This window comes from Cellulomonas sp. ICMP 17802 (genome assembly GCF_041295535.1).
GTDB lineage: Bacteria > Actinomycetota > Actinomycetes > Actinomycetales > Cellulomonadaceae > Cellulomonas.
The window spans coordinates 1-108,559 of record NZ_JBGFQZ010000010.1 but is presented as its reverse complement, the minus strand read 5'-3'; the positions used below and the strand labels follow the sequence as shown (position 1 = coordinate 108,559).

Genomic DNA, 108,559 nt, shown 5'->3' with positions numbered 1-108,559 from the left:
GTGCCAGGCCCGGCGGTCGACGTCGTCGGCGGGGACGGCCTGCGCGAGCGCCGCGTGGATCGCTCGGCGGGTCGCGGGGGAGGCCTCGGCGTAGACGCCGGAGCGGACCAGGTCGTGCCGGAACGTCACGCGCGCGGGACCGACCGTGAGCAGCTGCGCCTCGGCCGCCTCGTCGAGGTCGGCCACGGTCACGCCCAGAAGCGTGCACGCCCCCGTGATCGCCGCGAGGTCGCCCGCGCCGGCCGCCGCGACCAGCAGGGCGGTCCTGGCCGCCGGGGACAGCTGGTCGGCGCGGCGGGCGAACGTCCTGGCCAGCGACGCGGGGACCGGCACGGGGGCACCCGGCGGGAGGGCGTCGAACCCGTCGTCGGTGAGCTCGAGCAGCGCGAGCGGGTTGCCTCCGGCGGAGGCCACCAGCCGGGAGCGGGCGTCGTCGGACAGCCGGTGGCCCAGCGCACCGGCCAGCTCCGACGCGTCGGCCTCCGCGAGGCCCGCGAGCGGCAGCTGCGGCAGCCCGGCCGAGCCGACGACCGACGGCGCCTCGTCCCGCACGGCGAGCAGGACGACCACCGGGTCGGCGGTGAGGCGCCGGGCGGCGAAGCACAGCGCCTGCGCGGACGGCGGGTCCAGCAGGTGGGCGTCGTCCACGAGCACCGCCACCGGGCCGTCCTCGGCGACCCGGCTCAACAGGCTCAGCACGGCCGCTCCCACGGCGAACCGCTCGCCGCCCGAGCCGGGGACGAGTGCGAGCGCCGAGCCCAACGCCTCGGCCTGCGGGGCCGGGATCGCGTCCAGCTGCCCGAGCACGGGCCGCAGCAGCTGGAGCAGGCCGCCGAACGGCACCTCCTGCTCGGCGGCGATGCCGGCGGCCCGCAGCACGCGCATGCCCGCGGCGGTCACGGCGTCGGCCGCGTCCTCGAGCAGCGCGCTCTTGCCGATCCCGGCCTCGCCGGTGAGCACCAGGGTGCCGCTCTCACCCACGCGGGCCGAGGCCACCAGCCTCCTGATGACCTGGCGCTCCTGCTCGCGGCCGACAAGCACCCACCGAGTCTAGGGAGCACACCAGGGGGGTCCCCTGATGCGACGTCCGCGGTGCCGCCGCCAGTGTCGTGACCGACAGATCCGACACCTCCCGAGGAGACGCACCACCATGACCGAGACCCTTCCCCAGCGGACCATCGACCCCGACAAGCTCATGTCGTTCGTGTTCCGCGCCGTCGACGAGGTCGGCGCCACCCTGAACACGGCGCTGGTCGTGATGGGCGACAAGCTGGGCTACTACACGACGATGGCCGACGGCCGCCCGATCACGCCGGCCGAGCTGGCCGAGCAGACCGGGACCAGCGAGCACTACGCGCGCGAGTGGCTCAACAACCAGGCCGCCGGCGGCTACGTGGAGTACGACCCCGAGGCCCGCCGCTACACGCTGCCCGCCGAGCACGCCGTGGCGCTGGCCGACCCCACGAGCCCCGCGTACCTGTCCGGCTTCTTCCAGATCGCGCTGGGCACCGTGCACGACGCCCCCGCCGTCTTTGAGGTGGCGCGCGACGGCGACGGCATCGGCTGGCACGAGCACCACACCGACGTGCACCACGGCTGCGAGCGCTTCTTCCGCACGATGTACAACGGCCACCTGCTCACCGAGTGGATCCCGGCGCTCGAGGGCGTCCAGGCCAAGCTCGAGGCCGGCGCGCGCGTGGCCGACGTCGGCTGCGGGCACGGCGCCTCGACGATCCTGCTGGCGAAGGCGTTCCCGAGGTCGACCTTCGTCGGCTCGGACTACCACGCCGAGTCCATCGCGATCGCGCGCGAGCGTGCCGCCGCGGCCGGCGTCGCGGACCGGGTCACGTTCGAGGTCGCGTCGGCCACCGAGTTCTCCGGCACCGGCTACGACCTGGTCGCGGTCTTCGACGCCCTGCACGACATGGGCGACCCGGTGGGCGCGGCCCGGCACGTGCGCGACGCGATCGCCGAGGACGGCACCTGGATGGTGGTCGAGCCGATGGCGGGCGACCGCGTCGAGGACAACCTGACCACCGTCGGCCGCGCGTTCTACGGCTTCTCGACTCTGCTGTGCACGCCAGCGTCGCTGAGCCAGGACGTCGGGCTCGCGCTCGGCACCCAGGCGGGCCCGGCCAAGATCCGCGACGTCGCCACCGCCGCCGGGTTCACCGCCTTCCGCACGGCGGCGAGCACGCCGTTCAACAACGTGTTCGAGGTCAGGCCGTGACGCAGAGCGTCCCGCAGGCGGACACTGCTCGGGTGACCCAGCACCCGAGCAGGTCCGCCGATCCCGACCTCGTCGGGGTCACCGTGCGGGACGGGGTCGAGCTGGCCTACGAGGTGTTCAGCCAGCAGCGCACGCCCACCGTGGTCCTGGTGCCCACCTGGTCGATCGTGCCCTCGCGGTTCTGGAAGGCGCAGATCGGCTTCCTGGCCCGGCACTACCGGGTGATCACGTTCGACGGCCGCGGTAGCGGTCGCTCGGGCCGGCCGGAGGGTGCGGCGGCCTACACGGACGAGCAGTACGCGGGCGACATCGTCGCGGTGCTGGACGCCACCGCCACCGACGCGGCCGTGCTGGTCACCGAGTCGTGCGGGGCGTCGTGGGCGGTGCACGTGGCTGCCAAGCACCCCGCGCGCGTGACCGGGCTCCTGGCGATCGCGCCGTCGTGCGGCCTCGACGTCGACACTCCCGGTCGGGACGACGTGCCCTGGGACGAGCCGCTGGACGACACCCACGGCTGGGCCAAGTACAACAAGCACTACTGGCTGGGCGGGGGGTACGACGACTTCACGGAGTTCTTCTTCCGCAAGATGTTCTCCGAGCCGCACTCGACCAAGCAGATCGAGGACGCGATCGGCTGGGCGCACGAGATCAGCCCGCAGACGCTGGCCGACACGACCGCCGGCCGGCTCGGCTGCGACGGTGCCGTGTGCGCGCCGATCGCCCCGCTGGCCCGGCAGGTCACGTGCCCGGTCGTCGTGGTGCACGGCACGGACGACCGCATCCGGCCGCAGACGTTCGGCGAGAAGCTGGCCGAGGTGACCGGCGGCGACCTCGTCCTGCTGGAGCACGCCGGGCACAGCCCGTCCGCGCGCGACCCGGTGAAGGTCAACCACCTGATCGCGCAGTTCGTCGACCGGCTGCACCCGACGCCCCCGCGGCGGACGTGGACGCGCGCCGCGAGCCGACCGCCGCGCGCGCTGTACCTCTCGTCGCCCATCGGCCTCGGGCACGCGCAGCGGGACGTCGCCATCGCGGCCGAGCTGCGCGCGCGGCGCCCCGAGCTGCAGATCGACTGGCTCGCGCAGCACCCCGTCACCCGGGTGCTCGCGCAGCACGGCGAGCGGGTGCACCCCGCGTCCGCGTGGCTGCGCAACGAGTCCGGCCACGTCGAGCACGAGGCGGGCGAGCACGACCTGCACGCGTTCCAGGCCCTGCGCCGGATGGACGAGATCCTCGTGCACAACTTCATGGTGTTCGACGAGGTCGTGGCCGACGGCGACTACGACCTGGTGATCGGCGACGAGGCGTGGGACGTCGACTACTTCCTGCACGAGAACCCCGAGCTCAAGCGGTTCTCGTTCGCGTGGATGACCGACTTCGTCGGCTGGCTGCCGATGGCCGACGGCGGCGCCCGGGAGGCGGCCCTGACCGCCGACTACAACGCCGAGATGATCGAGCAGCGCGCCCGGTTCGCACGCGTCCGGGACCGGTCGGTGTTCGTCGGCGACCCGGACGACGTGGTCGAGGACGACTTCGGCCCCGGCCTGCCCAGTATCCGCGCGTGGACCGAGGCCAACTTCGACTTCGCCGGCTACGTCACCGGCTTCGACCCGGCGCAGCTCGAGGGCACCGAGCGGCTGCGCGCCGAGCTGGGCGTCGGGCCGGGGGAGAAGCTGTGCCTGGTCACCGTCGGGGGCTCGGGCGTCGGCTCCTCGCTCCTGCGTCGGGTCATGGACGTCGTCCCGCTCGTGCGGGAGGCGGCGCCCGAGCTCCGGTTCGCCTTCGTCACCGGCCCGCGGATCGACCCCGCGTCCCTGCCGGCCTACGAGGGGTCCGCCGTGCTCGGCTACGTGCCCGACCTCTTCCGGCACCTCGCGGCCTGCGACGTCGCTGTGGTGCAGGGCGGGCTGACCACCACCATGGAGCTCACGGCGCTGAACAAGCCGTTCGTGTACGTGCCCCTGCGGCACCACTTCGAGCAGAACCTGCACGTGCGCAAGCGGCTCGACCGCTACGAGGCCGGGCGGCACCTGGCGTACGAGGACGCCATGGACCCGGACGCGCTGGCGGAGGTGATCCTCAAGGAGGCCGGCCGCGACGTCCGGTACCGACCGGTCGCCACGGACGGGGCCGCGCGGGCGGCGGCGATGCTGGCGGAGCTGGTCTAGAAGTCGACGAGCGTGAGGCGCACCTGGACCGTGTCGCCGACGTCCAGCGACTCGGCCCGCCGCACCGCCTTCTTCACCGGCAGCACGTAGGTGTCGGTCGACGGGAAGATCGACGTCCGCCAGACGGTCCGGCCGACCGTGACCTCCACGCGCACCGACCCGAAGCCGCGCGCGCGGTCGCCGACGAGGTCCAGCACCTCGTCGGCGACCGGCGTCGGCAGGCTCACGAACGTCCACGCGTCGGTGCGCCGGGCGTCCCACAACCACAGGGGAGCGGCGAACGCGTACGCGGGCATGGCGGCCATCCTGCCTCGCCGCGCCGACACGCGGAGCCGGACGTAGCGTCGTCGACCATGGACGTCGTCGAGCTGCTGGTGGAGTCGTACGGACGGGTCGAGGGGGTGCTCGAGCGGGCCGTGCGCGGGCTGGGGGTCGACGAGCTCGCGTTCCGGCCGGACCCGCGGGCCAACTCGATCGCGTGGCTCGCCTGGCACGCCGGCCGCGGGCAGGACGCGCAGGTGGCCGACGTCGCCGGCGTCGCGCAGGTATGGACAGCGCAGGGGTGGGCCGACAGGTTCGGGCTGCCGTTCGACGTCTCCGTCACGGGGTACGGGCAGAGCGCCGACGAGGTCGGTCGCGTCCGGGTGACGGGCGACCTGCTGCTCGGCTACTACCGGGCGGTCGCCGCGCAGACCGAGGCGTACCTGCGGGACCTGACGCCCGACGACCTCGACGCGGTGGTCGACGAGCGCTGGGACCCGCCCGTGACGCTGGGCGTGCGCCTGGTCAGCGTCGTCGGCGACAGCCTGCAGCACGCGGGGCAGGCGTCGTACGTGCGCGGGCTGCTGGAGCGCGCGGGCTCCTAGCCGCGACCGCCCTTGGCGGAGACCGCGCCGGTCAGGCCCCGCGAGTGCAGGACGTGCCGCTCGAGCGGCGCGAACAGCAGCAGCTCGATGAGGATGCCCACCAGGAAGATGAGGCTGATCGACGCGATGACCAGGGACATGTCGCTGGTCTGCCGGCCGATGTCGAGCAGCTGCCCGAGCCCGGTGCCCAGCTGCGGCGAGTAGGTGATGAGCTCGGCGGCCATGAGCGACCGCCACGCGAACGCCCACCCCTGCTTGAGCCCGCCGAGGAACCCGGGCAGGGCCGCGGGCAGCAGCACGTAGCGGATCCGGGTCCAGCCGCGGGCGCCGAGCACCTGGCCCACGCGCAGGTACAGCGGCGGCACCTGGTCGGTGCCGGCGAGCAGGCCGTTGACGATCGACGGCACCGCGCCGAGCAGGATCACCGCGTACATCGTGGCGTTGCTCAGCTGGAACCAGATGATGGCGGCCGGCACCCAGGCGACCGACGGCAGCGACTGCAGGCCCGTGATGATCGGGCCGAACGCGCGCCGGAGCAGGGGAGAGGCCGCCAGCACGACGCCGATGGCCACGCCGACCACGACCGACATGAGGAACCCGACGGCGGCCCGCTGGATGCTCAGGCTCACCGCGCGCCACGCGGAGCCGTCCTGGATCGCGTGCAGGAGCGTCTGCCAGGTGTCGGCCGGGCTGGGCAGCGCGTACGGCGGCTTGAGCTCGAGGACGTAGGCCACCTGCCAGGCGATCACCAGCGCGGTGAGCGCGGCGAGGACCGGCCAGACGGCCCGCCACGCCTCGCTGCCCGGCGACCGGCGGGGTGCCGCGATCGGCGTCTCGAGGGCGTCGAGCCCCGCGGCGAGGTCGCGCTCGCTGATGCGGACGGCGGCGCTGGTCTCAGTGGCCATGGCGGGCGATCTCCTCACGCAGGTGCTCGGTGATCTCGGCGCTCAGGCGCGACACCCCCGGGTCCTCGATGCGCCGCGGCTGCGGCAGGTCCACGGTCCACTCGCGCACCACGCGCCCGGGCCGCGACGAGAGCAGGACCACCCGCTGCCCGAGCCGGACGGCCTCGCGCACGTTGTGGGTCACGAAGATCACCGCCCGCCCGGTCTCGGCCCAGATCCGCATGAGCTCCTCGTGCAGGACGTCCCGCGTGATCGCGTCGAGCGCGGCGAACGGCTCGTCCATGAGCAGCAGGTCGCCCTCCTGCGCCAGCGCCCTGGCGAGCGCCACGCGCTGGCGCATGCCGCCGGACAGCTCGTGCACGCGCTTGGGCGCCGCGCCCTCGAGCCGGACCAGCGCGAGCAGCCGCTCGGCCTCCTCGCGACGCTCGGTGCGCCCGACGCCGCGCAGCCGCAGGGCCAGCTCGATGTTGGCGCCGGCCGTGAGCCACGGGTACAGCGCGGGCTCCTGGAACATGAGGGCCGGGCGGCCGCCGGTGACCTCGACCGTGCCCGAGACCGGCCGGTCCAGGCCCGCCACCAGCGAGAGCAGCGTCGACTTCCCGCAGCCGGACGCGCCGAGCAGGCTGACGAACTCGCCGCGGCGGACCGTCAGGTCGATGTGCTCGAGCACGGGGGGGCGGGAGGCCTCGCCGAAGTGCTGGGTGACGTCCGTCAGGCGCGCCGCGACGGCGGCCCCGGGGTCGGCGGTCACCGGGGTCGCCGTCGCGGTCGTCGTCGTCACTTGTCGGTCCCCCCCAGCCCGGCGTCGTCCACCGGGTCCTTGCCCTGCTCGGCGAGGACCTCGTTCAGCAGGGTGAGGTCGTAGATGCCGTGCAGGTCGGTCTCCTTGGAGACGCCCGCCGCGACACCGTGGTCGGCGGACGTCTGCAGGCTCGACGCGATGGGGTCGAGCGTGATGCGCAGGTTGCCCCAGGCGCGGTCGAGCACGCCCTGCGACAGAGGCTTGCCGCTGAGCTTCTCGATCGCCGAGTTGGCCAGCGTCTTGGCGTCGTCCGGGTTCGCCGCGATCCAGTCGATCGTCTGGGACTCCGCCTCGATGAGCTTCTTGACCGTGCCGGGGTACTTCGACAGGTAGTCGGTCGAGACGATGAGGTGCGTCGTCACGAAGTCGCCCTGGGGCCACAGGTCCTTCTCGTCGACCAGCACGTGCGCGCCGGCGTCGACCACCAGGCGGGACGCCCACGGCTCGGGCAGCCAGGCCCCGTCCAGCTGGCCCGCCTTGAACAGGTCGAGCGTCTGTGAGTTCTCCTGCGGCGCGATCGTCACGTCGCTCTCGCCGCCGGTCAGGGACGTCTTGAGCCCCTGGTCGTCCAGCCACGCGCGCAGGGCCACGTCCTGCGTGTTGCCCAGCTGGGGGGTGGCCAGCGTCGTGCCCTTGAGGTCCTCGGCCGACTCGATCCCGTCGCGGACCACCAGCTGCGCGCCGCCCGAGGTGGCGCCGCTGACGATCCGGATCGCGTCGCCGTTCGACTGCGCGAACGCGTTGATCGCGGGGTTGGGGCCGACGAACGTCGCGTCGATCGCGCCGCCGAACAGCGCCTCGACCGCGGCCGGGCCGGCGTTGAAGATCTGGGTGGACAGCTTCGTGTCGCCGAGGACCTTCTGGTAGGTCCCGTCGTCGACGCCGACGAGCGCGGCGGCGTGCGTGAGGTTGGCGAAGTAGCCGAGCCGCAGCTCGGGGGCCTCGGCCAGGGGGCCGTCGGTGGAGGGCGCGGCGGAGGTGTCGCCGCTGTCCGCGGCGGCGCCCGACGAGCAGGCCGCGAGGGTGGCGGTGAGCAGGGCGGTCAGTGCGAGGGCGACGCGGCGCGTGGTCCGGGCAGTCATGTCAGGTCCTTGGGGTGTCGAGGGCGAGCGGTCGGTGGGCGTCGGGGCTCAGCGACATCGGTCGGACACGCGGGCAAGGGCAAGGGTGGACGCCATGAGGCGCGACCTCCGTGGGGGACGGGGGTGGCGGTGCGGTCGAGCCTCCGTCGGACGTGGCGGGGCGTCGAGCGCTCTGCCGGGGGACGGGCGGAGCTCGGGTCAGGCGGTCCGCGGACAGCAGGGGCGCGCGGCAGCCGTGACGACGGGACAACACGTCGTGACGGGGCGGCCGGCGGTGCGCATGGGACGAGGATGACGGGTGCCGACGGATCCGGACACCCTCGTCTCGTATGTTGATCAGGTTACTCAGGATTTGGACGTCTGTCCGGCGCCCGCCCGCGACGTACAGTCGCGCTCATGCAGTGCCCCTACTTCGACGCGTACCGCTGCCGGTCGTGCACCTGGATGGGACGCCCCCACGGCGAGCAGGTCGCCGACAAGGAGCGGCACTGCCGGGACGTGCTGGGCGAGCGCGACGACCTCACGTGGCTGCCGCCGGTCAGCGGGCGCGAGTCGGGGTACCGGAACAAGGCGAAGATGGTCGTCGGCGGCACGGTCGACCAGCCGACGCTCGGGATCCTCGACGCCGAGGGCCGCGGCGTCGACCTGGAGGGCTGCGGCCTGTACCCGGACGACCTCGGCGCGACCTTCCCGGTGCTCGCCGCGTTCGTCACCCGCGCGAATCTCACGCCGTACGACGTGCCGTCGCGGTCCGGCGAATTGAAGAACCTGCTGGTCACCCTGTCGCCGGACGGCGAGCTCATGCTGCGGTTCGTGCTGCGCTCGCAGGAGCCTGTCGCGCGGATCCGCAAGCACCTGCCCTGGCTGCTCGACGCGCTGCCGTCCCTGCGCGTGGCGTCGGTGAACCTGCTGCCCGACCACAAGGCCGTGCTCGAGGGCGAGCGGGAGATCCTGCTGACCGCCGACGAGACCCTGCGGATGCGGCTCAACGGCATCGACCTGCACCTTCGGCCGCAGAGCTTCTTCCAGACGAACACCCAGATCGCCGCAGCCCTGTACCGGCAGGCGACGGCGTGGGTCGAGGAGCTCGCGCCGGCCTCGGTCTGGGACCTGTACTGCGGGGTCGGCGGGTTCGCCCTGCACTGCGCGCACCCCGACCGCGACGTCACGGGCATCGAGACCAGCGCGGAGGCGATCGCCAGCGCGACGCTGAGCGCCGCCGACGCCGGCCTGACCCGCGTGCGGTTCGCGGCCGGCGACGCGACGGCGTTCGCGCTCGGCGCGGCCGCGCCGCCCGAGCTGGTGATCGTCAACCCACCGCGGCGGGGGATCGGCGAGGAGCTCAGCCGGTGGCTGGAGTCCTCCGGCGTGCGGCGCGTCGTCTACTCCAGCTGCAACGCCGCCTCGCTCGCGCGGGACCTCGCGGCGATGCCGTCGCTGCGTCCGCGCCGGGCCCAGGTGCTCGACATGTTCCCGCAGACCACGCACTACGAGGTGCTGACCCTGCTCGAGAGGGTCTAGCGCGTCGCGTCCAGCAGCGCGACGACCTCCTCGGTGGTCCCGGTCTCGCCGATCCGCGGGAAGATCCGCGCGACGCTGTTCTCGTGCGCCTCGAGGCTCATGTCCGTCATGGCGTCGACCGCGAGCGTGACGTTCAGCCCGTGCTCGTGGGCCGCGCGCGCCGTGGACTCGACGCCGGCGCTCGTCGCGATCCCGACCACGACCACCTGCGTGACCCCGAGGCCCGCCAGCAGCTCGCCCAGCCCCGTGCCGTGGAAGGCGCCCCACGTGCGCTTGGCCACGAGGTGGTCGCCGGGCTGCGGGGTCAGCTCCGTCACCAGGTCGGCGTACCCGTCCGGGACCGGGCCGCCGCCCAGGCGCCGCGGGGCCTCGGTCCGGCCGGGCGCGCCGCCCAGCGCCTGGACCAGCACCACGGGCAGGCCGTGCCGGCGGAACGCCGCGGCCAGCTCGGCGGAGCGGCGGACCACCCCGTCGACCGGGTGCGCCGACGGGAGCGCGACGACCGCGTTCTGCAGGTCGATGACGAGGAGCGCGGTGACGGGGTCGAGCGTCGTGAGGGTCACGGGGTGTGCCTTTCGGTGGTGAGCGAGCGGTCGAGCAGGGAGACGACGAGCAGCGCGACGCCGCAGGCCAGCATGAGGGCGGCGAGGTGGTGGAGGCCGCCGGTATGCGCGCCGGTGGCGTAGGCCGCGGCGACGACGGCCGCGGCGACGATCGCGCCGAGATAGGTGAACGTGCGCAGCAGCCCTGCGGCCGACCCCATGCGCTCGGTCTCGGCCTGCCGGTAGAGGGCGTTCTGGTTGGCCAGACCGTTCAGGCCCTGCCCGACGCCGACCAGCGCCGCGAGCCCCACGAGCACCCCGGTGGCCGTCGCGGCGTCCGCCAGGAGCAGGAGCGCGCAGGCCGCCACCATCGACGCGCTGCCGACCACGAGCTTGCCGCGCAGCTCGCGGAACCGGCCCGACACCGCGGACGCGACGACCGCCGCGAGCGACATGGGGAGCAGCAGCAGACCGGCCGCCGCGGCGCTCAGCCCGCGACCGGCCTCGAGCCACTGCACGTACCCGTAGAGGAACGCGTAGAGCGCCGTCGAGCTGAGCAGCTGCCGCAGGAAGGTGACCAGCAGGGGCACGTTGCCGCCGAGCAGGCGCAGGTCGAGGAACGGCTCGTCCACCCGCAGCTCGCGCCGCGTGAGCGCGACCCCGGCGCCGACGGCGACCACCGGCAGGTACCAGTCGGCGGCCCGCGGGTGCATGAGGAAGAGCATCAGCGCTGTGAGCATCGCGGCGAACAGCCCGATGCCGGGCAGGTCGAGCCGCCTGATGGATCGGCCCGCCGCGGCCTCCGTGCGGGGCAGCCGCAGCCACCCGAGCACCAGGCACGCGAGCGAGAGCGGGATGTTGACCGTGAAGATCGTGCGCCAGCCGCCCAGCGCGATGAGCAGGCCGCCGAGGGTCGGGCCGACGATCGCGACGCTCTGGTTGGCCACCGACAACGCGGTGAGGATGCCGGCGGGGCTCTCGCGGCCGGTGCGCACCGACTCGCTGCGCAGCAGCGACATCGCGGCGGGGAAGGCGGCGCACGTGCCCAGGCCGAGCAGCACCCGGGAGCCCACGAGCACGCCGAGGTTCGGCGCGAGCGCGCCCCCCACACCGGCGACGCCCACCAGCGCCGTGCCGGTGAGGTACAGCCGGCGCGGGCCGAACAGGTCGACGAGCCGGCCGACGACCGGCTGTCCGACGGCGGTGGCCAGGTAGAGCGCGGAGACGAGCCAGACGGTCTGCGACGGGGGAGCGCCCAGCGCCAGCCCGATCGGGATGAGCGCGACCGCGATCATCGAGGAGTTGATCGGGTTGAGCACCGACCCCAGGATCAGCGGGGCGGTCAGCCGTCGGTCGAACCCGGTGGCGACGGTCGTCACGGGTGGGTCAGGCGGTCGAGCAGGACCAGGGCGTCGAGGATGGTCTGCCGTTCGGCGGACGAGTACCGGTCCTGCATGGCCTGGGCCAGCCACTCCTGCCGGGCCTGGCGGTCGCCGGCCAGGCGGGCACGGCCGTCGTCGCTGAGCGACACCACCTGCCGCCGACCGTCGGCCGGGTCGGCGTCGCGCCGGATCAGTCCACGCTCCTCCAGCGCCGCGAGCGTGGCGGCGACCGACTGCGGGCGCACGCCCTCGGCGGTCGCGAGCCCGCTCGCGGTCGCGGGCCCGTCCTTGTCCAGCCGGCTCAGCACCGACGCCTGCGACGGCGTGAGCACGCTGACCCCGGCGACCTCGCGCAGCCTCCGGCGGAGCCGGCCGAACACGACGCGCAGCTCCCGGGCAGCCTCGGCAGCGCTCTGGTCCATGTGCCCACCGTAGATTCATCAGTCCAGACTGTCCAGTTCAGACTGTCGATTCGCGCCACCCGGACGGCCCTTGGTTGGACGCGTGTCCAGGAGGTAGGAAGGTGTCATGCAGAGTGGCAGCCTCCCCGTCATCGTCGTCGGCGGGGGCCCCGCGGGCCTCGCGGTCGCCGCCTCGCTCGGCCGGCGCGGGGTGCCGGCCGTCGTGCTGGAGCGCTCGGACGCGGTCGGCGCGTCGTGGCGGCGGCACTACGAGCGCCTGCACCTGCACACCACGCGCCGCGGGTCGAGCCTGCCGGGCCTGGTGATCCCGCGGCGCTACGGACGCTGGGTCGCACGGGCAGACGTGGTGCGCTACCTCGAGAGCTACACGGCGCACCACCGGCTGCAGGTCCGCACCGGGGTCGAGGTTGCCCGGATCGACCGGGACGTCGACGGCACCTGGCGGGTGGGGACGACGGCCGGCGAGTCGCTCAGTGCACGGGCCGTCGTCGTGGCGACCGGCTACAACCACACGCCCGTCCCGCCCGCCTGGCCCGGGCGCGAGACGTTCACCGGCGAGCTCGTGCACGCCTCGGACTACCGCCACGCGGGCCCGTACCGGGGGCGGGACGTGCTCGTCGTCGGCGTCGGCAACACGGGAGCGGAGATCGCCGTCGACCTGACCGAGGGCGGTGCCGCCCGGGTGCGGCTCGCCGTCCGGACGCCGCCGCACATCGTCCGACGCTCGAACTTCGGCTGGCCGGCACAGGGGACCGGGATCCTCGTGCGGCACCTGCCCGTACCGGTGGTCGACCGGATCGCGCGCGGCGTCGCGCGCGTCGAGGTGCCCGACCTGTCGGAGTTCGGCCTGCCGCGGCCGACGACGGGGCTCTACTCACGGGTGCTGGTGGGGTCCGTGCCGGTGCAGGACGTCGGGCTCATCGCGGCCGTCCAGGCCCGGGCGGTCGAGCCTGTCGCGGCGGTCGAGTCCTTCGACGGCGCCGACGTCGTGCTCGCCGACGGCTCGCGGATCCAGCCCGAGGTCGTCATCGCCGCGACGGGCTACCGGCGCGGGCTCGAGCAGCTCGTCGGCCACCTCGGCGTCCTTGACGCGCACGGCATGCCGGTCGCGCGCGGCGCGCACACGACGCCGACCGCCCCCGGGCTGTACTTCGTGGGCTACAACCAGCCGATCAGCGGACTGCTGCGCGAGGCGCGCATCGACGCCGAACGCGTCGCGCGCGCCGTGTCGCGCTAGCCGGGGAAGGTCAGCGGAGGAACCGATAGCGCAGGTGGGTGGCCTGCGCGGTGGTGACGACCTCGGTCCGCTCCAGCTCCGTGAGCCCGGTGCCGACGTGGTCGAGCAGCCGCTCGCCGCGGTGCAGCAGCACCGGCACGAGGGTGAGCAGCAGCTCGTCGGCGAGGTCCGCCGCGATGACCTGCCGGCTGATCGCGGCGCCGCCCATGACGAGCACGTCCCGGTCGCCCGCCGCGGCGCGCGCCTGCGCGACGGCGCTCGCGACGCCGTCGGTGACGAACGTGAACGTCGCGCTCATCATGGCCCGCGGCTCGTGCGGGCGGTGCGTCACGACGAACGTCGGGACGGGGAAGGGCACGTCGCCCCACAGGTCGACGCCGATGTCGTAGGTGAGGCGCCCGACGACGACCGCGCCGGTGTCGGCGTACTGCCGGGCCGCCACGGCGGCGTCGTCTCCGACCGCGCCCGTGCCGCCGGCGGGCACGTCCCGGTCGCCGTCGTCGGGGAAGAGCCACCGGTGCAGGCGCTCGCCGCCGATCCCCAGCGGGTGCTCGTGTGACGTCTCGGGTCCCGCGCTGAAGCCGTCCAGCGAGACCGAGGCGCTGACCCGGACGATGCCCATGCTCTCCTCCTCGAGGTGTCTTCCGGCTCCCACGGTAGGGAGCCAGTGGCGCACCGGTAAGGTCCAGTTCCGTGCCCGTCGAGTGGTCCAGTTCTCCGCCGGAGCTGCTGATCCGGCTGGACCGCGACGCGCGCTCACCGCTGCGGGACCAGCTCGAGGGCGCGGTCCGCGACGCGATCCGCGACGGGCGGCTGGCCCCGGGGGAGCGGCTGCCGTCGTCGCGAGCCCTCGCCGCGCAGCTCGGGGTCGCGCGGGGAGTGGTGACCGAGTGCTACGCCCAGCTCCACGCCGAGGGGTACCTGCGATCGCAGAGAGGTGCGGCGACGTGGGTCGCCGACGCGGGGGCGGCCAGCGCCGAGGTCGTCGCGAGGCCGGCGCCCGCGGTCGGCCCGTGGCAGGTCGACCTGCGGCCGGGCATCCCGGACCTCGACTCGTTCCCCCGGGTGGAGTGGGCGCGCTGCCTGCGGCAGGTCCTGCGCGAGGCGCCGAACGCGGTGCTCGGCTACGCCGGTGCCGAGGGCGTGCCCGAGCTGCGGGAGGTGCTCGCTGCGTACCTGTCCCGCGTGCGCAGCGCCCGCGCCGCACCGGAGCACCTCGTGGTCACCGCCGGCTTCGCCCAGGGGCTCCAGCTGGTCCTGCAGGCGCTGGCCGCGCGCGGGCTGACGACGCTCGCCGTCGAGGACCCGGGCGACCGCGACTCCCACGCGCTCGCGGCGGACCTGGGGCTGCGCGTCCTGCCCGTGCCCGTGGACCGCGACGGGATCGACGTCGAGGCGCTGGCCTCGACCTCCGCGGGCGCGGTCCTGGTGACGCCCGCCCACCAGTCGCCCACCGGGGTGCTGCTGGGCGCGGAGCGTCGTCGGGAGCTGGCGCAGTGGGCGAGGTCGCGCGGGGCGACGATCCTCGAGGACGACTACGACGCCGAGTTCCGGTACGACGACCAGCCGGTCGGCGCCCTCCAGGGACTCGCGCCCGACCACGTGGTTCTGCTGGGCTCGGTGAGCAAGTCGCTGGCCCCCGCGGTCCGCCTCGGGTGGGCGCTCTGCCCGCCGGACCTGGCCCCGGACGTGGCGGGTCGCCGGGAGCGCGCCGACCGCGGCTCGCCGGTGCTCGATCAGCTCGCGCTGGCGCGGCTGGTCCGCGACGGGCGGTACGACCGGCACCTCCGGCGCATGCGCGCGCGGTACGCCGCGCGGCGCCGGGTGCTCGTCGACGCGCTGCACGACCACGTGCCGGGCGTCGAGGTGTCGGGGCTGGCGGCCGGCTTCCATCTCGTCGTGACCCTGCCGACGGCGCGCGGCGAGCAGGAGATCGTCGACGCCGCCGCGGCGCGGTCGGTCGGCCTGCACGCGATGGGGCGGTACCGGGCGGCCGACGGGGACGGAACGGCGCGGCTGGTGCTCGGGTTCGGGAACGTGCGGACGTCCGGCGTCCCGGACGCGGTCGCGCGGATCGCGGACCTGCTGCGCTGAGGGGTTGACGCGCCGCATCGGTCGGCTTACGTTGAAGCCGTCGCTTAATTAAGGAGTTGCTCACATGCCCGCTCGGGACGCTCTCAGCGTGGTGTTCGCCGCGCTCGCGGACCCGACCCGGCGGGCGATCCTCACGCAGCTCTCGCAGGGTCCGACGACCGCCGGTGAGCTAGCCGCGCCGTACGCCATGAGCCGGTCCGCGGTATCGCAGCACCTGCGGGTGCTCGAGGAGGCGGGGCTCATCGAGCGCACGGTCACGGCCCAGTGGCGAACCTGTGCGCTGCGCACCGAGCCGCTGGACGAGGTCGCCACCTGGGTCGACGGTCACCGCCGGCACTGGGAGGAGCGCTTCGACCTGCTGGACGAGCGACTGCGACGGAACCGACCGACCCGAGAAGAGGCAGACCATGACTGAGAAGAATCCGACCCTGGAGAAGGCCTTCACCATCACGCGCATCTTCGACGCGCCGCGCGCGGAGATCTGGCGCGCGTGGACCGACCCGGACGAGGCTGCGGCCTGGTGGCACCCGCGCGGGCTCGAGACGCCACGCGACTCGGTGCGGCTCGACGTCCGCCCCGGCGGCACCTACGCCTACACGATGGTCGCGCCCGACGGGTCCTCGTACCCGACTGCGGGGACGTACCGCGAGGTCGAGGAGCCGTCGCGACTCGTGTTCACCTGGGCGCAGCCGGGCGACCCCGACGAGCTCGCGCCCGTGATCACCGTGACGCTCGAGGATCTCGGTCAGCGGACGCGCATGGTGTTCCACATCGACGGCATCGGTGGGCAGGCCGGTGACGAGGATGTCTACGACGGATGGGACTCGGCGTTCGGCGTGCTGACGGACCGGCTCGCCTGACGCTCGCCGTCGCAGCGCTGAGGCGTCCGTCGTCGTGCGGACGCCTCAGCGCTGCTCGCGGCGCAGGGCGACGACGACCACCAGCGGCCAGAGGGCCTGCGCGCCGGCGACGGCCCGCTCGGTGAGCCCGGTCGCGTCGCCGCCGGCCTGCAGCTCGCCGACGAAGGCGGCGAGCAGCCCGACCAGCGCGACGGACGCGCCGACGCCGACGGCCGGCCGCAGGATCCCGGTCGCGCCGCGGCGCCGCGAGAACGCCGGCCACAGGGCGAGGGCGCCGAACCCGATCCCGGCGGCGATGCCGTGGGCCGTCGGGTAGGCGTCGACGGGGAGTGTCGCGACGGCCAGCGTGGCGGCCCCGCCGAGCGCGTGCAGCAGCCGGGCGGCGCGGGGGACGGGTCGCAGGCCGGTGGCCGTCACCAGGTGCGCGACGCCGGTGATCGCGAGGCCGGCGGTCATGATCCACGGGTCGGTCGCCGTCGAGGCGGCGAGCGCGCTGATCGTCTCCTGCACCGGGTCGAACGAGGGCTGCTGCGCGGCCGCGAGGGTCCAGCCGCCGATCATGGCGACGGGCGCGGCGATCGCGGACGCGAGCGCCCAGCGGGGGACGTCCATGGAGGGGCTGCCTTCGGCTCGGTGCTGTCGGAGACTGGGGTTCGTGACCGACCACCCCGGCGGACTGGTCGTCGAGGAGCACTTCGACGGCCCCGACCTCGATCCTGCCCTGTGGCTGCCGCACTACCTGCCGGCCTGGAGCTCCCGAGAGCTCACCCGGGCGTCGTACGAGCTGCGCGACTCCTGCCTGCACCTACGCATCCCGCCGACGCAGGGGCTCTGGTGCGCCGACGACCACCGGCCGCCGATGCGGGTCTCCGGCGTCCAGTCGGGGAGCTGGTCCGGGCCGGTCGGCGAGACCCGCGGGCAGCAGCCGTACCGGGACGGGCTCGTGGTCCGCGAGGCGCAGGAGACGTTCCGCGGCTGGACGCCATCGGGCGGCCGCATCGAGCTGCGGGCGCGCGCCGTGCTCTCGCCGCGGTCGATGGTCGCGTTCTGGCTGGTCGGGCTGGAGGACGAGCCGTCGCGGTGCGCGGAGATCTGCGTGATGGAGATCTTCGGCGACGCGGTCCGTCCCGGGTCCGCCGAGGTCGGCGTCGGCCTGCACGCGTTCCGGGATCCCGACGTCGTCGAGGACTGGGCCGCGGTGCGGCTGCCGATCGATCCGGCCCAGTTCCACACGTACACGGTCGACTGGACCGTGGATCGGGCCCAGCTGCTGGTCGACGGCGTCGTGGCGCGGACCTGCGCGCGACCCCCGACCTACCCCATGCAGCTCATGCTCGCCGTGTTCGACTTCCCCGAGCGATCGGTGGGTGACGACGCCGACGCCGTGCCCGAGCTCGTCGTCGACAGCCTGCGCGGGTACGCCTGCGGCTGAGCGCTGCCGCCGTTCGGATGGTTCCCGTGACTCGTCGCGCACAGGCACTCGAATCACGCCCGCGGGTAGTCCGTCGCACGGTATAACCGAGCCTCCACCTGCTCCGATGCGCTGTCTGCGCTCTGCCCTTTCCGCCTTCCCCGCCGACCGTGAGGACTCCGACGCGTGCTGATCTTCTGGGTGATCGCCGGCGTCGCCCTGGTGCTCCTGGTCCTGACCGTGACGGTCGGCGACTTCCTCGACCCGGCCCTCGACAGCCTCGACTTCACCGGCGGCTACCTCTCTTCGACCGTGGTGCTCTCGTTCCTGGCCACGTTCGGCCTGGTCGGCGGGCTGCTGCTGTCGACGACGGACGTCAGCGCGTTCGTCGCCGCGCTCGCGGGAGTCGTGGCCGGGGCGGTGGTCGGTGCGGGCGCGGGCGTGGCCACCCGCGCCCTGACGCACGGGCCGACGGCCCACCAGATCACCAGCAGCGACTACGTCGGCCAGGCGGCCACCGTGACCACGTCGATCCCGGCCGACGGCCTCGGCCAGATCTCGCTGGTGGTCGCGGGCCAGAGCACCGCGCTGGCGGCCCGCGCCGACGAGCCCGTGCCCACCGGGTCCGGCGTCACCGTCGTCGCCAACCTCGGGCCGGGCGTCGTCAAGGTCAGCTCGTCCCCGTCCCACACCCTCTAGGAGCTCGTCGTGCTGCCTGACAGCTGGTTGCCCGTCCTCGCCGTGGCCGGTCTGGTCCTCGTCGTCCTCGTGGTCGGCATCGCGATCGCGAAGCGGTACCGCGTGGCCAAGCCCAACGAGGCGTTCATCGTCACGGGCCGCAAGGGCAAGACGTCGGGTGACCTGTCGGGCCAGAAGGTGGTGACGGGTGGCGGCGTGTTCGTGCTGCCGTTCGTGCAGCAGCTGTCCGTGCTCGACATGTCGTCGCGTCGCATCACGGTCGAGGTCAACGGCGCGCCGTCGTCGCAGGGCATCGCGCTGAACGTGTCCGGCGTGGCCATCGTCAAGGTGCACAACGAGGACGTCTCCATCCGGGCGGCCGCGCAGCGGTTCGGCAGCCAGCAGGAGGAGATCGACAGCTTCACCACGAACCAGCTCTCGGGCGCGCTGCGCGCGATCGTCGGCAACCTCACCGTCGAGCAGGTGATCCGCGACCGCGAGTCGTTCTCGCAGCAGGTGCTCGAGTCCGTGACCGGGTCGCTCAGCGCGCAGGGGCTGAGCCTCGACGCGTTCACCATCCAGGAGGTCACCGACCACGGCGGCGGCACCTACATCCTCGACATGGGCCGCGCGTCCGCCGCCGCGATCCGCCGGGAGGCCGAGATCGCGGAGGCGGAGGCCCGCCGGTTGTCGGAGGAGAAGCGGATCGACTCCGAGACGCAGGTGGCCAACTACCAGCGCGCGCTCGACCTGCGCCAGGCCGAGATCCTCGCGGAGACGGATCGCGCGAAGGCCCTCTCCGCGTCCGCGGGCCCGCTCGAGGCGGCGGCCCGGCAGCAGGAGATCCTCGCGCAGGAGGAGCTCGTCGCCCAGCGGCAGGCGGCCCTGACCGAGCGCCAGCTCGACACCACGGTCCGGCGCCCCGCCGACGCCGAGCGCTACCGGCTCGAGCAGCAGGCCGAGGCCCAGCGCATCACCGCGGTCAAGGCGGCCGAGGCGGCGAAGGCGGAGAACGAGCTGCGCGGTGCCGGTGAGCTGGCGCTGCGGTCCGCGCAGGCGTCGGCCACCAAGCTCGAGGGCGAGGCCGAGGCCGCCGCCGTCCTGGCGCGCGGCAAGGCCGAGGCCGAGGCGCTCCAGCAGCGGGCCGAGGCGTACAAGGAGTTCAACCAGGCCGCCGTGTTCGACCGGCTGCTCGACACCCTCCCCGAGATCGCCAAGCAGCTCGCCGCGCCGATGGGGAACATCGACAACCTGACGGTCGTCTCGACCGACGGCGCGTCTGCGCTGCCCAAGGCCGTCGCGGGCAACTTCCTGCAGCTGCAGGAGCTGATCAAGTCGACCACCGGGCTCGACCTCACGCAGATCATCGGGCAGCTCACCGACTCGTCGACGGTCGTGGTGCCGGCGAAGGCGAGCAACGGGGTTCCGACGACGGCGGTCTGAGCGGATCGGGCCGCCCGCCCGTCGGCCTGGACGTCGAGCCGCCCACAGCCCACGCGCCGAGGATCGCCGTCCACGACTGCATTGCTCGCCGGCGGCGATGTCGGACCCTCTTCGTACATTTGTGCGAACGGAGCGGGTGCGCGACGAGGGAGGGCAGCGGTGACGGCGATCCTCGAGTCCGGTGTCGTCCCGGTCGACGACCTCGTCGACAGCCCCTGGCCGGAGTGGATCGACACCGCCGAGCCGTGGGAGCCGGTGGCGGAGGTCGTCTGCCCGGACGTGCCGGAGCCCTACGTGCCCGATCCGCTGCCGGACTTCAGCGTGCGGGTCCTGGTCCCGTTCTCGGACGGGCTCGGCGACGCCACGGTCCCGATGCTCCCGGACTTCCCGGTGCTGAATCACCGACTCCCGGTCGCGGCACTCGCCGGGATCCTCGAGTCGGTCGAACCGGCCGACCTGCGGGGTGCGCACCTGGTCAACGCGATCATGGGGTGGGAGCAGGCGATCTGCGCGGCGCAGGCCGCCCAGGCGGAGCTCGTGCGTGAGCTCGCGACGCAGATGGGCGCGAACGCGCTCAGGGACGCCGGCGACGAGCTGGCGTCCGCGCTGGTGTGCACCCGCCAGGCGGCAGAGCGGATGGTCGTGCGCGCGGTGCAGGCGGCCGAGCACCCGCCGCTCTCCGACGCGTGGTCCGCCGGGCTGATCGGCTCCCGCAAGATCGACATCATCCTGGACGAGGTGGCGGTGGCCGACCGGGCCTCGGACGTCGTCGCGGATGCCCTGGACGCGGCCGGCGAGCTCACGGCCCCTCAGCTCGCCCGGCACGTGCGGGCTGCCGTGATCGGGGCGGATGCAGCCGCCGCCCAGCGTCGCGCGGCCAGGGAGCGAGCCGATCGGCGCGTGGAGCTCACCCCGGCGCGTGACGCGATGGCGTGGATCGGGGCGTACCTGCCGGCCGACCAGGCGCTGGCGGTGTTCACGACCGTGGACGCCCTCGCCGGCACCACCCGGGTCGACGGCGACCCGCGCACCGCGGACCAGCGCCGGGCGGACGCGTTCGCGGACATCTTCGTCGGGATCCTGGAGCGTCAGACGACGCCCGACGGGACGCCGCTGCCCACCCGCGGCGGCCAGCGGGTCGCCGTCCAGCTCACCGTCGCGGCGACCACGCTGCTCGGCCTCGACGAGGCCCCGGCGTACCTCGGATCCTTCGGGCCGATCCCCGCGTCGATGGCGCGCGAGCTCGCGCAGGACGGCACGTGGCGCCGGGTGCTGACCGACCCGGCGGGCCAGGTGTGCGAGGTCGGTTCGGTCGCCTACCGGCCCGGCGCTGACCTCACCCGGCTGGTCCAGGCGCGCGACCAGACGTGCACGTTCCCGGGGTGCCGCCAGCCGGCCGTCCGCTGCGACCTGGACCACCGGGAGCCGTACGACCACGGCCGACCGGGCGACGTGCAGACCTGCGAGGCGAACCTCCACTGCCTGTGCAGGCATCACCACCAGGCGAAGACCGAGGGTCGGTGGAAGGTGACCTACGACCGGGCCACCGGCGAGTCCACCTGGACCAGCCCTCTGGGCATCACGCACGTCCGGCGCCCGCAGCCCGTCCTCTCGGCGGCCCCGGTGGGCGCGCGTCGACCGGAACCTCCTCCGCCGGCTCCCCGCGACCGAGGCGACCCACCGTTCTGACGGGGTGACGACCCCGTTCGCCGGGGTTCCGGCCCTGGCGTCGACCGAGCCGTCCGTGCCGACCGAGCCGTCCGTGCCGACCTAGCCGACCGTGCCGACCTAGCCGACCGTGCCGACCTGGCCGACCGTGCCGACCTGGCCGACCGTGCCGACCCAGCCGACCGTGCCGACCTGGCCGACCGTGCCGACCGAGTCGACCGTGCCGACCGAGTCGACCGTGCCGACCGGCGGCGTGCGCCTGCGTCGTGCTGGCTAACCGCGCTCGTCGCGCGCGAGCACCTACCCTCGACCCATGACCGTGCTCACCAGGAACAATGTCGTGCTCTCGGGGGTCGTCGGCGCTCCGCCGATGGTGTTCGCGCACGGCTTCGGCTGCGACCAGACCATGTGGCGTTTCGTGGCGCCCGCGTTCGAGGCGTCGCACCGGGTGGTCCTGTTCGACCACGTCGGCGCGGGCGGCTCGGACCTGACGGCGTATGACCCGGAGCGGTACGCCTCGCTCGTCGGCTACGCCGACGACGTCGTGCAGCTGCTGGAGGAGCTCGACCTCGGTCCGGTGGTGTTCGTCGGCCACTCGGTGAGCGGGATGATCGGCGCCCTGGCGGCGGCCCGGCGGCCGGAGCTGTTCGACCGCCTGGTGCTCGTGGGTCCGAGCCCGCGCTACGTGGACGACGCCGGCTACCGCGGCGGGTTCAGCGCGGTGGAGATCGACGAGCTGCTCGAGACCATGGACGACAACTACCTCGGCTGGTCGGCGTTCATCGCCCCGGTCATCATGGGCAATGCCGACCGGCCCGAGCTCGGCGACGAGCTGACCAACTCGTTCTGCCGCACGGACCCGGCGATCGCCAAGAGGTTCGCGCGGACCACGTTCCTGTCGGACAACCGTGCGGATCTCGCGTCGGTGCGCACGCCGGCTCTCGTGCTGCAGTGCCGCGAGGACGTCATCGCGCCGCCCGAGGTCGGGCAGTACGTGCACGACCACCTGGCCGGCAGCGAGCTCGTGCTCCTCGACGCCGTCGGGCACTGCCCCAACCTGAGCGCGCCCAACCAGGTGATCGGCGCCATCACGGACTACCTGGCCCATGCCGACGCCCGGTCGTAGCCACGCCTGGGACGTCGCACCGGTCGCGCTCCTGCAGCTCGCGGCCGACGGGACGATCCTCGACGCCAACCGGATGTTCCTCGAGTGGGTCGGCCGCGCGCCGCAGGACGTGCTCGGCGGGACGCGCCTGAGCGAGCTGCTCTCGGTGGGCGGGCGCATCTACTGGGAGACGCACCTGTCCCCGCTGCTGCACATGCAGGGCCGGATCGACGAGGTCGCCGTCGAGCTGCGCGGGCCGGACGGCCGGCTCCCGGTCCTGCTGTCGGCCCGCGCGCGCAGCTTCGACGACGGCGCCGCGGTGGTGGACGTTGCCCTCTCGCGCGCCACGGAGCGGTCCCGGTACGAGCGCGAGCTGCTGGCCGCGCGGGCCGCGGCGGACACCAGCGCCGCGCAGAAGGCCTCGGTCGCGCACGAGCTGCAGCTCGCGCTCCTCACCACCAACCTGCCCACCGACGACCGCTTCCGGGTGGTCACGGAGTACCGGCCCGGCGTCCAGGCGCTCGAGGTCGGCGGCGACTGGTACGACGCGTTCCTCGTGGACGACGACGTGCTGGCCCTGGTGGTCGGCGACGTGGTCGGCCGCGGGCTGCACGCCGCGACCGCGATGGGCCAGCTGCGCAGCGCGGTCCGCGCCGTCGCGGGTCCGGGGGTCGGGCCGGCGGCCCTGCTCGAGCGGGTCGACCGCTTCGTCGAGCGCACCGCCGTGGGCTTCATGGCGACGATCGCGTACGCCGAGGTGGCGCTGGACACCGGCCGTGTCCGGTACGCGTGCGCCGGGCACCTGCCGCCGCTCCGGTTCCCGGCCACCGGCGCGCACGAGTTCCTCTGGGAGGGGCGGTCCACGCCGCTCGGCTTCGGCTCGGGCCGCGTCGAGGCGGAGGTCACCCTCGGCCCGGAGGACCTGCTGATGCTCTACACGGATGGACTGGTGGAGCGGCGCAACCGACCGCTGATGGCCGGTCTCGAGGTCCTTGCCGACGCCGGCGCCGCCATCCTCGGGCCCTCGGGGTCGGTGAGGACGCTGGTCACGCAGCTGCTCGACCACGCCGGTGACGAGCGCGACGACGTGTGCGCGCTCGTCATGAAGTGGTGGGGCCCGGACCGGGACCGGTAGGCGCCGTCGCGGCGACCGGGGGTCGGGCACCAAGGCTGGACCGGTAGGCGCCGTCGCCTGCGGCGGGTTCTGGCCAGGCGCGCTGCGGCGCCGGCCGGGACGAGTAGCCACCCTCGCCCCGGCCGACGTCGGACCGGCTACAGCGCCGGGTTCGCGTTGTGGACGAGCTCGAGCGCCATCTCCGGGAACCAGTCGCCCGCGGCGGGGTCGGCGTAGCCGCGGACTGGGTCGATGCCGCCTGCCGGGTCCCACCGGGTGCACTGGCCGTCGGACTCGCCCGGGATCTTCACCCAGAGGTAGGCGTCGACGTACGGGCTGCCGGTGGTCAGGGTGGGCTTGAGGCCGAGCCCGCGCCCGGGCGGGTTGCACCAGACCTGCGGGTCACCGGCGGGGCTGCCGGCGGGGGCCGTCCACGGACCCTGGCCGTTGCGGCTGGTGTCGACGACCGCGTGAGCCAGCACGTCCGGCCCGCTGGGCGGGTTCGCGGCGTTGGTGACGTTGTCCACGTACCACTGGTCCGTCAGTCCCCACGTGGAGAAGTCGGCGGGGTTGGCCGGGTAGTACTGCGAGGCGCAGTAGTCGAAGTGACCGACGCGCCAGCCGCCCTCGGCGGTGTTGGTGCCGTACCAGAGGCACTGCGAGATCCAGGAGGCGAACTTCACCTGGCGCTCGGACGTCTCGTAGTTGGACACGTTGAGGAAGAACCCGTCAGCCTTCTCCACCCCGGCCTTGTGCAGCCGGTCGGCGATGTCCCCGACCCCGAGCCAGCCCGAGTGCGTGCCGTCCAGGTACACCGAGGCGTTCGGCAGCGCGGTGAGCCGGTCGACGGCGCCGTTGACCTGCGTGAAGCGGTCGGACGCGGCGGTCGCGGGGTCCAGCTCGGCGGGCTGGCACCACTCCTGCGCGCCGTTGATCGAGGTGTACCAGGGGATGATGCCGAGCCCGTCGGGCTCGAGCAGCACGATCGCCTGCCCGCCGCCGACGCCCGCGGCGAACGCGTCGATCCATGCGAGGTACGACGCCGTTTCGGCCGCGCCGCCCGCGGAGTACTGCGCACAGTCGCGGAAGGGGAGGTTGTAGGCGACCAGCACGGGGATCGAGTGGGTGAGCCGCGCCTGGCGCATCGTCGTCTGGACGGCCTTCTTGACGTCCTTCGGCGTCCCCGAGGTGAACCACACCGCCTGCGGCGTCGCCGCCATCTTCGTCAGGGCGGTCGCGTCGGCCCACTGGTGCTTCTTCACCAGCTGCGCGATCTGCTTGACCGCGCCCGTGTCCGGCGGGGGAGTGAAGAGCCTCGTGGCCGCCGGTGGCGTGTGGTGGCCGCGGCCGTCGTGCGCGGCAGCCGGGGCTGCGACGGCGAGTGAGAGCGCTACCACACTGGCGGCAGCGAGCAGCATCGAGCGTGTGCGGGGCAGGGATCTGGACACGGAGTCTCCTACGTCGTTGTCGGATGACCGTTCGCGATCGACGGAACGAGCCGTCCCGCAGAGCATGACAATCCGGACGGCCGAGCACAAGGTGTACCGGTAAGGAAGACCGCTCGGGATGTCGCACGGGAGTCGCCGGCGGCGGGCGCGCGACAAAGACCGCGCGGCCGACGGACCGCGCTGCCGACGGACCTCGCGTGCGGACGGCGTCGACCGCGCGGCGGGCGCACAGGCCCGCCGCGCAGGTCGGCTGCTCAGAAGACGCGGTTGGCGATCTCGGCAGGCGCGAGCAGCAGCTGCTTGATCTCGTCGTCGAGCTTCACCAGGGTCAGCGACGCGCCGGCCATGTCGAGCGACGTGCAGTACTCGCCGACATAGCTGCGACCGACCGTGATGCCCTGCGCGGCGAGCTTCTCGTGCGCGAGCCCGTAGAGCAGGTACAGCTCGCTGATCGGGGTGCCGCCCAGGCCGTTGATCATGAGCGCCACCTCGTCGCCCGACGAGTACGGCAGGTCCGGGACGACGGCGCCGAGCAGCTCGTCGACGATCTCGTCGGCGCTCACCAGCTTGGCGCGACGGCGACCGGGCTCGCCGTGGATGCCGACGCCGACCTCCATCTCGTCGTCGGCCAGCTCGAAGAGCGGGGAGCCCTTCGCCGGCGGCGTGCACGGCGTCAGCGCGATGCCCATGGTGCGCGTCACGGAGTTGACCTTCTCCCCGATGCGTACCAGCTCCTCCAGGGAGGCTCCGGCCTCGGACGCGGCGCCGACGGCCTTCATGACGAAGAAGTTGCCCGCGACCCCGCGACGCCCGACCGTCCAGGTGGAGTCCTTGACGGCGACGTCGTCGTTGATGAAGAGCGTCTTGACGTTCAGGCCCTCGGCCTCGGCCAGCTCGGCCGCCATCTCGAACGCCATCTTGTCGCCCGTGTAGTTGTTGACCAGCAGCAGGACGCCCTTGTCCGAGGCCAGCAGCTTGGCCGTCTCCAGCACGTACTCCATGGGCGGCGCGGCGAACACGTCTCCGGGACACGCCCCGTCGAGCATCCCCTTGCCGACCACCATGACGTGGGCCGGCTCGTGGCCCGACCCGGAGCCCTGGATGATCGACACCTTGTCGTGGCTGGGGGCGTCGGCCCGCATGATCAGGTTGTACTCGGGGACGTACTTCAGCGTGTCGGGGTTGGCGAGCGCGATGCCCTTGAGCATCTCGGGGACGAAGTTCTTCGGGTCGTTGACGAACTTCTTCATCAGTCGTTCCTCCACATCGTCGTGTTCTTGTGACCTGTCGCCGCGTCGCCCCCGAACCGCGGACGTGTTCTCACCAGGTGTCGGCGATCCGTTCCGCCAGCACCGCGACGGCGATCGCGCCCGGGTCGACCGACCCGATGCTGCGCTCGCCCGTGTACGACGCGCGGCCGCGGCGGGCCTGCATCGTGACCGTGGCCTCGGCCGCGTCGCGCGCGGTCACGGCGGCCGCGCGTGCGATGTCGGCTGCCGACGAGCCCGCCGCGAGCTCCTTCTCGATCGTGTCGGTCATGGGCGCGAGCGCGTCGAGGAGCGTCTTCTCGCCCAGGTCAGCGCCGCCGCGGGCCTTGATGCCCTCGATCGCGGCCCGCAGCATCGCGACGACGTCGTCGCCCGTGATCTCCTGCTTGCCCTTCACCTGCCCGGCGGCCCGCAGGAACGCAGTGCCCCAGATGGGTCCCGACGTCCCACCGATGCGCCCGGTCATGACGATCGCGACCTTCTGCAGGAACGTGGCGGTGTCGGTGCGGTCGAACGTGTCCCACTGCTGCACGACGTTCTCGAACCCGCGGGCCAGTGAGAACCCGAAGTCCCCGTCGCCGACCACGGAGTCGAGGTCGCCGAAGTACTTCTCGTTCTCGACGCAGGTCTGCGCGATGGTGCGGACGACGGACTCGACGCGGGCATCGGACACGGTGGTTCGCTCTCTCTCGGGGCAGCGGGCTACGGGGTCTGCAGGAGGTGCTCGATGTGGGACAGCTCGACCTGACCCTGGATCTCGAGGCCGTGCGGGTTGGCCAGGACGTCCGCGGGATGGTCCGGCAGGTCGCCGAGCGAGCTCACCACCAGCGAGGCGCCGGTGAAGTCCTCGTCGGCCGTGTAGCTGCTCACCGTGACGACCGTCCGCAGGCCCGCGCCGAGCGCCGCGCGCAGACCGTTGGCGCTGTCCTCGACCACCACCACGTCGGCCGGACCGAGCCCCATCTCGCGCAGGGCGAGCAGGTAGATGTCCGGCGCGGGCTTCTTGGCCGGCACGATGTCGCCGGCGAACACCGCGAAGTGCGCGGCGAGCTCCTCACCCACCGCGTGCTCCAGCACGGCCCGGACCGAGGCCTCGGCCGACGTGGACGCGACCGCGAGCCGCCAGCCCGCGGCCTGCGCCGCCGCCACGATCCGCGCGATGCCGGGCCGTCCGGGCATGACCCCGTCGGCGACCATCGCCGTGTAGCGCGCCGTCTTGGCCTTGTGCCAGCGCGCGATCAGGTCGCGCTGCTCGTCGGGGTCGGTGGGCAGGTGCGCGGTCTCGACGAACACCGGCGTGAACACGGTCGCGAGCCGCTCCTTGCCGCCGCCGATCGCGAGGAGCTGGCCGTACTCCTCCTCGCTCCAGTGGATCGGCAGGCCGGCGTCGGCGAACGTCTGGTTGAACGCGGGCAGGTGACCGTCGCGCTCGGTGTCGGCGAGCACGCCGTCGCAGTCGAAGACCAGCGCCGGGCTCATCGGGAGCCCCGCCGAGCGCCCAGCGCCACCCCGCGGCGGCTCACGTGGCCACCCTCCCCGCGGCGCCGAACTCCTCGATGTGCAGCGTGATCGCGGCCTGCACGGCGTCGGAGATGTCCCGGAACATCGACGGCGGGTCCCACTTGTCGCGCGCCCGGGCCTCCGCCAGGTGCTTCTCCGCGGACCGCATGTAGGCGACCTTGACCCCCGTCGAGATGTTGATCTTGGAGACCCCGGCGCTGATGAAGGTCGCGAAGTCGTCGGCGGACAGGCCCGTGCCACCGTGCAGCACGATCGAGCGGTCGGTCAGGGCGGCGAGCTCGCGGACCCGCTCCGGTAGGAGCACGGGCTGCGCCTTGTACTCGCCGTGGGCCGTGCCCAGCTGCGGGGCCAGCAGGTCGACGCCCGTGCGCTCGGCCACCGCGGCGAGGGTCTCGACGTCGTAGGAGTGCAGGGAGACGTCGGACCCGACGCCGTCCTCGACGCCGATGATGTTCTCGATCTCGGACTCCACGTCGACGCCGGCCGCGTGCGCCTCGGCGACCACCTCGGCGGTCTCGCGCTCGGCCGTCTCCAGGTCGCGGTTCGAGGCGTCGAAGAGCACCGACGACCAGCCGGCCCGGATGACGTCGGAGATGACGGCGCGGTCCGGGCAGTGGTCCAGGTGCAGGGCCACCGGCACCGGGACGTCGGACGCGGCGGACCGGAACATCGTCGTGATCAGGTCCGTGCCGATCGAGCGGACGGTCTTGACGGAGATCTGGATGATCATCGGCGAGCTCGCGGCCACCGCGGCGGCGATCACGGCGCGCAGGCTCAGGTCGTCCAGGATGTTCACCGCCGGGACGGCGTAGCCGTGCTCGCGAGCGGTCCGCGTCATCGTCAGCGTCGACGAGATCATGCTCAGCCCTCCCGGGGAGCGGCCCTGCGTGTCCGGGGGACGTCGTCGCCGTCGAGACGCGCGACGGGCCCACCCGGGCGACCAGGTCCACATCGTCCTGGTCTGTCCGCAGTCTAGACAGGTCTACTCATGCCCGACCAGATGGCCGGGATCCGTGGAACCCTGGGCACATGACGGAGGTTCTGCAGCGGGAGTCGGCGGTGCCGCTCTACGTGCAGCTGGAGCAGATCCTGCACGCGCGGATCACCAGCGGCCAGTGGGTGCCCGGGCAGCGGATCCCGTCCGAGAACGAGCTCAACCGCATGTTCGGCCTCAGCCGGATGACGGTGCGCGGGGTGCTCACCAAGCTCGTCGGCGACGGGCTGCTGGTCCGCGTGCCGGGCAAGGGCACCTACGTCGCGACGCCCAAGATCAACGCGATCTCGCCCGCCTACCGCGGGGTGCGCGAGCAGCTCGAGGGGCTGGGCTACGAGACATCGACCCGGCTGGTCTCGCTCACGCTCGAGACGCCGTCGCAGGGCGTCCGCGAGCGGCTCGCGCTCGGCGAGGGCGACGAGACCTACGTGGTCGTGCGCGTCCGGTCGGTGCAGGGCGAGCCGATCAGCCTGCACCGCTCCTACGTGCCCGCGCGGCTCGCGCCCGGGCTCGACGGGCACGACGTCGTCGCCAACCAGCTCTGCGTCGTGCTCGAGGAGCAGTACGGGCTGCCCATGAAGCACGTGCGGGAGGACCTCGAGGCCGTCGCCGTGAGCACCACCGAGGCCAAGCACCTCGGCATGCGTCGCGGCGAGCCCGCCCTGCAGCTGCAGGACGTGATCTTCGACGCCCTGTCGCGGCCCTTCGAGTACTCGTCGATCGTGTTCCGCGGCGACCGCATGCGGCTGCGCTTCGACTACGACCGGTAGCGTCCGGCCGCCGCGCCGATGCGCCAGGCGGCGGTCACAACCACGCATCCGAGCAGCCCGCCGCCGAGCGCGGGATCACGCCGCCAGCAGGCCGCCGCCCACCCACGCGCCGATGGCGGCCTCGTCGCCGTTGTTCAGCTGCATCCGTGCGCCCCGGCATAGCCCCACGACGTTGTCCGTCCACGCCGCGGCGAGGTCGGCCGCGGTGGTGGTCGGCTTGAGCTCGAGCCCCGCGAAGATGATCCCGCCGATGACGAAGTTGACCGTCGAGCGGCCCACCTGCGCGCCCGCCTTGCGGCACGCGTCGCGCACGCGCCGCGACGTCTCGGCGCGGTCGAAGGGGTGGGCCTTGAGGTCCGCGGCGAGCGCCGTCAGCAGCACGCGGTAGTTCGACGCGCTGAGGCCCGGGGTGTCGGTGACCGCGACCACCTGGCGCTGCAGGGCGCTCGAGGCCGTGTCCGTGACGGCGCCGGGCAGGTCGGCCTCGCCGAAGCGGTTGGCGTCCCAGACGAAGCCCGGCGGGCGCGACGAGACGCCGACCTCGGGGACCGTCCGGGCGAGCCAGGGCAGGAAGCCGCCCGCGCCGGCCCACCGCGTCTCGGGCAGCGTGGGCTCGGTCTTCTGCGCCAGCTGCGCGATCGTGCCGAGCGGCACCGGGCGGTCGGCGGTCTGGACCCGCTGGAGCACGGCCTTCCGGGCCGCGGTGCTCGCCGGGGCCGCCGCGGCGGGAGCGGCCGACTTCTTGGCGCGCGCGGGTGCGGACGCGGACGCGGGGGCGGCCGGCTCGGCCGCGGGCGGCTCGGGCGTCTCGGGCGCGTCGGAGATCGAGCTCTCCACCGCCAGGGTCGACGCCGTGTGCGTCACCAGCTCGGCCAGGTCGTCGGCGGTGATGACCGCGTCGGCGACCGCGCGGTAGGCGCTCGCAGCCGGGCTGGCCGTGATGATCGTCACGCGGCGGTCGGCGGCGCGGCAGCGCAGGGCCAGGGGAGTGAAGTCCGCGTCGGCGGAGACGATGACGAACTCCTCGTACTGCGTCGAGGCGGCGAGGGCGTCGACGGCGTCGAGCACGAGGTTGATGTCGGCGCTGCTCTTGCCCTGCTGCGTGAGCGACGGGCAGTCGACCACCTGGAAGCCGGCGCGCGTGAAGTTGGGCCGGAACTGCGAGAACACCGACGGGTTGAGGTAGCAGGCGCGGATGAGGAAGCGGCGCGTGAAGTCGCCCTCCGAGTCCGTGCCGGACTCGAGCTCGCTCAGCCAGTGGGCGGGGTCGGTGGCGAAGGCCTCGGCGGCGACGGGGTCGAGGCGGCGCAGGCCGATGTACACGTTGTCGAAGTCGACGAACAGGGCGGTGCGGAAGCGGCGGCCCGCATCCGTCCGGTCGGCAGAGGTCACGCTCGAGGAGTTCACCCGAGCATCTTCCCTGCTGACGCGGACGGATGCGTACCAGAGCGCTCAGTGCGCGGCGTCGACCTCGGCCCGCTCGGCCTCGACGAACGCCTCCACCGCGGCCTTGTCCAGCCCGAGACCGGTGACCGCGCCGGTCCCGTACTCGGCCTCGAGGATCGCGAGCAGGACAGGGGTTGACGCCCCCAGCGCGGCACACTGGGCCGATGCATCTCCTCCAGGGCGTCGGGCGGCCCGGCGCGAGCCCGTACACCGAGCACCTGCGCGTGCCGGCGCTCAGCGTGGGCACCTACGTGCTGCGCGCCGGCGACGAGGACAGTCAGCAGCCGCACACCGAGGACGAGATCTACGTCGTCCTCGACGGTCGCGCGCGGCTCTGGACGCCGGGGCTGACCGTCGACGTCGGTCCCGGCGACGTCGCGTTCGTCCCGGCCCTCGAGCCGCACCGGTTCGTCGACATCACGCAGGACCTGACGGTCCTGGTCGTGTTCGGCCCGGCCGAGCGCAGCGCCGCGGGCGGCCCCGGGTGATCCGCCGCCGGCTCGTGGTCCGCGGGCTCGTGCAGGGCGTCGGGTACCGCTGGTCGCTGTCCCGCGAGGCCCGCCGGCTCGGCGTGCACGGCTGGGTGCGCAACCGCTCCGACGGGGCCGTCGAGGCCGTGCTCGAGGGCGCCGACGAGGCGGTCGACGCGCTCGTGGCGTGGTGCCGCTCGGGGCCCGGCGGCGCCGGGGTGTCCGGCGTGGAGGTCACCACCGAGGAGCCCGAGGGGCTGACGGGGTTCACCATCGAGCCGTAGGCGCTGGAGGGGCGCGCGCGACGAGGCTCAGCGCAGCCAGACGCGGAGCCCGCCGACCGGCTCGAAGCCGATGGCACGGGGCGCGACGAGCTCAGCGCAGCCAGACGCGGAGCCCGCCGACCGGCTCGAAGCCGACGGCACGGGGCGCGACGAGGTCGGCGCCGGACTCGTAGCCGACCAGCGGGTGCGGGCCGAGCTCGCGGCGGGCGACGCGGGCCAGGTCCCGCCACACCAGCTCCGGGTCGGCCCGCAGCGCCTGCACGTTCGAGACCCCGACGACCGGGTCGGCGCCCGCTCGGGAGCGGTTGAGCGCCGCGACCGCGAGGGGTCCGTCGCCGTCGGCCGCCAGCAGCAGCCGCACGCCCGGGTCGTCCAGCACCGCGCGCGTGATCGCGGCCGAGCCGTGCGCGGCCAGCCACTGCGGGAGGGTCGAGGCATCGACCGTCCGCCACGGCAGGTCGGGTGCGCTCGTCGGTCCGGGCGCCCGGGAGAGCCACTGCGCCTCGAACAGGACCGCGTAGCCGTGCGGCGCCAGGTCGAGGTCGGCGAACGAGTCCTTCACCGAGGCGCCAGCCGAGTCGTCGATCGCGGCCAGGACCTCCGCGACGGGCACCCCGCGGGCCAGGGTCACGGCGTCCGGGTAGGCGTCGGGCGAGCGGCGCGGTGTCGACCAGAGGCCCGCGCCGGACGTCGTCGGCAGCCTCGCCGCGCGGCACACGAGGTCGCACCAGGCGGCGTTGTTGGCAGCGGCCGCCGGGGCGTCGGGAGCGGCCGTGTCGGGCATGCGGCCACTCTGCCCGATCGGGCCCTCGACGCGCGCCCGGCCGCGGCGCATGATCGTCCGGACGCACCGGGAGGACGCAATGAGCTGGATCCGCGAGGCGACCGAGGACGACGACCCCACCGGCGAGGTCGCCGCGGCGTTCGAGAAGGACCGGGCGACGCTGGGCCACGTCGCCAACTACACGCGGGTGCTCGCCCAGCGTCCCGCGGTGCTGCGGGGCTGGCAGGGGCTCAACGGGGCGATCAAGGGGATGGACGCGCGGCGTTACGAGGTCGCGACGACGGCGGCAGCACTGCGCCTGCGCTCCAGCTACTGCGCGCTCGCGCACGGCGACGCCCTGGCGAAGGCGCACATGAGCCCCGACGCCGTCCGCGCACTGGCGCAGGGCGACGGCTCCGACGAGCTGACCGAGGTCGACCACGCGATCGCGCGGCTGGCGGACAAGGTCGCCGCCGGCGCGGCAGACGTGCGGCCCGAGGACCTCGACGAGCTGCGCGCGCTGGGTCTCGCCGACGACGAGGTGCTCGACGTGGTGCTCGCCGCCGCGGCCCGGTGCTTCTTCAGCACCGTCCTCGAGGCGGTGGGCGCCGAGCCGGACGCGAAGTACGCGGACCTGGACGGGCCGATGCGCGACGCGCTGACGATCGGGCGGCCGATCGCGTCGGCGTGAGCCGGTCCCGACCGGGCACAGCGGTCGCACAGCGTCCGCACGGAGTCGCGACAGTCCCGCTGCCTAGACAAGGGGCATGAAGAAGCGCATCCCCCTCCGCCGCACCGTCCTCGTCGGCACCCTGGCGCTCTCGTTGTCCGTGGTGGGCGCGGGTGCGTGGGCCGTCGACCGCTACCTGCTCGAGCACGTCGAGATCTCCGACGTCCAGGCGTACGAGGCCAGCCAGGGCGTCAGCACGTCGACCGCCACCGACGCCTCCGACGCGGTCATCAGCTCGACCAGCTACGAGTCGTCCTCGGCCGGCATCTCGATCTCCACGGTCACCACCGGCACGGGCGACGACACGGTGACGTACTACGTCGCCGACGTGACGCTGACGGACGCCACCGCGCTGCGGTCGGCGTTCGCGCAGAACCAGTTCGGCCTGAACATCACGGAGGACACCTCCGACATCGCCGCGGACAACGGCGCGGTGTTCGCCATCAACGGCGACTACTACGGCTTCCGCGACACGGGCATCGTCATCCGCAACGGCGTCGTCTACCGCGACGCGGGGGCCCGCGAGGGCCTGGCGTTCTACACCGACGGGCACGTCGAGGTCTACGACGAGACGGCGACGACCGCCGACGAGCTCGTCGCGGCAGGCGTCTGGAACACCCTGTCGTTCGGGCCCGCGCTGCTGGAGGACGGGCAGGTGGTGTCCGGCATCGAGGACGTCGAGGTCGACACCAACATGGGCAACCACTCGATCCAGGGGGAGCAGCCCCGCACGGCCGTCGGGGTGATCGACGACAACCACCTGGTGTTCGTCGTGGTCGACGGCCGCAGCCCCGGGTACAGCAAGGGCGTCACCATGACCGGCCTGGCCGAGATCATGCAGAGCCTGGGCGCCACCACCGCCTACAACATCGACGGCGGCGGCTCGTCGACCATGTACTTCGACGGCGCCGTGGTGAACAACCCACTGGGCAAGGGCCAGGAGCGCGGCACCTCCGACATCCTGTACATCGCAGGCTGACGACGATGTACGTACTCGTCCCGGCCTACGAGCCCGACGACCGCCTGGTCGCCCTGGTCGCCGCGCTGCGGCGCGCCGACGTGCCGGTCCTGGTGGTCGACGACGGCAGCGGGCCTGCCCACCGGCGGACGTTCGACGAGGTCCGCGGGCTCGGCGCGACCGTGCTCGCGTACCCGGTCAACCGCGGCAAGGGGCACGCGCTCAAGATGGGCTTCGCGTGGCTGGCCGAGCACCGGCCGGGCAGCGACGTCGTCTGCGCGGACTGCGACGGGCAGCACCTGGTGGCGGACATCCTGAGCGTCGCCCAGCGGGTGGCCGCCGGCGACGGCGCGATGGTGCTCGGCGCGCGGCGGTTCACGGGACGGGTGCCGCTGCGCAGCCGGCTGGGCAACGCGGTCACCGGCGTGCTGGTCCGGACGGCGACCGGGCTGCCGGTGCACGACACCCAGACGGGCCTGCGGGGATACCCGGCGGCGATGCTCGACTGGCTGCAGGGCGTCGACGGCGAGCGGTTCGAGTACGAGCTGGACCTCCTGCTGCGGGCCTCGCAGGACGGCCTCGCCGTCGAGGAGGTCGAGATCGAGACCGTGTACCTGGACGAGAACGCGTCGTCGCACTTCCGTCCTGTGGTCGACTCGGCCCGGGTCTACGCGCCGCTGCTGCGGTTCTCGCTGTCGTCGTTCGCCGCGTTCCTGGTCGACACGGCGGTCCTGCTCGCGATGGTCGCGCTGACCGGCGCGCTCCTGCCGTCGGTCGTGGTGGCCCGGGTGCTCAGCTCGTCGGTGAACTTCGTCGCCAACCGGCGGCTCGTGTTCGCGGGCGGGCGGGCGAAGTCGCTGCGCGCGGCCGCGGCGCAGTACGGCGTGCTCGCCGCCACGATGCTCGCCGCGAACTTCGGGCTGCTCACCGCGCTGACCGGCCTCGGGCTCCCGCTCCTGCCCGCCAAGGTGCTCACCGAGGTCGCCCTCTTCGCGGCCAGCTACCAGCTGCAGCGGACCGTGGTGTTCGCGCCGCCGGCGCCCGTGCTGGGCGCCGGTGGCGCGGCCGTCAGTCGGTCGGCACGTCCCGTCGCGCCGGCCCCACGTACTGGCTCAGCGGTCGGATCAGGGAGTTCGCGCCCAGCTGCTCCATCACGTGCGCCGTCCAGCCCGTGACCCGGCTGGCGACGAACAGCGGCGTGAACGTCGGGGTGTCGAAGCCCATGAGGTGGTACGCGGGGCCCGTGGGGTAGTCCAGGTTCGGCAGGATGTTCTTGCGCTCGGTCATGGCCGACTCGAGGGCGTCGTACAGGGCCAGCAGGTCGGGCCGGTCGTAGTGCTCGACCAGGGTCACCAGCGACTCGTGCATGGTGGGCACGCGCGAGTCGCCGTGCTTGTACACGCGGTGCCCGAACCCCATGATCTTGCGCTTGTGCGCCAGCGCGTCGTCGAGCCAGGCCGCCGCGCGGTCGGCCGTGCCGATCTCCTCGAACGTCTCCATGACGGCCTCGTTGGCCCCGCCGTGCAGCGGCCCCTTGAGCGCGCCGATGGCCCCGGTGATGGCCGAGTGCAGGTCCGAGAGCGTGGACGCGATGACCCGGGCGGTGAACGTCGACGCGTTGAACGAGTGCTCGGCGTAGAGCACCATCGAGACCTCGAAGGCGTGCACCACGACGGGGTCGGGCAGCTGACCGAACGTGACCCACAGGAAGTTCTCCGCGAACCCCAGGTCGTCGCGCGGCGCCACCGCCTGCTCGCCGCGGCGCCGGCGCTGGTCGAGCGCGACGATGCCCGGCAGCTGGGCCAGGAGCCGGACCGACTTGGCCAGGTTCGCCTCGCGCGACGAGTCCTCGGCGGTGGGGTCGTGCGCGCCGATCACGCTGACCGCCGTGCGGACGACGTCCATCGGGTGGCAGGACAGGGGCAGCGCCAGCACGGCGTCGACCACCACGTCGTCCAGCACGCGCTGCGAACGCTCGGCCTGCCGCAGCGCCGCCAGCTGCTCCGCGTCGGGCAGCTCGCCGTGCCAGAGCAGGTACGCGACCTCCTCGAAGGACCGCGACGCCGCCAGCTGCTGGACGGGGTAGCCGCGGTACAGCAGGGAGTTGCTCGCGGCGTCCACGGAGGAGATCTCGGTGGTGTCGACCACCACCCCCGCCAGGCCCTTGTGGATCTGGACGTCGGACTCGGTCATGCAGGTGCCTCCATCGTCGGTGATGGTCAGAAGATCAGGAGCATCATGCCCCCATCCACCACCTGCGAGGCCACCCGAGCCGACGGACGGGGCGTCAGCCCTGGAGGCTCGCGATCTGTGCGCGGGCCGCGCCGACGAGCTCGGCGTTGGTGTGCGCGTGGCCCCACAGGCCCCAGCCGCCCTCGGGCGCCTCGGTCAGCAGCACCCACGTGCGGTCCGCGAGCCCCGGGTCGCCCGCCGCGGCGGCGACCGCGTCGGTGAGCCGGCGGACGAGCGTCAGCTGCTTGTCGCGGTCCAGCGCGCCGGCGTTGGTGAGCACCTGGACGCGGACGTAGGTGCTGTCCCCGTCGACGTTGGCCAGCGCGGCCGCGCGCAGCTCGTGCACGAACGCGGCGGTGTTCTGGCGGAACATCGGGATGTCGGGCACCTGCTCGACCTCCATGACCGTCCGGGCGAGCTGCTGGGCCAGGCCGTGCGTGTCGGGGAACGTCCCGGTCGCGGCGTACACGTCGATCATGGGCATGGCGGAGCCTCCGGACGAGTGTGCGGGACGTACTATGACGGTCATCATAATCGTGGGCCGACGAAAGGGAAGAGCGTGGCGACCGACGATCCGCGCGGCCGGATGGTGCAGTCCGCGACCGTGCTCCTGGCCCGGGCCGGGGTGGCCGGCGCGTCGTTCGCGCACGTGCTCGCGCACTCGGGCGCGCCGCGCGGGTCGATCTACCACCACTTCCCGGACGGCAAGGACCAGCTGGTCGCGGAGGCGGTCGCGCTGGCGGGCGCCCGCGCGGTCGCCGCGCTGGACCACCTGGCCGGCGGGTCGCCCGTCGAGGTGCTGGACGGGTTCGTCGGGATGTGGCGCGCGGTGCTCGAGCGGTCGTCGTTCGGCGTCGGCTGCTCGGTGCTGGGCACCGTGGTCACCGACGACAGCGCGGCGCGGCTCGACCAGGCCGACGGGGTCTTCCGCGCGTGGCGCGACCGGCTCGCCCGGCTGTTCGCCGACGCGGGTCTGGACGGCGACGCCCGCGGCGTGGCCACGCTCGTGATCGCCTCGACCGAGGGCGCGGTCGTGCTGGCGCGCGCCGCCCGGGACCTGGAGCCGCTCGAGACGGTGCACGCGCAGCTGCGCGCCGTGGTCGGAGCGGCTAGAGGCGGAAGTTGAACACGTCCGCGTCGAAGTGGTTGTACGACTCGTAGTCGAGCAGCTCGTAGAGCTCCGCACGCGTCTGCATCCGGTCCAGCAGCCCGGCCTGCGTGCCCTCGGCGAGGATCTGGTCGAGCCCGTGCATCGCCGCGCCCATCGCCAGCCGCAGCAGGGTGACCGGGTAGATGACGATGTTGATGCCGAGGTCCTCGAGCTGCTGCGCGGTGAGCAGCTCGCCCTTGCCGAACTCGGTCATGTTGGCCAGCAGGGGCACGTCGATCGCGGCGCGAACGGCGGCGAACTCCTCGGGGCTGGTCAGCGCCTCGGGGAAGATCGCGTCGGCGCCCGCGTCGACCAGCGCCTTGGCCCGGTCGATCGCCGCGGCCAGCCCGTCGACCGCGCGGATGTCGGTGCGGGCCATCACGAGGAAGTTGGGGTCCCGGCGCCCGTCGACGGCCGCCTTGATCCGCTTGAGCGCGGTGTCCTCGTCCACCACGGCCTTGCCGTCGAGGTGGCCGCAGCGCTTCGGGTTGACCTGGTCCTCGATGTGGCAGCCGGCCAGGCCGGCGTCCTCCAGGCCCTGGATGGTCCGCGCGACGTTCATGGGCTCGCCGAAGCCGGTGTCGGCGTCGACGATCGCCGGCAGGCCGGTCATCCGCGCGATCTGCCCGGCGCGCAGGGTGACCTCGGTCGCCGTGGTGAGCCCGATGTCCGGCAGGCCCAGGTCGGCGGACAGCACCGCGCCCGAGATGTACACGCCGTCGAAGCCCTTGGCCTCGATGAGTCGCGCCGACAGGGGGTTGAACGCGCCGGGCAGCCGGAGCAGGCGACCGGACGCCAGCTGCTCGCGCAGCGCGACGCGCTTGTCGGCCGCGGTGGTGGTCGAGTACAGCATCAGAACAGTCCTTCCGGGGTGCTCACGGTGTCCAGCAGGCCGGCGGGGGCGACGACGGTGAGGCCGGCAAGCTCGTCGGCGGTCAGGTGGGGGAGGCGCTGGGCGACGTCGAGGAACCGCTCGATCTCGGCGTCGTCCAGCACGCCGGCGGCCAGCGTCCGGAACTTCGCCACGTACTGCTCGCGGGCGAACGGCCGGGCACCCAGCGGGTGGGCGTCGGCCACGGCGATCTCGGCCTCCACCACCTCGCCCGCGGTCGTCGTGATGACCACGCGGCCGCCGAACGCCTTCTCGGCGGGGTCGGTCGAGTGGTACCGGGCCGTCCACGAGGGGTCCTCGGTCGTCGTGACCTTGAGCCACAGGGCGATCGTGTCCGCCCGGCCCGCGCGGGACGGGGCGTACGAGTCGACGTGGTGCCACGCGCCGTCCTGCAGCGCGACCGTGAAGATGTACGGGATCGAGTGGTCGAGCGTCTCGCGCGACGCGGTCGGGTCGTACTTCTGCGGGTCGTTGGCGCCCGAGCCGATGACGTAGTGCGTGTGGTGCGACGTGTGGATGACGATCGACGCCACGTTCGCCGGGCCGGTCAGGTCGGGGCGCTCGTGGTGCAGCCGCCGGGCCAGGTCGATGAGCGCCTGCGACTGGTACTCCGCCGAGTGCTCCTTGGTGTACGTGTCGAGGATCGCCGTCTTGGCCTCGCCGGGCGCGGGCAGCGGGACGTCGTAGGCGGCGTCGGGCCCGTCCAGCATCCACGCGATGACGCCGTCCTCGCCCTCGTAGATGGGCGTCGGCGACGTCTCGCCGCGCATGGCCCGGTCGACCGCCTCGATGGCGACCTTGCCCGCGAACGCCGGCGCGTAGGCCTTCCACGACGAGATCTCGCCCTTGCGGGACTGCCGCGTGGCCGTCGTGGTGTGCAGCGCCTGGCCCACCGCGTGGAAGATCACCTCGGGCGACAGCCCGAGCAGGGTGCCCAGCCCGGCCGCGACCGACGGGCCGAGGTGGGCGACGTGGTCGATCTTGTGCTTGTGCAGGCTGATCGCCCGCACCAGGTCGACCTGGATCTCGTAGCCCGTGGCGATCGCCCGGACCAGCGCGGCCCCGTCGGCGCCCGTGTGCTGCGCGATTGCGACGATCGGCGGGATGTTGTCGCCGGGGTGCGAGTAGTCGGCCGCGAGGAACGTGTCGTGGTAGTCGAGCTCGCGCACCGCGACGCCGTTGGCCCACGCCGCCCACTCGGGGCTGACGCGCGTGCTCGGCGCGACGCCCGACACGGTGGACCCGTGCTTGGGACCGGCGTACGGGTGCGCGAGGGCCTGCGCGCGGGCCGACGACGGGGGCGTGCGCGTGAGCGACGCGACCGTGACCGCGGCGTTGTCGATGACGCGGTTGATGATCATGTCGACCACCTCGTCCGGCACCTCGACGGGGTCGGCGGCGACCTCGGCGATGGCCCAGGCCAGCTGGTCGGTGCGCGCCAGGCGGTCGGCGCTCGGGTGCACGCGGACGGGGTGGTTCTGGGTCATCGGCGCTGATTCCCTCGGGGTGGTGTCGGGTGCTGGGGCGGGCGGACGGTCAACGGGAGTGCGCCATGTCGCCGACCGCGAGGCGCCGGAGCACCTCGAGGACGACCGTGGCGGAGCGGTCGGCGGCGTCGTCGACGTGGGTGAGGAAGTCGGCGCCGGCCACCGGCCCGCACAGGTCCGAGATGCCGCGGACCGACAGGAACGGCACCCCGTAGAGGTGGGCGGTGTGCGCCAGCGCGGCGGACTCCATGTCCGTGGCCAGCGCGGACGGGAACGAGGCCCGGATGCGGTCGATGCGGCTGGAGTCGATGAACGCGTCGCCGGACAGCACCGTGCCGGACAGCACGCGGACGTCGACGGCGGACGTCACGGCGGCGTCGTGCAGGATCTGCTCGGCCTCGTACACCTCGGGCATGCCGGGCACCTGGCCCAGCTCGTACCCGAAGGCCCGCGCGTCCGCGCCGGAGTAGACGTACTCGGAGCCGACGACGACGTCGCCCACCCGCACCTCGAGGCCGACGCCACCGGCGCTGCCGGCGCTGATCACCGCGCGCGGGTGCGTGCCCTGGATGGCCACGGCGGCGGCGGTCGCCGAGTTCACCAGGCCGATGCCGCACTGGACCAGCAGCACCTGGCGCCCGCAGACGGTGAGCAGCCGGTGCTCGGCGTGGCCCATCTGCGTGGGGTCGCCCACCACGTCGGCCCGGGTGAGGAACGCGGCGGACTCGTCGGGCATCGCGGTGACGATGACCGCGTCGACGGCGATCATGCGGTGACCTGGCTCCACTCCTCGCGGGCGGCCAGGAACGTCCGGGCGGCGTCCTGCGCGCCGGCGAGGGTGTGGTTGGCGCCCCAGCCGCACTGCACCTCGTTCGCGGCGGGCACCTCGGTCGCCGTCGTGATGTCCGTGAGCGTGTCCTGCACCAGGCCGAGCACGTCGTCGTAGTCCCACTCGCCCTGCAGGATCAGGTAGAAGCCGGTCTGGCAGCCCATGGGGGAGAAGTCGATGACCCGGTCCGAGTGGTTGCGGGAGTGCTCGGCGAACAGGTGCTCGAGGGAGTGCACGGTCGGCATCTCGAGGTGCGCGACGTTGGGCTGCGTGAAGCGGACGTCGTACTTCTGGATGACGTCCCCGGCGGGCAGGTGCTTGGTGTCGGCCAGGCGCACGTAAGGCGCGGCGACGGTCCGGTGGTCGAGGTTGAACGACTCGACGTTCATGCGGGGCTGGTTCACGGCACAGGTCCTTCTCGATCGGCGACGCGTCCATTGTCCCCTGCCCGGGCGGCGCAGCCGAACCGGGCTCGTACGATCGGCCCGTGCCCACACCCGAGTACGTCCTCGCCCTGCGCGCCGCCGTCGGTCACGACCTGCTGTGGCTGCCGGGGGTGACCGCCGTCGTCGTGCGCGGCGACGAGGTCCTGCTGGTCCGGCGGGCGGACAACGGTCACTGGACGCCGGTCACCGGGATCGTCGACCCGGGGGAGGAGCCGTCCGTCGCCGGTGCCCGCGAGGTGCTCGAGGAGGCCTCGGTGGTCGCGGTCCCCGAGCGCCTGGTCTGGGTGCACGCGCTGCCGCCGATGCAGTACGAGAACGGCGACCGGGCCCAGTACCTCGACCTGACGTTCCGGTTCCGGTACGTCTCCGGCGAGCCGTTCCCCGACGACGGCGAGAACACCGACGCCCGCTGGTTCACGCTCGACGCCCTGCCGCCGATGTCGGCCGAGATGCACGCGCGGATCGCCCGTGCCCTGGAGCCCGAGGGTCCGGCGGCGTTCGGGGTGTGAGCGGGGGTCAGCGCGCCAGCCGCTCGACCACGGCGCGGTACAGCCCGGGCGCGGCCGCGGCCAGGGGCACGATGCCGCGCCGCAGGGGGGAGCTCGCGGCGGCGAGCAGGCCCGCGGTGAGCACGCGGTAGTCGCGGGTGGCCGCCGTCCACGCCTTCTCGTACGCGGCGTTGGAGCGGGCCACGTCGTCGTCCAGCGTCGCGACGGCAGCGTGCGCCTGGGCCAGGCCCACGCGCACACCCTCGCCGGTCAGGGCGTCCACGTAGCCCGACGAGTCGCCCACCAGCCGCACCCGGCCGGCGGTGCGCCGGCGGGTCTGCTGGTGCAAGGGTCCGGCGCCCCGGGCCGGGCCGAGGGTCTCGGCGCCGCCCAGGTGGCGGCGCAGCGCGGCGAACGAGTCGAGCGTGCGGTCGTAGTCGTGGTGCGCGGGCCCGAGCAGGGCGACGCCCACGACGTCGTCCGCCACCGGCGTCACGTACGCCTCGACCGAGCGCCCCCAGTGCACCTCGACGAAGTCGGTCCAGGGCTCGACGCGGAAGTGGCGGCGCACGCCGAACCTGCGGCCGGCGCCCCGTCGGTCGACGTTCAGGTCCACCTGCCGGCGGACGGTGGAGTGCAGCCCGTCGCAGGCCAGGAGCCAGCGGCCGCGGATCCCCGCGCACCACACCGCGTCGGCGTCCTGCTCGACGGCGCCGCCCCGGCCCGGCACCACCACCACGCCCAGCTCGGCCGCCCGCTGGGCGATCGCCGCGTGCAGCACGGTCCGGCGCACGCCGAGCCCGGGCGACGTGGCGAACAGGTGGTCGGCCACCCGCGGGCCGCGCAGGTACCGGATCCCGCTGAGGACGTGCCCGTCGGGGTGCACGCCCAGGCGCCCGAGCGCGGCGACCGCCCCCGGCATGAGCCCCTCGCCGCACGCCTTGTCGACGGGCGTGGAGCGCGGCTCGACCACGATCACCGACAGCCCGGCCAGGCGCCCCTCGATGGCGACCGCGAGCCCGACAGGTCCGCCGCCGATGACCAGCAGGTCGGCGTCGGGCGTCATGCCGTCGCCGGGCTGATCGAGGACAGCGCGCGCTCCTCCGTGGGGATGCGGAAGCCCAGCAGGAGCACGGCGTTCAGCACGGTGAAGGTCACCGCGGTGACCCACGCCGTGTGCACGAAAGGCAGCGCGGCGCCCTCGACCGCGACGGCCACGTAGTTCGGGTGGCTGAGCCAGCGGTACGGACCCCGATGCACCAGCGAGGCGCCCGGCACCACGATCACGCGGGTGCTCCACTGGGTGCCCAGCGTCGCGATGCACCACCAGCGCAGCGCGTTCGCCGCGACCACGAACGCGAGCGCGGTCCACCCGAGCGCGGGCAGGAACGGCCGGTCGGCCACGTGCACCTCGACCACGCACGCGACGAGCAGGCCGGTGTGCAGCGCGACCATCGGGGGGTAGTGGCGCTTGCCGGTCTCGATGCCGCCGTGCGCGAAGGCCCAGGTCACGTGCCTTTGCGACACCACCAGCTCGGCCAGACGCTCGACCGCGACGACGACGATCAGCCAGTCGTACCAGGTCACCTACGACTCCTCGGGCCAGCGCAGCAGGACGGTCTCGGTGCACACGCCGGGGCCGATGGCGAACAGCACGCCGGCCGACCCGGGGATCTGGCCGCCCGCCGCCAGCTCGTCGGCCAGCACGTGCAGCACCCCGGACGAGCTCAGGTTGCCCACGCGCGCCAGCGACCGCCAGCTCGCGGCGAACGCCTCCTCGGGCAGGTCGAGCGCGCGCGCGGCGGCCTGGAGGATCTTCGGTCCGCCCGTGTGGGCCACCCACGTGTCGATGTCGGGGACCTTGAGGTCGTGGGCCGCGAGCAGGTCGACCACGCCCCTGCCCAGGTGCTTCTCGACGATGTCCGCCAGGCTCGCCGCCAGCACGATCCGGAAGCCGCTGCCGCCGATGTCCCAGCCGAGCGCGCCGCTCGTGTCGGGGTGCAGCGCGCTGCGCGCCGCGACCACGTCGACCCCGCCCCGGACGTCGCCCGCGCGGTCGGCGCCCACCATGACGACCGCCGCGGCGCCGTCGCCGAACAGGCCGCTCGACACGATGTTCGCCATCGAGTCGTCGCCGTGCTGCAGCGTCAGTGAGCAGAGCTCGACCGACACGAGCAGCGCCACGTCACCGGGGTGTCCCTGCAGGTAGTCGCGCACGCGGGCGATCCCGGCGGCACCCGCGACGCAGCCGAGGCCGAAGACGGGGATCCGCTTGACGTCCTCGCGCAGACCGAGCTGCTCGACCAGGAGCGCGTCGAGCGACGGCGTGGCGATGCCCGTGATCGACGTGAACAGCAGGAAGTCGACGTCGTCGGCCGTCAGCCCGGCGGCGGCCAGGGCCCGGCGGCACGCGAGCGCGGCCAGCGGGGTGCCCTCGCGGACGAAGGCGTCGTTCGCCGCCGCGAACGTGGTGAGGCCCGCGTACGCGTCGAGGGGGAGCGCCAGGTGCCGCGTCTCGATCCCCGTGGCCCCGTGGATGCGCTCGATCGTCGCCAGGCGCCGCGGGTCGGACGTGAGCAGCGGGGCGATCGTGGCGGTGATCTCGCTCTGGGCATGCCGGTGCGCCGGCAGGACGGGGGCGATCGCGGCGATACGCACCATCCGGGCATCGTGTCACGCGCGGGCAGGTCCGTCACATGGCACGGGCAACCGTGTCGGAAGCTCGCCCCACCTGCGACGATGGCGCGGTCCGAGCGGAGGTGGGCCGGTTGACCGACGAGCAGCGGCGCTCCCGCGCCGTCGAGCTGGCCCTGGCCTGCCACCCGGCCCCCACGGTCGCGGTGACGGCCTTCTCCGTGGCGATGGCGGCGGGTGCGGGCGCTCCGACGAGGACGACCGTGCTGGTCGGCGCGGCGATCCTGGCCGGCCAGCTGTCGGTCGGGTGGTCCAACGACTGGGTCGACGCCGGGCGCGACGCCGCGGTCGGCCGCACCGACAAGCCGGTCGGCGCCGGCCGGCTGGCGGTGTCCACGGTGCGGACGGCCGCGCTCGCCGCCGCCGCCGCCTGCGTCGTCCTGTCGTTCGCGCTCGGCTGGCGCGCGGGGCTGGTGCACCTGGCGACCGTCGCGTCGGCCTGGGCCTACAACCTGGGGCTCAAGAGCACGGCGTGGTCGTGGGCGCCGTACGCGTTCTCGTTCGGCTTCCTGCCCCTGGCCATCGCGCTCGCGCTGCCGGGTGCGCCCGTCGCGGCCTGGTGGGCCGTCGCCGCGGGCGCGCTGCTCGGCATCGGGGCGCACGGCGCCAACGTGATCCCCGACCTGCAGGACGACCACGCCACCGGGGTCCGCGGGCTCCCGCACCGGGCCGGCGGCGTGGCGACGAGCATCGGCACCGCGGTCGCGCTGGTGGCCGCCACCGTGCTGCTCGTGCTGGCCCCCGCGGGCCCTCCGCGGGCCGCCGCGGCCGTGGTGCTCGTCGCCGCCGTCGGGCTGACGATCGTGGGCACCGTGCTGGCCCTGGGCGGTGGCCGCAGCCGGCTGCCGTTCACGTTCGCCATCGCGGTCGCCGCGGTCGACGTCGTGCTGCTGGTGATGTCGGACTGGGTGGTGCGCTGAGCCGGGCCGTCCGGCTTGACTTCGAGCGCGCTCGAAGGGGCATGGTGAAAACACCACCCCCGTCGAAGGAGTCCCCGTGCGTGTTGGCGTCCACCTCATGCGGTTCGACTCGGTCGAGCCCTCCGCCCTGCGTCAGGAGCTGGCCGACACGGCGTCGGCCGCCGACGAGGCCGGGATCGCCTGGGTCTCGGTCATGGACCACTACTTCCAGATGGTCGCGGCCGGCTTCCCGGCCGACGACCCCATGCTCGAGGCGTACACGACGCTCGGCTACCTCGCCGGCGTGACCTCGAACGTCCAGCTCGGCGTGCTGGTCACCGGCGTGACCTACCGGTACCCCGGCCTGCTGGCGAAGATCGGTGCCACCCTCGACGTGCTCAGCGGGGGCCGCGCGACGATGGGTCTCGGGGCGGCCTGGTACGAGGAGGAGCACCGGGCGATGGGCGTGCCGTACCCGCCTCTGGCCGAGCGGTTCGAGCGCCTCGAGGAGACCCTGCAGATCTGTCGCCAGATGTGGGACCCGACGAACGACGGCCCGTTCGAGGGCAAGCACTACCAGCTGGCGCAGACCCTGTGCTCGCCGCAGCCGCTGCGGCGACCGGAGATCCTGGTCGGCGGGTCCGGCGAGCGCAAGACCCTGCGTCTGGTCGCGCAGTACGGCGACGCGTGCAACCTCTTCGCGACGGGCCCGCAGGAGGTGGCGCACAAGCTCGAGGTGCTCCGCGGCCACTGCGAGGACGTGGGCCGCGACCCGGCCGAGATCCGCGTGACCCTGCTGCACGGCAGCGAGGCGCTGATCGCCGGCGACGTGGCCGGGTTCGTCGACCAGGTGCGGCCGTACGCGGCGCTGGGCGTCGAGACGGTGATCCTGCGCCCGCCGGCCACGAGCCTGTCGGCGTGGGTGCGGGACGCCGTCGCCCCGGCCGTGCCGCGCGTGGCCGACCTGGGCTGACGAGGGTCCCGCACCGTCGGACGGGCTACGCGGGGACGCCCGCGCCGTCCGCCGCCGCGCGCAGCGCCGCGACGTCGAGCTTGCCCATGGTGAGCATGGCGGCCATCGCGCGGCCCGCGCGGGCGGGGTCCGGGTCGCCGAGCAGCTCGGGCAGGGCGGTCGGCACCACCTGCCACGACAGGCCCCAGCGGTCCTTGAGCCAGCCGCACGAGCCGGGCTCGCCGCCGTCCTCGACCAGGGCGTCCCACACCCGGTCGCACTCGGCCTGGTCGGGCACGGACACCTGCAGCGAGAACGCCTCGGTGAACGCGTACATCGGGCCCCCGTTGAGCGCCTGGAGCTCGAGGCCGTCGAGGACGAAGCTCACGGTCATCGCGGTCCCCGCCGGCCGGGGCGCCCCCTCGCCGTAGCGGGCGACCGCGGTGATGCGGGAGTTCGGGAAGATCGCGACGTAGCGCTCGGCGGCCTGCTCGGCCTCGTCGTCGAACCACAGGAACGGGCTGATGGTCGGCATCTCTGCACCTCCGGTACGTGGCGCGGGGCCCGGTGCCCCGCGTCCTTCCTGGGTGGTCGGAGCCACCGCGCCGTCCTCGACATCGGACGACCGGCGACCTACGAGCCCGTCGACCCGTCGAGCTGCTCCCAGAGCGCCACGGCCTCGCTGCGCGACGAGACCCCGAGCTTGCGGTACATCGAGATCGCCTGCGACTTCACCGTGTTGCGGGAGACCCCGAGGCGCTCGGCGATCAGCGGGAAGGTCAGGTGCGTGGCGAGCAGGGGCAGCAACCGGACCTCGGCCGGGGTGAGCGTCCCGGGCCGGCCGTGCGCGGCGGCGTCCCGCACGAGCGCACCCAGCGCGGCCGCGCGCTCGGGCAGGTCCCCGAGCCCCGGACGGCGGTGCAGGATCTCCTGCGCCTGCCGGACGACGGCCGCCGCCGCGTGCAGGTCCCCGAGCCCCAGGCAGGCCTGACCCGTGGCGAGCAGCGCCTGCGTCGAGACCACGGGCAGGGCGTAGGTCAGCAGCGGACGCAGCGCCAGCGCGCGCCGGGTGTGCTCGATCGCCTCGGTCCGCAGCCCGAGGTGCAGCGCCGTCCGGGCGGCCCACGCGTGCACGAGCGCGCTGGTCCAGTACGACCCGTACCCGCCGTCGACCACGATCGCGGTCGCGAGGTGGACGGCGGAGACCGCGGCCGGCCAGTCGCCGCGCTCGACGGCCACCCCGGCGCGCTCGGCCAGGACCATCGCCGCGAGCGGCTGGGCGCCGCTGACCTCCGCGGCCTCGACGGCCTCGACGAAGAGGTCGTCCGCCCGGTCGAGGTCGCCCTCGAGCAGCCAGGCCAGCCCCTCCGTGTGCCGCATCGTCGCGCGGTACGGGCTGGCGGGGGACAGGCCGGCCCAGGCGCGGCGGGCGTCGAGGCGCATCTGCGCCGTCCCGTCGCGCGCCTCGATCGAGCGCAGGTACGCCAGGGTGCCGGCGATCGTGCTGCCGTCGGCCAGCGCGCCGTCGCGGTGCTGCCCGGTGGCGAGCGCGGACCAGTACTCGGCCCGCGGTGCCTCGCCCACCAGGGCGTAGAGGAGGGAGGCGTGCGCCGCGATCGCCGGGAAGGAGTCGGCGTCCCGGGCCTCCTCGAGCCACGACATCCACTGCTGCACGGTGCCGATGTGCCCCGCCGCCCAAGTGGGCTGCGCCGCGGCCAGGACCAGGTCCGCCAGCAGCTCGACGTCCCCGCCCAGGTGCGCGTGCGCGATCGCCGTCTCGGGCTGCCCCGCCCCGGCGAACCAGCGAGCGGCCCGGCGGTGCAGCTCGGGGACCAGCGCCGGCTCCTTGCGGTGCAGCTCGGCGCGCCAGGGGCAGCCCCAGCGGCAGCGCGGCGACGGTGCCGACCGTCAGCACCACCAGCAGGGTCGTCGCGATGCGGCCGTCGGCCTTGGCCAGCCGGGCCAGCAGCGGGGCGAACGGCATGCCCGCGCTGAGCGCCGCGATGCAGAACCCGACCTTGATCTCGTCGGGGACCGACGCGGCGACCGTCAGCAGGTAGCCGACGAACAGCCCGGGGATGACCACGAAGTTGATCACCAGCACCCAGACGGCGATCGTCCGGTGCTCGACGGCCTGCGCGAGCGTCCGGCCGACCGAGAGGCGGAGCCCGAGCCCGAACGAGTTGAGGACGACGAAGAGCACGCCGAACCCGTTGATGAGAACGCTCTGGTCCGGTGGCGTCGTCACAGAAGTCCCCAGGCGTGACGGTCGGGGCGGGGTCGTCGTCGAGCGTCGCACCGGGCCCGGCGGGCGAGCATCATCCCGTCGGGATGAAAGGCCCTCCGGACCGCGCCCGTCGTCGGCCATGATCATCCCGAGAGGATGACGACGAGCGGCGCGGCCGGTGCTGGACTCGTCGTCGTCCACCGCAGACCTGCCAGATCCCCCTCGAGGAGACGTCGTGAGCGGTACACCACCGTCGGGCCGCCAGTACCGCATCGCGCACGGGGGCCACGTCGCCGTCGTCACCCAGGTGGGCGCGACCCTTCGGGAGTGCTCGTTGGGCGGCCTGCCGGTGCTCGACGGATTCGACGTCGCCGAGCGCGCGCCGGACGGCCGCGGGCAGGTGCTCGCGCCGTTCCCCAACCGGCTGGCCGGCGGCCGGTACACCTTCGGCGGCCACACGTGCCAGGTCGCCATGGACGAGCCGGAGCGCGGGAACGCGATCCACGGCATGGTGCGCTGGCTGGACTGGACCGAGGTCTCCTGCACCGAGCAGGACGTCGTCCTCACGTGCGTGCTGCGCCCGCAGCCCGGGTACGCGTGGGAGCTGAGCCTCCAGGTGGGCTACCACCTGGCCGCCGACGGGCTCACCGTCGCCTCGACCGCGCGGAACACGGGCGACGAGCCCGCGCCGTTCGGCATCGGCTTCCACCCGTACCTGGGCCTGGGTGCGGCCGTCGACGGCCTGCACCTGCGCGTGCCCGCCGGGACGCACTCCCCGGTGCCCGCCGACCGCGACGAGCGGCCGACGGCCGTCGACGTGACGGGGACGCATCTCGACTTCCGCTCGCCGCGGGCCGTCGGCCCGGAGGTGCTGGACACGGTGTTCGGGGACCTCGAGCGGGGCGACGACGGCCGCGCGGTGGTGCACCTGTCGGACCCGGAGACCGCGGGCGGCGTGCGCCTCTGGGTCGACGAGGCGTTCGGGTACCTGATGGTCTACTCGGCCGACGGCGTGCTCCCGGCCGAGCGCCGCCGGCAGTCCCTCGCGGTCGAGCCCATGACCTGCCCCCCGCACGCGTTCCGGTCCGGGGCGGACCTGCGCACGCTCGCCCCGGGGGAGTCCTGGTCCGGGTCGTGGGGCCTGTCGGAGGGGTGACCGCCCCGGGGGTCACCAGTGCGCGGGCGCGACCAGGCCGGACGGCAGCCGCGTCGCCCCGTCGCCGCGCGCCGAGGCCACCTGCGGCGGGGTGAGGAAGAGGGCGTCGGTGAGGTCCGCGCCCGCGAGCTCCGCGCCGCGCAGGTCGGCGCCCAGCACGTCGGCCAGCCGCAGGTCGGCGCCCCGCAGGTCCGCGCCGAGGAGCCGGGCGCCGCGCAGGTCCGCGCCGCGCAGGTCGGCGCCGGCCAGTCGCGCGCCCACCAGCTCGGCGCCGCGCGCTCGTCGCCCGGGCAGGCCGGCCCGGGCCAGCGCGCTCACCCGGCCCAGCAGCTCGCCGACCCTGGGCTGCGGGTCCGTCCCGCCGGTCCCGGCGTCGCCCAGCGCATCCACCTCCGCGAGCAGCCGCCCGACCTCGTCGTGCAGGGGCGCCGCGGCGGGGACCGCCAGGGCCTGCGTGAGGTACCAGAGCAGCTCGTGCAGGCCGCGCACGGACGAGAACGCCGCGAACATCTCGGCCGCGAGCGCGGGCTCGTCGCGCCAGGTGCGGCCGCCGAACCGCTCCTGGGTCACCCGCTGGCCGGCGCCGAAGCACTCGTAGACCGTGCAGCCGGTGAACCCGCTCGTGCGCAGGTCGGCGTGGATGCCGCACCGGAAGTCGGTCCGGAGGTTGCGGCAGGCCGTGCCGGCCGGCTTGTCGTACGCGAAGTCCGCCGAGCGCTGGAACGCGTGCGCCACGCAGCAGAGCCCGGAGCACCGGGCACAGTCGGAGCGCAGGTCGCGCAGCGGGATCGGGGCGGGATCGCTCACGCCGTCGAGCGTAGGCGTGTCTGCCTGCGGCAGATCTGCGCACGGCAGATCCGGGCCCGCCAGGCGGTCGCGGGGTGCCACGGTCGAGGGACACGCACACCGACCAGGGAGATCACGATGCTCGACACACCCACGTCCCGGACCGAGGCGCCGCCGCAGGTCCGCCCCTTCGACGACGACCTGTCCACCCGCCTGCTGCACCAGCGCATCGTCGTGCTGGGCCAGGAGGTGGACGACACGATCGCCAACCGCGTCTGCGCCCAGCTGCTGCTGCTCTCGGCAGAGGACCCGCGGCGCGACATCGCGCTCTACATCAACTCCCCGGGTGGCTCGGTCAGCGCGGCGCTGGCCATGTACGACACCATGCGGCTCATCCCGAACGACGTCTCCACGCTGGCCATGGGCCTGGCGGCGAGCGCGGCCCAGTTCCTGCTCAGCGCCGGCACCCCGGGCAAGCGGTACGCGCTGCGGCACTCGCGCGTCCTCATGCACCAGCCGTCGGGCGGCATCGGCGGCACGGCCATCGACATCGCCATCCAGGCGCAGAACATGGCTCACGTGAAGCGGACCATGCAGTCGCTCACCGCGGAGCACACGGGCCAGACGGTGGAGACGATCGAGCGCGACGCCGACCGGGACCGCTGGTTCACCGCCGAGGAGGCGCTGGCCTACGGCTTCATCGACAAGGTGGTCGAGCACCTCGACGACGTGCGACCGGACGCCTCGATGCGACGGGCGGGCCTCTGATGGCCGGCCAGTACACGATCCCCGTGGTCATCGAGCAGCGGCCGACCGGGGAGCGCGCGTCCGACGTCTACTCGCGCCTGCTCACCGACCGGATCATCTTCCTGGGCACCGAGATCGACGACGGCGTGGCCAACGTGGTGATCGCGCAGCTGCTGCACCTGCAGTCGGAGAGCCAGGACTCGCCGATCCACCTGTACATCAACTCGCCGGGCGGCTCGATCACGGCTCTCCTGGCCGTGTACGACACCATCCAGTTCATCAAGCCGACGGTGGCCACGTTCTGCCTGGGGCAGGCCGCGTCCGCCGCGGCCGTGCTGCTGGCCGCGGGGACGCCCGGCAACCGGCACGTGCTCGAGCACGCGCGCGTGCTGCTGCACCAGCCGTCGGGCGGGGGAGAGGGCACCGCGGCCGACCTCGAGATCCAGGCTCGCGAGATTGGCCGGCTGCGCGAGCAGGTGGACGAGATCCTGCACCGCCACACCGGGCAGCCGCTGGCCAAGCTGCGCACGGACACCGAACGCGACCTCATCCTCACGGCGCAGCAGGCGGTGGACTACGGGTTGGCGGACCGGGTCGTCACGACCCTCAAGGGGGTGGACGGCGTCGGGTGAGGTGTCAGGCGGCGAGCAGCAGGCCCGTCGGCACCGTCGAGTCGGCGCGCGGGACGAGGGTCGTGACGCCGGCGAGCTCGTGCCGGGCGCTCGCGGTGGCGGGCTCGGCGGGGGCCGTCAGGTCGACGACCACGCGGCCGTCGGCCAGCGCGAGCTGCGCGTGGGCGGTGCCGACGAGGTCCACCAGCCGCAGCCCGAGCGCCCGGCACACGGCGGCGAGCACCTCGGAGGAGGCCTCCTTGCGGCCGCGCTCGACCTCGGACAGGTACGCGATCGACACCCGCGCGTCCTCGGCGACGTCCCGCAGGGTGCGGCCCTGGCGCTCACGGTTCTCGCGCAGGATGGCGCCGACGAGCCGGCGCAGCAACGGCTCGGGACGGTGCTCCAGGTGCGTCGTCATGGTGTCCTCCGAGGTGCGGCTGCGTGCTCTGCAGCCACGCTAGCCCGCGAACCCGCCCGCCCGTCGTCGCGACCCGTCTGCCCTGAGCGGACAGCGCGCGCTCAGCTCGACACGTCCGCGGTGGTGAACCGGCTCCACGCGAGCGCGCCGAAGATGGCCACCCACGCGGCCTGCAGCGCGAGGCCCTGACCCAGCACGCCCCAGTCGGGCTCGAGCCGCAGGAACTCCGCGAAGTCGAGCCAGTGGTGCGTGAGCAGGGCCGGCGCGATCGTGTGCAGCTGCGGGAGCTGGTCGAGGACGCCGCAGACGATCGCGGTGACCACGGTCGCGGCCATCGCGCCGACGGGCACCTCGGTGAGCGTGGAGTAGAACAGCCCGACGGCGACGAGCCCGGTCATGGACAGCCCGACGTAGGCGACGACCCCGGCGACCCGGAGCACCCCGGCGCCCAGCGGCACGGTGGTGCCCGACAGCAGGGTCACGCCGTGCAGCCCGAAGTACACGGCGCCGGCGACCAGCCCGACGATCGCGATGGCGAGCACGGCAGACGCCGCGAACGCCAGCGCGCCGACCGCCTTGACGGCCAGCAGCCGACCCCGCGCGACGGGCACCGTGAGCAGGTAGCGCAGCGTGCCGGCCGACGCCTCGCCGGCGATGGCGTCGCCGGACGCGATCCCGATGGTCAGCGGCAGCAGGAAGGGCAGGCACAGGAACAGGGACGCGACGACGAGGAACAGCCCGTTGCCGGTGACCTGCCCGATGAACCCCGGGCCCTGGCCGTCGAGCGCCGAGTCCTGCGTGAGGAACAGGACGGTGCCCAGCAGCAGCGGCACCAGGGCCAGCCCGGACAGCAGGACGATGTTCCGGCGTCGGCCCAGCACGAGGCGCAGCTCGCTGCGGACCAGACGGAGCGTGGATCCCCGGCGGGGCGACAGGTCGACGGGCGCGAGCTCAACGAGCGACATCGAAGCCCTCCCCGGTCAGCTCGACGAACATCTGCTCGAGGTTCGGCCGGCGCACCTCGAGGCCCAGCAGGTCGACGCCCGCGTGCACCAGGGCGGCCGACACCTTCTCGGGCGGCACGTCCTGCAGGAGCCCGCTGACGCGGACGCCCACGACCCGGATCTCGGTGAGCCCCAGCCCGGCGAGCACCTCGGTCGCGGCACCCACGTGGTCCACCGACGTCTGCACCGACACCCGGGCGGCGCCGCGGTCGGTCAGCGCGGCGCGGTCGCCCTGCAGCAGCAGCCGGCCGCGGCCCATGATCCCGATGTGCGAGCAGACCTGCTCGATCTCGGCCAGCAGGTGCGACGAGACCAGCACGGTCGTGCCGTGCTCGGCCAGCTCGCGCACGAGGTTGCGCACCTCGCGGGTGCCCTGCGGGTCGAGCCCGTTGGTGGGCTCGTCGAGCACCAGCAGCTCGCGGGGGCGCAGCAGCGCCGCCGCCAGCCCGAGCCGCTGCTTCATGCCGAGCGAGTACTGCCGGTACGGCTTGGTGGCCGCCGCGGCCAGCCCCACGCGCTCGAGCGCCTCGTCGGCGCGCTGCCGCGCGGTGCCCGGGTCGGCCGTCGCATCGCTGGCGTCGAGCCGGCCCAGGTTCGCGCGGCCCGTGAGGTACGGGTGGAACGCGGGGCCCTCGACCAGCGCCCCGACGCGCGGCAGCACGACCGCGCCGGCCTCGGGCATGGGCTCGCCCAGCAGGTACGCGCGCCCGCTGGTGGGCCGGACCAGCCCGAGCAGCATCCGGATGGTCGTCGTCTTGCCCGAGCCGTTGGGTCCGATGAACCCGTAGACCGCGCCGCGCGGCACCCGCAGGTCGATGCCGTCGACCGCCACCTGCCCGGACCGGAAGCGCTTGGTGAGGCCCTCGGTGCGGATCGCGAGGTCGCTGTCGGGCTCGGGGACGACCGAGGCCGCGCTCGGGGCGAGCGCGGCGTCGGCCGTCGGACCGGTCGTCGGTGCGGTCACCGGGCCGCCAGGGCCTGGAGGGTCGAGCCGGGCACCGCGCCGACGAGCACGCGGCCGTCGTCGGTGACCAGCACGGACAGCAGCGCCGACGAGAGCAGCCGACCCTCGGGCACGGCGGTCGTGAGCGTGTCGTACAGGGCGGAGGTGTCGAGGTTGCCCATGGGCGACCCCGAGCCCTCCTCCGGCACGAACTGCTGGTACAGCTGCTCGGCGCCGCGCGACCCGAACGTCTTGTCGACGCCCGGCAGCGCGCCCGCCGCGGCCGGGTCCCCGGCGATCAGTGCCGCCACGTCCACGCCCGAGGCCTGGACCACGGTGTCCCACCCGGTGCCCGTCACGGTCACACCCTCGGGCAGCTCGCCGGCGGTCGGCGCGGGGGTCTCGGCCGGCGGGTCGGGCAGCGGCACCACGACGTCACGGGTGGACGCCCCGGCGGGGGCCGAGAAGGCGAGCACCGAGTCGGCGGGCGTCGCGAACGAGACGTCGGTGAACCCGATCTGCAGCGCCGGGGTCTGCGGGTCGGCCTTGCTCCACACCTGCACGCGCAGCGGGGTTGACGTCTTCGCGTCGACGGCCACGACGATGCGCCCGACGAGCGTGGTCTGGCTGGTCGGCGTCACCACGAGCTGGTAGGCGGCGTGCCCGGCCACCTCGGTCTGCGCGTCAAGGGTCACGGTCGACGACTGCTTGGCCAGGCCGACGGCCTCGCGGCCGGCCTCGGCGGGCGTCGGCAGGTCGCCCTGCACGGGCAGCTCGCCGGCCTGCGCCTGCGCGACGAGGTCGTCGTACCGGGCCGTGTCCGCGGCGTCGAGGCTGTAGTGCACGACCGCGTCGTCGGTGCTGGAGTACGTCCACGCCTGCGACCCGTCCTGCACCACCGAGTACTCGCTGGTCGGCCCCAGCAGGGCGATGCGGGAGCGCTGCGCGCCGTCGGTCCACACGCGCATCGTGGAGCTTCCGCTGAGCAGGGCGATGGGGTCGGCGCCGCCGACGTCGCCGAACGGGAGCTCCGGCAGCCCCAGCTTGGCGGTGTACACGACCGTGCCGGACAGCGGCGACGGCTCGGCGGCGGCCACGCGGGCGGCCAGGTCCTCGGGGCTGATCGTCGGGAGGCCGGAGTCCCCGGCGGAGGCGAGCAGCGGCGGCGCCGCGAAGGCCAGGCCGACCGCGACGGCGGCGATCACGGGCACAGCCCACCGGGTGCGGGGGGAGAGGGTGCGACGGGACTCGTTCATGGGACCACTGTGCATCGTGCCTGCTGAGGGCATGCTGAGAGCGCCGGGGGACGGCCGCGCGCGGCGGGTGCGATGCTCAGGGCATGCGGGTGCTGGTGGTCGACGACGAGCGTGGGCTCGTGCGCGCCCTGCACCGCGGCCTGACCGCCGAGGGCTTCGCGGTCGACGTGGCCTACGACGGCGAGCGCGGCCTCGAGCTGGCCTCCGAGGACGCCTACGACGCCATCGTGCTCGACGTCATGCTGCCCCGGCGCAACGGGTACGACGTGGTCACCGAGCTGCGGGCCCGGGATGTGTGGACGCCGGTGCTCATGCTCAGCGCCAAGGACGGCGAGTACGACGTGGCGGACGGGCTCGACGTCGGGGCCGACGACTACCTGACCAAGCCGTTCGCGTTCGTGGTGCTCGTGTCGCGGCTGCGCGCGCTGCTGCGCCGCCAGGGCCAGGTGCGCCCGCCCGTGCTGACCGTCGGGGAGCTGGTCCTCGACCCCGCGACGCGGCGCGTGACCCACGGCGGCGAGCCGGTGACGCTCACCACCCGCGAGCTGGCCCTGCTGGAGTACCTCATGCACCACGCCGACCGCGTGGTGGGCAAGGTCGAGCTGCGCGACCACGTCTGGGACGGCACGGGCGAGGACGTCAACGTGGTCGAGGTCTACATCGGCTACCTGCGGCGCAAGCTGGGTCGAGGAGTCGTCGAGACCGTCCGCGGTGCCGGCTACCGCGTGGCGGGCTGACCATGGCGGGAGCTCGCCGCGGCTCGTCGCTGCGGCTGCGGCTGACCCTCCTGGCGTCCGGGGCGGTGTGCCTCGCGCTCGTCGTGGGGGCGATCGCGCTCACGGTCGTCCTGCGCAGCACGCGCGTCGACGCGCTGTCCGACGTGGTCCGCGAGCGGGCCGCGACGGTGGCGGCGCTGGCGTCCGACGACCGGCTGCCCCAGACGCTGCCGGTGGCCGAGCCCGGCGAGATCGTGCAGCTCATCGACGCGGACGGCGCCGTGCTGGCCACGTCGCCCAACGCCAGCCGGACGCTGCCCGTGCTCCCCGCGGACGTGCTCGCCGGGCTCAGCGGGGTCACCACCACCGAGCAGAGCGCGTACGACGACCTCGCCCGGGTGGCGGTGCGGACGACGACCTACCGCGGCGAGCCGGCCACCGTCGTCGCGACCGTGCCGCTCACCGAGGTGCAGGGCGTGCTCGACGCGCTCCGGCTCGCGCTCGTGGTCGTGGTGCCGCTGCTCACGCTGGCCCTCGGGGTCGGGGTCTGGCTGATCCTCGGCCGCGCGCTGCGGCCCGTCGAGGAGCTCCGCCGGGGCGCCGCCCGGGTGGCCTCGTCGGGCGGGCCCGGGTCGCTGCCGGTGCCGCCGCGCGACGACGAGCTGGGCGCGCTGGCCCGCACGCTCAACTCGATGCTCGACCGGCTCGAGGCCGGGGCCGCGCGCCAGCGGGCCTTCGTCGCCGACGCCGCGCACGAGCTCCGGTCCCCGCTGGCGGCCCTGCGGACCAGCATCGAGGTCGCGCGCGCGCACCCGGCGTCGTACGGCACGGACGAGCTCGCCGCCGACCTCGAGGGCGAGGTGCTGCGCATGCAGGTGCTGGTGGACGACCTGCTGCTGCTCGCCCGGGTGGGCTCGACGCCGCTCGCGCACGACGTGCTCGACCTCGGCGCCGTGGCCCGCGACGTCGTCCGGCCCGGCGGCGCCGTGGCCGTCTCCGTCACGGGATCGGGCACGGCGCGCGGCGATGCCACGGCCGTCGGCCGGGTGGTGCGCAACCTCGTGGACAACGCGTCGCGGCACGCGGTGGACCGGGTCGAGGTGGTCGTCTCCGACGGGCGTGTCCGCGTCGACGACGACGGCACCGGGCTCGCGCCGGCCGACCGGGAGCGCGTGTTCGAGCGGTTCGTGCGGCTGGACGAGGCGCGCGAGCGGGACGCGGGGGGTAGCGGGCTGGGGCTCGCGATCGCGCGGGAGATCGCGCGCGAGCAGGGCGGCGACGTGGTGCTGGGCGACGCCGAGCTGGGCGGCCTGCGCGCGGAGCTGCGGCTGCCGCGCTGACGTGCGGCGGCGGGCGCGCTCGTCGTAGTTTGGGTGGGCGACGACCACCCGGAGGTGACGATGCCCGAGCACGACCCGGTGCGCGACGCCGCCCGGTACCGCGTGGAGCGTGACGCCGCGGGCGACGGCGAGCCGCCCGCCGACCGGCCGGACGGCCCCCCGCAGGCGGCCGGGCGGATGGCGAACCGGCACCTGTGGGTCGACGTGGTGATCGACCAGGCGATCGCCCGCGGGGAGTTCGACGACCTGCCGCTGGCCGGCAAGCCCATCCCCGGGATCGGCACGCAGCACGACCCCGACTGGTGGCTCAAGGCGCTGATCGCGCGCGAGCAGATCACCGGCGTGCTGCCCGAGGCCCTGCAGCTGCGCAAGGACGACGCGGCGCTGCCCGATCGCCTCGACGCGCTGCGCACCGAGCAGGAGGTGCGCGACGCGCTGACGGAGTTCAACGCCCGCATCCTGTCGGCGCGACGTCAGCTGATGGGTGGTCCGCCCGTGGTCACGCCGCTGCGCGACGTCGAGGTCGAGGTCCGGCAGTGGCGTGTCCGCAGGACGCCGCCGGTCGTGGCCGCCGAGCCCGACGAGCCGAGCCCGAGGCGCCGGTGGTGGCGCCGAGGGGGCTGACGGTCAGCGGTCCTCGAGGGCCGGCAGGATCGTGGTCGGGATGGCGAAGGCCAGCGCGATCGACACGATGCCGCCCGCGAACACCCACGGACCCCAGTCGCCCACGTTGAAGGCGATGGTGAACAGCCCGAGGCCGAGCACGAACAGGATGGCCGGGAAGACGATGGCCAGGGCGCGACCGGGGGTGCTCGACCCGTCCTCGCGACGCTCGATCACGGGGTAGCTCATGGACGTCCTCCTGCTGTGCTGGCGGCCCCCGGCGTCGGATCCACCGGGGGCCACCAGACTAGTCAGTGCGCGAGGGCGTCGGCATGCTCGTCCGCCGGGGCGCCGTGCGGCGACGAAGCCGCGCGCACGAAGAACGCGGCGGGGATGGCCACCAGCGAGATGGCGGCGCCCACCAGGAACGCGGAGTGGATGCCGCCCGCCATGGCGTCGACCGGGCCGGACCCGCCGGCCGCGAGCGTCGCGCTCTGCGCCGTGAGGACCGTGACGAACAGCGCCGTGCCGGCCGCGCCGGCGACCTGCTGGACCGTGCCCACCACGGCGCTGCCGTGCGAGTACAGGTGCATCGGCAGCGACCCGAGGGCGGACGTGAACAGCGGCGTGAACATGAGGGCCAGCCCGGCGCTGAGCAGCACGTGCGCGGCCAGCAGCAGCCACGGCGAGCTCGTCGCGCCCAGGAGGGTGAACCCCCAGGCTCCGGCGCTGACCACGACCGCGCCCGGGACGAGCAGGGGCCGGGGACCGTACCGGTCGTACGCGCGCCCGACGCTCGGCGCGAGCAGGCCCATGAGCAGGCCGCCGGGCAGCAGCAGCAGGCCGGTCTGGAGCGCCTCGAGGCCGAGCACGTCCTGGGCGTAGAGCGGCACCAGGATCAGCGTCCCGAACAGAGACATCATGCTGATCGCCATCACGCCGACCGAGATCCGGAACGTCGACGACCCGAACGTGCGCAGGTCGAGCAGCGCGTCGTCCACCTTCTGCAGCTGCAGCTGGCGCCAGACGAACGCCACCAGGCACAGGGCGCCCGCCCCGAGCGACACCCAGGTCGTCGTCGAGACGCCCGTCGTCGCCGCGGCGCCGAGCCCGCTCAGGCCGTACACGAGGCCGCCGAACGCCACGGCCGACAGGATCACCGAGCCGATGTCGACGCGCGCGGTCCGGGGCTCGGTGAGGTTGGGCAGGCGCATCGCACCGAGCGCCAGCGCGCTGACGGCGATCGGCAGGACCAGCGCGAACAGCCACCGCCAGTCGAGCACGCTGAGCACCAGCCCCGAGATGGTGGGGCCGATGGCCGGCGCGACCGAGATGACGATCGAGATGTTGCCCATGGTGCGGCCGCGGCTGGCCGGCGGGGTGACCGTCATGACCGTGGTCATGAGCAGCGGCAGCATGATCGCGGTGCCGCTGGCCTGGACCACGCGGCCGGCGATGAGCATGCCGAACCCGGGCGCGAGCGCGCAGATCGTGGTGCCGATGCTGAACAGCGTCATCGCGGTGAGGAACGTCGTGCGGGTGGTGAACCGCTGGATCACGAAGCCGGTCACAGGGATGACGACGGCCATCGTCAGCATGAACGCCGTGGTCACCCACTGGGCCGTGCTCGCCGGGATGTCCAGGTCGGTCATCAGGTGGGGGAGCGCGACGCCCATGATCGTCTCGTTGAGGATGACGACGAACGTCGAGATGAGCAGCAGGCGGACCGCGAGCCGGTCGCGCGGACCGTGGTCGGGCGCGTCCGACGGCGGGTGGGTGGTGGTGGTCAGGGTCTCGTCGGTCACAGCGGTGCACCTCGGGCGTGGGAGGGAAGGGTGTGGCGCGGCCGACGGTGCTGACGGTGCCGGCGCGGACGGTACGGACAGTGTGGGTGGTGCGACGGCACCGGGTCGACGTCTTTCGCGGTGAGAAGAACGCGGCTGCCTCAGATGCCCAGCGGCCAGGTGGCCCGCACCTCGATGCGCCCGAAGCGGGCCATGGGGTGGGCGGCGGCGCGCTGCAGCGCCTCGTCGAGGTCGGCGCACTCGAGCACGTCGAAACCCGCGATGTGCTCCTGGGTCTCCGCGAACGGGCCGTCCGTGACCAGCAGCTGCGACGAGCGCACCCGCACCGTGCGGGCGTCCTCGACCGGTCGCAGCCGGTCCCCGACCACGCTCAGGCCGCGGCGGTCGTTCTCCCCGACCCAGTCGACGATGTCGTCTTCCTCGGGACGGTACGGCTCGGCCTCGGGGTCGTCGCAGATGAGCAGCAGGAAACGCATGGGTCCTCCAGGTCGTCGGGTTGTTCGATCCTTCACCTGGTGGACGAACCGCGCCGCCGCAGATCGACACGATCGGACGAGCAGTTTCTCAGCGCAGCGGCCGGGCGCGCGGGGCGCGGGGTCCGAAGCGGGGTGCGTTGGCCGCCTGCGTGAGCTCGAGCAGCCGGATCACCCGCTGGCGGTGCCCGGCCCACGGCTCGAGCAGGGTGAGCATCCCGGGGTCGTCGGTCCGTCGGCCGGTGAGCGCCCAGCCGACCAGGTGCGCCAGGTGGAAGTCGCCGACCGAGACCGCGTCGGCGTCCCCGAGCGCCCGGGACGCGATCTCCGCGACGGTCCACGGCCCGATGCCGCGGACCGTGAGCAGCCGTCGGCGCGCCTCGTCGAGGGGCAGGTGCGCACCCTCTTGGAGCCGGCGCGCGACGGCCGCCGCGCGGAGCACGGTGCCCGCCCGCTGCTCCTCCACGCCGGCCCGCCGCCAGTCCCACACGGGGACGGCGCGCCACACTTCCGCGGTGGGCGGCACGCGCATCGTCGCCGGAGCGGGACCCGGCGCGGGCGTGCCGTGCTGCAGGACGAGGCGCCGCCAGGCGGCCTTGGCGTCGAGGCCCACCACGCGCTGCTCCAGCACGGCGGGCACCAGCGCCTCGAGCACGTTGCCCGACCGCGGGATCCGCAGGCCGGGCAGGCGGCGGTGGGCGTCGCGGACCACCGGGTGGCGCGCGGCGTCGAAGCCCGTGGGGTCGTCGCCGGCGCCGAGCAGGTCCGGGACGCCCGCCAGCGCGCGCTCCGCGCCCGGTCCCCACGCGCTGACGTGGATCCCGTCGCTGCGGCGGACCAGGTGCCGCGTGGCCGGGCCGTCGGCCGTCGTCGTCGCCTGCCAGACGCCGCCGTCGCCGGCGAACACCCAGACCGGGTCGCCCGCGCCCCGCCGCAGCGGGCCGAGCGTCAGCCGCAGGTCCACCGGAGCGGCCGGCCGGTAGACCGACGCGAGCCGCGCCTGGTCGTCGGTCGCCGTGGTGGTCACGCCTCCACTATGCGCTGCCCCGACCGGGACGCGGCGCCACGACGGGCCGCGCACGGCACACTGCCTGCATGACGATCCGCTCCGGGATCTCCGGCTGGCGCTACCCACCGTGGCGCGGCGTGTTCTACCCGCCGAAGCTCCCGCAGCGCCTCGAGCTCGAGTACGCGTCGCGACGGCTGACGTCGATCGAGGTCAACGGCTCGTTCTACGCGCTGCAGCGGCCCGAGAGCTACACCAGCTGGGTGGCCGAGACCCCCGACGACTTCGTCTTCTCGGTCAAGGGCCCGCGGTTCGTCACCCACCTCAAGAAGCTGTCCGACGTCCGCGTGCCCGTCGCGAACTTCTTCGCGTCCGGGGTCCTCGCGCTCGGGCCGAAGCTGGGCCCGATCCTCTGGCAGCTCCCGCCGAACCTCGGGTTCGACGCCGGCCGGCTCGCCGCGTTCTTCGACCTCCTGCCGCGCAGCACGGCCGCCGCCGCGCAGCTGTCGACCGAGCACGACGAGCGGCTGGACGGTCGCGCCTGGACGACGACCGACGCCGACCGGCCGCTGCGCCACGTGCTCGAGGTGCGGCACGCGAGCTTCGAGGTGCCCGAGTTCGTCGAGCTGCTCCGGGCGCACGGCATCGGGCTGGTGATCGCCGACGCGGCCGGGCGCTGGCCGGTGATCGAGGACGTCACGGCCGACCTGGTGTACATCCGCCTGCACGGCGAGACCGAGCTGTACGCCAGCGGGTACGACGACGAGTCCCTCGACCGCTGGGCCGGCAAGGTCCGGGCCTGGGCGGCCGGCGGCGAGCCCGCGGGCGCGCGCACCCTCTCCGGGCCGGCGGCGCCGTCGGACGGCCGGGACGTGTTCGTGTACTTCGACAACGACACCAAGGTCCGCGCGCCGTACGACTCCCTGGCGCTCGCGGCCCGCCTGGGGCTGACGCCCGCGCAGTAGCCCCGCGAGCGGCCTACGCCCGCCCCGGCGTGGGATCTGGCCCGCTGCCGGCGCGTGTCGTCGCGGACAGCTCAACCGTTTCTGCGCGAGAACGAGGGTTCGGCACGAGATCGCGGGTCCGGACCCTCGTTCTCGTGCCGAACCCGCGTTCTCGCCCCCGACTCCGATCGTCCGGCGCTGCGCGCCGCTGGCGCGCGAGTCCTGCTGGCCTCCCCGGGTCAGCGGCCCTTGAGGCGCTGGATCAAGCGACGGTCGCGCTTGGTGGGGCGGCCGGCGCCGCGGTCGCGCTCGCCCGGGACCACGTGCTCCTTGGGCAGCGGCGCGGGGGAGCGGTCGAGGTAGCAGGCCACCGCGACGGGGGCGCCGACGCGCTTGACCACCGTGCGCTGCACGATGACGATCCGCTCGCGCTCACCGCCGCGGACGTGCACCTCGTCGCCGGGCACCACCATCGTGGCCGGCTTGGCGCGCTCTCCGTTGACCCGCACGTGGCCGGCGCGGCAGGCGGCGGCGGCCGCGGACCGGGTGGCGAACAACCGCACCGCCCAGGTCCACGCGTCCACGCGCGCCCGCGTCACCTCCGCCACGCCTCGAGCCTCTCACGATGCCGTCCGAGGCCGACGACCCCAGCTTCGTCGCGACCACTCCGCCGCGACCGTGCTCCGAGGCGACCGTGCTCCGCCGCGACCCTGCTCCGCCGCGACCATGTCGTTGGCGGTGCCATGGCGGCGAATGAGGCGGTCAACCACATGGTCGGCGTGGAGGGCCGGGACGTCGTCGGCGGACGGTGGCCGGTCCGGGTCGTGGTTGCGACGGTCGGCGATCGGTCGACATACGGTGGAGCGATGACCACCACCTCTCCCCAGGTCGTCGCCGTGACCGGCGGCTACGTCGTCCCCGTCGTCTCCGATCCCGTCGACGGAGGCACCGTGCTCATCGTCGACGGGCGCATCACGGCGGTCGGCGCCGACGTCAAGGTGCCGGACGGTGCCCGCATCGTCGACGCGACGGGCCGCTGGGTGCTCCCCGGGTTCGTCGAGTCCCACGGGCACGTCGGGCTGCACGAGGAGGGCGAGGGCTCGGCCGGCAACGACACCAACGAGATGACCACGCCCAACGCGGCGGCGGTGCGGGCGATCGATGCGATCAACATCGACGACGAGGGCTTCCGCGACGCGCTGGTCGGCGGGGTCACGTCGATCGTCGTGAAGCCGGGCTCGGGCAACCCGATCGGCGGGCAGTCCGTGGCGATCAAGGCCTGGGGCGGGCGGACGGTCGACGAGCAGGTGATCTCGTCGGCGGTGAGCGTGAAGTCGGCGCTCGGGGAGAACCCGAAGCGCGTGTACGGCGAGCGCAAGCAGACCCCGTCCACCCGCCTGGGGACCGCGCTGATCATCCGCGAGGCGTTCACGCGGGCGCAGCACTACATGGCCGCTCGGGCTGCGGCGGCGACCAAGGGGGAGCCGTTCAAGACCGACCTCGCGCTGGACACCCTGGCCCGGGTGCTCGACGGCGAGCTGGCCTGGGACCAGCACACCCACCGGCACGACGACATCGCGACCGCGCTGCGGCTGGCGGACGAGTTCGGGTACCGGCTGGTGATCAACCACGGCACCGAGGCGCACAAGATCGCCGACGTGCTGGCCGAGCGGGACATCCCGGTGATCTTCGGACCGATGTTCACCACCAGGTCGAAAGTCGAGCTGCGCGACCGGGCCATCGCGAACCTGGCCACGCTCGCCGCCGCGGGTGTCCGGGTCGCGATCACCACGGACCACCCGGTGGTGCCCATCAACTTCCTCGTCCACCAGGCCACGCTCGCGGTCAAGGAGGGACTGCCGCGCCAGACCGCGCTCGAGGCGCTCACCGTGAACCCGGCGACGTTCCTGCGCCTGCACGAGCGCGTCGGCGCGCTGGCACCCGGGCTCGACGGCGACGTCGTCGTCTGGTCGGGCGACCCGCTCGACGTCATGTCCCGCGCGGAGCACGTGCTCATCGACGGCCGAACGGTCTACACGTGGGACGCCGACGCCGGCCGCGGGGTCGTGGTGGAGCGCGCGGCGCGCTTCACGGAGCCGAGCTAGCCGCGCGCACCCCGCCAGGTCGACCCGAGCGGTCGAACCCGTGAAGGGTCTGTTCCGCCGGCGCGACGATGACACGCAGGTGAGCCCGGGCGGCGGGAGCGGTGATCCCGCGCCCCGCCGATCGCCGGCTCGGCCGGACGGCTCGCGTGAAGAGTCCGTTGCGCTGAGCGCAACCAACTCTTCATGCGAGGGTCGATCGACGGGTCCAGGACCTCGGGCGCCGACGACGTCGTCCCGCTGGCCCTCGCGAGAGCCGATCGGCAGGGTAAGCACCTCACGCGCGGACGACGTCGTCCCGTCGGGCCTTCACGCGAGGGCCGATCGACGCGCCTGGGACCTCGCGCGCCGACGACGTCGTCCCGCCGGGCAGGACGACGTCGTCGGCAGGCGGCCGGACGTCAGTCGCGCAGCTCGAGGTACTTGCTGATCAGCGCGCGCGTCGACGGGTCCTGCGTGGCCAGCGCGGCGGCGTCGCCCTGCACGGCCGGGGCGATCTCGAGCGCGAGCTTCTTGCCCAGCTCCACGCCCCACTGGTCGAACGAGTCGATGCCCCACACCACGCCCTGCACGAAGGTGATGTGCTCGTACAGCGCGATGAGCTGGCCCAGCACGGACGGGGTGAGCGACGCGGCGAGGATCGAGGTGGTCGGGCGGTTCCCGGAGAACACGCGCGCGGGCACGATGTCCTCCGCGGTGCCCTCGGCGCGGACCTCGTCGGCGGTCTTGCCGAAGGCCAGGGCCTTGGTCTGCGCGAAGAAGTTGGCCAGGAACAGCCCGTGCACGTCGACCCCGCCGTCCTCCAGCGGGTGGGCGGGGTTGGCGACCGCGATGAAGTCGGCCGGGATGAGCCGCGTGCCCTGGTGGATGAGCTGGTAGAACGCGTGCTGGCCGTTGGTGCCGGGCTCGCCCCAGAACACCTCACCGGTCTGCGTGGTCACGGGGGTGCCGTCCCAGCGGACCGACTTGCCGTTGGACTCCATGGTCAGCTGCTGCAGGTAGGCCGCGAACCGGTGCAGGTACTGGGCGTACGGCAGGACGGCGTGGGTGTGCGCGCCGAGGAAGTTGACGTACCAGACGTTGAGCAGGCCCATGAGGACCGGCACGTTCTGCGCGAACGGCGTCGTGGCCACGTGCTGGTCGACCGCGTGGAAGCCGGCCAGGAACTCGCGGAAGCGGTCGGGCCCGATCGCGATCGCGAGGGACGTGCCGATGGTCGAGTCGACCGAGTAGCGGCCGCCCACCCAGTCCCAGAAGCCGAACGCGTTGGCGGGGTCGATGCCGAACGCGGCCACCTTGTCGAGCGCGGTGGAGACGGCGACGAAGTGCTTGGCGACGGCGGCGTTGCGCGACTCGTCGTCGGCGGCCGTGCCCAGCTGCTCCCAGAGCCAAGCCCGGGCCAGGCGCGCGTTGGTGAGCGTCTCGAGCGTGCCGAACGTCTTCGACGCGACGATGAACAGCGTGGTCGTGGGGTCGAGGCCCTTGACGGTCTCCGCGAGGTCGCTGGGGTCGATGTTGGAGACGAACCGCACCTCGAGGCCGTCCTGCACGTACGGCTTGAGCGCCTCGTACGCCATGACCGGGCCGAGGTCGGAGCCGCCGATGCCGATGTTGACGACCGTCCGCACCCGCGAACCGGTGACGCCGGTCCACTCGCCCGAGCGCACCTTGTCGGCGAAGGCGAACATCTTCGCCAGCTCGGCCTGCACGTCGGCGTCGACGTCCTGACCGTCCACCGTGAGCGACGGCGACGCGCCGGGCGGCCGGCGCAGCGCGGTGTGCAGCACCGCGCGGTCCTCGGTGACGTTGATGTGGTCGCCGCGCAGCATCGCCTGCAGGCGGTCCGCCAGCCCGACCTCGTCGGCCAACCGCACCAGCAGGGCGAGGGTCTCGTCGGTGACCAGGTTCTTCGAGAGGTCGACCGTGAGGTCCGCCAGGGGGAGCGTCAGGCGTGCCGCGCGCTCGGGGTCGGCCGCGAACCAGCCGCGCAGGTCGGGCGTCAGCGTCGACTCGTGGACGCTGAGCTCCTGCCAGGCGGTCGTGGTCGTGGCGTCGATGGGCTGCGTGGGCACGGTGATCCCTCTCCGGAGCTGGATGGTGGCTGGGTCCACCGTATTGCGCGGGCGCGGCCGCTCGCACGGCGCGTCCGCCGCCTAGGGTGTGCGCCATGTCCCGGATCCCAACCGCCGTGATCGCCGCCCTGACCTTGGTCCTGGGTTTCGCCGTCGCCGAGCTCACGGACGTCCGCGCCCTCGGGGGCGTCGTGCTGGTGGTCGGCGTGCTCTGGTGCGCGGTCCGTGCGCGGTCGGCGGGCTGGTGGCGGGTCGCGGCGGTCGTGCTGGTCGGGGCCGTGTGCTTCGCCGGGTCGCACCTGCTCGGGCACGTGATCGGCGCCTGGCCCGCCGTCGCGGTGGCCGCCCTGGTGCTCGGTGCGGCGACGTTCGCCCTGGTGGACCGGCCGGCCGGGCAGCCCGCGCGCGTGGCCTGACATGCCGTTCCTCGTCTGCTGCGGCCTGGCCACCCTCGACGTGGTCCAGGTGGTCGACCGGCTGCCGGGGCCGGACGAGAAGGTGGTCGCCCGGAACCTCGCCGTGACGTTCGGCGGCCCGGCGGCCAACGCGGCGGCGACCGCGGCCGCCCTCGGGGTGCCGACCCGGCTCATGACGGCCCTGGGCACGGGCCCGGTCGCCGACCTGGTCCGCGACGGGCTCGAGCGGGCGGGCGTCGAGGTGCTGGACCTGCTCGACGGACGCCCCGGCACGCCCGCCGTCTCGACCGTCCTGGTCACCGGGCCGACGGGGGAGCGCGCGGTGGTCTCGGTCAACGCGACGGGGACGGCGGACCTGCCGACGCCGGACCCCGGCGCGCTCGACGGCGCGACCGCTCTGCTGGTCGACGGGCACCACCTCGAGGCCGGCACCCGGCTCGCGAGCGTCGCGCGCGGACGTGGCGTGCCCGTGCTGCTGGACGGCGGCAGCTGGAAGGCCGGGCTGGACCGGCTGCTCGCGGTCGTCGACCACGCGGTCCTGTCCGCGGACTTCGCGCTGCCCGACGGGCCCCGGACGACCGACGACCTGCTCACCCGGGTCGCGGCGCTCGGACCGGGGACGGTCGCCCGGTCGGCCGGCGCGGGCCCGGTCCGGGTCCGGGTCACGACGCCGGACGGGGGTGCCGCGTGGTCCTCGCTGGACCCGGCGGCGGTGGCCGCGGCCGAGGTGGTCGACACGCTGGGCGCGGGCGACGTGCTGCACGGGGCGACCGCCGCGGGCCTGGCCCGCGGCCTCGCCCTCCTCGACGCGCTGGCCGACGGCGTCCGGTGCGCGTCCGCCTCGGTGCGGTACCCGGGAGCGCTCGGGTGGGTGGCCGACCGCGCGTGACCCGCGGGGTCGGCCGTTCGGCCGACCCGCACCGGCCCGGCCCGTGCCTAGGCTGCACGCGTGATCCCCGACGCCCTCCGTCCGCTGTGGACGGCCCCTCGACCGCCGGGCGCGCCCGCGCGGGTCTGGCGGGACTGGGTGCTGGTGGGGTTGCTCGTGCCGACCGCGGTGCTCGAGGCCCTGCACCGCGCGGACGTGACGTGGCGCCCGATCTCGGCGGTGCTGACGCTCGTCGCGGTGCTCGCGCTGCTGTGGCGGCGCACCCACCCGCTCGCGGTGGTGGTCGTCGTGTTCGGGGGGCAGGCGGTCGTCGACGTGATCGGCCTGGCGGCCGGCGTCGGGCAGCTGGGCCTGTACACGTCCGCGTGCGTGCTCCTGCTGCCGTACGCCCTGTGCCGCTGGGGGAGCGGGCGCGAGGTCGTCCTGGGCCTGGGCGTCGTCGCGGTGTCGGGAGCCCTCGGGATCGCGGGCGAGTGGACCAACGTCGGCGACGGGGTGCTCGAGGTCATGGTCGTCCTCGTCCCCGCGGGGATCGGCGCGTGGGTGCGGTACGGCGCCACGTCGCGGCTGCGCGAACAGGACAGGGTCCGGGTGCGCGAGCGCGAGCAGCTGGCGCGGGAGCTGCACGACACGGTGGCCCACCACGTGTCCGCCATCGCGGTCCGCGCGCAGGCCGGCCGCGTCGTGGCGGCGACGGACCCCGAGGCGGCCGTCGACGCGCTGCGGCTCATCGAGACCGAGGCCTCGCGGGCGCTCACCGAGATGCGGCTCATGGTGGGCGCGCTGCGCGACGGCACGGCGCCCGCGCTGAGCCCGCAGCAGGGCGTCGCGGACATCGAGCGGCTCGCGCGGGCCGTCGGTGGGCCGCCGAGGGTCGAGCTGGCGCTGGTGGGGGACCTGGACGACCTGCGGCCCGCCGTGGGCGTCGCGCTCTACCGGCTCGCCCAGGAGTCCATCACCAACGCGCTGCGGCACGCGCGGCACGCGTCCCTGATCGACGTGCGGGTCGAGGGCGGCGACGACTGCGTGCGGCTGACGGTCGTCGACGACGGCGACGCCCCGGTCCGGGGCGGGAGCGGGTACGGGATCGTCGGCATGACGGAGCGCGCGGCGCTGCTGGGCGGGACGCTCGACGCCGGACCTGGCGCGGAGCGGGGCTGGACGGTGGCCGCGGTGCTGCCGAGGGAAGGGGCGGTGCGGTGACGATCCGCGTGCTGGTGGCCGACGACCAGGAGATCGTGCGCACGGGCCTCGCGATGATCCTCGACGCGCAGCCCGGCATCGAGGTGGTCGCGCAGGTGGCCGACGGGCGCCAGGCGGTGGCCCGGGCGCGCGAGCTGCGGCCCGACGTGTGCCTGCTCGACATCCGGATGCCCGAGATGGACGGCATCGAGGCGACCCGCCGGCTGGCCGGGCCGGACGTCGCCGACCCTCTCGCGGTCGTCGTGATCACCACGTTCGACCTCGACGAGTACGTGCACGGCGCGCTCAAGGCCGGCGCCCGCGGGTTCCTGCTCAAGGACGCGGGGCCCGAGCTGCTGGTGCAGGCGGTGCACGCGGCCGCCGCGGGCGACGCCCTGATCGCGCCGAACGTGACGGTCCGCCTGCTCGCCGCGTTCGCCGCGGGCGGCGACGGACGGCCGGCGGCGCAGCCCGTCGCGCCGCTGACCGGCCGCGAGGAGGAGGTGCTGGTCACGGTGGCGCGGGGGAGGACCAACTCCGAGATCGCCGACGAGCTCCACATCAGCCTGGGCACCGTGAAGACCCACCTCGGCAGCCTCATGGACAAGCTCGGCGCGCGGAACCGGGTCGAGCTGGCGATGTGGGCCTACGAGACCGGCCGGATGGGTCGCTAGCCGCCGACCGTCAACCGCCCAGCGCCGCGCGGACCAGGGGCGCGACCTGCGTGCCCAGCAGCTCGATCGAGCGCAGCGACTCCTTCTGCGGCACGCCCGACAGGTCCATCTGGAACGACTGCCGGTCGTGGTGGAGCACCTCGTGCAGCGCGACGATCCGCTCGGCGAGCTGCTCGGGCTCGCCGACGAAGTACGCACCGCCCCGGGCGGCCTGCGACTCGTACGAGATCCGGTTCGGCATCGGGAACCCGCGCTCCGACGAGATCCGGCGCATCGACTCGTGCCAGTACGGGTAGAAGAAGTCCCGCGCGGCCTTGCCGTCCTCGGCGACGTACCCCATGCCCGCGACGGACACGAACCGCGACGCCTCGTCGTGGCCCGACTCGGCGTGCGCGCGCCGGTACAGGTCCACGAGCGGCGCGAACGACGCCGGCTGGCCGCCGATGATCGCGTAGCTGATGGGCAGCCCGAGCACCCCGGCGCGCACCGAGGACTGCGGGTTCCCGCCGGTGGCGACCGCGATCCGCAGGTGGGGGCCGCGGCCCGGGTGGTCGTACGGGCGGGGGAGGACGAGCGCGTCGTCGAGGGCCGGCCGGAACCGCCCCTGCCAGGTGGTCCGCTCCGCCGCGTCGAGCCGCAGGAGCAGCTGGATCTTCTCGTCGTAGAGCTCGTCGTAGTCGTCGAGCGAGGCGCCGAACAGGGGGTACGACTCGATGAACGAGCCCCGGCCCGCGAGCAGCTCGACGCGCCCCTCGGACAGGAGGTCCATCGTCGCGAACTGCTGGAACACCCGGACGGGGTCCTCGGTCGACAGGACCGTCACGGCACTGCCGACCGTGAGCCGCGAGGTCTGCGCGAGGGCCGCGGCGATCACCGTCGACGGCGACGAGATCGCGTAGTCCGGGCGGTGGTGCTCGCCGATCCCGACGTAGTCGAGCCCCACCTCCTCGGCCAGGCGGACCCGCTCGAGCACGTCGCGGAGGCGCTGGCCGGGGGAGACCTGCACCCCGCTGACGGGGTCGGGGTGGACGTCTCCGAACGTGTACAGGCCGAGTTCCATGACCATGCGAACGCATCGATCGCGCCGGCTGTTCCCCGCATTCGCGCAGGTCGGAGCGTCCCTGCACGTCACGGCCGTGGGCGCGTTCCCACGGCGCACCACTGAATCGTTCGAACGCCGTCGTCCCATGAGTCACGGGTGTGAACGTCCGGTCACGATGTGGTCACGGTCACAGATGCGAGTTGACTTTCGATTTGTAAGGAAGGTCTACTAACAAACGTGACAGCGACCACGCAGCCCCTCGCGGCAGCCCGCGGAGTCGGTCGGGCCCTGCGCCCGACCGGCAAGGTGCTGCCCGAGCACGCCCGGGCGCACAACCGGTCGCTCGTCCTGGCGCACCTGTTCCACGTCGGACCGGCGTCCCGCGCCGACATCGCCCGCAGCACGGGCCTGACCCGCGTCACGGTGTCCGGGCTGGTGGCGGACCTCATCGCCGAGGACCTGGTCGAGGAGCTGGGTGTCCGCGTCGAGGGCAAGGTGGGCAAGCCGGCCACGCTCGTCGGGATGCGCACGGCGGACTTCCAGATCGTCGCCGTCGACCTCACCGACGACTCCCGCCTGCTGGGCGCCGTGATGACGCTCGTCGGCGGGGTGGTCGTGCGCCGCTCGGTCGCGCTCGAGGGGCGCACGGGCGACGCGGCGGCGGAGCTGCTCGAGACCCTGTGCCGCGAGCTGCTCGCCGCGGCGACCCGCCCGGTCATCGGCGTCGGCATCGCGTCGCCCGGTGTCATCGACCTGGCCGGCACGGTCGTGCAGGCCCCGAACCGGGCGTGGTACGACCTGCCGCTCGCCGCGAACCTCACCCGCGCGCTGGGCGTCCCGGTGCACGTCGCCAACGACGCCAACACCCGCGCGCTGGGGGAGTTCACCTACGGCGGCGCCGCCGGGTCGGGCTGCATGGTGGTCACCGTCGGCCAGGGCGTCGGCGCCGGCATCGTCGTCGACGGCGCGCTCGTGCTCGGCCGGCACCACGCCGCGGGCGAGATCGGCCACGTGACGGTCGTCGACGGCGACGTGCGCGACGAGCCCCCGCTGGACTGCGCGTGCGGCCGCTCCGGCTGCCTCGAGACCGTGCTGAGCGTCCCGGCCCTGCGCCGCCGGACCGCCGGTCTGTCCCCCGAAGAGTCCGACGCCGCCCTGGCGTCGGTCGGACGGTTGCTGGGCATCGCCCTGGCACCCGTCGTCAGTGCGCTCGACCTCGCCGAGGTCCTGCTCTCCGGCCCCCCGGAGCTGCTGGACGGACCTCTGCGCGACTCGGCGCTCGCCACCGTCCGCGCGCGGACCATGCCCGTCATCGGGCACGGTCTGGCACTGCGGATGGGATCCCTCGACGAGGACGGGGCTCTCGCTGGTGCGGCAGTCCTGGTCCTGTCAGGCCAGCTGGGGGTCTCGTGACGACCCCCAGCCGGCCCACTGCAGGTCGGAAGAACCCCCGGCGACGCCACCCGGCGCTCGCCTCGCTCACGGGAGGAACCCCAACGTGAAGATCCTACGTTTCGCGGCCGTCGGCGTGGCGGCCGCGCTCACGCTCACGGCCTGTGGCTCCGGCGACGGCGCCGGCGACACGGCCAGCACGCCCGCCGGCACGCCCGAGCCCGCCACGATCAAGCTGTGGCTCAACGGCACCGACACCCCGGACGCCCTGCGTGAGTACCTCACGACGACGTTCGAGAAGGAGAACCCGGGCTCGAAGCTCGTCATCGAGCAGCAGGACTGGAACGGGCTCGTCCCGCGCCTGCAGACGGCCCTGGCCTCCGAGGACCAGACCCCCGACGTGGTCGAGATCGGCAACACGCAGTCGCCGACCTTCACCTACGCCGGTGCGTTCGCCGACATCACGGACATGTACGACGAGCTGGGTGGCGACAAGCTGCTCCCCGGCTTCGTGGCCGCGGGCAGCGCGGACGGCAAGTTCTACGCCGCGCCGTACTACTCCGGTGCCCGTGCCGTGTTCTACAACAAGGACGCGTTCGCCGCGGCCGGCGTCGAGGTGCCCACCACGCTCGCCGAGTTCACCGAGGTGGCGAAGAAGCTCCAGACCGACACGCAGTCCGGCTTCTGGCTCCCTGGCCAGGACTGGTACAACGGCGCCGCCTGGATCTACACCAACGGTGGTGACCTCGCGGTGCAGGACGGCAGCACCTGGAAGGGTGCCCTGTCCTCGCCCGAGTCCGTGAAGGGCCTGGAGGAGGTCCAGGACCTGTTCCAGAACGCGACGCACGCCCCGGCCGACAGCGACTCGAACGAGCCGTGGGTCCCGTTCAACGCGGGCCAGGCCGCCATGTTCTCCGCGCCGACGTGGGCGCGGTGGAGCATCGACCTGCCGCAGTGCAACCAGGGTGTCGCCGCTGACGACAAGTCGGACGCCGCCAAGGCCAAGCTCGCCGACCAGCAGAAGTGCAACGAGGAGCACACCGGCATCTTCCCGCTGCCGGGCCTCAAGGCCGGTTCGTACGCGAACGGCTTCGCCGGTGGCTCGAACATCGCCGTCGCGGCGAAGTCCAAGCACCCGGAGCTGGCCAAGAGCCTGCTGAAGATCATGTTCACGGAGGACTTCCAGAACATGCTCGGCCAGAACGGCCTCATCCCGGGCAACACCGACTACGCCGCCTCCATGGGCGACGACGTCTACGCCAAGGCCGCCGTGGCCGCCGCGCTCAACGCCAAGCTCACGCCGGCCGCCGAGAAGTGGGCCGACGTCGAGGGCGACCGCATCCTGGAGGACTTCTTCCAGAAGCTCGCCACCGGTGCGGACGTCAAGGAGTCTGCCGCTGCGACGGACAAGCTCATCGAGGACGCACTGAACTGATCACGGCTCCGGCCGGCCGCGGCTCCCCTGACGCGGCCGGCCGGGACCAGACTGGCCGGACGACCTCCGGCCGGCACCCGCTCGACGGTCACGGTCTCCCGGTCCTCGATCGGACGACCACCTGATCCGGGCGCGACCGGGCCTGCCGTCGCAGGCCGGCCCGGTCGTGCCACCAGACAGGAGTTCCCATGGCAGCCTCTGCCCCCGCGCTGCAGCAGGACGACGTCGCCGTCGTCTTCCCGCGCCGCCGCCGCCGCAAGATCGGCGTGTACGGCCTGCTCGTCCCGGCCGCGGTCCTCATGGCCGTCGCCCTCGGCTACCCGCTCGTGCGCCAGTTCGTCATCTCCTTCCAGGAGTACGGCCTGCGCCAGCAGTTCGGCCAGCCCGCCGAGTGGGTGGGCCTCCAGAACTACACCGAGCTGCTGACGGACCCCTACGTGTGGGCCGTCATCGGACGCTCGATCGCCTTCTGCCTGGTCAACGCCGCGGTCACCATGGTGATCGGCATCGCGTTCGCGGTCCTCATGTCGCGGATCAGCACCGCGCCCCGCATAACCCTGCAGGTCTCCCTGCTGCTGGCCTGGGGCACCCCGGTGCTCGCCTCGATGACGGTCTGGCAGTGGCTGTTCGACTCGCAGTACGGCGTCATCAACTGGGTCCTGAGCAACGTCGTCGGCATCGACAGCATGGCCGGCCACTCGTGGATCATCCAGCCGCTGTCGTTCTACTTCGTCGCCACCGTGATCGTCGTGTGGATGTCGGTGCCGTTCGTCGCCTTCTCCGTCTACGCGGGCCTGCTCCAGGTCCCCGAGGAGACGATGGAGGCCGCGCAGCTCGACGGCGCCTCGTCGCGCCAGCGGTTCTGGAACATCACGATCCCCATGATCCGGCCGGTGCTCTCCATCGTGCTGCTGCTGCAGGTCATCTGGGACCTCAAGGTGTTCACGCAGATCTACGTGCTCCAGCGGGCCGGCGCGCCGACGCGCGAGACCAACCTGCTGGGCACCCTCATCTACTCCTACGCCAAGGAGTTCTCGCTGGCCGGCGCGCTCGCCACGATCATGCTGGTGCTGACGCTCGCCCTCACCGGGTTCTACATCCGGCAGATGCTGAAGGAGGACGAGCTGTGAGCGCCGTCGACGTCCCGGCACCCGCGCCGCAGGCCGTGCCCCAGGAGATCCCGACCCGCAAGGCCACCACGTCGTCGGAGGCCGGCCGCGCGCAGTCCCGCGGCGGCCGCCGCGCGCTCGGCGTCGTCGCCGTCGTCCTGGCGGTCGTGTGGGTGTTCCCCATCTACTGGATGATCAACAGCGCGTTCCTGCCGCTGAACAAGCTGCAGACGCCCGACCCCACGTTCTTCCCGCTGGGCGGCACGCTGTCGAACTTCCGCCGCGTGCTCGACGACCCGACGTTCTGGGCTGCGATGCGCGTCTCGCTCGCGGTCGTCGTCATCGTGCTGATCGCGGCGCTGGTCTTCGCGTTCCTCGCCGCGCTGGCCGTGAGCCGGTTCCGGTTCCGCGGCCGCAAGGGCTTCATCCTCACCATCCTCGTGGTGCAGATGATCCCGGCCGAGGGGCTGTTCATCTCGCAGTACCAGATGCTCGACGGGTGGAACCTGGTCAACAAGGTGGCGGGCCTGGCGCTCGTCTACACCGCGGCGATCCTGCCCTTCACCATCTGGATGCTGCGCGGGTTCGTCGCTGGCGTGCCCATCGAGCTCGAGGAGGCCGGGATGGTCGACGGCCTGTCGCGCACCGGCGCCTTCTTCCGCATCACGTTCCCGCTGCTGGCCCCCGGCCTGGTCGCCGCCGGCGTGTACGGGTTCCTGCAGGCCTGGAACGAGTACACCCTCGCGCTCGTCGTCATGACCGACCCCGCGCAGCGCACGCTGCCGCTGTGGCTGCAGGGGCTCGTCGAGTCCAACCGCGCCACCGACTGGGGCGTCGTCATGGCCGGGTCCGCGCTGATCGCGATCCCCGTCATCGTGTTCTTCCTGTTCGTGCAGAACAAGATGACGTCCGGGCTCGTCGCGGGTGCGGTGAAGGGCTGACGTGAGCACGCAGGGGAACCCGACGCCGCACAGGCGGGCGTCGGACACGGGCGCACGCGCGTGGTCGGTCGGGCTGGACGTGGGCGGCACCAAGGTGCTGGGCGTGCTGCTCGACGCCGACGGCGTGGTGCGGCACCAGCTGAGGTCGGCCACGGTCGGCGGCACCGCCGGCGTGGTCGACACGGCGGTCGCGGTGGTCGAGGAGCTGGCCGCGGGCGCCGGCCTCGAGGTGGTCGAGCTAGCCGGGGTGGGCATCGGCCTGCCGGGCGTGGTCGACCCGACCGACGGCACCGTCGAGCACGCGGTCAACCTCGGAATCGAGGAGCGCACCCCGCTCGCGGCGCTGGTGGGGGACCGGCTGGGCCTGCCCGTCCGGGTGGAGAACGACCTCACGGTCGCGGTGGTCGGCGCGGCGCACACCGTCGACCGGCAGCACACGACGGCGGACGCCCGCGGGGTGCACGACCTGGCGTTCCTCGCGCTCGGCACCGGGCTGGCCGCCGGCCTGCTCCTCGAGGGGCGCCTGCGCCGCGGCTCGACGGGCGGCGCGGGCGAGATCGGCCACCTCACGCTGGTGCCCGGCGGGCTGCCGTGCAAGTGCGGTCAGCTGGGCTGCCTGGAGCAGTACGCCTCGGGCTCGGCCCTGGACGCCGCGTGGCCGAGCCGGTACGGCCGGCCGGCGCCGGAGGAGCTCTTCGTCGCGGCGGAGGCCGGTGACCCGGCCGCTGTCGAGATCCGGTCGCAGTTCGCCTGGGCGGTCGCGTCCGCGGTGCGGATCCTGGTGCTGACCTGCGACGTCGAGCTCGTCGTCATCGGCGGCGGGGTCAGCGCGCTGGGTCAGCCGCTGCTGCGGGCCGTGGTGGCCGAGCTGGAGCGCGAGGCGCAGGCGTCGCCGTTCCTCGCGTCGATGGGCCTGGCGCGGCGCGTGAGCCTCGCGCCGGCCGACGTTCCGGTCGGGGCCGTCGGCGCCGCCCTGCTGGGCAGAGGGGAGTACGTCTGATGGAGGTCGTCATCGCGCCCGGTCCCGAGCTGGGCCGGCTCGCCGCCGCGGCGATCGAGCAGCTGGTGCGCGCGCAGCCGGACGCGGTGCTGGGCCTGGCCACGGGGTCGAGCCCGCTGGCCGTCTACGACGAGCTGGTCCGCCGGCACGTCGAGCACGGGCTGTCGTTCGCGCGCACCCGCGCCTTCATGCTCGACGAGTACGTCGGGCTCGCCGAGGACCACCCCGAGCGGTACCGCAACGTCATCGAGAAGGAGATCGCCTCGCGCGTCGATTTCGCGCCCGGCGCCGTGCAGGGCCCCGACGGCCTCGCCGACGACCTCGTCGCCGCCTGCGCGGCCTATGAGGACGCGATCACCGCGGCCGGCGGCGTCGACCTGCAGATCCTCGGCATCGGCACGGACGGCCACATCGCCTTCAACGAGCCCGGCTCGTCCCTGGCCTCCCGCACGCGGATCAAGACCCTCACGCGACAGACGCGCGAGGACAACGCCCGGTTCTTCGGCGGGGACATCGACAAGGTCCCGCAGCACTGCCTCACGCAGGGTCTGGCGACGATCATGTCGGCCCGCCACCTGGTGCTCCTGGCGACCGGCAAGGGCAAGGCCGAGGCCGTGCACCAGCTGGTCGAGGGACCGGTCAGCGCGATGTGGCCGGCGACGATCCTGCAGCACCACCCGCACGTGACGGTGCTCGTCGACGACGCGGCCGCGAGCCGCCTGCAGCTCGCCGACTACTACCGCGAGACGTTCGCGGCAAAGCCCGCCTGGCAAGGACTCTGAGCGGGCGCGGTGACCTTCCGCACCCCGGACTCACCCGGGGCGCGTCGGACCCCCGACGTACACTCGTGGCCATGAGCGAGCCCCTGCCCGAGCGCACCGGACCCGACGACCCGTTCTCCTCCGACCCGGGTACGTCGACCAGCGTGCTCGAGCGTGAGGAGACCCGCGAGCAGGTCGAGCCGGGCGACCACGAGCGCTTCGCGCACTACGTGCGCAAGGAGAAGATCCTCGACTCCGCCCTGAGCGGCAAGCCCGTCATCGCCCTCTGCGGCAAGGTCTGGGTGCCGGGCCGGGACCCGAACAAGTTCCCGGTCTGCCCGGTCTGCAAGGAGATCTACGAGGGTCTCCGGGAGCCCCAGGACGGCGACAAGAACGAGGGCGGCAAGGGCTCCGGCGGCGGCCGGAAGTGGGGCTTCGGCCGCAACCCCGGCAGCGGCGGCGCGTGACGGCCGCCCCGCGCCCGTCCTCCCTCCCCTCGACCCACGCGTCCTCGTCGGCGGCGTCCCAGCTGCCGCCGGCGTTCCCTGCGCGTGCGCCGTGGGGGACCGCGGGCAAGCTGCGCGCCTGGCAGGCCGAGGCGATCGAGCAGTACCGGACGGCCAACCCGCGCGACTTCCTCGCGGTGGCCACCCCCGGCGCCGGCAAGACGACGTTCGCCCTGCGGATCGCGACCGAGCTGCTCGAGGCGAGGCTGGTGCGCCGCGTGACCGTCGTCGCGCCCACCGAGCACCTCAAGCGGCAGTGGGCCGACGCGGCGGCGCGGGTGGGCATCACGCTCGACCCCAACTTCAGCAACGCGCAGGGCCGCCACGGCCACGGGTTCGACGGGGTCGCGGTCACGTACGCGCAGGTGGCCAGCAAGCCCGCGCTGCACGCGGCCCGGACGGCGGCCGCGCCCACCCTGGTGATCCTCGACGAGGTGCACCACGGCGGCGACGCCCTCTCGTGGGGCGACGCGGTGCGCGAGGCCTTCGAGGGCGCCACCCGCCGGCTCGCGCTCACGGGCACGCCGTTCCGGTCCGACACCGCGGCCATCCCGTTCGTGCGGTACGACCGCAAGAGCGACGGGATCCGGCGCAGCGTCGCGGACTACACGTACGGGTACGGCGACGCGCTGCGCGACCACGTCGTGCGCCCGGTGATCTTCCTGTCGTACAGCGGGTCGATGCGGTGGCGCACGAAGGCGGGCGACGAGATCAGCGCGCGCCTGGGGGAGCCGCTCACGAAGGACATCACCGCGCAGGCGTGGCGCACCGCGCTCGACCCCAACGGCGAGTGGATCCCCAGCGTCCTCGCGGCGGCCGACCGCAGGCTCTCCGAGGTCCGGCGCGCCATCCCGGACGCGGGCGCGATGGTCATCGCGACCGACCAGACCGACGCCCGGGCCTACGCCGGCCACCTCGCGCGGATCACCGGGAAGTCGCCGACGATCGTCCTGTCCGACGACGACGGCGCGAGCGACCGGATCGACGAGTTCTCGGCGGGCGACTCGCGCTGGCTGGTCGCGGTGCGCATGGTCTCCGAGGGGGTCGACGTGCCGCGGCTCGCCGTCGGGGTCTACGCCACCAGCACCGCGACGCCGCTCTTCTTCGCGCAGGCCGTCGGTCGCTTCGTGCGCGCGCGCCGGCGCGGGGAGACCGCCTCGGTGTTCCTGCCGAGCGTCCCGCAGCTGCTGGCGCTGGCCCACACGCTCGAGCTCGAGCGTGACCACGCGCTGGACCGCCCCAAGACGCTCGAGGAGCAGGGCGTCGACATCGGGCTCGACGACGACGCGCTGGCCGAGGCCAACCGCGAGCGCAACGGACCCGACGAGATCGGGCCGGACGGCAAGCAGGGCGCGTTCGAGGCGCTCGAGGCGCAGGCGTCGTTCGACCGGGTGCTCTTCGACGGCGGCGAGTTCGGCACGGGCGCGGAGATGGGCTCCGAGGAGGAGCTCGACTTCCTCGGCCTGCCCGGGCTGCTGGACGCCGACCAGGTGTCGGCGCTGCTGCGGCAGCGGCAGGCGGACCAGATCAGCGGCCGCAAGAAGGTGGTCGAGCCGCTGGCGGAGATGGACCACCGCAAGCAGGCGGAGCTGCGCAAGGAGCTGTCGCAGCTGGTGGGGGCGTGGGCGCGCAAGAGCGGGCAGCCGCACGGGTCGGTGCACAACGAGCTGCGGCGGCGGTGCGGGGGACCCGAGGTCGCCCTCGCCGACCCGGACCAGCTCACGGCCCGGGTGGCCATGGTGCGCGGGTGGTTCGTCGGCAAGCGCTAGGGGCGTCGCGCGGATACGCCTGCGGCGACCCGCCCCGCAAGGCGCGTCTCATCATACGGACACCCTCAAAGACGGGTAAAGCTGCAGGTCACCGGCTTGGACAGGTGACCACATAGCATTTCGGTTCCCCCGCGCAACTTTTCGCTCGACGTGCCGGAGGCGGTTTCCCCTGTCAGGTTTGTCCCCGTGACACACGGCGCCGGGTACCCCCGGATGCCGGATCGGTGACCACAGATCGAAAGGGTCAACCATGCCTACCTGGCTCATCCTCATCCTTGTCGGTGTCGTCCTCGTCGTCCTCGGCGTCGCGACGACCATCGGGCACTGGCTCATCTGGATCGGCGTGATCGTGCTCGTCGTCAGCCTGATCCTCGGGCTGGTCGGTCGGCGCGGCTCGCGGGTCTAGCCCGGCCGGGTGCGGCGCGGGCGTGCTGATCGTCTCTCCGCCCGCCGCACGCCCCGGCCACGTCAGCGCAGTACCGACGCTGCGGCTCGGGCCCCTCAGTCCCCGAGCCGCAGCGTCACGGTCGGCACCGCTGCCTCGTCGGCAGACAGCCGCCGCGCCCCGCGCGGCAGCTCGTCCCGCGAGGCGCGGTGCCGTTCTGCTGCGTGCCGGACGCCGTCCGCGCCCACCCAGCGCGGGTCCACCACACCCCCCGCGACCAGCGGGACGTGCAGCGGGCGCAGGGTCGCGTCCGTCGCTGACCACCCGCGCACCGCGTCGTCGGCGCCGGTGACCAGCACCTCCTCGGCCGCGCGACCGTCGGCGCCCAGCCGCCGCGCCGCCGCCTTGCGGCCGCCCACGCTCGTCTTGCCCCGCGCCGCCTTGGCCACCGGGGCGAGCACCCCGTCGCCGCCCTCGCGGGCGACCAGCTTGTAGACCATCCCGCAGGTCGGGGCCCCGGACCCCGTCACCACCGACGTGCCCACCCCGTAGCTGTCCACGGGCGCCACCGCGAGGGCCGCGATCGCGTACTCGTCCAGGTCGGACGTCACCGTGATCTTGGTGCCCCGAGCGCCGGCCGCGTCCAGCTGGGCGCGGACCTCGTGCGCGAGGACGCCCAGGTCGCCGGAGTCGAGCCGCACCGCCCCGAGCCCCGTGCCGGCCGCGGCCAGCGCGAGCTCGACGCCGCGGCGCACGTCGTAGGTGTCCACCAGCAGCGTCGTCCCGGTGCCGAGCGCCGCCACCTGCGACGCGAACGCGTCCGCCTCGTCGTCGTGCAGCAGGGTGAAGGCGTGCGCGGCCGTCCCGATCGTCGGCAGCCCGTACCGCCGGCCGGCCTCGAGGTTCGACGTGCCGACGAAACCGGCGACCACCGCCGCGCGCGCCGCGGCGACCGCGGCATCCTCGTGCGCGCGGCGCGACCCCATCTCCAGCACGGGGCGGTCCACGGCCGCGCTGGTCATGCGCGAGGCGGCGGACGCGACCGCGGAGTCGAAGTTGAGGATCGAGAGCACCAGGGTCTCCAGCAGCACGGCCTCGGCGAAGCTGCCCTCGACGACCATCACCGGCGACGACGGGAAGAACACCTCGCCCTCGGCGTACCCGACGATCGAGCCGGTGAACCGGTACCCCTCGAGGTACGCCAGGGTCGCGTCGTCGACCACCTCCGCCTGCGCCAGCCAGTCGAGCTCGGCGGCGCCGAACCGGAACCGGTCGAGCGACTCCAGCACCCGGCCCGTGCCGGCCAGCACGCCGTACCGCCGGCCGGGCGGCAGCCGCCGCGTGAACACCTCGAAGACGCACCGGCGGTCGGCCGTGCCGTCGGCCAGCGCGGCCTGCAGCATCGTCAGCTCGTAGCGGTCGGTCAGGAGCGCGGCGCTGGGCGCCTGCGGAGCCGTCATGGCCCCAACGTAGGGGGACGGGTGCGACCGCGCGTGTCCACCGGGTCCTGCCCGCACCTACAGTGGACGCCGTGCCAGTGCAGACCCTTCCCGACGCCAGCGTCGAGGAGGCTCAGGAAGCCGCGGTCGCCGATCCGTGGGTGACGATCGTGTGGAACGACCCGGTCAACCTCATGAGTTACGTGACGTACGTGTTCGAGTCGTACTTCGGGCACCCGCGACAGAAGGCGGAGCGGCTCATGCGGCAGGTGCACGAGCAGGGGAGGGCGGTGGTCTCGACCGGGTCGCTCGAGGCGATGGAGGTCGATGTGCAGGCGATGCACGAGTTCGGGCTCTGGGCGACGCTCCAGCGCAGCGGTCAGTGATGCGGGGGTTCCGGCGCCGGCGCGGCATGTACGCCGCGCGGCTCGACGCCGACGAGCGCGAGGTCGTCGCCGCCCTGGTGGCGGACGTCGCCGAGCTGCTGGGCGCCGGGCGGCTCGAGGCGCCCGGCCCGGCGAGCGCCGACCCGTCCGACGGCACGCCCCGCATGAGCCTCGAGCCCCTCGCGCCGCCGTCGGACCCGGCCGTGCGCCGCCTGCTGCCCGACGCCTCCCGGGACGACCCGCAGGTCGCCGCCGAGTTCCGCCGGCTCACCGAGGACGACCTGCGCGCCGGCAAGATCGCGCGGCTGACGCGGCTCTGGAGCGCGTTGACGACGCCGACCGAGGGCTGGCGGTCCGACGCGTTCGTGGTCGCCCCGGAGGACGCGAAGGACGTCGCCGCCGCCCTCACCGACCTGCGCCTGGTGCTCGCGGAGCGCCTCGGCATCCACACGGACGAGCAGGCGGAGCAGCTGTACGACGCGCTCCTGGTCTCCTCTCAGGCGGAGCTCGACGACGCGGAGGCCGAGCTGCTCGACCCGGCCGCGCGCCGCTACCTCGTCGCCGTCTACGGCGCCCTCAGCTGGCTGCAGGAGTCGCTGGTCGACGTGCTGCTGCACGACCTGCGCGCGCACGGTCGCCCGGCGGAACCGTGACCGCGGAGCAGCTAGGCTCGACCGCGTGAACGACGCCCCCCTCGGCATCTTCGACTCCGGCGTCGGCGGGCTCACCGTGGCGCGGTCGATCCTCGACCAGCTGCCGCACGAGTCCACGGTCTACATCGGCGACACGCTCAACACCCCGTACGGCAGCAAGCCGTTGGCGGCGGTGCGGGCGCACGCGCTCGAGGTCATGGACGACCTGGTGGACGCCGGCGTGAAGCTGCTGGTCATCGCGTGCAACACCGCCTCGTCGGCCATGCTCCGCGACGCCCGCGAGCGCTACACCCTGCGCCGCGGCATCCCGGTGGTCGAGGTGATCCTGCCCGCCGCGCGCCGCGCCGTGGCCGCCACGCGGTCGGGCCGCATCGGCGTCATCGCGACCAAGTCCACGGTCGAGTCCCGGTCCTACGACGACGCGTTCGCGGTGGCGCCCGGCATCGAGCTGACCACGCGGGCGTGCCCGGAGTTCGTCCGGCTGGTCGAGGCGGGCATCACGTCCGGGCCCGAGGTCCTCGCGTACGCCCACGAGTACCTGGACCCGGTGCGCGAGGCCGGCGTCGACACCCTCGTGCTCGGCTGCACGCACTACCCGCTGCTCACCGGCGCCATCTCGTACGTCATGGGCGAGGAGGTCACCCTGGTGTCCAGCGCCGAGGAGACCGCCAAGGACGTCTACCGCACCCTCGTGGCCCACGACCTCGAGCGCGACCCGGCCGCCGGGCCGCCCGACCACCGCTTCCTCGCCACCGGCGACCCGGCGCAGTTCCGCACCCTCGCGCGGCGCTTCCTCGGCCCGGAGGTCGAGACCGTCGAGTCCAGCGCGGCCCTGCGGTGAGGCTCACGGTCCTCGGCTGCGCCGGCTCGTTCCCGGGCCCGGACTCCGCGGCGTCCGGGTACCTGGTGCAGGCCGAGGACGCGGACGGTCGCACATGGACCGTCCTGCTCGACCTGGGCAACGGCGCGCTGAGCGCGCTGCAGCGCTACGGCGACCCCACCGCGCTGGACGCGATCGGGCTGTCGCACCTGCACGCGGACCACGTGGCCGACATGGTCGTGCTCAACGTCCTGCGCCGGTACCACCCGGACGGGCCGTGCGCCCCCGTCGCGGTGCACGGCCCGGCCGGGACGGCCGAGCGCCTCGCCCAGCTGTCCGGCAAGGACCCGGCCACCAGCACCGACGCCCAGTTCGACGTCGTCGAGTGGCGGGTGGGGTCGCCGGTCACGGTCGGTCCGCTGACCCTCGAGCCGGTGCCCGTCGAGCACCCGATCCCCGCGTTCGGCATCCGCGTGTCCGGGCCGGCCGAGGCGGACCCCGCGCGCACGGTGACGCTCGCCTACACGGGCGACACCGACGCCTGCGCCGGCCTCGACGCCCTCGCCGCGGGGGCCGACCTGCTGCTGTCGGAGGCGGCGTACCTCGAGGGGCGCGACGACGCCCTGCGCGGCGTGCACCTGACCGGCCGACGGGCGGGCGAGGCCGCGGCGCGCGGCGGCGTCGGGCGGCTCGTGCTCACGCACATCCCCGCGTGGAACGACCCGGCGGTCACGCTGGCCGAGGCCGCGCAGGTGTACGCGGGCCCGATCGACCTGGCCCGCCCGGGCCAGGTGCACGCCCTGTAGCGAGCTCCGGCACCGTCCGCACTCCGTGGGGCTGGGACCCGATCGGGTGCGGACGTCGCGTGGATGTCCGCCTCCGTGGGGCTGGGACCCGATCGAGTGCGGACGTCACACGGATGTCCGCACTCCGTGGGGCTGGGACCCGATCGGGTGCGGACGTCACGCGGACGTCCGCACTCCGTGGGGCTGGGACCCGATCGGGTGCGGACGTCGCGCGAGGGGCTCCGCGCTCCGGACGGACCGCGTCGAGGGGTGTCGGGGCGCGCCGTTAGGCTCGTCCGCATGACTTCTGCTCCCTCCACGTCCTCCGTCGCGCGCGTCCGGGCCGACGGCCGCGCCCCCGACGAGCTGCGTCCCGTGACCCTCACCCGGGGGTTCCTCGCGGCCGGCGAGGGCAGCGTGCTCGTCGAGTTCGGCGGCACCAAGGTGCTCTGCGTGGCGTCGTTCACGCCGGGCGTGCCGCGCTGGAAGAAGGGGTCCGGCGAGGGCTGGGTCACCGCCGAGTACTCGATGCTGCCGCGCGCCACGTCCAGCCGGTCCGACCGTGAGTCGGTCAAGGGGCGCATCGGCGGGCGCACGCACGAGATCTCCCGGCTGATCGGGCGGTCGCTGCGCGCGATCATCGACGTCTCGGCGCTGGGCGAGAACACGATCGTGCTCGACTGCGACGTCCTGCAGGCGGACGGCGGCACGCGGACGGCGTCGATCACCGGGGCGTACGTGGCGCTGGCCGACGCGGTCGCGTGGGCGGTCGAGAACAAGCACATCCCCAAGAACAAGGTGGTGCTGCGCGACTCGGTGGCGGCCGTCTCGGTCGGGATCGTCGACGGGCTGCCCGTGCTCGACCTGCCGTACGTCGAGGACGTCCGCGCCGAGACCGACATGAACGTCGTGGTCACCGGTTCGGGCACGTTCGTCGAGGTCCAGGGCACCGCGGAGCACGCCCCGTTCGACCGTGCCGAGCTGGACTCGCTGCTCGACCTCGCGGTGTCCGGCACCACGCGACTGACGGCGCTGCAGGCCGCGGCGCTGGCCTCGGCGCCCGGCGACGGGTCCGGCACGCGTCTGGTCCCGGTCGACCTGTGAGCGTGCCCCTGGGCGCCCGGCTGGTGCTCGCCACGCACAACGCGCACAAGGTCGGCGAGCTCCGCGCGATCCTCGCGCCCGTGCTGCCCGGGCTCGACCCCGAGTCGGTGGTGGGCGCGCGGGACGTCGGCGCGCCCGAACCGGTCGAGGACGGCGTGACGTTCACGGAGAACGCGCTGCTCAAGGCGCGCGCGCTGGCCGCCTTCACGGGTCTGCCGGCGGTCGCGGACGACTCCGGGCTCGCGGTCGACGTGCTCGGCGGGGCGCCGGGCATCTTCTCCGCGCGCTGGGCCGGGCGGCACGGGGACGACGCGGCCAACCTCACCCTCCTGCTCGCGCAGCTGGCCGACATCGCCGAGCCGCACCGGCGCGCGCGCTTCGTGTGCGCGGCCGCGCTGGTGACGCCGGACGGCTTCGAGCACGTCGAGACGGGGACGCTCGAGGGCGTGCTCGCCACCGAGCCCCGGGGCGCGGGCGGCTTCGGGTACGACCCGATCCTGGTGCCGGTCGGCGAGACCCGGTCCTGCGCCGAGCTCAGCCCCGAGGAGAAGAACGCGATCAGCCACCGCGGCACCGCGTTCCGCGCCCTGGTCCCCACGCTCGTCCGGGTGCTCGGCGGATGACCTGCGGTGAGTGACGACCGACCGGCCGTGGGCGACGTCCAGCTGGTGGCGGACGCGGTCACCTACGGCTACCCCGGGCACGCCGTGCTCGACCGGGTCGACCTCACGGTCAGCGCGGGGGACCGGGTCGGCGTCGTCGGCGAGAACGGCGCGGGCAAGACGACTCTGCTGCGGTTGCTTGCCGGCGAGCTGGCGCCGCAGAGCGGGTCGGTGCGCCGCGCGGGCACGCTCGCGACCGTCGAGCAGGAGCTCGACGCGCCCGCGTCGGCGACCGTCGGCACGTTCGTCGGCGAGGCCCTGGCCGGGGTCAGGGCCGCGGCCGGCGAGCTCGAGACGGCGATCGCGGGGTTCGACCACGAGTCGGGCGACCTCGCGCGCCTCACGGCCGCGGTGGCCCGGTACGAGCACCTGGCGGCCTGGGACGCCGACCGTCGCGTGGACGAGGCGCTGACCCGGTTCGGTGCCCCGCGCGACCCGGACCGGCGGCTGGACCGGCTGAGCGTGGGCGAGCGGTACCGGGTGCGGCTCGCGTGCCGGATCGGGGAGCGGGCGGACCTGCTGCTGCTCGACGAGCCCACCAACCACCTCGACGCCGCCGGCATCGACTACCTCACCGCGCAGCTGCGGCAGTGGCCGGGGGCGGTGGTCATCGTCACGCACGACCGGCGCCTGCTCGACGACGTGATGACCGCGATCCTCGACCTCGACCCGGCCATGGACGGCCGCCCCGCGCTGTACGGCGCGACGCGGTACTCGGACTACCGGTTCCTCAAGAGCCAGATGATCCGGCGCTGGCGCGCGCGGTACCGGGCCGAGCGCAAGCGGGCGGTGGCGCTGGCGGAGCGGCTCGACTCGACGTACGAGAACCTCTCCGACGAGTGGCGGCCGCCCAAGGGCTCCCAGGCGCACCGTCGTGCCACCCGGGCGCGCGGGCACGTCAAGGCCGCCGACCGGCTCATCCAGAAGCTCGAGGCCGAGGCGGTCGAGGTGCCGGCCCCGCCGCTGGTGCTCACGTTCCCCGACCTGCCGTCGCTGCCCGCGCAGCCCCAGCCCGGCCCGCTGCTCGACCTGCGCGCGCCGTTGGTCGCGGGCCGGCTCGACCTCGCGGGCGTGCGGATCGACGTGCCGGCGTGCGGGCGGCTGCTGGTCACGGGACCCAACGGCTCCGGGAAGTCGACGCTGCTCGCCGCGCTGGCGGGCTCGGTCGCGCTCGACCGCGGCGTCCGCACCATCGCGCCCGGCGTGCGGCTGGGAGTGCTCGCGCAGGAGGGACCCACCGAGCACGCGGCCGCGGTGGTCGCCCATCCGCGAGCCGCGGGCGTCGCCGAGCAGCTCTCGGGGTTCGACGCCTACGCCCGGCACGCGCTGACGCTGCTCGAGGCCGAGCTGCTCGACCCGGGGCAGCTGGTGCCCGTCGCGGCTCTCGGGCTGCTCACGGAGGACGACCTGGACCGCCCGCTGCGCGAGTTGTCGGTGGGTCAGCGGCGCCGGTTCGACCTCGCGTGCGCACTGCTCGCGGCGCCGCACGTGCTGATCCTGGACGAGCCCACCAACCACCTGTCCGTGGGGCTCGTCGACGAGCTCACGGCGGCGCTGCGCGCCACGTCCGCGGCCGTCGTCGTGGCCACCCACGACCGCCGCATGCGCGCCGACCTGGCGGACTGGCCGCAGCTCACGCTCGGCTGAGCACCGGTCAGGGCAGGCGGCCGACGTGCCCCATCGCCTGCCGGAGCAGCAGGCCCTGACCGCCGTTCATCTCGAACTGGATCTGCTCGGCGCACGCCTCCTCGGGCGTCATCCACGCCAGGTCGATCGCGTCCTGCTGCGGCCGGCAGTCGCCCAGCACCGGCACGACGTAGGCGAGCGACACCGCGTGCTGGCGGGCGTCGTGGTACGGCGTGACGCCGGGCGTCGGGAAGTACTCGGCGACGGTGAACGGCTGCGGCGAGGCGGGGATCTGGGGGAGCGCCACGGGCCCGAGGTCCTTCTCGATGTGCCGCACGAGGGCGTCGCGCACCCGCTCGTGGTACATCACGCGGCCCGACACGAGCGCGCGCGACATCACGCCCTCCTGGGTCACGCGCAGGAGCAGGCCCACCTGCACGACGTCGCCCGAGTCGTCCACGCGCACCGGGATGGCGTCGACGTAGAGGATGGGCAGCTGGGTGCGGGCGCGGGAGATCTCGTCGGCGCTCAGCCAGCCGGCAGGGCGTTCGGGGCCGCGGGGGTACTCGGCGGAAGCGGTCACTGACCATGTCTACCCCGCGGTCGCGGCAGACGACGAGACGGCGCGCACAGCCGCCCGGATCACCCCGCCCCGAGGTGTGCGTCACGGCGTCCTCGGGAATAGTCGTCGGTGGTTGCGTGCTCTACCTCGCAGCAACGCGCAGCAACCGAGACTGGAGGAACGTCATGGCGACGACAGAGCTGACCGGCAGCACGATCGGCCAGACCATCAAGGACAACGAGATCGTCCTTGTCGACTTCTGGGCGGAGTGGTGCGGGCCGTGCAAGCGCTTCGGTCCCGTCTTCGAGGACTCCTCGGAGAACCACCCGGACGTCGTGCACGCGAAGGTCGACACGGAGGCTGAGCAGGAGCTCGCCGCCGAGCTGCAGATCTTCTCGATCCCGACCCTCATGGCCTTCCGCGACGGGATCCTGGTGTTCAACCAGGCCGGCGCGCTGCCCGCTCCCGCGCTGGAGCAGGTGGTCGAGGCCGTGAAGGCGCTCGACATGGACGAGGTGCGCGAGAAGATCGCCGCGGCCGCCACCACGGCCTGATCAGTACGCACGAAGGGCCGGTCCCCCCGAGGGGACCGGCCCTTGTCGCGTGCGGGAGACGGGATTTGAACCCGCACGCCCTCTCGGGCACCAGGACCTAAACCTGGCGTGGCTGCCGTTTCACCACTCCCGCGCAGCGGAAGTTTCCCACACCGGTCAGGCGACCTTGAGGTCCCGGCGCAGCTTGGCGACGTGGCCCGTGGCCTTGACGTTGTACTGCGCGAGCTCGACGCGGCCCTCGGCGTCGACGACGACCGTCGAGCGGATCACGCCGACCACCGTCTTGCCGTAGTTGAGCTTCTCGCCCCACGCGCCCCACTCCTCGAGCACCGCGTGCTCGGGGTCGGAGCCGAGCGGGAACGTCAGGTGCTCCTGCGCGACGAACTCGGCGAGCTTGTCGACGGGGTCGGGCGAGACGCCGACGACGGCGAACCCCGCGCCCTGCAGGGACGCGAGGTTGTCGCGGAAGTCGCACGCCTGCGTGGTGCAGCCCGGGGTCATCGCCGCCGGGTAGAAGTACACGATGACGCGACGACCGCGCAGGTCGGACAGGGTGACGGTCCCCCCGTCGGCGGTGGGCAGCGTGAAGTCGGGGGCGAGGTCGCCGACGGCGAGGCGGGGCACGGGTTCTCCTGGCGGACGGGGTGGTCGGGCTGCGGCCAGCCTACGTCGGCGCGCGAGGTAGCGTCGGGCTCGTGAGCACGCCCACGTCCGACCGCAGCGAGCTGCCCATCCGCATGCTCAACGACCGGCTCCTCGTCTCGCTCGACGGCGAGGCGGGGGAGCGCCGCTCGTCCGCCGGCATCGTCATCCCCGCGACCGCCGTCGTCGGCAAGCGCCTCGCCTGGGGCGCCGTCGTGGCGGCCGGGCAGCACGTCCGCCAGGTCGAGGTGGGCGACCGGGTGCTGTTCGACCCCGAGGAGCGCGCCGAGGTCGAGCTGGGCGGGGCCACCTACGTGCTCCTGCGCGAGAAGGACGTGCACGCCGTGGCCGAGCCCCGCGCCGCCGGCGAGGGAACCGGGCTCTATCTCTGAGCGTTCCTCTCCTGCACCCGACCGCCGGTTCCGAGCACTTGCACCGGCACGGCCCGGGTGGTGCCATGAACGGACGGGGCATCCCGGCCGTACGACCGGAGAGCCCCGAGGAGGTCGACCATGACTGAGAAGACACCGCCGTCTGCCGACGACGAGCAGACCACCCAGCCCGTGCTCGACCTGCTCGCCGAGCACGTCCCGCTCGCCCTCATCGTCGACCTGGTGACCCCCGAAGCCACGTCCGCCCAGATCCTCGAGTCCGAGGGGCTCCCGGAGTCGACCTGGTGGGACGAGGAGCCGAGGGCGCAGGACTCGTGACGGTGGTCACGACCGGCGGTCTCGATTGGCAGATCGGGCGCCCGGCCTGCTAGCGTTCTCAACCGCGCGCCATTAGCTCAATTGGCAGAGCAGCTGACTCTTAATCAGCGGGTTCGGGGTTCGAGTCCCTGATGGCGCACCATCGAAGGGCCTCTCACCAGCAGCAACGCTGGGGGAGGCCCTTCGTCGTCAGCGGGGTCCGTAGAGCTCCTGGACCGCGGTGTCGATGTCCTCGCCCGTCTCGTCGACGGGTTCCATGTACAGCCTGCCGGCGACGACCGCGTCGTCGCGGATGACGAAGATCGTCACGCCGCGCAGGTCGAAGGGCGCGCCGTCGGCGTGCCGGCCGTGCCACCGCCACTCGCCCCACTCGGTGTCACCGGCGGACGCGGATGCCAGCAGCTCGGACTCGAAGTCGGGGACGCCCTCGAACACCGACGTCCAGTTGGCGAGCACCTGCGCCCGCCCGACGAAGGACCGGCCCGGATGGACGGGTTGGGCGCTGTCGTAGTCGGGCGCCATCAGGGCCGCTACCCGGGCCGGGTCGTGGGAGTTCGCCGCGTCGCGCAGACGCTCGTTCATGCTCGCCATCTCCCCGACCGTAGTCCGCCGCCGGCGCCACGTCAGGAGAGGTGGTCCTGCCGACCGACGGCGTACGCCTCACGCAGCCAGGCGACCAGCTCGTCGTCGACGTCGCTCGGCGCGGCCAGGCGCACGGCGTGGAGCACGTTGCGCGGCGAGAAGACCTCGATCCGCCGGAACCGAGGGCTGTCCACGCGGCGGGCGAGCACGAGGTGGCCGTCGAGCCAGTGCCGGCGGGGCGTGAACGCCGCGAACGACATCCGCACGTGCAGGGCCACGCGGGACTTCTCCGGGAGCACGTCGACCGGCCCGAACGACCGGACGACGGCCAGCACGCGGTCGAACGTCGCGCGGACCGCGGGATCGGTGCCGGCGAAGTGGCGGTCGAGGTCGCCCAGCGGCGCACAGGTGTGCACCTGGTTCCGCTGGGCGAAGGTGCGCCGGCACCGTGGGCACGTCCACATCGCCGCCGACGGGCGCGGCGAGCGGTCCGGGCTCGCGTCCGGCGGCGGGGACCACGCCATCGCGCCATCGTCCCGCCGGGGCGTCGTGGGGCCAAGCAGAGGGGTTCGCGAGACCCGCAAGGGGTCGCCTCGACGCCCAGCCAGCCGACGCACGAAGGCGGGCCCGACCGGTTCTCCCCGGTCGGACCCGCCTTCGTCCCCGCGGTCAGCTGTCGGCCGCGAGCGACCCGTCGCTCGACAGGACGAGACCGATGGCGGCCTCACCCTTGCGCACGGCCTGACCGATCAGGCCGAAGTCGTACGACTTGAAGTCGGCGAACTCGAGCCCGTACGTGTCCTCGAGGCCCAGCTGGCAGAACGGGCGCTCGGGGCACTCGGCCGGGCCGGCCAGCACGAGGCCGCCGCACGTGGCGGCCAGGTCGCTGAGCGTCTTGACGTCGTGCTTCGCGGCGAACTCGCTGGTCACGGCGAACGCGTTCTGGTCCTGCGCCGCGGACGGCTTGCCCACGACCAGGCCGGCGGCGTCCGCGAGCGGAGTCAGGGCGGCGACGGTCGCGTCGACGTCTGCCGAGGCCACCGACTTCGCGTCGGCCCCGTTCTGCTGCGCGTTGAGGAAGTCCGCGAGCGTCGCCGCGTACTCCGGGACCGCGGTGAGCGTGCCGTCCGCGAGGGGCGGCAGGTACGTCTCGCGGTTGCCGATGGTCCGCACCTCGACGGTGTAGCCGGCGGTCCGCAGCACGGCGGCGTAGATCTCGGCGAGCGTGGCGCTCTCGGAGAAGTTGGCCGCGCCGATGACCAGGGAGGTGCCGGACCCGGACGTGTCGGTCGCGGCGAGCTTCTCGTCCTCGACGAACGTGGTGGCCACCTCGCTCGACGTCTTCCGGTCGATGTCGACGGCCTTGTTCAGCGCGATGAGCTTGTCGGTGTCGAGCGCGGCCGAGACCGTGTCCAGGAGCTCGACGATGGACGGGTGCGCCGCGGCGGCTGCCTTGTTCACCGCCGGGATGATGTTGTCGGCGTTCTGCAGGCCCTTGTCGTCCTCGAGGACGACGAGCTTGTCGCCGGCGATGGGGTCGCAGGCGGCGAGCCCGGACGAGCTGGAGGAGGTCGGTTCGGCCTCGCCCCCGCCCGATCCGGGGGCCCCGCAGGCGCCGAGCGCCAGGGTGGCGATGGCGATGAGGGTCAGGGTGGTGGAGCGACTCGCTCGCATGGTGCTCTCCTCGGGGAGTCAGCAGGGGCGGGGCTGGGGTGCCGGATGACGATCGGGGGACGCCGTCGACAGAGTCACGAAGATGGGCCGGACCTATTCGATCTGCTCGCCGCGGGCACGGCAACCCCTGGCGACGTGATGTGTGACCGGCGGGTTCGCCGGGTGGGGCCGTCCGACGAGTCCCGGGCGAGCGCGCGCAGGCCGCGGGGAGTCAGCACGTACTGCGCGATCGCCAGCAGCCCCTCGGCCACCAGGCAGAGCCCGGCGACCAGGATGCCGCCCGCGAGCACCTGGCCGTAGTCCTGGGTGCCGAACCCCGTGACCACGATCGTGCCGAGGCTGCGGCCCCCGACGAGCGCCGCGAGCGGCACCGTGGCGAGCACCTGGACGGACGCCGTGCGCACCCCCGCGGCGATGAGCGGGACGGCGAGCGGCAGCTCGACGGCCCAGAGGCTGCGCCGGCCCGACATGCCGACCCCGCGCGCCGCGTCGCGCACGTCGGCGTCGACCTCCCCGAGGCCCGTCACCGTGTTGGTGAGCAGCGGCGGGACGGCGAAGACCGCGCAGGCGAGCACCGTCGCGGTGTTGCCGAACAGCCCGGTGGCGGCGAGGAGGGTGAGCAGCGCGAGCGTGGGCAGCGCCCGCGTGGTGTTGGCGACGACGACCCCCACGGTCCCGCCCCGGCCGCGGTGCCCGAGCCACAGACCGACAGGCAGAGCGACGACGGCGGCGAGCAGCACGGCGAGCACGGACACCACGATGTGGTCCCGCGTGAGGGCGAGGACCCCGTTCTTCCCGACCCAGTTGAGCGGGTCGTTGAGCCAGGCGAACGCGCTGGTCAGGACGTCCACGTCACACCGGCCTCTCGACGCGCGCCCACGGGGTCAGCCGGCGGCCGACGCCGGCGATCACCAGGTCGCAGACCAGGGCCAGCAGCAGGCACAGCACCGTCGCGGTCATGATCTCGGCGTGGTAGTTGCTGCGGAAGCCGCGGAACATCAGCTGGCCCAGGCCGCCGTACCCCACCACGACGCCGACGGTGACCAGCGCGACGGTGGTCACGGTGGCCAGCCGCAGCCCCGCGACGATGCTGGGCAGGGCCTGCGGGAGCTCGACCGAGAACAGCAGGCGCGTGCGGCCGTAGCCCATGCCGCGCGCGGCGTCCCGCACCGCCGGGTCGACGCCCTGGAGACCCACCAGCACGTTGCGGGTGAGCACCAGCAGCGCGTAGGAGACCAGCCCGATGAGCACGGTCGTGCGCCCGATGCCGGTGTACGGCGCGAGGATGGCGAACAGGGCCAGCGACGGCACGGTGTACAGGACGCCGGCGACGCCGAGCACCGGTCCGGCCAGCCGCGGCCGCAGGTGGGCGAGCGCCCCGAGCGGGAGCGCGAGGACGAACGCGATGACGACGGCCTGGAACGTCAGCGATGCGTGCTGCTCGAGGGCGTGCGTGATGTCCGAGGCGTTGCGCTGGACGTACTCCCAGGAGAACCACGGGTTGGGCGGAGCCTGGGCCAGACGCATCCCGAAAACGTACCCGGGCCCACCGACATCCGCAGGGGGTGGGCGGCAGATGGGCGCCCGGCGGTGCGGGTGTCGGACGCAGGCGCTAGCGTCCGGGAGGTGGCAGACGACCCGGCGATCGCCTTCGAGCACGTCAGCAAGTCCTACGCGAGCGGCTCGGGCGAGGCCGGCGCTGCCGTCGACGACCTCTCGCTCGCGGTGCACCCCGGCGAGGTGCTCGTGCTCGTGGGTCCGTCGGGCTGCGGCAAGTCGACCACGCTGCGGATGGCGAACCGGCTGGTCGAACCGACGTCGGGCCGCATCCTCCTGGAGGGCGAGGACGTCACCGGCGTCGACCCCGTGGGCCTGCGCCGCCGCATGGGGTACGTGATCCAGAACGTCGGGCTCTTCCCGCACCGCACCGTCGCGCAGAACGTCGCCACCGTGCCGGGCCTGGTCGGCTGGGACCGCAAGCGGACGGCCGCCCGCGTGGACGAGCTGCTCGACCTGGTCGGGCTCGCCCCGGACCGGTACGCGCGCCGCTACCCCCACGAGCTCTCCGGCGGCGAGCGCCAGCGCGTCGGGGTCGCCCGCGCGCTGGCCACGGACCCGCCCGTGCTGCTCATGGACGAGCCCTTCGGCGCGGTGGACCCCGTGGGTCGCCGGCGGCTGCAGACCGAGTTCGCCCGCATCCAGCGCACGCTCGGCATCACGGTGATGCTGGTCACGCACGACATCGACGAGGCCGTGCGCATGGCGGACCGCGTGGCGGTGCTCAGCCCGGGCGCGCACATCGAGCAGCTGGCGTCCCCCCTCGACGTGGTGGCGCGCCCGGCGACGCGCGCGGTCGCCGACCTGGTGGGCCGCGGACGCACGGCGCGGCTGCTCGCTCTCGGCCGGCTCGAGCGGGCTGACCTGGACGAGGTCGTGCCTGTCGCGGTGTCCGGCGCGCCGCTGACGGTGGGGACGGAGCTGGGCGAGGTGCTCGCCGCGTTCGTCGGCGTGGACGGGCCGCTCCCGGTGCACGACGCGCAGGGCAACGTCGTCGGCAGCGCCACGCCGGCCACCGTGGTGCGCGCGCTGGACCGCCTGACCGAGCCGTCGGAGGAGACGCACGCCACAGCGGGCGACGACGCCCCCGTCGGTACGCTGCGCACGTGACCACCTCGACGACCGCCCGCCTCGCGCTCGCCACGTGCGCCGAGCTGCCCGAGCTCGACATCGACGATCACGCCCTGCGCGACGCGCTGCTCGCCCGCGGCGTCGCGACCGACGTCGTGGTCTGGGACGACCCGACCGTCGACTGGGGCACGTACCCCCACGTGCTCATCCGCTCGGTGTGGGACTACACCGACCGGCCCGCCCAGTTCGCCGACTGGACCCGCAAGGTCGAGCGCACCAGCACGCTGCTCAACCCGGCGTCGGTGGTCGGCTGGAACATCGACAAGACCTACCTGCGCGATCTCGAGACGGCGGGCCTGCCCATCGTCCCGACCATCTGGCTGGACCCGGAGCGCAACCACGACTCGCGGGCCATCCACACGCGCTTTCCCGCGTTCGGCGACTTCGTCATCAAGCCGACCGTGAGCGCCGGCTCGCGCGACACCGGTCGGTACGACGCCGGCATCACCCAGCAGCGCTCGCTGGCGATCACGCACGCGAAGAACCTGCTGAGCGTCGGCCGGCGCGTGATGATCCAGCGCTACCTGCGCAAGGTCGACACGGTCGGCGAGACGGCGCTGGTCTTCATCGAGGGCACGTTCAGCCACTCGATCCGCAAGGGAGCGTTGCTCGCGGGCCCGTACCGCGAGGAGCAGAAGCTGTACGAGGAGGAGACCCTGAGCGCCCGCGAGGCCAGCGACGCGGAGCGCGAGCTGGCGGAGCGCGTGGTCGCGGCGCTGCCGAGCCTCGCGCCGGGGGTGGACGGGCCGCTGCTCTACGCGCGCGTCGACCTCATCCCGGACGACGAGGGCAACCCCGTGGTGCTCGAGCTCGAGCTCACGGAGCCGTCGCTGTTCTTCGCGTACGACGAGGGCTCGGCCGAGCGTTTCGCCGACGCGGTCGTCGCGCGGCTCTGACCCTGGACGGCAGTGGCCGAGGCCACTGACCAGGGGCACGGGACGATGAAAGAAACCCTCGGAGCCTCGGGTACACTTCTCGACGCCCCGGCGTGCGCGTCGGGGGATCGTGGTGGCTATAGCTCAGGTGGTAGAGCACCTGGTTGTGGTCCAGGGGGTCGCGGGTTCAAGTCCCGTTAGCCACCCCATCGCGTCGGGCGTCGACCAGCTGGTCGGCGCCCGACGTCGTCTCCGGGCGCGGTTCACCGCCCAGGCACAGGCGCGCGACCGGTCCGCCGAGCCTGGCCGACAGCGCCGCGGTGTCGTCGAGGAAGAGCCCGACCCAGGCCAGCTGCAGGTCGCGTCGGGCCACCGCGTCGGTGCGCGGCCGCCGCGCCGCGGCCAGCAGGCCGACCACGAGCTCCTGCGTGTCGTCGGGCAGCGGGTCGGGCACCGGCAGCCCCCGCTGCACCAGGGCGCCGGCGATGCCGTGGAACCAGCCTTGCGCGCCGGCCGAGCGGCCCAGCAGGAGCGCGGTGATCTGCCCCTCGGCGGCGGACGGGACCGGGTCGGGTCGCGGCAGCTGCTCGATCGCCTCGGCCGCGAGCCGCAGCCGGCCGACCCCGTTGGTCACGGCCGTCACGGTCTCGAGCCCCTCCGGCCCGAACCCGCGCTCGGCCAGGTACTGCCGCAGCGCGGAGTCCAGCCGCAGGGCCGCCGACGCGGCGTCGTCGTCGGTGGGCGTGAGGTCCGGGGCGAGAGCTCGCCGGACGGTGTCCACCAGCAGGTCGGACGTCGTCCGATAGGCCTCGGCCAGGGCGTGGCGCACCCGCGCGTCGGCGCTCCCCGGCCACAGCAGCAGCCCGACGACGAGCGCGGCCGCGCACCCGATCGCCACGTCCTGCACGCGGACGAGCCCGACCTGCCAGCCCACCGGCTGCAGGATGTTGAACAGGATCAGCACCGCGACGGTGAACGCGGCCTGGCCGACCGCGAACGAGACGGTCTGCGGCGCGAAGCCGGCCACGAGCACCGCGACGGGCAGCAGCACCCACAGCGTCGCGGGCCCGTCGCCGGCCAGCAGGATCAGGCCCCCGCCGACGACGAACCCCGCGACCGTGCCGAGCAGCGCGCGCAGCACCGTGGACGTGGTGGTGACCGCGGACGTCCGCAGCACCGACATGGCGCCGAGCACCACCCAGAACCCGTGCTGGACGTGGCTGAGCTGCGCCACCAGCACGGCGATCGCCAGTCCCGCGCCGGTCCGCATGCTGTTCTGCAGCCACACGGAGTCGCGGCGCACCTGCTGCGCGGCCAGCCGACCGGCCGCGGCGACCGGTCCGACCGTCAGGGGCGTCGAGCCGCGACCGAGCAGGCGGTCGACCAGCGGGCGCGCGTCGGCCGCCGCCGAGGCCGCGGCGGTCCGGCCCGCCAGCTCGGCGGCGTAGGCCCAGGCGTGCGCGCGCTGCGTGTGGTGGTCGCGCTGGTCGGCGGTGAGCGGCACGCCGCGCACCAGCTCGTCGGCCAGCTCGTCGGCGGCCTTCCGCCGGGTGTCCGCCAGCTCGGCGAGCGCGACGTCGAGGCGGCGCCGGGCGTCGGCGGCCGCGGGGGTGTGCGGGTCCGGGCGCAGGGACCCGCCGGCCGCCGCGAGGATCTCGGCGCACGAGCGGACCACCTGCCGGGTCCACGGCGGCCAGCTGCCCACCGCGTGCTGGTCCGACACGCGCACCAGCTGGCGCAGCCACTCGAGCTCGTCGGCGAGCCGCAGCAGCAGGCGGCTCCCGGTGGTCAGGGTGACGGGGCGGTACGCGGTGCCGCGCAGCGCCCGGCGCAGGTCGTCGAACGCGCCGTCGACCTGGCCGGCGGGCCGGGCGTCGCACAGCGCGGCGAGCTCGGCGCCCAGCGCGGTGCACGCCGCCGCCGACGTCGACCGCAGACGGTCGTGCTCCCGGGGCGGCCACAGCAGGAGCGCGGCGGGCACGCAGACCGCGGCGGCGACGCCCCAGCCGGCGAGCCGGGCGGGGATCTCCGCCGGGGCGGCCGGGAGCGTCACGGGCAGGACGAACAGGAGCAGGGTCGCGTTGCGCGCCGAGGCGACGGCCGCGGACACAGTCCCGGCGAAGGCCACGAGGGTGCCGACGACGAGCATCGCCAGCGTGGCCGCCCACCACGACGACGACGCCAGGGTGCCGAGGCCGATGAGCAGGCAGCCGACAACGACGAGGCCGAGGTACGAGCCGAGCCGGCCAGCGGGGCTGCCGGGGAAGTCGGCGAAGAGCAGCAGCGCGAACGACCCGAAGACGCCGAACGTGACCACCTCGGGATCGCCGAGCACCAGGTCGCAGACCGCGAGGACCGTCGTGGCGGCCAGCGCGAGGCGGACCGCCCGGTGCAGGGCGTACCCCTCGGGGTCGTGCCGGCGCAGCCAACGTCGCAGGCGGTGCACCTCACCTCCGACCCGGCGCGCTCAGCCTTCCGGCAGCAGGGCGCCCTTGACCGACGTCGCGACGACGTCCGCCGCGATCTTCTTCGCGGCCGCGGAGTCCGGGCCGGGCTGGGCGGGCAGCAGGGCCGCCCGGTAGTAGCGCAGCTCGTCGATGCTCTCGAGGATGTCGGCGAGCGCGCGGTGGCCGCCGTTCTTGCGCGGTGAGGCGAAGTACACCCGCGGGTACCAGCGGCGGGCCAGCTCCTTGATCGACGACACGTCGATCACCCGGTAGTGCAGGTGACCCACCAGCTCGGTCATGTCGCGGTCGAGGAACGCCTTGTCGGTGCCCACGGAGTTGCCCGCCAGGGGCGCCTTGCCCGGGTCCGGCACCCACGTGCGGACGTACTCGAGCACCTTCGCCTGGGCGTCCTCGAGCGTCGTGCCGCCGGCCAGGCCGTCGAGCAGGCCGGACGTGGTGTGCATGGTGCGGACGAAGTCGTTCATCTGCTCCAGGGCCTCGGGCGGCGGCGCGATGATCACGTCGACGCCCTCGCCGAGCACGCGCAGCTCCGAGTCGGTGACGACGGCGGCCACCTCGACGAGGGCGTCGGCCCCCAGGTCGAGGCCGGTCATCTCGCAGTCGATCCAGACGATGCGGTCGGCGCTCTCCTGGCCGGGGGCAGCGGGCGGGGGGGTCGGCGTGCTGGTCACGCAGGTCAGCCTAGGGGGCGGCACCGACTCCTGCGCTCGTGCGCGACGCCGACCCCGGTTAGCGTCGGTGGATGTCCCACGACGAGGCGCTCGCGCCCCCACCCGTCGCGACCGTCCGCGCGCGCCCGGTGCTCTGGGCGGTGCTGCCCGGTCTGCTGCTCGTCGTCGCCGGTCTCACGGCGTTCTTCGGGGTGCTCGACGGCGTCCGCGAGAAGGACGACCTCTGGGACCTCGACCAGCCCGTGCTCGACTGGCTCGTGGCGCACCGGACCACCGGCTTCACGTCCGCGCTGGCGGCCATCACGTTCGTGTCCGGCCCCACCGTCCTGCCGATCCTCGTCGGCGTCGCGTGCCTGGTCTGGGCGCTCGTCACCAAGGAGCGCTGGCGCCCGCTGCTGCTCGCGGCGGCGATGATCGGCTCGACGGCGATCTCGCTGGCGGTCAAGGGGCTCGTGGGCCGGGCCCGGCCGCCCGCGGAGACGATGCTGGTGCCGGGGGCCGAGACGACCGCGTCGTTCCCGTCCGGCCACACGCTGGGCGCGGCGACCTTCCTGCTCGTGGCGGGCTACCTCGTCTGCAGCCGGCGTCCGACGGTCGGGCGGCTGGTCGGCTGGGGGATCGCGACCGTCGTCGGCACCGGTCTGGTGGCCCTGAGCCGGCTGTACCTCGGGTACCACTTCCTCACCGACGTCGTGGCGTCGATGGCGCTCGCGGTGGCGGTGCTCGGCGTGGTGGTGATCGTCGACCGCCTGCACGCCGGTCGGTCGCCCGGCTGAGCTAGCGGGCGCCGTCCTCGTGACCCGGCACCGTCGACGCCAGCCACGCCGCGACCGGCACGACGACGGCGATCGCGCCGGCGATCCAGAGGCTCGCGGTCCACGACGTGCCCGCCCAGCGCAGGACGCCGAGCGTCCCGGCGCCCGCGGCCAGGCCGAGGCCGACCCGCTCGAGCCAGAGGACCAGGTGCCGGGCGAGACGGGTGCGGAGGGGCTGCTCGGCGGAGGGGTCCGGGGTGGCGTGCCGACGCATCACTGGCCGCCGGCGGGCCGGGGACGGGGGTGCGACGGCATGGCGACATGGTGGCACGCACGAGAGCGGGCGCGGACCAACCCGCGGTGACGGGTCGGTCCGCGCCCGAGGTCAGGCTGCGGTCCGGTGGAGCAGCGCGCCGAACGCGTCGGCGAGGGGCGTCCGACGCGCCGTGGCGCGCCGCGGATCCGGTGGCCGACCGATGTTCTCGGACGGCTGCCTGTCGCGCCGCGCCGCCTCGACGGCGCGGTCGTGCTGGGACTGAGCGAGGCGCTGGGCGTAGTCCTGGCGCGCGAGCTCGTGGGACATGGTCTGGTACACGGTGTGCTCCTGGGCATGACGGTGCCCGGGCCGGAGCCCGGACGATCTGGTGGTGTGGGAGTACTCGACCACGCCCGGACAGGCCTCGTCACGGGATTATTCGGCCCCTTTCGTCCGGGTTCGCCACCCCGGCGCCTGGCTACGCTGGACGTCGTGCACGTGCGCACCGGCCACCTCGAGGCCGGGCCTGGCCGGCTGTTCGTCCGGGTGGTCGGCACCGGGCCCGCGCTCGTCGTCCTGCACGGCGGGCCCGACCTCGACCACCAGTACCTGCTGCCGGAGCTGGACCGGCTGGCCGAGCACTGCACCCTCGCGTACTACGACCAGCGGGGCCGAGGTCGGTCCGCGCAGGGCGTCGTGCCCGAGGACGTCACCCTCGAGTCCGAGATGGCCGACCTGGACCTGGTGCGCGAGCACCTGGGCGTGGCGTCGGTGGCGCTGCTCGGCCACAGCTGGGGCGGCGTGCTCGCGATGGAGTACGCCGGCCGGCACCCGGGGCGCGTCTCCCACCTGATCCTGATGAACTCCGCCCCGGCGTCGGGGGAGGATGCTGCGGCCTACTTCGCGCACCGGCGCAGCGCCCGGCCCCCGGCCGAGCGGGAGGCCATGGCGGCCCTCGCCGGGTCCGCCGCGTTCCGGGCGGGCGACCCGGACGTCGACCTCGAGTACTTCCGGCTCCACTTCCGGGGCGCGCTGCACCGGCCCGAGCTGCTCGACGCCGTGGTCCCCCGGTTGCGCGCGGGCTGGACGGCGGCGGGGGTGCTCACGGCGCGGGCCGTCGAGGAACGGCTGGGGGAGCAGACCTGGTTCTCGCCCGGGTACGACCCGCTGCCGGCCCTGCGTCGCGTGACCTCGCCGGCCCTGGTGATCCACGGGGAGGGCGACGTCGTCCCCGTCGAGCTGGCGCGGCACGTGGCCGACGCGATCCCCGGGGCCACGTTCTGCGTGCTGCCGCGGTGCGGCCACTTCGCGTACCTCGAGGCGCCCGACGAGGTGGCGGAGCAGGTGGCGCGGCTGCTCGGGTGACTACCGGCCGGCGCGCCGCCTCGCGCGGCGGCGGGCCGCGACCTGGTTCACCGTCAGCCCGGAGCCGACGACGACGATCACCGAGAAGCCCGCCTGCAGGGCTGTCGCGGTGTCGGCACCGTGCGCCGAGCGCCACCAGCCGAGCGCGACGGCGATGACGACGACCACCAGCCCCATGACCACCATCTCGCGCCGCGACATGACGGCCTTGTCCCTCGTGCGGGTCCCGGTGACGGGTTCGGGGGTCAGATCGGAGCCGCCGGGACCGGTCGTGGTCGACCGGGGACGTTCCACCATGCTCGGACGGTAGCGGAGATCGAGCGCGAACGGGCGAACGTTCCTGCTGGTCAGCGACCCAGGATGGCGCCCCCGGCAGGACTCGAACCTGCAACCGACGGATTAGAAGGCCGTTGCTCTATCCGTTGAGCTACGGGGGCTGGACGTGCGCCCACAGCCTAACGGCGGGCCGCCCGGCGAATCGATCCGCACGAACCGGGCGCGATCGCACCGCGTGGCGCGTTTTGCCAGGTCAGATGACACCGCGACAATGGGCGCGTGAGCGCGCAGCCCGGCACGGCGCCAGTGCACCCCGCGCAACCTGTGCGGCCGCTGGCTGCACAGGCACGCCACGTCGCCCCCGATCCGCGCGACGTCCTGGCGCGGCCGCTCGCCGCGACCTCCCTGCTCGATGCCGTGCGCGACCTGCGCCGGGACGTCGAGGCCACGGGCTTCCCGCTCGAGCTCGAGGGCATCGCGTCCGCGCGGGCGTCCCGGGCGCGCCTGGTCGACCAGCTGGGCGAGCACCTGGTCCCGCGCCTGACCGAACTCTCCGCACCTGCGGTCGTGGTGGTGTCGGGCTCCACCGGCGCGGGCAAGTCGACCCTGGTGAACTCGCTGGTGGGCGCCGAGGTGAGCACGGCCGGCGTGCTGCGGCCGACCACCCGCCGGCCCGTCCTCGTGCACCACCCCCTGGACACCCAGCTGCTCTCGCACCACCCGGTCCTCGAGTCGGTGAGCGTGGTGGCGGACGAGCACGTGCCGCGGGGGATCGCCCTGCTCGACGCCCCCGACCTCGACTCGGTGCTCGAGTCCAACCGGGAGTCCGCGCACCGGCTGCTCGAGGCCGCCGACCTCTGGCTGTTCGTCACGACCGCCGCGCGGTACGGCGACGCGCTGCCCTGGCAGGTGCTGCAGGGCGCGGTCGACCGCGGGGCGTCGATCGCGATGGTGCTCAACCGCGTGCCGCCGGCGTCGCTGCCCACCGTGCGCGGGGACCTGCTCGACCGGCTGCGCGGGCACGGGTTGCAGGGGTCGCCCCTGTTCGTCGTGCCCGACCTCGGGCCGCACGAGGGCCTGCTGCCGCCGGCGGTCGTCGCTCCGATCCAGCGCTGGCTCGCGATGCTGGCGGGCCCGGACCGGGCGCGCACGGTCATCGGCCGGACCCTGCGGGGATCGCTCGCCGCCCTGCGCCCGTGGGTCGACGAGCTGGCCGAGGCCGTGCAGGCACAGGCCGACGCGGCCGCCCGGATCGCGGGCGTGCTCGACCAGGTGATCGAGGCGCCCACCGCGCAGGCGGCGGCGTCGATCCGTGGCGGCGCGGTCGCCGACGGTGCCGTGCGGGCGCGCTGGGCGGAGCTCTCGGCCGACGGGGCGCCGCTCGGCACGGTGGTCCGCTCGTCGGGGCGCGTCCGGGGCTCGTCCCGCGAGGGTCGCGCGCGCGCCGTCGCGCTCGAGCCGCTGGTCGACGACCTGACGCGCTCGGCGACGGCCGTGCTCACGTCCGCCGGTGCCCACACCGAGGAGGTGCTCCGGGCGGCGCTCACCGCGGCCGACCAGCCCGAGGGCGGGGCCTCCGTCGATGCCGCGTGGGCCGCGACCGGACTGCGGGCCGGGCGACGGACGACGGCCGAGCAGGCCGCGCGCGCCTGGGTCGCGCAGGGGCCCCGCGTGGTGCGCGCCGCGCTCACGGCGGGACCCGCCGACACGTCGCCCGACGGGGTCACCCGGCCGCGCCGCGACGTCGCGCGCGAGGTCCGTCGTCGGCGCAAGGCCGAGCACGCCCTCGGGGACGAGGGGCTGGCCGCCGTGGCGCTGGCCGCCGCCTCGGGCGTCCGCGAGGCCCACGACCTGCTGGTGGACCTGATCGACACCGCGGGCGAGCGCGCCGTCGCCGAGCTGCGCGACGACCTGGTGGCCCGGGTCGCCGGCCAGGTCGCCGTCGAGCGCGCCGCCGTGGGGGACGTGCTGGCGGACCCCGACCTCGCGGAGGACGCGGCGTCCCGCCTGCGCCTCCGCCTCGCCGTGCTGAAGGGACTCACGTGAGCACGACCCCCGACGGCCCCCTGCACGGCGACGAGACCGCTGCCCTGACCGCCCGGGTCGACGCGCTCGACCGCGCGCTCGCGGTCGGCGGCGCCCGCCTCGCGCCCGCGGTGGTCTCGAGCGTCGTCGCGACCGTCGACGGGGTGCGCGAGCGGCTCGCGCTCGGCGTGGACCACACGGTCGTGGCGCTCGTGGGCGGCACCGGCTCGGGCAAGTCGAGCCTCTTCAACGCGATCTGCCGCCTGGACTTCGCCGACGTCGGCGTGCGCCGGCCCACCACCTCCGAGATCACGGCGTGCGTGTGGGGAGGCGACGGCGGGCCGCTGCTCGACTGGCTGGGCGTCGTCCCCGACCGTCGGATCGAGCGCGAGAGCCTGCTCGACGGCGAGTCGGAGGCGCCCCTGCGGGGCCTCGTGCTGCTCGACCTGCCCGACCACGACTCGATCGCCCCGGAGCACCGCGAGGTCGTCGACCGCCTGCTCCCGCAGGCCGACCTGCTCGCGTGGGTGGTCGACCCGCAGAAGTACGCGGACGACGCCCTGCACAGCGGCTACCTGCGCCGGCTCGTCGGCCACGAGGCGTCCATGGTGCTGGTGCTCAACCAGGTGGACACGGTGCCGGAGGACGTCCGCGCCGAGCTGGTGGCGGACGTCGAGCACCTGCTGGTCGACGACGGGCTCACCGGTGTGCCGGTCCGCGAGGCCTCCGCGCGCACCGGGGAGGGCATCGGCGTGCTGCGCGAGCTGCTGGCCACCGCCGTGAGCTCGCGCTCGCTGGCCGCGCGGCACGCAGGGGCCGAGCTGAACGACGCCGCCGCGCTGCTCGCGGCCGAGGTGGCCGCGCGCGAGCCCGCCCCGGCCGCGCTGTCGGTCACCGACGTGGTCGACCGGCTCTCCGCCGCGGTGGGCCTGTCGGCCGTGGCCGCCGGCGTCGGCGCCGCGGTCCACGCCGGCTCGTCCGGCGCCGCACCCGGCTTCGGGGCGGTGCAGGAGGACACCGTCGGGCTCGCGCGGGCGTCGTGGCTCGACGCCGTCACCACCGGCCTGCCGCGGCGGTGGGGGCAGGACGTCGCCGAGCGGGTCGCGTCGACCGCCGAGCTGCGGCTCGCGGTCACCGACGCGCTCACGCACCTCGCGGTCTCGACGCGGCGGTCGGCGGTCGCCGTGTGGCTGATGGCTGGTGCGGTGGTGCTGGCGGGGGTGGCGCTGCTGGTGGCCTCGATCGCGGTCGGCTCGCTCGTCGGCGGGGCGCGCGCGAACGTGTGGGCGCCGATCGGGGCGGTCGTGCTCGTGGTGGCGGCGGTCGCGGCTGCGATCGGGTCCGTGGCGGCCCGCCGGGCGGCGGCGCGGCGACGGTCCGCGCGCGTGCTGGAGGACGGCCGCGCGGCGCTCGAGAACGTCGCACGCGCGCGGCTCGCGGTGCCCACCGAGGCCGTGCTCGCCGAGCACCGCACGGTGCGCGAGCTCATCGCCGCCGCGCGCGGCTGAGCCGCCCACAGCCCCACGCCGGGGTGCGCCCGTCCACGGTCCTCGTCGATCGAGCGTCTCCGCACCCGCCCGTCGCGCAGCCTGGTCGCACGAGCCCCGCACCCGCAGGGCGCCCGGCACTGGAGGCACGCATGAGCACGCAGACCTTGGACCTCACCGTCGTGGGGTGGATCGGCACCGAGCCGAAGATCTTCCACGAGAGCGACGGCGGCGTCCCGTACGCGACGTTCCGGCTGGGCAGCACGCGCCGCTGGTTCGACAAGGGCGCGGGCGCCTGGCGGGACGCGCAGACGGAGTGGTTCCACGTGAAGGTGTTCCGTGCGATGGCGGTGAACTCGGCGCGGTCCCTGCGCAAGGGCGACCCGGTGATCGTGCAGGGTCAGCTGTCGACCGAGGAGTGGGCCGGCCCCGAGGGCCCGCGCACCACCCTCGTGCTCGACGCCGTCGCGCTCGGCCCCAACCTGGCGTTCGGCAGCAGCCACTTCGCGCGGACGGTCAACCAGTCCGCCGCGGCCGGGTCCGACGAGGCGCCGGCCGACGTCACCGAGCTCGAGGAGCTCGCGGACGACGACGAGCTGGGGGCACCGCCCGCCGACGACGTCGCGCCGGAGCTCGCGCTGGCCGCAGCCGGGTGATCGCCTAGGCTGGGGCACCGGCAACCCGACCGTGCGGCAGGTCGGACCGCGCGCACCCCGCTGCGCGGTCGACCCGCCGTCGCCGATGCCGGTCAGCAGTGCCCCGAGCCCACGCGAGCGCCGGGGCGACCCCACGATCACCGAGGCGGACGAAGAGCCAGTGGCTGAGTTCATCTACTCCATGTACAAGACGCGCAAGGCGCACGGCGACAAGGTCATCCTCGACGACGTCACCCTGAACTTCCTGCCGGGCGCCAAGATCGGCGTCGTCGGACCCAACGGCGCCGGGAAGTCGACGATCCTCAAGATCATGGCCGGCCTGGACCAGCCGTCGAACGGCGAGGCGCGCCTCAGCCCGGGCTACACGGTCGGCATCCTGCAGCAGGAGCCGCCGCTGAACGAGGCGAAGACGGTGCTCGGCAACGTCGAGGAGGGCGTCGCCGAGATCAAGGGCAAGCTCGACCGCTACAACGAGATCTCGGCGTTGATGGCCGAGCCGGACGCCGACTTCGACGCGCTGCTGGCCGAGATGGGCCAGCTGCAAGAGGCCATCGACGCCGCCGACGCGTGGGACCTCGACGCCCAGCTCGAGCAGGCCATGGACGCGCTGCGCTGCCCGCCGCCGGACGCGGACGTCACCATCCTGTCGGGTGGTGAGCGGCGCCGGGTCGCCCTGTGCAAGCTGCTGCTGGAGAAGCCCGACCTGCTGCTCCTCGACGAGCCCACCAACCACCTGGACGCGGAGAGCGTGCTCTGGCTGGAGGCCCACCTCAAGGACTACCCGGGCGCCATCCTCGCCGTCACCCACGACCGGTACTTCCTCGACCACGTGGCCGAGTGGATCTGCGAGGTCGACCGCGGTCGCCTGTACCCGTACGAGGGCAACTACTCGACGTACCTGGAGAAGAAGGGCGAGCGCCTCGCCATCCAGGGCAAGAAGGACGCCAAGCTCGCCAAGCGCCTCAAGGAGGAGCTGGAGTGGGTGCGGTCCAACGCCAAGGGCCGGCAGACCAAGTCCAAGTCGCGCCTGGCGCGCTACGAGGAGATGGCGGCGGAGGCGGACCGCACCAGGAAGCTCGACTTCGAGGAGATCCAGATCCCGCCGGGCCCGCGCCTGGGCTCGATCGTCCTCGAGGCGAAGAACCTGGAGAAGGGGTTCGACGGGCGCACGCTCATCGACGGCCTCAGCTTCACGCTCCCGCGCAACGGCATCGTCGGCGTCATCGGCCCCAACGGCGTCGGCAAGACCACGCTGTTCAAGACCATCGTCGGGCTCGAGCCGCTGGACAAGGGCGAGCTCAAGGTCGGCGAGACGGTGTCGATCTCCTACGTCGACCAGTCGCGCGGCGGGATCGACCCCAAGAAGACCCTGTTCGAGGTGGTCTCCGACGGGCTCGACTTCCTCAAGGTCGGCAACGTCGAGATGCCGTCGCGGGCCTACGTCGCCGCGTTCGGTTTCAAGGGTCCGGACCAGCAGAAGCCGGCCGGCGTGCTGTCGGGCGGCGAGCGCAACCGGCTCAACCTCGCGCTCACGCTCAAGCAGGGCGGCAACCTCCTCCTGCTCGACGAGCCCACCAACGACCTGGACGTCGAGACGCTCGGCTCGCTGGAGAACGCGCTGCTCGAGTTCCCCGGCTGCGCCGTCGTGGTGTCCCACGACCGGTGGTTCCTCGACCGGGTGGCGACGCACATCCTGGCGTACGAGGGCACCGAGGAGAACCCGGCGAACTGGTACTGGTTCGAGGGCAACTTCGCGTCCTACGAGGAGAACAAGGTCGAGCGCCTCGGCGCCGACGCGGCGCGCCCCCACCGGGTGACGTACCGCAAGCTCCGCCGCGACTGAGCGCAGCACGACGGCCGTCCCGCACCCGGTGCGTGGGCGGCCGTCGTCGTCTCCCGGCGCGCGCCGCCGTGCCCCGTGGGGCACGATCGGGTCGACCCGCGCCGCCGATCGTCGGCGGACCTGCGCGGATACGCTCGCTACGACGTGAGGGAGGCGGGTGCGGCGATGGAGCACGATGAGCTCGTCGGCGCCCTGCTGGCGCTGCGCAGCCACGTGGCCGACCTGCGCCTCCCGCTCGAGACGCCGACCGCGGCGACCGCCCGCGCCGACCGCCAGCGCGTGCTGGACCAGCTCGACGACTACCTGCTGCCGCGGCTGCGCGACCCGGGGGCTCCCGTGCTCGTGGTGGTCGGGGGCTCGACCGGCGCGGGCAAGTCGACCCTGGTGAACTCGCTGGTGGGCACCGACGTCAGCCCGTCCGGGGTGCTGCGGCCGACCACGCGCTGGCCCGTGCTGGTGCACCACCCGCTGGACGTGCGCTGGTTCAGCTCGGACCGGGTGCTGCCGTCGCTGACGCGCGCCGACGCCGCGGACGAGCGCGGGCTGGCGGGCGCGCGGCCGGGGCTGCGGCTCGTGGCGTCCGAGGCGGTCCCGGTGGGGCTCGCGCTGCTGGACGCGCCGGACGTGGACTCCGTCGAGGAGGGCAACCGCATCCTGGCGGCCCAGCTGCTGGGCGCGGCGGACGTCTGGCTGTTCGTCACCACCGCCGCGCGGTACGCGGACGCGGTGCCGTGGGAGCTGCTCGCCGACGCCGCGCGCCGCGGGACCCACCTCGCTCTCGTGCTGGACCGAGTGGACGCCGGGGCTGAGACGGCGGTCGGCGACCACCTGCGGCAGATGCTGGCCGAGGCGGGGCTGGCGTCGGCGACCGTCGTCGTGGTCCCCGAGGTGCCGCTCGAGGACGGCCTGCTGCCGGAGGTCGCGGTCGGGCCGGTCGCGGACTTCCTCACCACCACCGCGACCGACCCGCAGGTGCGGGCCACCGCGCTGGCGGAGACGTGGGACGGCGCCGTGGCCGACGTGTCGCGGCG

Annotated in this window: 118 protein-coding genes and 4 tRNA genes; 67 read left to right on the top strand and 55 right to left on the bottom strand. The window is 74.0% G+C overall.

All coding sequences use genetic code 11. The features are described from left to right. Positions 1-1,041 (bottom strand): AAA family ATPase (locus AB5970_RS10640; RefSeq protein ID WP_370503909.1); only part of this gene is annotated, 1,041 nt, incomplete at its 3' end. 109 nt (positions 1,042-1,150) lie between these two features. On the opposite strand from AB5970_RS10640, the gene AB5970_RS10635 reads away from it, so the two are divergent. Beyond that, positions 1,151-2,230 (top strand): class I SAM-dependent methyltransferase, encoded by a 1,080-nt coding sequence (locus AB5970_RS10635; protein ID WP_370503908.1) that lies wholly within the window; start codon positions 1,151-1,153, stop codon positions 2,228-2,230. Between the two features lie 32 nt (positions 2,231-2,262). After that, complete coding sequence (locus AB5970_RS10630; RefSeq protein WP_370503907.1) at positions 2,263-4,398, top strand: alpha/beta fold hydrolase; 2,136 nt, start codon at positions 2,263-2,265, stop codon at positions 4,396-4,398. Here AB5970_RS10630 and AB5970_RS10625 read toward each other — a convergent pair. Beyond that, a complete protein-coding gene (locus AB5970_RS10625; RefSeq protein ID WP_370503906.1) occupies positions 4,395-4,703 on the bottom strand; it encodes a DUF1905 domain-containing protein in 309 nt (102 codons plus the stop codon). The genes AB5970_RS10630 and AB5970_RS10625 overlap by 4 nt on opposite strands. Before the next feature lie 48 nt (positions 4,704-4,751). Here AB5970_RS10625 and AB5970_RS10620 point away from each other — a divergent pair, with 48 nt between their 5' ends. Then, on the top strand, positions 4,752-5,264 hold the full coding sequence (locus AB5970_RS10620) for a mycothiol transferase (RefSeq protein WP_370503905.1): 513 nt from the start codon (positions 4,752-4,754) through the stop codon (positions 5,262-5,264). Here the strand turns inward: AB5970_RS10620 and AB5970_RS10615 are convergent. The 3 genes from AB5970_RS10615 to AB5970_RS10605 are packed head-to-tail and all read right to left on the bottom strand — an operon-like array spanning position 5,261 to position 8,053. Next, complete coding sequence (locus AB5970_RS10615) at positions 5,261-6,169, bottom strand: ABC transporter permease (protein WP_370503904.1); 909 nt, start codon at positions 6,167-6,169, stop codon at positions 5,261-5,263. The two genes, AB5970_RS10620 and AB5970_RS10615, sit on opposite strands and share 4 nt — an antisense overlap. Next, positions 6,159-6,920 (bottom strand): ABC transporter ATP-binding protein, encoded by a 762-nt coding sequence (locus AB5970_RS10610; RefSeq protein ID WP_370503913.1) that lies wholly within the window; start codon positions 6,918-6,920, stop codon positions 6,159-6,161. Before AB5970_RS10610 ends, AB5970_RS10615 begins: the two co-directional genes overlap by 11 nt. Positions 6,921-6,946: 26 nt before the next feature. Next, a complete protein-coding gene (locus AB5970_RS10605) occupies positions 6,947-8,053 on the bottom strand; it encodes an ABC transporter substrate-binding protein (protein ID WP_370503903.1) in 1,107 nt (368 codons plus the stop codon). A gap of 396 nt (positions 8,054-8,449) precedes the next feature. Between AB5970_RS10605 and rlmC the strand changes: the two genes are divergently transcribed. Next, positions 8,450-9,574 carry a 23S rRNA (uracil(747)-C(5))-methyltransferase RlmC gene (gene rlmC, locus AB5970_RS10600; protein ID WP_370503902.1) on the top strand — a complete coding sequence of 375 codons (1,125 nt, stop codon included), beginning with the start codon at positions 8,450-8,452 and terminating at the stop codon, positions 9,572-9,574. On the opposite strand, the gene AB5970_RS10595 is transcribed toward rlmC, so the two are convergent. The 3 genes from AB5970_RS10595 to AB5970_RS10585 are packed head-to-tail and all read right to left on the bottom strand — an operon-like array spanning position 9,571 to position 11,920. Next, entirely contained in the window at positions 9,571-10,137 is a 567-nt protein-coding gene (locus AB5970_RS10595; protein ID WP_370503901.1) for an isochorismatase family protein, read from the bottom strand. The two genes, rlmC and AB5970_RS10595, sit on opposite strands and share 4 nt — an antisense overlap. After that, positions 10,134-11,495 (bottom strand): MFS transporter, encoded by a 1,362-nt coding sequence (locus tag AB5970_RS10590; RefSeq protein ID WP_370503900.1) that lies wholly within the window; start codon positions 11,493-11,495, stop codon positions 10,134-10,136. Before AB5970_RS10590 ends, AB5970_RS10595 begins: the two co-directional genes overlap by 4 nt. Beyond that, positions 11,492-11,920, bottom strand: coding sequence for a MarR family winged helix-turn-helix transcriptional regulator (locus tag AB5970_RS10585; RefSeq protein ID WP_370503899.1), 429 nt, complete (start codon positions 11,918-11,920; stop codon positions 11,492-11,494). Before AB5970_RS10585 ends, AB5970_RS10590 begins: the two co-directional genes overlap by 4 nt. Before the next feature lie 106 nt (positions 11,921-12,026). Between AB5970_RS10585 and AB5970_RS10580 the strand changes: the two genes are divergently transcribed. Continuing rightward, positions 12,027-13,157: a flavin-containing monooxygenase gene (locus AB5970_RS10580; RefSeq protein ID WP_370503898.1), complete on the top strand. Its 1,131-nt coding sequence runs from the start codon at positions 12,027-12,029 to the stop codon at positions 13,155-13,157. 10 nt (positions 13,158-13,167) lie between these two features. On the opposite strand, the gene AB5970_RS10575 is transcribed toward AB5970_RS10580, so the two are convergent. Next, entirely contained in the window at positions 13,168-13,779 is a 612-nt protein-coding gene (locus AB5970_RS10575; protein WP_370503897.1) for a dihydrofolate reductase family protein, read from the bottom strand. Positions 13,780-13,850: 71 nt separating this feature from the next. Here AB5970_RS10575 and AB5970_RS10570 point away from each other — a divergent pair, with 71 nt between their 5' ends. From AB5970_RS10570 to AB5970_RS10560, 3 genes are all read left to right on the top strand, one after another. Continuing rightward, a complete protein-coding gene (locus tag AB5970_RS10570; protein ID WP_370503896.1) occupies positions 13,851-15,251 on the top strand; it encodes a PLP-dependent aminotransferase family protein in 1,401 nt (466 codons plus the stop codon). Positions 15,252-15,315: 64 nt separating this feature from the next. Further along, positions 15,316-15,666: an ArsR/SmtB family transcription factor gene (locus AB5970_RS10565; protein WP_370503895.1), complete on the top strand. Its 351-nt coding sequence runs from the start codon at positions 15,316-15,318 to the stop codon at positions 15,664-15,666. Beyond that, entirely contained in the window at positions 15,659-16,111 is a 453-nt protein-coding gene (locus AB5970_RS10560; RefSeq protein WP_370503894.1) for an SRPBCC family protein, read from the top strand. Before AB5970_RS10565 ends, AB5970_RS10560 begins: the two co-directional genes overlap by 8 nt. Before the next feature lie 45 nt (positions 16,112-16,156). On the opposite strand, the gene AB5970_RS10555 is transcribed toward AB5970_RS10560, so the two are convergent. Then, entirely contained in the window at positions 16,157-16,723 is a 567-nt protein-coding gene (locus AB5970_RS10555; protein WP_370503893.1) for a DUF998 domain-containing protein, read from the bottom strand. 43 nt (positions 16,724-16,766) lie between these two features. On the opposite strand from AB5970_RS10555, the gene AB5970_RS10550 reads away from it, so the two are divergent. The 6 genes from AB5970_RS10550 to AB5970_RS10525 all read left to right on the top strand — a co-directional run bounded on the left by AB5970_RS10550 (position 16,767) and on the right by AB5970_RS10525 (position 23,551). After that, positions 16,767-17,543, top strand: a complete 777-nt coding sequence (locus AB5970_RS10550; protein WP_370503892.1) for a glycoside hydrolase family 16 protein — start codon at positions 16,767-16,769, stop codon at positions 17,541-17,543. A 165-nt stretch (positions 17,544-17,708) separates the two neighbouring features. Further along, positions 17,709-18,221, top strand: coding sequence for a hypothetical protein (locus tag AB5970_RS10545; protein WP_370503891.1), 513 nt, complete (start codon positions 17,709-17,711; stop codon positions 18,219-18,221). 9 nt (positions 18,222-18,230) lie between these two features. Beyond that, positions 18,231-19,643 (top strand): flotillin family protein, encoded by a 1,413-nt coding sequence (locus AB5970_RS10540; RefSeq protein WP_370503890.1) that lies wholly within the window; start codon positions 18,231-18,233, stop codon positions 19,641-19,643. A gap of 159 nt (positions 19,644-19,802) precedes the next feature. Continuing rightward, positions 19,803-21,332, top strand: coding sequence for an HNH endonuclease signature motif containing protein (locus AB5970_RS10535; RefSeq protein ID WP_370503889.1), 1,530 nt, complete (start codon positions 19,803-19,805; stop codon positions 21,330-21,332). Positions 21,333-21,624: 292 nt separating this feature from the next. Beyond that, complete coding sequence (locus AB5970_RS10530) at positions 21,625-22,437, top strand: alpha/beta fold hydrolase (protein WP_370503888.1); 813 nt, start codon at positions 21,625-21,627, stop codon at positions 22,435-22,437. Next, positions 22,418-23,551 carry a PP2C family protein-serine/threonine phosphatase gene (locus AB5970_RS10525; RefSeq protein WP_370503887.1) on the top strand — a complete coding sequence of 378 codons (1,134 nt, stop codon included), beginning with the start codon at positions 22,418-22,420 and terminating at the stop codon, positions 23,549-23,551. Before AB5970_RS10530 ends, AB5970_RS10525 begins: the two co-directional genes overlap by 20 nt. Before the next feature lie 137 nt (positions 23,552-23,688). On the opposite strand, the gene AB5970_RS10520 is transcribed toward AB5970_RS10525, so the two are convergent. From AB5970_RS10520 to AB5970_RS10500, 5 genes are all read right to left on the bottom strand, one after another. Further along, on the bottom strand, positions 23,689-24,927 hold the full coding sequence (locus tag AB5970_RS10520; RefSeq protein WP_370503886.1) for a glycoside hydrolase family 6 protein: 1,239 nt from the start codon (positions 24,925-24,927) through the stop codon (positions 23,689-23,691). Between the two features lie 305 nt (positions 24,928-25,232). After that, on the bottom strand, positions 25,233-26,228 hold the full coding sequence (dhaK, locus tag AB5970_RS10515; protein ID WP_370503885.1) for a dihydroxyacetone kinase subunit DhaK: 996 nt from the start codon (positions 26,226-26,228) through the stop codon (positions 25,233-25,235). A 70-nt stretch (positions 26,229-26,298) separates the two neighbouring features. Next, positions 26,299-26,919: a dihydroxyacetone kinase subunit DhaL gene (gene dhaL / locus AB5970_RS10510; RefSeq protein WP_370503884.1), complete on the bottom strand. Its 621-nt coding sequence runs from the start codon at positions 26,917-26,919 to the stop codon at positions 26,299-26,301. A gap of 29 nt (positions 26,920-26,948) precedes the next feature. Then, positions 26,949-27,725: an HAD-IA family hydrolase gene (locus tag AB5970_RS10505; protein ID WP_370503883.1), complete on the bottom strand. Its 777-nt coding sequence runs from the start codon at positions 27,723-27,725 to the stop codon at positions 26,949-26,951. 40 nt (positions 27,726-27,765) lie between these two features. After that, on the bottom strand, positions 27,766-28,626 hold the full coding sequence (locus AB5970_RS10500; RefSeq protein WP_370503882.1) for a class II fructose-bisphosphate aldolase: 861 nt from the start codon (positions 28,624-28,626) through the stop codon (positions 27,766-27,768). 170 nt (positions 28,627-28,796) lie between these two features. On the opposite strand from AB5970_RS10500, the gene AB5970_RS10495 reads away from it, so the two are divergent. Further along, positions 28,797-29,531, top strand: a complete 735-nt coding sequence (locus AB5970_RS10495) for a GntR family transcriptional regulator (protein WP_370503881.1) — start codon at positions 28,797-28,799, stop codon at positions 29,529-29,531. 75 nt (positions 29,532-29,606) lie between these two features. Here the strand turns inward: AB5970_RS10495 and AB5970_RS10490 are convergent, their stop codons facing one another. Continuing rightward, the gene (locus tag AB5970_RS10490; RefSeq protein ID WP_370503880.1) at positions 29,607-30,938 is read right to left on the bottom strand and encodes an NYN domain-containing protein; all 1,332 of its coding nucleotides are present in this window, start codon (positions 30,936-30,938) and stop codon (positions 29,607-29,609) included. A 203-nt stretch (positions 30,939-31,141) separates the two neighbouring features. On the opposite strand from AB5970_RS10490, the gene AB5970_RS10485 reads away from it, so the two are divergent. Both AB5970_RS10485 and AB5970_RS10480 read left to right on the top strand, forming a co-directional pair. Further along, positions 31,142-31,465 (top strand): cupin domain-containing protein, encoded by a 324-nt coding sequence (locus AB5970_RS10485; protein ID WP_370503879.1) that lies wholly within the window; start codon positions 31,142-31,144, stop codon positions 31,463-31,465. Then, on the top strand, positions 31,462-31,731 hold the full coding sequence (locus AB5970_RS10480; protein ID WP_370503878.1) for an acylphosphatase: 270 nt from the start codon (positions 31,462-31,464) through the stop codon (positions 31,729-31,731). Before AB5970_RS10485 ends, AB5970_RS10480 begins: the two co-directional genes overlap by 4 nt. Before the next feature lie 91 nt (positions 31,732-31,822). Here AB5970_RS10480 and AB5970_RS10475 read toward each other — a convergent pair whose 3' ends face one another. Beyond that, positions 31,823-32,515 (bottom strand): hypothetical protein, encoded by a 693-nt coding sequence (locus tag AB5970_RS10475; protein WP_370503877.1) that lies wholly within the window; start codon positions 32,513-32,515, stop codon positions 31,823-31,825. Between the two features lie 79 nt (positions 32,516-32,594). Here AB5970_RS10475 and AB5970_RS10470 point away from each other — a divergent pair, with 79 nt between their 5' ends. The 3 genes from AB5970_RS10470 (at position 32,595) to AB5970_RS10460 (ending at position 35,357) form a co-directional block, all read left to right on the top strand. Beyond that, positions 32,595-33,185: a peroxidase gene (locus AB5970_RS10470; RefSeq protein WP_370503876.1), complete on the top strand. Its 591-nt coding sequence runs from the start codon at positions 32,595-32,597 to the stop codon at positions 33,183-33,185. 76 nt (positions 33,186-33,261) lie between these two features. Next, positions 33,262-34,203: a phosphodiester glycosidase family protein gene (locus tag AB5970_RS10465; protein ID WP_370503875.1), complete on the top strand. Its 942-nt coding sequence runs from the start codon at positions 33,262-33,264 to the stop codon at positions 34,201-34,203. A 5-nt stretch (positions 34,204-34,208) separates the two neighbouring features. Continuing rightward, on the top strand, positions 34,209-35,357 hold the full coding sequence (locus AB5970_RS10460) for a GtrA family protein (protein ID WP_370503874.1): 1,149 nt from the start codon (positions 34,209-34,211) through the stop codon (positions 35,355-35,357). On the opposite strand, the gene AB5970_RS10455 is transcribed toward AB5970_RS10460, so the two are convergent. After that, positions 35,251-36,375 carry a bifunctional 2-methylcitrate synthase/citrate synthase gene (locus tag AB5970_RS10455; RefSeq protein ID WP_370503873.1) on the bottom strand — a complete coding sequence of 375 codons (1,125 nt, stop codon included), beginning with the start codon at positions 36,373-36,375 and terminating at the stop codon, positions 35,251-35,253. The genes AB5970_RS10460 and AB5970_RS10455 overlap by 107 nt on opposite strands. A 94-nt stretch (positions 36,376-36,469) precedes the next feature. Beyond that, positions 36,470-36,898: a tautomerase family protein gene (locus AB5970_RS10450; RefSeq protein ID WP_370503872.1), complete on the bottom strand. Its 429-nt coding sequence runs from the start codon at positions 36,896-36,898 to the stop codon at positions 36,470-36,472. Between the two features lie 75 nt (positions 36,899-36,973). On the opposite strand from AB5970_RS10450, the gene AB5970_RS10445 reads away from it, so the two are divergent. Next, entirely contained in the window at positions 36,974-37,540 is a 567-nt protein-coding gene (locus tag AB5970_RS10445) for a TetR/AcrR family transcriptional regulator (RefSeq protein ID WP_370503871.1), read from the top strand. On the opposite strand, the gene prpB is transcribed toward AB5970_RS10445, so the two are convergent. From prpB to AB5970_RS10425, 4 genes are read right to left on the bottom strand one after another with little or no spacing between them, the layout of a single operon-like run. Next, positions 37,524-38,417 carry a methylisocitrate lyase gene (gene prpB / locus AB5970_RS10440; RefSeq protein ID WP_370503870.1) on the bottom strand — a complete coding sequence of 298 codons (894 nt, stop codon included), beginning with the start codon at positions 38,415-38,417 and terminating at the stop codon, positions 37,524-37,526. The genes AB5970_RS10445 and prpB overlap by 17 nt on opposite strands. Continuing rightward, positions 38,417-39,943 (bottom strand): MmgE/PrpD family protein, encoded by a 1,527-nt coding sequence (locus AB5970_RS10435; RefSeq protein ID WP_370503869.1) that lies wholly within the window; start codon positions 39,941-39,943, stop codon positions 38,417-38,419. The genes prpB and AB5970_RS10435 overlap by 1 nt, the downstream gene beginning before the upstream one ends. A 49-nt stretch (positions 39,944-39,992) precedes the next feature. Beyond that, positions 39,993-40,712, bottom strand: coding sequence for a 5'-methylthioadenosine/adenosylhomocysteine nucleosidase (locus AB5970_RS10430; protein WP_370503868.1), 720 nt, complete (start codon positions 40,710-40,712; stop codon positions 39,993-39,995). Then, positions 40,709-41,161 carry an S-ribosylhomocysteine lyase gene (locus tag AB5970_RS10425; protein WP_370503912.1) on the bottom strand — a complete coding sequence of 151 codons (453 nt, stop codon included), beginning with the start codon at positions 41,159-41,161 and terminating at the stop codon, positions 40,709-40,711. The genes AB5970_RS10430 and AB5970_RS10425 overlap by 4 nt, the downstream gene beginning before the upstream one ends. 98 nt (positions 41,162-41,259) lie before the next feature. Here AB5970_RS10425 and AB5970_RS10420 point away from each other — a divergent pair, with 98 nt between their 5' ends. Next, positions 41,260-41,727 carry an NUDIX hydrolase gene (locus AB5970_RS10420; protein ID WP_370503867.1) on the top strand — a complete coding sequence of 156 codons (468 nt, stop codon included), beginning with the start codon at positions 41,260-41,262 and terminating at the stop codon, positions 41,725-41,727. A 7-nt stretch (positions 41,728-41,734) separates the two neighbouring features. On the opposite strand, the gene AB5970_RS10415 is transcribed toward AB5970_RS10420, so the two are convergent. From AB5970_RS10415 to AB5970_RS10405, 3 genes are read right to left on the bottom strand one after another with little or no spacing between them, the layout of a single operon-like run. Further along, a complete protein-coding gene (locus AB5970_RS10415) occupies positions 41,735-42,772 on the bottom strand; it encodes an NAD(P)/FAD-dependent oxidoreductase (RefSeq protein WP_370503866.1) in 1,038 nt (345 codons plus the stop codon). Continuing rightward, positions 42,769-43,293, bottom strand: coding sequence for an isoprenylcysteine carboxyl methyltransferase family protein (locus AB5970_RS10410; protein ID WP_370503865.1), 525 nt, complete (start codon positions 43,291-43,293; stop codon positions 42,769-42,771). Before AB5970_RS10410 ends, AB5970_RS10415 begins: the two co-directional genes overlap by 4 nt. After that, entirely contained in the window at positions 43,294-44,367 is a 1,074-nt protein-coding gene (locus AB5970_RS10405; protein ID WP_370503864.1) for a type III polyketide synthase, read from the bottom strand. It abuts the gene before it with no gap. A gap of 98 nt (positions 44,368-44,465) precedes the next feature. Between AB5970_RS10405 and AB5970_RS10400 the strand changes: the two genes are divergently transcribed. After that, complete coding sequence (locus tag AB5970_RS10400; protein ID WP_370503863.1) at positions 44,466-45,320, top strand: UbiA family prenyltransferase; 855 nt, start codon at positions 44,466-44,468, stop codon at positions 45,318-45,320. Between the two features lie 76 nt (positions 45,321-45,396). After that, positions 45,397-46,272 (top strand): LLM class F420-dependent oxidoreductase, encoded by an 876-nt coding sequence (locus AB5970_RS10395; RefSeq protein WP_370503862.1) that lies wholly within the window; start codon positions 45,397-45,399, stop codon positions 46,270-46,272. 25 nt (positions 46,273-46,297) lie between these two features. On the opposite strand, the gene AB5970_RS10390 is transcribed toward AB5970_RS10395, so the two are convergent. Together AB5970_RS10390 and AB5970_RS10385 are read right to left on the bottom strand one after the other, a co-directional pair. Then, entirely contained in the window at positions 46,298-46,786 is a 489-nt protein-coding gene (locus AB5970_RS10390; protein ID WP_370503861.1) for a VOC family protein, read from the bottom strand. 98 nt (positions 46,787-46,884) lie between these two features. Beyond that, positions 46,885-47,913 carry a LuxR C-terminal-related transcriptional regulator gene (locus AB5970_RS10385; protein ID WP_370503860.1) on the bottom strand — a complete coding sequence of 343 codons (1,029 nt, stop codon included), beginning with the start codon at positions 47,911-47,913 and terminating at the stop codon, positions 46,885-46,887. Positions 47,914-48,149: 236 nt separating this feature from the next. Here AB5970_RS10385 and AB5970_RS10380 point away from each other — a divergent pair, with 236 nt between their 5' ends. Continuing rightward, positions 48,150-48,311: a hypothetical protein gene (locus AB5970_RS10380; RefSeq protein ID WP_370503859.1), complete on the top strand. Its 162-nt coding sequence runs from the start codon at positions 48,150-48,152 to the stop codon at positions 48,309-48,311. A 402-nt stretch (positions 48,312-48,713) separates the two neighbouring features. Continuing rightward, a complete protein-coding gene (locus AB5970_RS10375) occupies positions 48,714-49,634 on the top strand; it encodes an aldose 1-epimerase family protein (protein ID WP_370503858.1) in 921 nt (306 codons plus the stop codon). A gap of 12 nt (positions 49,635-49,646) precedes the next feature. Here the strand turns inward: AB5970_RS10375 and AB5970_RS10370 are convergent, their stop codons facing one another. Continuing rightward, positions 49,647-50,441: a pentapeptide repeat-containing protein gene (locus AB5970_RS10370; protein WP_370503857.1), complete on the bottom strand. Its 795-nt coding sequence runs from the start codon at positions 50,439-50,441 to the stop codon at positions 49,647-49,649. Between the two features lie 117 nt (positions 50,442-50,558). Here AB5970_RS10370 and AB5970_RS10365 point away from each other — a divergent pair, with 117 nt between their 5' ends. Both AB5970_RS10365 and AB5970_RS10360 read left to right on the top strand, forming a co-directional pair. Further along, a complete protein-coding gene (locus AB5970_RS10365) occupies positions 50,559-51,188 on the top strand; it encodes a ClpP family protease (protein ID WP_370503856.1) in 630 nt (209 codons plus the stop codon). After that, positions 51,188-51,799 (top strand): ClpP family protease, encoded by a 612-nt coding sequence (locus AB5970_RS10360; protein WP_370503855.1) that lies wholly within the window; start codon positions 51,188-51,190, stop codon positions 51,797-51,799. Before AB5970_RS10365 ends, AB5970_RS10360 begins: the two co-directional genes overlap by 1 nt. A gap of 4 nt (positions 51,800-51,803) precedes the next feature. Here the strand turns inward: AB5970_RS10360 and AB5970_RS10355 are convergent, their stop codons facing one another. The 4 genes from AB5970_RS10355 to AB5970_RS10340 form a co-directional block, all read right to left on the bottom strand. Continuing rightward, positions 51,804-52,199, bottom strand: coding sequence for a helix-turn-helix domain-containing protein (locus tag AB5970_RS10355; RefSeq protein WP_370503854.1), 396 nt, complete (start codon positions 52,197-52,199; stop codon positions 51,804-51,806). Between the two features lie 101 nt (positions 52,200-52,300). Continuing rightward, the gene (locus tag AB5970_RS10350; protein WP_370503853.1) at positions 52,301-53,164 is read right to left on the bottom strand and encodes an ABC transporter permease; all 864 of its coding nucleotides are present in this window, start codon (positions 53,162-53,164) and stop codon (positions 52,301-52,303) included. Then, positions 53,151-54,167 (bottom strand): ABC transporter ATP-binding protein, encoded by a 1,017-nt coding sequence (locus tag AB5970_RS10345; RefSeq protein WP_370503852.1) that lies wholly within the window; start codon positions 54,165-54,167, stop codon positions 53,151-53,153. The genes AB5970_RS10350 and AB5970_RS10345 overlap by 14 nt, the downstream gene beginning before the upstream one ends. Further along, complete coding sequence (locus AB5970_RS10340) at positions 54,164-55,402, bottom strand: LolA family protein (RefSeq protein ID WP_370503851.1); 1,239 nt, start codon at positions 55,400-55,402, stop codon at positions 54,164-54,166. Before AB5970_RS10340 ends, AB5970_RS10345 begins: the two co-directional genes overlap by 4 nt. An 83-nt stretch (positions 55,403-55,485) precedes the next feature. On the opposite strand from AB5970_RS10340, the gene AB5970_RS10335 reads away from it, so the two are divergent. The 3 genes from AB5970_RS10335 to AB5970_RS10325 are packed head-to-tail and all read left to right on the top strand — an operon-like array spanning position 55,486 to position 58,082. Further along, positions 55,486-56,139, top strand: coding sequence for a response regulator transcription factor (locus tag AB5970_RS10335; RefSeq protein ID WP_370503850.1), 654 nt, complete (start codon positions 55,486-55,488; stop codon positions 56,137-56,139). Between the two features lie 2 nt (positions 56,140-56,141). After that, positions 56,142-57,458: a sensor histidine kinase gene (locus AB5970_RS10330; protein ID WP_370503849.1), complete on the top strand. Its 1,317-nt coding sequence runs from the start codon at positions 56,142-56,144 to the stop codon at positions 57,456-57,458. 60 nt (positions 57,459-57,518) lie between these two features. Next, on the top strand, positions 57,519-58,082 hold the full coding sequence (locus AB5970_RS10325; RefSeq protein ID WP_370503848.1) for a DUF1992 domain-containing protein: 564 nt from the start codon (positions 57,519-57,521) through the stop codon (positions 58,080-58,082). Between the two features lie 3 nt (positions 58,083-58,085). Here AB5970_RS10325 and AB5970_RS10320 read toward each other — a convergent pair whose 3' ends face one another. From AB5970_RS10320 to AB5970_RS10305, 4 genes are all read right to left on the bottom strand, one after another. Then, the gene (locus tag AB5970_RS10320; protein ID WP_370503847.1) at positions 58,086-58,310 is read right to left on the bottom strand and encodes a hypothetical protein; all 225 of its coding nucleotides are present in this window, start codon (positions 58,308-58,310) and stop codon (positions 58,086-58,088) included. 62 nt (positions 58,311-58,372) lie between these two features. Further along, complete coding sequence (locus tag AB5970_RS10315) at positions 58,373-59,866, bottom strand: MDR family MFS transporter (protein ID WP_370503846.1); 1,494 nt, start codon at positions 59,864-59,866, stop codon at positions 58,373-58,375. 140 nt (positions 59,867-60,006) lie between these two features. Then, entirely contained in the window at positions 60,007-60,342 is a 336-nt protein-coding gene (locus AB5970_RS10310; protein WP_370503845.1) for a YciI family protein, read from the bottom strand. 88 nt (positions 60,343-60,430) lie between these two features. Further along, positions 60,431-61,366 carry a DNA-3-methyladenine glycosylase family protein gene (locus AB5970_RS10305; protein ID WP_370503844.1) on the bottom strand — a complete coding sequence of 312 codons (936 nt, stop codon included), beginning with the start codon at positions 61,364-61,366 and terminating at the stop codon, positions 60,431-60,433. A gap of 68 nt (positions 61,367-61,434) precedes the next feature. On the opposite strand from AB5970_RS10305, the gene AB5970_RS10300 reads away from it, so the two are divergent. Continuing rightward, positions 61,435-62,310: a DUF72 domain-containing protein gene (locus AB5970_RS10300; protein WP_370503843.1), complete on the top strand. Its 876-nt coding sequence runs from the start codon at positions 61,435-61,437 to the stop codon at positions 62,308-62,310. 218 nt (positions 62,311-62,528) lie between these two features. On the opposite strand, the gene AB5970_RS10295 is transcribed toward AB5970_RS10300, so the two are convergent. Continuing rightward, the gene (locus tag AB5970_RS10295) at positions 62,529-62,897 is read right to left on the bottom strand and encodes an RNA-binding S4 domain-containing protein (protein WP_370503842.1); all 369 of its coding nucleotides are present in this window, start codon (positions 62,895-62,897) and stop codon (positions 62,529-62,531) included. Positions 62,898-63,155: 258 nt separating this feature from the next. Here AB5970_RS10295 and AB5970_RS10290 point away from each other — a divergent pair, with 258 nt between their 5' ends. After that, positions 63,156-64,394, top strand: coding sequence for an amidohydrolase (locus AB5970_RS10290; RefSeq protein ID WP_370503841.1), 1,239 nt, complete (start codon positions 63,156-63,158; stop codon positions 64,392-64,394). Positions 64,395-64,792: 398 nt separating this feature from the next. On the opposite strand, the gene pgi is transcribed toward AB5970_RS10290, so the two are convergent. Next, a complete protein-coding gene (gene pgi / locus AB5970_RS10285; protein WP_370503840.1) occupies positions 64,793-66,463 on the bottom strand; it encodes a glucose-6-phosphate isomerase in 1,671 nt (556 codons plus the stop codon). 95 nt (positions 66,464-66,558) lie between these two features. Here pgi and AB5970_RS10280 point away from each other — a divergent pair, with 95 nt between their 5' ends. The 4 genes from AB5970_RS10280 to AB5970_RS10265 are packed head-to-tail and all read left to right on the top strand — an operon-like array spanning position 66,559 to position 69,624. Beyond that, positions 66,559-66,879 carry a hypothetical protein gene (locus tag AB5970_RS10280; RefSeq protein WP_370503839.1) on the top strand — a complete coding sequence of 107 codons (321 nt, stop codon included), beginning with the start codon at positions 66,559-66,561 and terminating at the stop codon, positions 66,877-66,879. A 1-nt stretch (position 66,880) separates the two neighbouring features. Next, entirely contained in the window at positions 66,881-67,768 is an 888-nt protein-coding gene (locus AB5970_RS10275) for a PfkB family carbohydrate kinase (protein ID WP_370503838.1), read from the top strand. A gap of 60 nt (positions 67,769-67,828) precedes the next feature. Beyond that, positions 67,829-68,971: a sensor histidine kinase gene (locus AB5970_RS10270; RefSeq protein ID WP_370503837.1), complete on the top strand. Its 1,143-nt coding sequence runs from the start codon at positions 67,829-67,831 to the stop codon at positions 68,969-68,971. Beyond that, positions 68,968-69,624, top strand: coding sequence for a response regulator transcription factor (locus AB5970_RS10265; protein ID WP_370503836.1), 657 nt, complete (start codon positions 68,968-68,970; stop codon positions 69,622-69,624). Before AB5970_RS10270 ends, AB5970_RS10265 begins: the two co-directional genes overlap by 4 nt. A 10-nt stretch (positions 69,625-69,634) precedes the next feature. Here the strand turns inward: AB5970_RS10265 and AB5970_RS10260 are convergent, their stop codons facing one another. Further along, a complete protein-coding gene (locus tag AB5970_RS10260) occupies positions 69,635-70,690 on the bottom strand; it encodes an LLM class flavin-dependent oxidoreductase (protein ID WP_370503835.1) in 1,056 nt (351 codons plus the stop codon). Positions 70,691-70,903: 213 nt separating this feature from the next. On the opposite strand from AB5970_RS10260, the gene AB5970_RS10255 reads away from it, so the two are divergent. The 9 genes from AB5970_RS10255 to AB5970_RS10215 all read left to right on the top strand — a co-directional run bounded on the left by AB5970_RS10255 (position 70,904) and on the right by AB5970_RS10215 (position 79,985). Then, the gene (locus AB5970_RS10255) at positions 70,904-72,079 is read left to right on the top strand and encodes an ROK family transcriptional regulator (protein ID WP_370503834.1); all 1,176 of its coding nucleotides are present in this window, start codon (positions 70,904-70,906) and stop codon (positions 72,077-72,079) included. Positions 72,080-72,164: 85 nt separating this feature from the next. After that, complete coding sequence (locus AB5970_RS10250) at positions 72,165-73,493, top strand: extracellular solute-binding protein (RefSeq protein WP_370503833.1); 1,329 nt, start codon at positions 72,165-72,167, stop codon at positions 73,491-73,493. Positions 73,494-73,681: 188 nt separating this feature from the next. Continuing rightward, positions 73,682-74,623 (top strand): carbohydrate ABC transporter permease, encoded by a 942-nt coding sequence (locus AB5970_RS10245; protein ID WP_370503832.1) that lies wholly within the window; start codon positions 73,682-73,684, stop codon positions 74,621-74,623. A gap of 47 nt (positions 74,624-74,670) precedes the next feature. After that, positions 74,671-75,543, top strand: coding sequence for a carbohydrate ABC transporter permease (locus AB5970_RS10240; RefSeq protein ID WP_370503911.1), 873 nt, complete (start codon positions 74,671-74,673; stop codon positions 75,541-75,543). Position 75,544: 1 nt separating this feature from the next. Beyond that, positions 75,545-76,543, top strand: a complete 999-nt coding sequence (locus AB5970_RS10235; protein ID WP_370503831.1) for an ROK family protein — start codon at positions 75,545-75,547, stop codon at positions 76,541-76,543. Next, positions 76,543-77,325, top strand: coding sequence for a glucosamine-6-phosphate deaminase (nagB, locus tag AB5970_RS10230; RefSeq protein ID WP_370503830.1), 783 nt, complete (start codon positions 76,543-76,545; stop codon positions 77,323-77,325). Before AB5970_RS10235 ends, nagB begins: the two co-directional genes overlap by 1 nt. 71 nt (positions 77,326-77,396) lie before the next feature. Then, the gene (locus AB5970_RS10225; RefSeq protein WP_370503829.1) at positions 77,397-77,771 is read left to right on the top strand and encodes a DUF3039 domain-containing protein; all 375 of its coding nucleotides are present in this window, start codon (positions 77,397-77,399) and stop codon (positions 77,769-77,771) included. Next, the gene (locus AB5970_RS10220) at positions 77,768-79,579 is read left to right on the top strand and encodes a DEAD/DEAH box helicase (protein WP_370503828.1); all 1,812 of its coding nucleotides are present in this window, start codon (positions 77,768-77,770) and stop codon (positions 79,577-79,579) included. Before AB5970_RS10225 ends, AB5970_RS10220 begins: the two co-directional genes overlap by 4 nt. 250 nt (positions 79,580-79,829) lie before the next feature. Then, on the top strand, positions 79,830-79,985 hold the full coding sequence (locus AB5970_RS10215; RefSeq protein WP_370503827.1) for a hypothetical protein: 156 nt from the start codon (positions 79,830-79,832) through the stop codon (positions 79,983-79,985). 95 nt (positions 79,986-80,080) lie between these two features. Here the strand turns inward: AB5970_RS10215 and AB5970_RS10210 are convergent, their stop codons facing one another. Further along, positions 80,081-81,424 (bottom strand): nicotinate phosphoribosyltransferase, encoded by a 1,344-nt coding sequence (locus AB5970_RS10210; protein WP_370503826.1) that lies wholly within the window; start codon positions 81,422-81,424, stop codon positions 80,081-80,083. A gap of 71 nt (positions 81,425-81,495) precedes the next feature. Here AB5970_RS10210 and clpS point away from each other — a divergent pair, with 71 nt between their 5' ends. From clpS to AB5970_RS10175, 7 genes are all read left to right on the top strand, one after another. Continuing rightward, positions 81,496-81,789: an ATP-dependent Clp protease adapter ClpS gene (gene clpS / locus AB5970_RS10205; protein ID WP_370503825.1), complete on the top strand. Its 294-nt coding sequence runs from the start codon at positions 81,496-81,498 to the stop codon at positions 81,787-81,789. Next, positions 81,789-82,442, top strand: coding sequence for a DUF2017 domain-containing protein (locus tag AB5970_RS10200; RefSeq protein WP_370503824.1), 654 nt, complete (start codon positions 81,789-81,791; stop codon positions 82,440-82,442). Before clpS ends, AB5970_RS10200 begins: the two co-directional genes overlap by 1 nt. 25 nt (positions 82,443-82,467) lie before the next feature. Next, positions 82,468-83,283, top strand: coding sequence for a glutamate racemase (gene murI, locus AB5970_RS10195; RefSeq protein WP_370503823.1), 816 nt, complete (start codon positions 82,468-82,470; stop codon positions 83,281-83,283). Continuing rightward, complete coding sequence (locus AB5970_RS10190; protein WP_370503822.1) at positions 83,280-84,068, top strand: MBL fold metallo-hydrolase; 789 nt, start codon at positions 83,280-83,282, stop codon at positions 84,066-84,068. The genes murI and AB5970_RS10190 overlap by 4 nt, the downstream gene beginning before the upstream one ends. A gap of 279 nt (positions 84,069-84,347) precedes the next feature. Continuing rightward, positions 84,348-85,151: a ribonuclease PH gene (gene rph / locus AB5970_RS10185; RefSeq protein ID WP_370503821.1), complete on the top strand. Its 804-nt coding sequence runs from the start codon at positions 84,348-84,350 to the stop codon at positions 85,149-85,151. Beyond that, positions 85,148-85,774: an RdgB/HAM1 family non-canonical purine NTP pyrophosphatase gene (rdgB, locus tag AB5970_RS10180; protein WP_370503820.1), complete on the top strand. Its 627-nt coding sequence runs from the start codon at positions 85,148-85,150 to the stop codon at positions 85,772-85,774. Before rph ends, rdgB begins: the two co-directional genes overlap by 4 nt. A 6-nt stretch (positions 85,775-85,780) precedes the next feature. Further along, on the top strand, positions 85,781-87,460 hold the full coding sequence (locus AB5970_RS10175; RefSeq protein ID WP_370503819.1) for an ABC-F family ATP-binding cassette domain-containing protein: 1,680 nt from the start codon (positions 85,781-85,783) through the stop codon (positions 87,458-87,460). Between the two features lie 7 nt (positions 87,461-87,467). On the opposite strand, the gene AB5970_RS10170 is transcribed toward AB5970_RS10175, so the two are convergent. Then, positions 87,468-88,022, bottom strand: a complete 555-nt coding sequence (locus tag AB5970_RS10170) for an NUDIX hydrolase family protein (protein ID WP_370503818.1) — start codon at positions 88,020-88,022, stop codon at positions 87,468-87,470. A gap of 164 nt (positions 88,023-88,186) precedes the next feature. On the opposite strand from AB5970_RS10170, the gene trxA reads away from it, so the two are divergent. Then, positions 88,187-88,555: a thioredoxin gene (gene trxA / locus AB5970_RS10165; protein ID WP_370503817.1), complete on the top strand. Its 369-nt coding sequence runs from the start codon at positions 88,187-88,189 to the stop codon at positions 88,553-88,555. A gap of 50 nt (positions 88,556-88,605) precedes the next feature. Here trxA and AB5970_RS10160 read toward each other — a convergent pair. Further along, positions 88,606-88,688, bottom strand: a tRNA-Leu gene (locus AB5970_RS10160). Positions 88,689-88,711: 23 nt separating this feature from the next. Continuing rightward, on the bottom strand, positions 88,712-89,179 hold the full coding sequence (gene bcp / locus AB5970_RS10155; protein ID WP_370503816.1) for a thioredoxin-dependent thiol peroxidase: 468 nt from the start codon (positions 89,177-89,179) through the stop codon (positions 88,712-88,714). A 113-nt stretch (positions 89,180-89,292) separates the two neighbouring features. Between bcp and AB5970_RS10150 the strand changes: the two genes are divergently transcribed. From AB5970_RS10150 to AB5970_RS10140, 3 genes are all read left to right on the top strand, one after another. Then, complete coding sequence (locus AB5970_RS10150; protein ID WP_370503910.1) at positions 89,293-89,589, top strand: GroES family chaperonin; 297 nt, start codon at positions 89,293-89,295, stop codon at positions 89,587-89,589. Between the two features lie 120 nt (positions 89,590-89,709). Next, entirely contained in the window at positions 89,710-89,907 is a 198-nt protein-coding gene (locus AB5970_RS10145) for a hypothetical protein (RefSeq protein ID WP_370503815.1), read from the top strand. A gap of 66 nt (positions 89,908-89,973) precedes the next feature. Then, positions 89,974-90,049 (top strand) — tRNA-Lys (locus AB5970_RS10140). 47 nt (positions 90,050-90,096) lie between these two features. Here the strand turns inward: AB5970_RS10140 and AB5970_RS10135 are convergent. The 5 genes from AB5970_RS10135 to AB5970_RS10115 all read right to left on the bottom strand — a co-directional run bounded on the left by AB5970_RS10135 (position 90,097) and on the right by AB5970_RS10115 (position 93,690). Then, complete coding sequence (locus tag AB5970_RS10135; RefSeq protein ID WP_370503814.1) at positions 90,097-90,498, bottom strand: nuclear transport factor 2 family protein; 402 nt, start codon at positions 90,496-90,498, stop codon at positions 90,097-90,099. 32 nt (positions 90,499-90,530) lie between these two features. Beyond that, entirely contained in the window at positions 90,531-91,013 is a 483-nt protein-coding gene (locus AB5970_RS10130) for a DUF5655 domain-containing protein (protein WP_370503813.1), read from the bottom strand. A 145-nt stretch (positions 91,014-91,158) separates the two neighbouring features. Further along, positions 91,159-92,163 carry a glycine betaine ABC transporter substrate-binding protein gene (locus AB5970_RS10125; RefSeq protein ID WP_370503812.1) on the bottom strand — a complete coding sequence of 335 codons (1,005 nt, stop codon included), beginning with the start codon at positions 92,161-92,163 and terminating at the stop codon, positions 91,159-91,161. 74 nt (positions 92,164-92,237) lie between these two features. Further along, the gene (locus AB5970_RS10120) at positions 92,238-93,014 is read right to left on the bottom strand and encodes an ABC transporter permease (RefSeq protein WP_370503811.1); all 777 of its coding nucleotides are present in this window, start codon (positions 93,012-93,014) and stop codon (positions 92,238-92,240) included. Between the two features lies 1 nt (position 93,015). Then, positions 93,016-93,690: an ABC transporter permease gene (locus tag AB5970_RS10115; protein ID WP_370503810.1), complete on the bottom strand. Its 675-nt coding sequence runs from the start codon at positions 93,688-93,690 to the stop codon at positions 93,016-93,018. Between the two features lie 99 nt (positions 93,691-93,789). On the opposite strand from AB5970_RS10115, the gene AB5970_RS10110 reads away from it, so the two are divergent. The 3 genes from AB5970_RS10110 to AB5970_RS10100 all read left to right on the top strand — a co-directional run bounded on the left by AB5970_RS10110 (position 93,790) and on the right by AB5970_RS10100 (position 95,935). Continuing rightward, positions 93,790-94,830 carry an ABC transporter ATP-binding protein gene (locus tag AB5970_RS10110; RefSeq protein ID WP_370503809.1) on the top strand — a complete coding sequence of 347 codons (1,041 nt, stop codon included), beginning with the start codon at positions 93,790-93,792 and terminating at the stop codon, positions 94,828-94,830. Further along, the gene (locus AB5970_RS10105) at positions 94,827-95,747 is read left to right on the top strand and encodes an ATP-grasp domain-containing protein (RefSeq protein WP_370503808.1); all 921 of its coding nucleotides are present in this window, start codon (positions 94,827-94,829) and stop codon (positions 95,745-95,747) included. Before AB5970_RS10110 ends, AB5970_RS10105 begins: the two co-directional genes overlap by 4 nt. Positions 95,748-95,859: 112 nt before the next feature. Next, positions 95,860-95,935 (top strand) — tRNA-His (locus tag AB5970_RS10100). Here AB5970_RS10100 and AB5970_RS10095 read toward each other — a convergent pair. Both AB5970_RS10095 and orn read right to left on the bottom strand, forming a co-directional pair. Beyond that, complete coding sequence (locus AB5970_RS10095) at positions 95,914-98,172, bottom strand: FUSC family protein (protein ID WP_370503807.1); 2,259 nt, start codon at positions 98,170-98,172, stop codon at positions 95,914-95,916. The genes AB5970_RS10100 and AB5970_RS10095 overlap by 22 nt on opposite strands. A gap of 21 nt (positions 98,173-98,193) precedes the next feature. Continuing rightward, positions 98,194-98,865 (bottom strand): oligoribonuclease, encoded by a 672-nt coding sequence (orn, locus tag AB5970_RS10090; protein ID WP_370503806.1) that lies wholly within the window; start codon positions 98,863-98,865, stop codon positions 98,194-98,196. Positions 98,866-98,936: 71 nt separating this feature from the next. Here orn and AB5970_RS10085 point away from each other — a divergent pair, with 71 nt between their 5' ends. After that, positions 98,937-99,641: a phosphatase PAP2 family protein gene (locus AB5970_RS10085; protein ID WP_370503805.1), complete on the top strand. Its 705-nt coding sequence runs from the start codon at positions 98,937-98,939 to the stop codon at positions 99,639-99,641. Between the two features lies 1 nt (position 99,642). Here AB5970_RS10085 and AB5970_RS10080 read toward each other — a convergent pair whose 3' ends face one another. Continuing rightward, positions 99,643-99,894: a hypothetical protein gene (locus tag AB5970_RS10080; protein WP_370503804.1), complete on the bottom strand. Its 252-nt coding sequence runs from the start codon at positions 99,892-99,894 to the stop codon at positions 99,643-99,645. A gap of 111 nt (positions 99,895-100,005) precedes the next feature. Then, positions 100,006-100,215 carry a hypothetical protein gene (locus AB5970_RS10075; protein ID WP_370503803.1) on the bottom strand — a complete coding sequence of 70 codons (210 nt, stop codon included), beginning with the start codon at positions 100,213-100,215 and terminating at the stop codon, positions 100,006-100,008. Between the two features lie 153 nt (positions 100,216-100,368). On the opposite strand from AB5970_RS10075, the gene AB5970_RS10070 reads away from it, so the two are divergent. Beyond that, entirely contained in the window at positions 100,369-101,241 is an 873-nt protein-coding gene (locus tag AB5970_RS10070) for an alpha/beta fold hydrolase (protein WP_370503802.1), read from the top strand. Here AB5970_RS10070 and AB5970_RS10065 read toward each other — a convergent pair whose 3' ends face one another. Both AB5970_RS10065 and AB5970_RS10060 read right to left on the bottom strand, forming a co-directional pair. Beyond that, entirely contained in the window at positions 101,242-101,538 is a 297-nt protein-coding gene (locus tag AB5970_RS10065; protein WP_370503801.1) for a hypothetical protein, read from the bottom strand. 64 nt (positions 101,539-101,602) lie between these two features. Next, positions 101,603-101,678, bottom strand: a tRNA-Arg gene (locus AB5970_RS10060). A gap of 118 nt (positions 101,679-101,796) precedes the next feature. Between AB5970_RS10060 and AB5970_RS10055 the strand changes: the two genes are divergently transcribed. The 5 genes from AB5970_RS10055 to AB5970_RS10035 all read left to right on the top strand — a co-directional run. Then, positions 101,797-103,563 carry a dynamin family protein gene (locus AB5970_RS10055; RefSeq protein ID WP_370503800.1) on the top strand — a complete coding sequence of 589 codons (1,767 nt, stop codon included), beginning with the start codon at positions 101,797-101,799 and terminating at the stop codon, positions 103,561-103,563. Further along, positions 103,560-105,050 (top strand): GTPase, encoded by a 1,491-nt coding sequence (locus tag AB5970_RS10050; protein ID WP_370503799.1) that lies wholly within the window; start codon positions 103,560-103,562, stop codon positions 105,048-105,050. The genes AB5970_RS10055 and AB5970_RS10050 overlap by 4 nt, the downstream gene beginning before the upstream one ends. A gap of 131 nt (positions 105,051-105,181) precedes the next feature. Further along, entirely contained in the window at positions 105,182-105,685 is a 504-nt protein-coding gene (locus tag AB5970_RS10045; RefSeq protein WP_370503798.1) for a single-stranded DNA-binding protein, read from the top strand. A 160-nt stretch (positions 105,686-105,845) separates the two neighbouring features. Further along, a complete protein-coding gene (gene ettA / locus AB5970_RS10040; RefSeq protein WP_370503797.1) occupies positions 105,846-107,528 on the top strand; it encodes an energy-dependent translational throttle protein EttA in 1,683 nt (560 codons plus the stop codon). Between the two features lie 165 nt (positions 107,529-107,693). Further along, positions 107,694-108,559 (top strand): dynamin family protein (locus AB5970_RS10035; RefSeq protein WP_370503796.1); only part of this gene is annotated, 866 nt, incomplete at its 3' end.

Excerpts from the sequence above, each read along its gene's own strand:
- AB5970_RS10475 (WP_370503877.1), bottom strand. The coding sequence starts at position 32,515 with ATGCCCGACACGGCCGCTCCCGACGCCCCGGCGGCCGCTGCCAACAAC.
- AB5970_RS10145 (WP_370503815.1), top strand. The coding sequence starts at position 89,710 with ATGACTGAGAAGACACCGCCGTCTGCCGACGACGAGCAGACCACCCAG.
- AB5970_RS10435 (WP_370503869.1), bottom strand. The coding sequence starts at position 39,943 with ATGACCCAGAACCACCCCGTCCGCGTGCACCCGAGCGCCGACCGCCTG.
- AB5970_RS10335 (WP_370503850.1), top strand. The coding sequence starts at position 55,486 with ATGCGGGTGCTGGTGGTCGACGACGAGCGTGGGCTCGTGCGCGCCCTG.
- AB5970_RS10560 (WP_370503894.1), top strand. The coding sequence starts at position 15,659 with ATGACTGAGAAGAATCCGACCCTGGAGAAGGCCTTCACCATCACGCGC.
- AB5970_RS10360 (WP_370503855.1), top strand. The coding sequence starts at position 51,188 with ATGGCCGGCCAGTACACGATCCCCGTGGTCATCGAGCAGCGGCCGACC.
- AB5970_RS10525 (WP_370503887.1), top strand. The coding sequence starts at position 22,418 with ATGCCGACGCCCGGTCGTAGCCACGCCTGGGACGTCGCACCGGTCGCG.
- AB5970_RS10530 (WP_370503888.1), top strand. The coding sequence starts at position 21,625 with ATGACCGTGCTCACCAGGAACAATGTCGTGCTCTCGGGGGTCGTCGGC.
- nagB (WP_370503830.1), top strand. The coding sequence starts at position 76,543 with ATGGAGGTCGTCATCGCGCCCGGTCCCGAGCTGGGCCGGCTCGCCGCC.
- AB5970_RS10225 (WP_370503829.1), top strand. The coding sequence starts at position 77,397 with ATGAGCGAGCCCCTGCCCGAGCGCACCGGACCCGACGACCCGTTCTCC.
- AB5970_RS10085 (WP_370503805.1), top strand. The coding sequence starts at position 98,937 with ATGTCCCACGACGAGGCGCTCGCGCCCCCACCCGTCGCGACCGTCCGC.
- AB5970_RS10615 (WP_370503904.1), bottom strand. The coding sequence starts at position 6,169 with ATGGCCACTGAGACCAGCGCCGCCGTCCGCATCAGCGAGCGCGACCTC.
- AB5970_RS10415 (WP_370503866.1), bottom strand. The coding sequence starts at position 42,772 with ATGACGCCCGACGCCGACCTGCTGGTCATCGGCGGCGGACCTGTCGGG.
- AB5970_RS10580 (WP_370503898.1), top strand. The coding sequence starts at position 12,027 with ATGCAGAGTGGCAGCCTCCCCGTCATCGTCGTCGGCGGGGGCCCCGCG.
- AB5970_RS10280 (WP_370503839.1), top strand. The coding sequence starts at position 66,559 with ATGTCCCGGATCCCAACCGCCGTGATCGCCGCCCTGACCTTGGTCCTG.
- AB5970_RS10450 (WP_370503872.1), bottom strand. The coding sequence starts at position 36,898 with ATGCCCATGATCGACGTGTACGCCGCGACCGGGACGTTCCCCGACACG.
- AB5970_RS10310 (WP_370503845.1), bottom strand. The coding sequence starts at position 60,342 with ATGCGTTTCCTGCTGCTCATCTGCGACGACCCCGAGGCCGAGCCGTAC.
- AB5970_RS10130 (WP_370503813.1), bottom strand. The coding sequence starts at position 91,013 with ATGGCGTGGTCCCCGCCGCCGGACGCGAGCCCGGACCGCTCGCCGCGC.
- rlmC (WP_370503902.1), top strand. The coding sequence starts at position 8,450 with ATGCAGTGCCCCTACTTCGACGCGTACCGCTGCCGGTCGTGCACCTGG.
- AB5970_RS10390 (WP_370503861.1), bottom strand. The coding sequence starts at position 46,786 with ATGCCGACCATCAGCCCGTTCCTGTGGTTCGACGACGAGGCCGAGCAG.
- AB5970_RS10260 (WP_370503835.1), bottom strand. The coding sequence starts at position 70,690 with ATGGTCATGGAACTCGGCCTGTACACGTTCGGAGACGTCCACCCCGAC.
- AB5970_RS10320 (WP_370503847.1), bottom strand. The coding sequence starts at position 58,310 with ATGAGCTACCCCGTGATCGAGCGTCGCGAGGACGGGTCGAGCACCCCC.
- AB5970_RS10215 (WP_370503827.1), top strand. The coding sequence starts at position 79,830 with ATGCCTACCTGGCTCATCCTCATCCTTGTCGGTGTCGTCCTCGTCGTC.
- AB5970_RS10365 (WP_370503856.1), top strand. The coding sequence starts at position 50,559 with ATGCTCGACACACCCACGTCCCGGACCGAGGCGCCGCCGCAGGTCCGC.
- AB5970_RS10290 (WP_370503841.1), top strand. The coding sequence starts at position 63,156 with ATGACCACCACCTCTCCCCAGGTCGTCGCCGTGACCGGCGGCTACGTC.
- trxA (WP_370503817.1), top strand. The coding sequence starts at position 88,187 with ATGGCGACGACAGAGCTGACCGGCAGCACGATCGGCCAGACCATCAAG.
- AB5970_RS10135 (WP_370503814.1), bottom strand. The coding sequence starts at position 90,498 with ATGGCGAGCATGAACGAGCGTCTGCGCGACGCGGCGAACTCCCACGAC.
- AB5970_RS10455 (WP_370503873.1), bottom strand. The coding sequence starts at position 36,375 with ATGACCGAGTCCGACGTCCAGATCCACAAGGGCCTGGCGGGGGTGGTG.
- AB5970_RS10275 (WP_370503838.1), top strand. The coding sequence starts at position 66,881 with ATGCCGTTCCTCGTCTGCTGCGGCCTGGCCACCCTCGACGTGGTCCAG.
- AB5970_RS10330 (WP_370503849.1), top strand. The coding sequence starts at position 56,142 with ATGGCGGGAGCTCGCCGCGGCTCGTCGCTGCGGCTGCGGCTGACCCTC.
- AB5970_RS10325 (WP_370503848.1), top strand. The coding sequence starts at position 57,519 with ATGCCCGAGCACGACCCGGTGCGCGACGCCGCCCGGTACCGCGTGGAG.
- AB5970_RS10495 (WP_370503881.1), top strand. The coding sequence starts at position 28,797 with ATGACGGAGGTTCTGCAGCGGGAGTCGGCGGTGCCGCTCTACGTGCAG.
- prpB (WP_370503870.1), bottom strand. The coding sequence starts at position 38,417 with ATGCTGTACTCGACCACCACCGCGGCCGACAAGCGCGTCGCGCTGCGC.
- AB5970_RS10465 (WP_370503875.1), top strand. The coding sequence starts at position 33,262 with ATGAAGAAGCGCATCCCCCTCCGCCGCACCGTCCTCGTCGGCACCCTG.
- AB5970_RS10485 (WP_370503879.1), top strand. The coding sequence starts at position 31,142 with ATGCATCTCCTCCAGGGCGTCGGGCGGCCCGGCGCGAGCCCGTACACC.
- AB5970_RS10065 (WP_370503801.1), bottom strand. The coding sequence starts at position 101,538 with ATGGTGGAACGTCCCCGGTCGACCACGACCGGTCCCGGCGGCTCCGAT.
- AB5970_RS10430 (WP_370503868.1), bottom strand. The coding sequence starts at position 40,712 with ATGATCGCCGTCGACGCGGTCATCGTCACCGCGATGCCCGACGAGTCC.
- AB5970_RS10150 (WP_370503910.1), top strand. The coding sequence starts at position 89,293 with ATGCTCAACGACCGGCTCCTCGTCTCGCTCGACGGCGAGGCGGGGGAG.
- AB5970_RS10500 (WP_370503882.1), bottom strand. The coding sequence starts at position 28,626 with ATGATCTCGTCGACGCTGACGATGACGCGGACCGCTCGCGAGCACGGC.
- AB5970_RS10350 (WP_370503853.1), bottom strand. The coding sequence starts at position 53,164 with ATGTCGCTCGTTGAGCTCGCGCCCGTCGACCTGTCGCCCCGCCGGGGA.
- AB5970_RS10620 (WP_370503905.1), top strand. The coding sequence starts at position 4,752 with ATGGACGTCGTCGAGCTGCTGGTGGAGTCGTACGGACGGGTCGAGGGG.
- AB5970_RS10575 (WP_370503897.1), bottom strand. The coding sequence starts at position 13,779 with ATGGGCATCGTCCGGGTCAGCGCCTCGGTCTCGCTGGACGGCTTCAGC.
- AB5970_RS10385 (WP_370503860.1), bottom strand. The coding sequence starts at position 47,913 with ATGTCGTGGCTCGAGGAGGCCCGGGACGCCGACTCCTTCCCGGCGATC.
- AB5970_RS10355 (WP_370503854.1), bottom strand. The coding sequence starts at position 52,199 with ATGACGACGCACCTGGAGCACCGTCCCGAGCCGTTGCTGCGCCGGCTC.
- AB5970_RS10405 (WP_370503864.1), bottom strand. The coding sequence starts at position 44,367 with ATGGTGCGTATCGCCGCGATCGCCCCCGTCCTGCCGGCGCACCGGCAT.
- AB5970_RS10125 (WP_370503812.1), bottom strand. The coding sequence starts at position 92,163 with ATGCGAGCGAGTCGCTCCACCACCCTGACCCTCATCGCCATCGCCACC.
- AB5970_RS10115 (WP_370503810.1), bottom strand. The coding sequence starts at position 93,690 with ATGCGTCTGGCCCAGGCTCCGCCCAACCCGTGGTTCTCCTGGGAGTAC.
- AB5970_RS10505 (WP_370503883.1), bottom strand. The coding sequence starts at position 27,725 with ATGAGCCCGGCGCTGGTCTTCGACTGCGACGGCGTGCTCGCCGACACC.
- AB5970_RS10605 (WP_370503903.1), bottom strand. The coding sequence starts at position 8,053 with ATGACTGCCCGGACCACGCGCCGCGTCGCCCTCGCACTGACCGCCCTG.
- AB5970_RS10625 (WP_370503906.1), bottom strand. The coding sequence starts at position 4,703 with ATGGCCGCCATGCCCGCGTACGCGTTCGCCGCTCCCCTGTGGTTGTGG.
- dhaK (WP_370503885.1), bottom strand. The coding sequence starts at position 26,228 with ATGAAGAAGTTCGTCAACGACCCGAAGAACTTCGTCCCCGAGATGCTC.
- AB5970_RS10565 (WP_370503895.1), top strand. The coding sequence starts at position 15,316 with ATGCCCGCTCGGGACGCTCTCAGCGTGGTGTTCGCCGCGCTCGCGGAC.
- AB5970_RS10045 (WP_370503798.1), top strand. The coding sequence starts at position 105,182 with ATGAGCACGCAGACCTTGGACCTCACCGTCGTGGGGTGGATCGGCACC.
- AB5970_RS10210 (WP_370503826.1), bottom strand. The coding sequence starts at position 81,424 with ATGACGGCTCCGCAGGCGCCCAGCGCCGCGCTCCTGACCGACCGCTAC.
- AB5970_RS10470 (WP_370503876.1), top strand. The coding sequence starts at position 32,595 with ATGAGCTGGATCCGCGAGGCGACCGAGGACGACGACCCCACCGGCGAG.
- AB5970_RS10460 (WP_370503874.1), top strand. The coding sequence starts at position 34,209 with ATGTACGTACTCGTCCCGGCCTACGAGCCCGACGACCGCCTGGTCGCC.
- AB5970_RS10200 (WP_370503824.1), top strand. The coding sequence starts at position 81,789 with ATGCGGGGGTTCCGGCGCCGGCGCGGCATGTACGCCGCGCGGCTCGAC.
- AB5970_RS10340 (WP_370503851.1), bottom strand. The coding sequence starts at position 55,402 with ATGAACGAGTCCCGTCGCACCCTCTCCCCCCGCACCCGGTGGGCTGTG.
- AB5970_RS10300 (WP_370503843.1), top strand. The coding sequence starts at position 61,435 with ATGACGATCCGCTCCGGGATCTCCGGCTGGCGCTACCCACCGTGGCGC.
- AB5970_RS10080 (WP_370503804.1), bottom strand. The coding sequence starts at position 99,894 with ATGCGTCGGCACGCCACCCCGGACCCCTCCGCCGAGCAGCCCCTCCGC.
- AB5970_RS10245 (WP_370503832.1), top strand. The coding sequence starts at position 73,682 with ATGGCAGCCTCTGCCCCCGCGCTGCAGCAGGACGACGTCGCCGTCGTC.
- AB5970_RS10425 (WP_370503912.1), bottom strand. The coding sequence starts at position 41,161 with ATGAACGTCGAGTCGTTCAACCTCGACCACCGGACCGTCGCCGCGCCT.
- AB5970_RS10585 (WP_370503899.1), bottom strand. The coding sequence starts at position 11,920 with ATGGACCAGAGCGCTGCCGAGGCTGCCCGGGAGCTGCGCGTCGTGTTC.
- rph (WP_370503821.1), top strand. The coding sequence starts at position 84,348 with ATGACTTCTGCTCCCTCCACGTCCTCCGTCGCGCGCGTCCGGGCCGAC.
- AB5970_RS10555 (WP_370503893.1), bottom strand. The coding sequence starts at position 16,723 with ATGGACGTCCCCCGCTGGGCGCTCGCGTCCGCGATCGCCGCGCCCGTC.
- AB5970_RS10635 (WP_370503908.1), top strand. The coding sequence starts at position 1,151 with ATGACCGAGACCCTTCCCCAGCGGACCATCGACCCCGACAAGCTCATG.